This is a genomic window from Stenotrophomonas maltophilia group sp. msm4, from assembly GCF_032025605.1.
Taxonomy (GTDB): Bacteria; Pseudomonadota; Gammaproteobacteria; order Xanthomonadales; family Xanthomonadaceae; genus Stenotrophomonas; species Stenotrophomonas sepilia.
On record NZ_JAVSKK010000002.1, the window covers coordinates 445,600 to 557,436 of the forward strand.

General features: G+C 67.6%; 99 protein-coding genes, 1 other RNA gene, 2 pseudogenes and 2 riboswitches (2 of these 104 cut by a window edge). Of the genes and pseudogenes, 60 read left to right on the plus strand and 42 right to left on the minus strand.

Going from position 1 to position 111,837, the window contains the following annotated elements; translation table 11 throughout:
• The 3 genes in view from ROV93_RS11110 to ROV93_RS11120 are tightly spaced (at most 6 nt apart) and all read left to right on the plus strand, a layout consistent with a single transcriptional unit that may run on beyond the window.
• On the plus strand, window positions 1–1,014 hold the end of the coding sequence (locus ROV93_RS11110) for a hypothetical protein (RefSeq protein WP_180890812.1). Its footprint begins 1,188 nt before the window's first position; only the last 1,014 of its 2,202 coding nucleotides appear in the window; its start codon lies beyond the left edge, outside the window; it ends in the stop codon at window positions 1,012–1,014.
• Between the two features lie 6 nt (window positions 1,015–1,020).
• Window positions 1,021–3,168: a glycosyl transferase family protein gene (locus ROV93_RS11115; protein WP_072167827.1), complete on the plus strand. Its 2,148-nt coding sequence runs from the start codon at window positions 1,021–1,023 to the stop codon at window positions 3,166–3,168.
• Window positions 3,165–5,999 (plus strand): hypothetical protein, encoded by a 2,835-nt coding sequence (locus tag ROV93_RS11120; protein ID WP_072167828.1) that lies wholly within the window; start codon window positions 3,165–3,167, stop codon window positions 5,997–5,999. Before ROV93_RS11115 ends, ROV93_RS11120 begins: the two co-directional genes overlap by 4 nt.
• On the opposite strand, the gene ROV93_RS11125 is transcribed toward ROV93_RS11120, so the two are convergent.
• From ROV93_RS11125 to ettA, 3 genes are all read right to left on the minus strand, one after another.
• A complete protein-coding gene (locus ROV93_RS11125; RefSeq protein ID WP_072167829.1) occupies window positions 5,993–6,997 on the minus strand; it encodes a DUF4434 domain-containing protein in 1,005 nt (334 codons plus the stop codon). The genes ROV93_RS11120 and ROV93_RS11125 overlap by 7 nt on opposite strands.
• Window positions 6,998–7,080: 83 nt before the next feature.
• Window positions 7,081–8,397 carry an NCS2 family permease gene (locus tag ROV93_RS11130; RefSeq protein ID WP_072167830.1) on the minus strand — a complete coding sequence of 439 codons (1,317 nt, stop codon included), beginning with the start codon at window positions 8,395–8,397 and terminating at the stop codon, window positions 7,081–7,083.
• Between the two features lie 183 nt (window positions 8,398–8,580).
• Window positions 8,581–10,245 carry an energy-dependent translational throttle protein EttA gene (ettA, locus tag ROV93_RS11135; protein ID WP_005415249.1) on the minus strand — a complete coding sequence of 555 codons (1,665 nt, stop codon included), beginning with the start codon at window positions 10,243–10,245 and terminating at the stop codon, window positions 8,581–8,583.
• A 252-nt stretch (window positions 10,246–10,497) separates the two neighbouring features.
• Between ettA and ROV93_RS11140 the strand changes: the two genes are divergently transcribed.
• From ROV93_RS11140 to ribD, 6 genes are all read left to right on the plus strand, one after another.
• Window positions 10,498–10,950, plus strand: a complete 453-nt coding sequence (locus tag ROV93_RS11140; protein ID WP_111007848.1) for an RcnB family protein — start codon at window positions 10,498–10,500, stop codon at window positions 10,948–10,950.
• A gap of 185 nt (window positions 10,951–11,135) precedes the next feature.
• On the plus strand, window positions 11,136–12,389 hold the full coding sequence (glyA, locus tag ROV93_RS11145; protein ID WP_057494411.1) for a serine hydroxymethyltransferase: 1,254 nt from the start codon (window positions 11,136–11,138) through the stop codon (window positions 12,387–12,389).
• Between the two features lie 67 nt (window positions 12,390–12,456).
• A complete protein-coding gene (locus ROV93_RS11150; protein ID WP_072167831.1) occupies window positions 12,457–12,876 on the plus strand; it encodes a hypothetical protein in 420 nt (139 codons plus the stop codon).
• Window positions 12,877–12,903: 27 nt separating this feature from the next.
• Window positions 12,904–13,353: a hypothetical protein gene (locus tag ROV93_RS11155; protein WP_072167832.1), complete on the plus strand. Its 450-nt coding sequence runs from the start codon at window positions 12,904–12,906 to the stop codon at window positions 13,351–13,353.
• 144 nt (window positions 13,354–13,497) lie between these two features.
• Window positions 13,498–14,019, plus strand: a complete 522-nt coding sequence (gene nrdR, locus ROV93_RS11160; RefSeq protein ID WP_005415256.1) for a transcriptional regulator NrdR — start codon at window positions 13,498–13,500, stop codon at window positions 14,017–14,019.
• 136 nt (window positions 14,020–14,155) lie between these two features.
• Complete coding sequence (gene ribD, locus ROV93_RS11165) at window positions 14,156–15,241, plus strand: bifunctional diaminohydroxyphosphoribosylaminopyrimidine deaminase/5-amino-6-(5-phosphoribosylamino)uracil reductase RibD (protein WP_072167921.1); 1,086 nt, start codon at window positions 14,156–14,158, stop codon at window positions 15,239–15,241.
• 35 nt (window positions 15,242–15,276) lie between these two features.
• On the opposite strand, the gene ROV93_RS11170 is transcribed toward ribD, so the two are convergent.
• From ROV93_RS11170 to ROV93_RS11180, 3 genes are all read right to left on the minus strand, one after another.
• Complete coding sequence (locus ROV93_RS11170) at window positions 15,277–15,651, minus strand: hypothetical protein (protein WP_072167922.1); 375 nt, start codon at window positions 15,649–15,651, stop codon at window positions 15,277–15,279.
• A gap of 114 nt (window positions 15,652–15,765) precedes the next feature.
• On the minus strand, window positions 15,766–16,665 hold the full coding sequence (locus ROV93_RS11175; RefSeq protein WP_180890814.1) for a hypothetical protein: 900 nt from the start codon (window positions 16,663–16,665) through the stop codon (window positions 15,766–15,768).
• 150 nt (window positions 16,666–16,815) lie between these two features.
• Window positions 16,816–17,436: a hypothetical protein gene (locus ROV93_RS11180; RefSeq protein WP_072167834.1), complete on the minus strand. Its 621-nt coding sequence runs from the start codon at window positions 17,434–17,436 to the stop codon at window positions 16,816–16,818.
• A 238-nt stretch (window positions 17,437–17,674) separates the two neighbouring features.
• Window positions 17,675–17,820: riboswitch (FMN riboswitch) on the plus strand.
• Between the two features lie 74 nt (window positions 17,821–17,894).
• Here ROV93_RS11180 and ROV93_RS11185 point away from each other — a divergent pair.
• The 5 genes from ROV93_RS11185 to thiL all read left to right on the plus strand — a co-directional run bounded on the left by ROV93_RS11185 (window position 17,895) and on the right by thiL (window position 21,815).
• Window positions 17,895–18,521 (plus strand): riboflavin synthase, encoded by a 627-nt coding sequence (locus ROV93_RS11185; RefSeq protein ID WP_065178777.1) that lies wholly within the window; start codon window positions 17,895–17,897, stop codon window positions 18,519–18,521.
• Window positions 18,518–19,618, plus strand: a complete 1,101-nt coding sequence (ribB, locus tag ROV93_RS11190) for a 3,4-dihydroxy-2-butanone-4-phosphate synthase (RefSeq protein WP_072167835.1) — start codon at window positions 18,518–18,520, stop codon at window positions 19,616–19,618. The genes ROV93_RS11185 and ribB overlap by 4 nt, the downstream gene beginning before the upstream one ends.
• A 170-nt stretch (window positions 19,619–19,788) precedes the next feature.
• Window positions 19,789–20,256, plus strand: coding sequence for a 6,7-dimethyl-8-ribityllumazine synthase (gene ribH / locus ROV93_RS11195; RefSeq protein WP_005415267.1), 468 nt, complete (start codon window positions 19,789–19,791; stop codon window positions 20,254–20,256).
• Window positions 20,253–20,732: a transcription antitermination factor NusB gene (gene nusB, locus ROV93_RS11200; RefSeq protein ID WP_072167837.1), complete on the plus strand. Its 480-nt coding sequence runs from the start codon at window positions 20,253–20,255 to the stop codon at window positions 20,730–20,732. Before ribH ends, nusB begins: the two co-directional genes overlap by 4 nt.
• A gap of 120 nt (window positions 20,733–20,852) precedes the next feature.
• Window positions 20,853–21,815 carry a thiamine-phosphate kinase gene (gene thiL, locus ROV93_RS11205; RefSeq protein WP_065426826.1) on the plus strand — a complete coding sequence of 321 codons (963 nt, stop codon included), beginning with the start codon at window positions 20,853–20,855 and terminating at the stop codon, window positions 21,813–21,815.
• A 192-nt stretch (window positions 21,816–22,007) separates the two neighbouring features.
• Here the strand turns inward: thiL and ROV93_RS11210 are convergent, their stop codons facing one another.
• Entirely contained in the window at window positions 22,008–22,379 is a 372-nt protein-coding gene (locus ROV93_RS11210) for a DUF805 domain-containing protein (protein ID WP_072167838.1), read from the minus strand.
• Window positions 22,380–22,507: 128 nt separating this feature from the next.
• A complete protein-coding gene (locus ROV93_RS11215; RefSeq protein WP_072167839.1) occupies window positions 22,508–22,918 on the minus strand; it encodes a hypothetical protein in 411 nt (136 codons plus the stop codon).
• A gap of 476 nt (window positions 22,919–23,394) precedes the next feature.
• Between ROV93_RS11215 and ROV93_RS11220 the strand changes: the two genes are divergently transcribed.
• Window positions 23,395–23,748, plus strand: coding sequence for a hypothetical protein (locus ROV93_RS11220; RefSeq protein ID WP_072167840.1), 354 nt, complete (start codon window positions 23,395–23,397; stop codon window positions 23,746–23,748).
• Window positions 23,749–23,976: 228 nt separating this feature from the next.
• Here the strand turns inward: ROV93_RS11220 and ROV93_RS11225 are convergent, their stop codons facing one another.
• A complete protein-coding gene (locus ROV93_RS11225) occupies window positions 23,977–24,312 on the minus strand; it encodes an autotransporter outer membrane beta-barrel domain-containing protein (protein ID WP_255299150.1) in 336 nt (111 codons plus the stop codon).
• Between ROV93_RS11225 and ROV93_RS11230 the strand changes: the two genes are divergently transcribed.
• The gene (locus ROV93_RS11230; protein ID WP_072167841.1) at window positions 24,281–26,302 is read left to right on the plus strand and encodes an acyltransferase family protein; all 2,022 of its coding nucleotides are present in this window, start codon (window positions 24,281–24,283) and stop codon (window positions 26,300–26,302) included. The genes ROV93_RS11225 and ROV93_RS11230 overlap by 32 nt on opposite strands.
• Window positions 26,303–26,529: 227 nt before the next feature.
• On the opposite strand, the gene ROV93_RS11235 is transcribed toward ROV93_RS11230, so the two are convergent.
• From ROV93_RS11235 to ROV93_RS11250, 4 genes are all read right to left on the minus strand, one after another.
• Entirely contained in the window at window positions 26,530–27,915 is a 1,386-nt protein-coding gene (locus ROV93_RS11235; protein ID WP_072167842.1) for an FAD-linked oxidase C-terminal domain-containing protein, read from the minus strand.
• Window positions 27,912–28,493, minus strand: a complete 582-nt coding sequence (locus ROV93_RS11240) for a metal-dependent hydrolase (protein ID WP_072167843.1) — start codon at window positions 28,491–28,493, stop codon at window positions 27,912–27,914. Before ROV93_RS11240 ends, ROV93_RS11235 begins: the two co-directional genes overlap by 4 nt.
• A gap of 85 nt (window positions 28,494–28,578) precedes the next feature.
• Window positions 28,579–28,947, minus strand: coding sequence for a YraN family protein (locus ROV93_RS11245; RefSeq protein ID WP_049439300.1), 369 nt, complete (start codon window positions 28,945–28,947; stop codon window positions 28,579–28,581).
• Window positions 28,937–30,658, minus strand: a complete 1,722-nt coding sequence (locus tag ROV93_RS11250) for a penicillin-binding protein activator (RefSeq protein ID WP_180890771.1) — start codon at window positions 30,656–30,658, stop codon at window positions 28,937–28,939. The genes ROV93_RS11245 and ROV93_RS11250 overlap by 11 nt, the downstream gene beginning before the upstream one ends.
• 81 nt (window positions 30,659–30,739) lie before the next feature.
• On the opposite strand from ROV93_RS11250, the gene rsmI reads away from it, so the two are divergent.
• Together rsmI and rnpB are read left to right on the plus strand one after the other, a co-directional pair.
• Window positions 30,740–31,558: a 16S rRNA (cytidine(1402)-2'-O)-methyltransferase gene (rsmI, locus tag ROV93_RS11255; protein ID WP_312539793.1), complete on the plus strand. Its 819-nt coding sequence runs from the start codon at window positions 30,740–30,742 to the stop codon at window positions 31,556–31,558.
• A gap of 155 nt (window positions 31,559–31,713) precedes the next feature.
• Window positions 31,714–32,065: RNase P RNA component class A (gene rnpB, locus ROV93_RS11260), an RNA gene on the plus strand.
• Between the two features lie 127 nt (window positions 32,066–32,192).
• On the opposite strand, the gene ROV93_RS11265 is transcribed toward rnpB, so the two are convergent.
• Together ROV93_RS11265 and ROV93_RS11270 are read right to left on the minus strand one after the other, a co-directional pair.
• Complete coding sequence (locus tag ROV93_RS11265; protein ID WP_005415283.1) at window positions 32,193–32,672, minus strand: DM13 domain-containing protein; 480 nt, start codon at window positions 32,670–32,672, stop codon at window positions 32,193–32,195.
• Window positions 32,673–33,026: 354 nt separating this feature from the next.
• Window positions 33,027–33,815 (minus strand): NRDE family protein, encoded by a 789-nt coding sequence (locus ROV93_RS11270; protein WP_072167847.1) that lies wholly within the window; start codon window positions 33,813–33,815, stop codon window positions 33,027–33,029.
• 324 nt (window positions 33,816–34,139) lie between these two features.
• Here ROV93_RS11270 and mraZ point away from each other — a divergent pair, with 324 nt between their 5' ends.
• The 15 genes and pseudogenes from mraZ (at window position 34,140) to lpxC (ending at window position 51,016) form a co-directional block, all read left to right on the plus strand.
• Window positions 34,140–34,586, plus strand: coding sequence for a division/cell wall cluster transcriptional repressor MraZ (mraZ, locus tag ROV93_RS11275; protein ID WP_004143635.1), 447 nt, complete (start codon window positions 34,140–34,142; stop codon window positions 34,584–34,586).
• A 14-nt stretch (window positions 34,587–34,600) separates the two neighbouring features.
• Window positions 34,601–35,569, plus strand: coding sequence for a 16S rRNA (cytosine(1402)-N(4))-methyltransferase RsmH (gene rsmH / locus ROV93_RS11280; protein ID WP_049468237.1), 969 nt, complete (start codon window positions 34,601–34,603; stop codon window positions 35,567–35,569).
• A complete protein-coding gene (ftsL, locus tag ROV93_RS11285; RefSeq protein ID WP_005415286.1) occupies window positions 35,566–35,829 on the plus strand; it encodes a cell division protein FtsL in 264 nt (87 codons plus the stop codon). Before rsmH ends, ftsL begins: the two co-directional genes overlap by 4 nt.
• Window positions 35,826–37,670, plus strand: a complete 1,845-nt coding sequence (locus ROV93_RS11290) for a penicillin-binding transpeptidase domain-containing protein (RefSeq protein ID WP_069139504.1) — start codon at window positions 35,826–35,828, stop codon at window positions 37,668–37,670. Before ftsL ends, ROV93_RS11290 begins: the two co-directional genes overlap by 4 nt.
• Window positions 37,667–39,175, plus strand: coding sequence for a UDP-N-acetylmuramoyl-L-alanyl-D-glutamate--2,6-diaminopimelate ligase (locus tag ROV93_RS11295; RefSeq protein ID WP_072167848.1), 1,509 nt, complete (start codon window positions 37,667–37,669; stop codon window positions 39,173–39,175). The genes ROV93_RS11290 and ROV93_RS11295 overlap by 4 nt, the downstream gene beginning before the upstream one ends.
• Window positions 39,172–40,566 carry a UDP-N-acetylmuramoyl-tripeptide--D-alanyl-D-alanine ligase gene (murF, locus tag ROV93_RS11300; RefSeq protein ID WP_072167849.1) on the plus strand — a complete coding sequence of 465 codons (1,395 nt, stop codon included), beginning with the start codon at window positions 39,172–39,174 and terminating at the stop codon, window positions 40,564–40,566. The genes ROV93_RS11295 and murF overlap by 4 nt, the downstream gene beginning before the upstream one ends.
• Window positions 40,556–41,641 carry a phospho-N-acetylmuramoyl-pentapeptide-transferase gene (gene mraY, locus ROV93_RS11305; RefSeq protein WP_005415291.1) on the plus strand — a complete coding sequence of 362 codons (1,086 nt, stop codon included), beginning with the start codon at window positions 40,556–40,558 and terminating at the stop codon, window positions 41,639–41,641. The genes murF and mraY overlap by 11 nt, the downstream gene beginning before the upstream one ends.
• Before the next feature lies 1 nt (window position 41,642).
• Window positions 41,643–42,995: a putative lipid II flippase FtsW gene (gene ftsW, locus ROV93_RS11310; protein ID WP_312539803.1), complete on the plus strand. Its 1,353-nt coding sequence runs from the start codon at window positions 41,643–41,645 to the stop codon at window positions 42,993–42,995.
• Window positions 42,992–44,080: an undecaprenyldiphospho-muramoylpentapeptide beta-N-acetylglucosaminyltransferase gene (gene murG, locus ROV93_RS11315; RefSeq protein WP_072167851.1), complete on the plus strand. Its 1,089-nt coding sequence runs from the start codon at window positions 42,992–42,994 to the stop codon at window positions 44,078–44,080. Before ftsW ends, murG begins: the two co-directional genes overlap by 4 nt.
• A 40-nt stretch (window positions 44,081–44,120) precedes the next feature.
• Entirely contained in the window at window positions 44,121–45,557 is a 1,437-nt protein-coding gene (murC, locus tag ROV93_RS11320; RefSeq protein ID WP_061478391.1) for a UDP-N-acetylmuramate--L-alanine ligase, read from the plus strand.
• Window positions 45,554–46,516: a D-alanine--D-alanine ligase gene (locus tag ROV93_RS11325; RefSeq protein WP_312539808.1), complete on the plus strand. Its 963-nt coding sequence runs from the start codon at window positions 45,554–45,556 to the stop codon at window positions 46,514–46,516. The genes murC and ROV93_RS11325 overlap by 4 nt, the downstream gene beginning before the upstream one ends.
• Window positions 46,513–47,187: pseudogene (locus ROV93_RS11330) on the plus strand (cell division protein FtsQ/DivIB); the annotation flags it as partial. The gene ROV93_RS11325 and the pseudogene ROV93_RS11330, both read left to right, overlap by 4 nt.
• Window positions 47,188–47,258: 71 nt before the next feature.
• Complete coding sequence (ftsA, locus tag ROV93_RS11335; protein ID WP_005408083.1) at window positions 47,259–48,494, plus strand: cell division protein FtsA; 1,236 nt, start codon at window positions 47,259–47,261, stop codon at window positions 48,492–48,494.
• A 169-nt stretch (window positions 48,495–48,663) separates the two neighbouring features.
• Complete coding sequence (gene ftsZ / locus ROV93_RS11340) at window positions 48,664–49,899, plus strand: cell division protein FtsZ (RefSeq protein ID WP_088497852.1); 1,236 nt, start codon at window positions 48,664–48,666, stop codon at window positions 49,897–49,899.
• A 205-nt stretch (window positions 49,900–50,104) separates the two neighbouring features.
• Window positions 50,105–51,016, plus strand: a complete 912-nt coding sequence (gene lpxC / locus ROV93_RS11345) for a UDP-3-O-acyl-N-acetylglucosamine deacetylase (protein WP_180890772.1) — start codon at window positions 50,105–50,107, stop codon at window positions 51,014–51,016.
• 281 nt (window positions 51,017–51,297) lie between these two features.
• Here lpxC and ROV93_RS11350 read toward each other — a convergent pair whose 3' ends face one another.
• Window positions 51,298–51,747 carry a DUF721 domain-containing protein gene (locus tag ROV93_RS11350; protein WP_049413132.1) on the minus strand — a complete coding sequence of 150 codons (450 nt, stop codon included), beginning with the start codon at window positions 51,745–51,747 and terminating at the stop codon, window positions 51,298–51,300.
• A gap of 12 nt (window positions 51,748–51,759) precedes the next feature.
• Between ROV93_RS11350 and ROV93_RS11355 the strand changes: the two genes are divergently transcribed.
• The 3 genes from ROV93_RS11355 (at window position 51,760) to ROV93_RS11365 (ending at window position 56,821) form a co-directional block, all read left to right on the plus strand.
• The gene (locus ROV93_RS11355; protein ID WP_033834438.1) at window positions 51,760–52,716 is read left to right on the plus strand and encodes a M23 family metallopeptidase; all 957 of its coding nucleotides are present in this window, start codon (window positions 51,760–51,762) and stop codon (window positions 52,714–52,716) included.
• Window positions 52,717–53,033: 317 nt separating this feature from the next.
• Window positions 53,034–55,766: a preprotein translocase subunit SecA gene (gene secA, locus ROV93_RS11360; protein ID WP_312539815.1), complete on the plus strand. Its 2,733-nt coding sequence runs from the start codon at window positions 53,034–53,036 to the stop codon at window positions 55,764–55,766.
• Window positions 55,767–55,867: 101 nt separating this feature from the next.
• Window positions 55,868–56,821, plus strand: coding sequence for a Nudix family hydrolase (locus ROV93_RS11365; protein WP_072167855.1), 954 nt, complete (start codon window positions 55,868–55,870; stop codon window positions 56,819–56,821).
• A 102-nt stretch (window positions 56,822–56,923) separates the two neighbouring features.
• Here the strand turns inward: ROV93_RS11365 and ROV93_RS11370 are convergent, their stop codons facing one another.
• Window positions 56,924–57,508, minus strand: a complete 585-nt coding sequence (locus ROV93_RS11370; protein ID WP_072167856.1) for a DUF4124 domain-containing protein — start codon at window positions 57,506–57,508, stop codon at window positions 56,924–56,926.
• Between the two features lie 40 nt (window positions 57,509–57,548).
• On the minus strand, window positions 57,549–58,376 hold the full coding sequence (metF, locus tag ROV93_RS11375) for a methylenetetrahydrofolate reductase [NAD(P)H] (RefSeq protein ID WP_072167857.1): 828 nt from the start codon (window positions 58,374–58,376) through the stop codon (window positions 57,549–57,551).
• Between the two features lie 150 nt (window positions 58,377–58,526).
• Between metF and ROV93_RS11380 the strand changes: the two genes are divergently transcribed.
• On the plus strand, window positions 58,527–59,084 hold the full coding sequence (locus tag ROV93_RS11380; protein WP_072167858.1) for a DUF3228 family protein: 558 nt from the start codon (window positions 58,527–58,529) through the stop codon (window positions 59,082–59,084).
• Window positions 59,085–59,125: 41 nt separating this feature from the next.
• On the opposite strand, the gene ROV93_RS11385 is transcribed toward ROV93_RS11380, so the two are convergent.
• Window positions 59,126–59,617: a hypothetical protein gene (locus ROV93_RS11385; RefSeq protein WP_072167859.1), complete on the minus strand. Its 492-nt coding sequence runs from the start codon at window positions 59,615–59,617 to the stop codon at window positions 59,126–59,128.
• A complete protein-coding gene (ybaK, locus tag ROV93_RS11390; protein WP_072167860.1) occupies window positions 59,617–60,090 on the minus strand; it encodes a Cys-tRNA(Pro) deacylase in 474 nt (157 codons plus the stop codon). The genes ROV93_RS11385 and ybaK overlap by 1 nt, the downstream gene beginning before the upstream one ends.
• A 96-nt stretch (window positions 60,091–60,186) precedes the next feature.
• Between ybaK and ROV93_RS11395 the strand changes: the two genes are divergently transcribed.
• Entirely contained in the window at window positions 60,187–61,029 is an 843-nt protein-coding gene (locus ROV93_RS11395; RefSeq protein WP_080376934.1) for a tetratricopeptide repeat protein, read from the plus strand.
• 21 nt (window positions 61,030–61,050) lie between these two features.
• Here the strand turns inward: ROV93_RS11395 and ROV93_RS11400 are convergent, their stop codons facing one another.
• The 3 genes from ROV93_RS11400 to ahcY form a co-directional block, all read right to left on the minus strand.
• On the minus strand, window positions 61,051–62,391 hold the full coding sequence (locus tag ROV93_RS11400) for a peptidoglycan-binding domain-containing protein (RefSeq protein ID WP_227838008.1): 1,341 nt from the start codon (window positions 62,389–62,391) through the stop codon (window positions 61,051–61,053).
• Between the two features lie 49 nt (window positions 62,392–62,440).
• Window positions 62,441–63,196 (minus strand): hypothetical protein, encoded by a 756-nt coding sequence (locus tag ROV93_RS11405; RefSeq protein ID WP_229298511.1) that lies wholly within the window; start codon window positions 63,194–63,196, stop codon window positions 62,441–62,443.
• Window positions 63,197–63,488: 292 nt separating this feature from the next.
• Entirely contained in the window at window positions 63,489–64,934 is a 1,446-nt protein-coding gene (gene ahcY, locus ROV93_RS11410; protein ID WP_072167863.1) for an adenosylhomocysteinase, read from the minus strand.
• Window positions 64,935–64,970: 36 nt separating this feature from the next.
• A riboswitch (S-adenosyl-L-homocysteine riboswitch) is annotated at window positions 64,971–65,054 on the minus strand.
• Window positions 65,055–65,174: 120 nt separating this feature from the next.
• On the opposite strand from ahcY, the gene ROV93_RS11415 reads away from it, so the two are divergent.
• A complete protein-coding gene (locus ROV93_RS11415) occupies window positions 65,175–67,691 on the plus strand; it encodes a prolyl oligopeptidase family serine peptidase (protein ID WP_072167864.1) in 2,517 nt (838 codons plus the stop codon).
• A 237-nt stretch (window positions 67,692–67,928) separates the two neighbouring features.
• On the plus strand, window positions 67,929–70,640 hold the full coding sequence (gene ppc / locus ROV93_RS11420; RefSeq protein WP_072167865.1) for a phosphoenolpyruvate carboxylase: 2,712 nt from the start codon (window positions 67,929–67,931) through the stop codon (window positions 70,638–70,640).
• 88 nt (window positions 70,641–70,728) lie between these two features.
• Here the strand turns inward: ppc and ROV93_RS11425 are convergent, their stop codons facing one another.
• Complete coding sequence (locus ROV93_RS11425; protein ID WP_005415314.1) at window positions 70,729–71,235, minus strand: acyl-CoA thioesterase; 507 nt, start codon at window positions 71,233–71,235, stop codon at window positions 70,729–70,731.
• 138 nt (window positions 71,236–71,373) lie between these two features.
• Complete coding sequence (gene metK / locus ROV93_RS11430) at window positions 71,374–72,585, minus strand: methionine adenosyltransferase (RefSeq protein WP_005408103.1); 1,212 nt, start codon at window positions 72,583–72,585, stop codon at window positions 71,374–71,376.
• Between the two features lie 336 nt (window positions 72,586–72,921).
• Here metK and ROV93_RS11435 point away from each other — a divergent pair, with 336 nt between their 5' ends.
• The 3 genes from ROV93_RS11435 to ROV93_RS11445 all read left to right on the plus strand — a co-directional run bounded on the left by ROV93_RS11435 (window position 72,922) and on the right by ROV93_RS11445 (window position 76,585).
• Window positions 72,922–74,637: a lysophospholipid acyltransferase family protein gene (locus tag ROV93_RS11435; RefSeq protein ID WP_312539839.1), complete on the plus strand. Its 1,716-nt coding sequence runs from the start codon at window positions 72,922–72,924 to the stop codon at window positions 74,635–74,637.
• Entirely contained in the window at window positions 74,634–75,434 is an 801-nt protein-coding gene (locus ROV93_RS11440) for a UDP-2,3-diacylglucosamine diphosphatase (protein ID WP_072167867.1), read from the plus strand. Before ROV93_RS11435 ends, ROV93_RS11440 begins: the two co-directional genes overlap by 4 nt.
• 119 nt (window positions 75,435–75,553) lie before the next feature.
• Window positions 75,554–76,585: a metal-dependent hydrolase gene (locus ROV93_RS11445; RefSeq protein ID WP_072167868.1), complete on the plus strand. Its 1,032-nt coding sequence runs from the start codon at window positions 75,554–75,556 to the stop codon at window positions 76,583–76,585.
• Window positions 76,586–77,323: 738 nt separating this feature from the next.
• Here the strand turns inward: ROV93_RS11445 and ROV93_RS11450 are convergent.
• From ROV93_RS11450 to ROV93_RS11470, 5 genes are all read right to left on the minus strand, one after another.
• Window positions 77,324–78,151 (minus strand): class I SAM-dependent methyltransferase, encoded by an 828-nt coding sequence (locus tag ROV93_RS11450; RefSeq protein ID WP_061478371.1) that lies wholly within the window; start codon window positions 78,149–78,151, stop codon window positions 77,324–77,326.
• 63 nt (window positions 78,152–78,214) lie between these two features.
• Complete coding sequence (gene dusB, locus ROV93_RS11455; RefSeq protein WP_072167924.1) at window positions 78,215–79,210, minus strand: tRNA dihydrouridine synthase DusB; 996 nt, start codon at window positions 79,208–79,210, stop codon at window positions 78,215–78,217.
• A 147-nt stretch (window positions 79,211–79,357) separates the two neighbouring features.
• The gene (locus tag ROV93_RS11460) at window positions 79,358–79,789 is read right to left on the minus strand and encodes a hypothetical protein (protein ID WP_065178745.1); all 432 of its coding nucleotides are present in this window, start codon (window positions 79,787–79,789) and stop codon (window positions 79,358–79,360) included.
• 149 nt (window positions 79,790–79,938) lie between these two features.
• Window positions 79,939–80,904, minus strand: coding sequence for a ribokinase (locus ROV93_RS11465; protein WP_010481872.1), 966 nt, complete (start codon window positions 80,902–80,904; stop codon window positions 79,939–79,941).
• 25 nt (window positions 80,905–80,929) lie between these two features.
• On the minus strand, window positions 80,930–82,228 hold the full coding sequence (locus tag ROV93_RS11470) for a nucleoside transporter C-terminal domain-containing protein (RefSeq protein ID WP_072167869.1): 1,299 nt from the start codon (window positions 82,226–82,228) through the stop codon (window positions 80,930–80,932).
• Between the two features lie 193 nt (window positions 82,229–82,421).
• Here ROV93_RS11470 and ROV93_RS11475 point away from each other — a divergent pair, with 193 nt between their 5' ends.
• From ROV93_RS11475 to ROV93_RS11495, 5 genes are all read left to right on the plus strand, one after another.
• Window positions 82,422–83,393, plus strand: coding sequence for an aldo/keto reductase (locus tag ROV93_RS11475; protein ID WP_072167870.1), 972 nt, complete (start codon window positions 82,422–82,424; stop codon window positions 83,391–83,393).
• A gap of 198 nt (window positions 83,394–83,591) precedes the next feature.
• Complete coding sequence (locus ROV93_RS11480) at window positions 83,592–83,786, plus strand: hemin uptake protein HemP (protein WP_005412278.1); 195 nt, start codon at window positions 83,592–83,594, stop codon at window positions 83,784–83,786.
• Window positions 83,787–83,975: 189 nt separating this feature from the next.
• Window positions 83,976–86,132 (plus strand): TonB-dependent hemoglobin/transferrin/lactoferrin family receptor, encoded by a 2,157-nt coding sequence (locus tag ROV93_RS11485; protein ID WP_180890821.1) that lies wholly within the window; start codon window positions 83,976–83,978, stop codon window positions 86,130–86,132.
• Window positions 86,133–86,136: 4 nt separating this feature from the next.
• Window positions 86,137–86,736 (plus strand): Hemin transport protein, encoded by a 600-nt coding sequence (locus tag ROV93_RS11490; protein WP_072167872.1) that lies wholly within the window; start codon window positions 86,137–86,139, stop codon window positions 86,734–86,736.
• Window positions 86,737–86,808: 72 nt separating this feature from the next.
• The gene (locus tag ROV93_RS11495; RefSeq protein WP_072167873.1) at window positions 86,809–87,744 is read left to right on the plus strand and encodes a DUF6607 family protein; all 936 of its coding nucleotides are present in this window, start codon (window positions 86,809–86,811) and stop codon (window positions 87,742–87,744) included.
• A 101-nt stretch (window positions 87,745–87,845) separates the two neighbouring features.
• Here the strand turns inward: ROV93_RS11495 and ROV93_RS11500 are convergent, their stop codons facing one another.
• Together ROV93_RS11500 and ROV93_RS11505 are read right to left on the minus strand one after the other, a co-directional pair.
• Window positions 87,846–90,359 (minus strand): FtsX-like permease family protein, encoded by a 2,514-nt coding sequence (locus ROV93_RS11500; protein ID WP_072167874.1) that lies wholly within the window; start codon window positions 90,357–90,359, stop codon window positions 87,846–87,848.
• Window positions 90,356–91,003, minus strand: a complete 648-nt coding sequence (locus tag ROV93_RS11505; RefSeq protein WP_072167875.1) for an ATP-binding cassette domain-containing protein — start codon at window positions 91,001–91,003, stop codon at window positions 90,356–90,358. The genes ROV93_RS11500 and ROV93_RS11505 overlap by 4 nt, the downstream gene beginning before the upstream one ends.
• Window positions 91,004–91,078: 75 nt before the next feature.
• On the opposite strand from ROV93_RS11505, the gene ROV93_RS11510 reads away from it, so the two are divergent.
• From ROV93_RS11510 to ROV93_RS11520, 3 genes are all read left to right on the plus strand, one after another.
• On the plus strand, window positions 91,079–91,723 hold the full coding sequence (locus ROV93_RS11510) for an arylesterase (RefSeq protein ID WP_061478363.1): 645 nt from the start codon (window positions 91,079–91,081) through the stop codon (window positions 91,721–91,723).
• An 87-nt stretch (window positions 91,724–91,810) separates the two neighbouring features.
• On the plus strand, window positions 91,811–92,524 hold the full coding sequence (locus ROV93_RS11515; RefSeq protein ID WP_002811889.1) for a response regulator transcription factor: 714 nt from the start codon (window positions 91,811–91,813) through the stop codon (window positions 92,522–92,524).
• Window positions 92,525–92,677: 153 nt separating this feature from the next.
• Complete coding sequence (locus ROV93_RS11520; protein WP_005415333.1) at window positions 92,678–93,949, plus strand: HAMP domain-containing sensor histidine kinase; 1,272 nt, start codon at window positions 92,678–92,680, stop codon at window positions 93,947–93,949.
• A 231-nt stretch (window positions 93,950–94,180) separates the two neighbouring features.
• Here ROV93_RS11520 and ROV93_RS11525 read toward each other — a convergent pair whose 3' ends face one another.
• On the minus strand, window positions 94,181–94,882 hold the full coding sequence (locus tag ROV93_RS11525) for an SGNH/GDSL hydrolase family protein (RefSeq protein ID WP_072167876.1): 702 nt from the start codon (window positions 94,880–94,882) through the stop codon (window positions 94,181–94,183).
• A 212-nt stretch (window positions 94,883–95,094) separates the two neighbouring features.
• Between ROV93_RS11525 and ROV93_RS11530 the strand changes: the two genes are divergently transcribed.
• The 9 genes from ROV93_RS11530 to ROV93_RS11570 all read left to right on the plus strand — a co-directional run bounded on the left by ROV93_RS11530 (window position 95,095) and on the right by ROV93_RS11570 (window position 102,463).
• Window positions 95,095–95,490, plus strand: a complete 396-nt coding sequence (locus ROV93_RS11530) for a diacylglycerol kinase (RefSeq protein ID WP_072167877.1) — start codon at window positions 95,095–95,097, stop codon at window positions 95,488–95,490.
• 30 nt (window positions 95,491–95,520) lie between these two features.
• Window positions 95,521–96,270 (plus strand): TerC family protein, encoded by a 750-nt coding sequence (locus ROV93_RS11535; protein ID WP_072167878.1) that lies wholly within the window; start codon window positions 95,521–95,523, stop codon window positions 96,268–96,270.
• 261 nt (window positions 96,271–96,531) lie between these two features.
• A complete protein-coding gene (locus tag ROV93_RS11540; RefSeq protein ID WP_072167879.1) occupies window positions 96,532–97,692 on the plus strand; it encodes an MFS transporter in 1,161 nt (386 codons plus the stop codon).
• 538 nt (window positions 97,693–98,230) lie between these two features.
• Window positions 98,231–98,851, plus strand: coding sequence for a LemA family protein (locus tag ROV93_RS11545; RefSeq protein WP_005415338.1), 621 nt, complete (start codon window positions 98,231–98,233; stop codon window positions 98,849–98,851).
• Between the two features lie 3 nt (window positions 98,852–98,854).
• Window positions 98,855–99,742 carry a TPM domain-containing protein gene (locus tag ROV93_RS11550; protein ID WP_072167880.1) on the plus strand — a complete coding sequence of 296 codons (888 nt, stop codon included), beginning with the start codon at window positions 98,855–98,857 and terminating at the stop codon, window positions 99,740–99,742.
• Window positions 99,742–100,236, plus strand: a complete 495-nt coding sequence (locus ROV93_RS11555) for a TPM domain-containing protein (RefSeq protein ID WP_005415340.1) — start codon at window positions 99,742–99,744, stop codon at window positions 100,234–100,236. The genes ROV93_RS11550 and ROV93_RS11555 overlap by 1 nt, the downstream gene beginning before the upstream one ends.
• 51 nt (window positions 100,237–100,287) lie before the next feature.
• Complete coding sequence (gene lgt / locus ROV93_RS11560) at window positions 100,288–101,175, plus strand: prolipoprotein diacylglyceryl transferase (RefSeq protein WP_072167881.1); 888 nt, start codon at window positions 100,288–100,290, stop codon at window positions 101,173–101,175.
• Window positions 101,172–101,966 (plus strand): thymidylate synthase, encoded by a 795-nt coding sequence (locus ROV93_RS11565; RefSeq protein ID WP_072167882.1) that lies wholly within the window; start codon window positions 101,172–101,174, stop codon window positions 101,964–101,966. Before lgt ends, ROV93_RS11565 begins: the two co-directional genes overlap by 4 nt.
• A 5-nt stretch (window positions 101,967–101,971) precedes the next feature.
• Entirely contained in the window at window positions 101,972–102,463 is a 492-nt protein-coding gene (locus ROV93_RS11570) for a dihydrofolate reductase (RefSeq protein WP_072167883.1), read from the plus strand.
• Window positions 102,464–102,549: 86 nt separating this feature from the next.
• Here the strand turns inward: ROV93_RS11570 and ROV93_RS11575 are convergent, their stop codons facing one another.
• The 9 genes and pseudogenes from ROV93_RS11575 to ROV93_RS11615 all read right to left on the minus strand — a co-directional run.
• Window positions 102,550–103,197: a DUF1287 domain-containing protein gene (locus ROV93_RS11575; protein ID WP_072167884.1), complete on the minus strand. Its 648-nt coding sequence runs from the start codon at window positions 103,195–103,197 to the stop codon at window positions 102,550–102,552.
• Window positions 103,194–104,216 carry a symmetrical bis(5'-nucleosyl)-tetraphosphatase gene (locus tag ROV93_RS11580; RefSeq protein WP_072167885.1) on the minus strand — a complete coding sequence of 341 codons (1,023 nt, stop codon included), beginning with the start codon at window positions 104,214–104,216 and terminating at the stop codon, window positions 103,194–103,196. Before ROV93_RS11580 ends, ROV93_RS11575 begins: the two co-directional genes overlap by 4 nt.
• 15 nt (window positions 104,217–104,231) lie before the next feature.
• Window positions 104,232–104,615 carry a Co2+/Mg2+ efflux protein ApaG gene (apaG, locus tag ROV93_RS11585; protein ID WP_008268668.1) on the minus strand — a complete coding sequence of 128 codons (384 nt, stop codon included), beginning with the start codon at window positions 104,613–104,615 and terminating at the stop codon, window positions 104,232–104,234.
• 13 nt (window positions 104,616–104,628) lie between these two features.
• Window positions 104,629–105,432, minus strand: coding sequence for a 16S rRNA (adenine(1518)-N(6)/adenine(1519)-N(6))-dimethyltransferase RsmA (gene rsmA / locus ROV93_RS11590; RefSeq protein WP_061478350.1), 804 nt, complete (start codon window positions 105,430–105,432; stop codon window positions 104,629–104,631).
• Window positions 105,429–106,409 carry a 4-hydroxythreonine-4-phosphate dehydrogenase PdxA gene (pdxA, locus tag ROV93_RS11595; RefSeq protein WP_072167886.1) on the minus strand — a complete coding sequence of 327 codons (981 nt, stop codon included), beginning with the start codon at window positions 106,407–106,409 and terminating at the stop codon, window positions 105,429–105,431. The genes rsmA and pdxA overlap by 4 nt, the downstream gene beginning before the upstream one ends.
• 18 nt (window positions 106,410–106,427) lie before the next feature.
• A pseudogene (locus ROV93_RS11600) lies at window positions 106,428–107,756 on the minus strand (peptidylprolyl isomerase); the annotation flags it as partial.
• The gene (gene lptD, locus ROV93_RS11605) at window positions 107,753–110,254 is read right to left on the minus strand and encodes an LPS-assembly protein LptD (RefSeq protein WP_312539866.1); all 2,502 of its coding nucleotides are present in this window, start codon (window positions 110,252–110,254) and stop codon (window positions 107,753–107,755) included. The gene lptD and the pseudogene ROV93_RS11600, both read right to left, overlap by 4 nt.
• A gap of 89 nt (window positions 110,255–110,343) precedes the next feature.
• On the minus strand, window positions 110,344–111,282 hold the full coding sequence (locus tag ROV93_RS11610) for a histone deacetylase family protein (protein WP_072167888.1): 939 nt from the start codon (window positions 111,280–111,282) through the stop codon (window positions 110,344–110,346).
• Window positions 111,283–111,291: 9 nt separating this feature from the next.
• A protein-coding gene (locus ROV93_RS11615) for a cob(I)yrinic acid a,c-diamide adenosyltransferase (RefSeq protein WP_072167889.1) crosses the window boundary here: on the minus strand, window positions 111,292–111,837 show its 3' portion. 9 nt of this gene lie beyond the right edge of the window; only the last 546 of its 555 coding nucleotides appear in the window; its start codon lies beyond the right edge, outside the window; the stop codon is at window positions 111,292–111,294.

Consider the following 111,837-nt stretch of genomic DNA (forward strand, 5'->3'; position numbering starts at 1 on the left):
AGCCGGCTCGGAAACATCGCCGGAACCATGGATGTGGTGACCCGTGCCGACCGCAGCGCCAGCTTCGATCTGGGCACGCTGTCGGCCGATGGCCGCCTGCCCGAGCAAGTGGTGATCGATGTCTCGGCGGCCCCCAATGCGGCGGGTCAGGGCGCGGTGGCCACGATCTACCTCAACGACTACCTGCTGGGCGGCAAGGTGCTGTCGGCCAACGGCCAACCGCAACGGCTGGTGGCCAAGGTACCGGCCTACGCGCTGTCGGCGCGCAACGAGATCCGTGTCAGCTTCCTGCGCCAACCGGCACGCCCCTACTGCCACGATCCGGCGACCGGCTATCCAGTCTCGATCCTGCCCAGCAGCCACCTGACCCTGGCCAGGCGCTCGCTGGGCAGTGATTTCGTCGGTGCCAGCAGCCAGCTGTCACGCGGCAACCAGGTGTTCGTGCCCGGCGCCTGGCTGCAGGATGCACCGGCCTCGCTGGGCAAGGTCATCGCGGTGGCCAGTGCAGTGGGCGCTTCGCCGGAGGTGTCGGAACTGAAGGTGGTCGACGCCGGTGCCGCGGTCAGCCCGGGCGCGCCATGGCTGGCCTTCGGCGTTGCACCGGCCGGTGTCGATGTGGCCGGCCTGAAGGATGGCCGCCTGCGCGTCGGTGGCACGTCGCAACCGCTGCTGGATGTCAGCGGCCTGGATCACGCCGCGGTGGTGCAGGTGGGTTCGTCCGGCGGCCAGCTGGGCGTTCTCTACAGCGACCTCGGCGCACAGGCACCGTCGTTCAGCGCACCGTTCCGGTTGCTGCGCGGCGATCTGGCCGTGCTTGACGGCACTGATGTCGTGCGCGAATTCGACCGCCAGGATCCTTATGGCACTCGCCTCGCGCACGACGGCAATCCGCAATCGAAGTGGGAACGGCACATGGTCTGGTTGCTGCTGCTGGTTGGCGTGATCGTATTCGCGCTGCTGGCCGCCCGCGTCACCCAGGTGCGCCGCCGCAAGTCCGCCAACGCAGGACATTGATCCACCGTGGACGGTCTGTTCTGGAACATCCAGCTGGCCAACTACTACGCTGCCCTGGAAACCACGGCGGCGGCGGTGGCCGTGCTGATCCTGATCTCCAGCCTCGATGACCTGTTCATCGATGTCTGGTACTGGGTGCGCGAGAGCTGGCGCGCGCTGACCGTCAAGCGCCGCGACGCGTACCGGCCGCTGACCCAGGAAGACCTGCTGCAGCGGCCGGAACAGCCGCTGGCGATCATGGTGCCGGCGTGGATGGAGTACGACGTCATCGCGCAGATGGTCGAGAACATGATCAACGTGCTCGACTACCGCGAGTACGTCGTGTTCGTCGGCACCTATCCCAACGACCAGCAGACCATCGACGAAGTCGAGCGCATGCGCCGTCGCTACAAGCGCCTGCGCCGCGTGGAGGTGCCGCATGACGGACCGACCAGCAAGGCCGACTGCCTGAACTGGCTGATCCTGGCGATCTTCGACTACGAGAAGCGCCACGACATCGAGTTCGCCGGGGTGATCCTGCACGACAGCGAAGACGTGCTGCACCCGATGGAACTGCGCTTCTACAACTACCTGCTGCCGCGCAAGGACATGATCCAGCTGCCGGTCACCTCACTGGACCGCGAATGGTACGAACTGGTGGCCGGTGTCTACATGGACGAGTTCGCCGAATGGCACGCCAAGGACCTGGTGGTGCGCGAGAGCGTGTCCGGCATGGTGCCGTCGGCCGGCGTCGGCACCTGCTTTTCGCGGCGTGCGCTGCTGGCGCTGAGCGCGCAGACCGACAACCAGCCCTTCAACACCGACAGCCTCACCGAAGATTACGACGTCGGTGCGCGGCTGGCGGCCATGGGCATGCAGTCGATCTTCGCCCGCTTCCCGGTGCAGTTCCGCGTGCGTCGGCCGTCATGGTTCGGCTGGGGGCCGGTGCGCGAGCGCACCCAGCAGATGGCGCTGTGCGTGCGTGAGTACTTCCCCGACAACTTCCGCGCCTCGTACCGGCAGAAGGCGCGCTGGGTGCTGGGCATCGGCCTGCAGAGCTGGGAGTCGCTGGGCTGGCGCGGTTCGCTGGCTACCAAGTACCTGTTGGCGCGCGATCGCAAGGGCATCATCACCTCGTTCGTCAGCATCATCGCCTACCTCATCTTCCTGCAGTTGCTGTTGTTCTGGCTGTTGAAGGCGACAGGGGTGTGGACGATGCAGTTCCCCAGCGTGTTCCAGGCCGGTACTTGGCAGATGAATGTCGCGCTGCTGACCACGGCGGCGCTGGCGACCCGCGTCGTGCAGCGCTTCTACTTCGTCAACCGCTTGTACGGCTGGGAGCATGCGCTGATGTCGATCCCGCGCATGGTGGTCGGCAACATGATCAACTTCATGGCCACCGCCCGCGCATGGAAGGTGTTCCTGGCCTACCTGCTGTTCGGCAAGCGCATGGTCTGGGACAAGACCATGCACGACTTTCCCGATGCGGCACAGCTGGTGCAGACCCGCAAGCAACTCGGTGAGCTGTTGACCACCTGGCAGGCGGTGGAACCGGAGCGGCTGCAGCAGGCGCTGGCGCAGCAGCATGCCGGCCGGCGGCAGCCGCTGGGCCGCATCCTGCTCACCCAGGGCTGGCTGGATGATGAAACCCTGGCCGAAGCCATCGCCTTCCAGGGCGACCTGCCGCGTGCGGTCATCGACATCGATTACCTGCGCGCGGGATCATTCCCGGTCAGCGCCGATGCCTGCGTGCAGTGGCGCATGCTGCCGCTACCGCCGCAGCAGCAGCAGACACTGCGGCTGGCCGTGGCCAGCCCATTGCCCGAAGACGCGCTGGCGTTGCTGAAGCAGGAAACCCGCAGCGCACACATCGAACAGAGCATCGCCCGCGAAAGCGAAATCAACGCTGGCCTGCGCCTGATCGGCGGCGACCAGCACTGGCAGCTGGACAACGTGCCCTTGCTGGGCGACCTGCTGGTGGAGATGCGCCTGATCGACCACGCGCGCTTCGAGATTGCACTGGATGCGTACAAGCCGCAGCGCGATGGCCGCATTGGCGATTACCTGGTCAAGCAGGGCATCACCACCGAGGACGCCGTCGCCCAGGCCATGCAGGAGCAGCGCCGGCGTGCGGCCGCGCTGCAGTCGCCGCCTCCCGGAGCCTTACCGGCATGAAGACCACGCTGCTGTCCACCGTCATCGCTGTCGCCCTGGCAACGGCTACCGCGCCGGCACAGGCGCAGGCCGATGCGCCGCTGCCGTTGTCCGGTGCGGCCTACCGCGTCGCCGAGCAGGCCTTCGCCGCCTACGAGCGCGGTGATTACGCTGCGGCCTACCAGCAGTCCAGCGAAGCGATCCGGTTGCGCCCGGACGTGGTGCGGCTGCGCCTGCTGCAGATCTATGCGTTGCAGAAACTGGGCCGGCCGGCGGAGGCGCAGCAGCAGGCGCGCCGTGCACTGGATGCCGGGTTGAAGGATCCGGCCTTGCCGGCATTGGCCGCTGCCACCGCTGCGCGCAGCACGCCCCCGGATGCCCGGGGCGGGCGCGCACCCTCTCCACCGCGCGCGGCCGGCAGCGGCGCAGACCGCGCCAGGCAGCAGGCCTACACGCTGGCCACCGAGGCCTATGCTGCCTATGACGCCGGGCGCATGTGGGAAGCGGCCAGCAAGGCCGAGCAGGCCTTCCGCCAGCAGCCGAAGCAGGGTGCCTGGGCGATGCTGTGGGTGGCGGCGCTGGAAGCACAGCAACAGGCCGAACTGGCCGACGCGGCCATCGGCACGGCGCTGCAGCTGGGCGCACCGAACGTCGAGGAACTGCGCGCGCGGCGCGTGGCGCTGGCCCGCCAGCGCGCGCTGCTGCAGGCCCAGCAGGCCTACCAGTCGCTGTCCACGCAGAACGATGCGGCGGCCGTCGCGCGGGCGCGCGCCGCCGTCGAGCTTGCGCCGGATGTTGCTTCGTACCGGTTGCTGTTGATCACCGCGCAGCTGCAGCAGGGGCAGCTGGCCGACGCCGAGCGCAGCGCCGACCAGGCACTGCAGGCCGACGGCGGGGATCTCAATGCCCGGGTGATGCGCGGCTATCTGCGCCAGCGCCAGGGCAAGACCGTGCTTGCCAATGAGGACTTCGACACCGCGCTCGCCATGCCGGGGTCCACAACGCAACAGCGCAACGTGCGCCTGCTGGCCGTGGATGCGGCCCTGGCCGCTGGGGATCGCGCACGTGCGGCTGCACTGCTGGCGCCGCTGCGGCCGGTATTGCCAGCCGATGCAGGCGATGCACGCGCGCAGCAGTTGCTGCAGCAGGGCATCGAGCAGCGCGCCAGGGCGACCGGATCCAGTCGCGAGCTTCCCCGCATGAGTGCGCAGGCCTATCCAGCGCCGTTCCAGCATTGCCAATCGGATGACGCCGCCAATATCTGCGAGCTGATGCCGGCTGACCTGCAGGGCGACGGTGGCGCTGCACAGCGCGCATATGCAGCCTACGCGCGGCAGGACTTTGCCGAGGCCATCGGTGAAGCACGGCAGGCCGTGCAACTCGCACCGGACGATGCAGACCTGCAAGGCCTGCTGACCACCACGCTGGCGGCAGGCAACCGCAGCCAGCAGGACGAAGCACGGCTGCGCCTGGACGCGGCACTGGCGCAACGCCCTGATGACGCCGGGCTGCTGATGCAGCGCGGCTATCTCAACCAGAAGGCCCACGAACCGGCGCGCGCACTGGCCGACTTCCGTGCCGCCGAGGCCACCGGCAAGGCACCCAAAAGCGTGGTAATCGACCAGGCGTATGCGAGTGCGGCCAACGGCGATCATCCTCAGGCGGTGTCGCTGCTGCGTAGCGCCATTGATCGCGCCGACGCCGGTGAGCTGCCTCTGGATGCGCATCAGCGCTACAACGTGCGCAATGCCATCGCCAACTATTCGCGCGAGTGGGGCGTGATCGCCTCGGCCGGCTTCCGCGGCGCGCGCCAGGCCGCGACCAATGTCGGCGGCGCGGCGATCAGTACGCCGGGCGATTCGGTGTTCAGCACGCTGGAAGCGTTCTGGCGGCCCCCGGCGTTCAACGACCAGCATGGCACGCTGGAGCTCTACACGCGGCTGCTCAACACGCTGTACGACGAGGGCGGCACCTACGAATCGATCCGCGCAGTGGACCCGTGCACCGGCGAATCGACACCCGACGCACGTGCACGCGCCGACCGTCTCAGCCGTTCGCGTTCCACCACCGGCTGGCCGTCCACCATCGCCTCGTTCGGCATGCGCTACGCCTTCGGCCAGACCGGCCTGAGCGCCGGCATCGAGCGCCGCCAGTTCCTCGGTAGTGCCACGCGCACGGGCGATGTCTATCCCGCCTCCGCGGCCGTGCAGTGCCGCATGCAGCTGGCCCTGAACCCGCCACTGGAATCCAGCACCCTGGCCCGCTACCGCCTGGCCAGCGGTTCCGGTGGCTGGATGTCCTACCTGACCTACGGCTATTACCACGGTACCGACCTGCGCACCGACGTGAACCAGTGGTGGATGGTCAGCGGCTACGCGCAGGGCGGTTACACATGGGATGACAACAGCGCGCATTTCACCCTGGATGCACTCGATGCCAACGGCATGCCAGTGCGGCGGATCGGTGATGCCAATGGGCGCCTGCATCGCGAACAGTGGTTCGCTGCCGCTGAACTGCGCGCCGGACGCAGCTTCCGTTTCGGTGCCGGGCAGACCCACTGGGTGGTCACGCCGTATGCGGTGTTGGGGGCGGACTGGCTGGACCAGCGCTCGCGCGTGCGCGACATCCGCTACCCACTGTTTCCGGTACAGTCGTTCGCGCTCAACGATACGCAGCGCAGCTGGTCACTGGGCGCGGGGCCGGGCCTGGGCGTGCGCTACTGGTTCCGCGAGGACCACTACAACACGCCGCGTTCCTACCTCGACCTGACCGTGCAGTACCGCTTTGCGATCGGTGGCGGTGATACGCAGCGCGCCAAGGGCCTGTTCGCCACCGCCATCCTCTATTACTGAGGCAGCCCCCACCGGCGCCGCAGCGCCGCCGCCTGCGGCGTGTCCTGGGTCAGCCACGGCTCCAGCGCATAGACCAGCACGTGCTGTGCGCCGCTGTCGCGTGCCCACGCCAGCTGCCGTTGGATTCGTGCGGCATCGGCAGTCTCGCCCTTGAACCCGCTGCCATCAGCGGCGCTGCCGGGCAGTTCGCGGAACAGCTCGACGATCACATCGAAGCCGATGTCGTGCGCGTGGAAATGATCGAGCAACGGCTGAAGCTGCTGCACGTTGCCGGCGCCGGCAACGCCCACCCCGTCCTGCACCATCGGTCGCAGCGTGGCCTGGGCCAGTACCGCCTGCCATAGCGTGACCAGGTCGCCATCGGACTGCAGGCGGCTGAAGTAGCAGGAGATCGCGCAGTCACCGCCGCGCGCGCCGGTGGCGTCTGCCAGCCCGTGCAGCCATTGCGCCAGCCATTGCTGGCGGGCCGGATCGGCCCAGTGGTACTGCTCCAGTTCGTAGGGCAGGTACCAGCCCCCGAAGGCCGGCTGCTCGGCCCACGGCGCCTGTGCCAACCAGCTGCGTGCGTGCGCCAGGCTGTCGGCCAGGAACGCCTGCAGCGCGGCGTCGTCGGCGCCGATCGCCTGCCACCAGCGCTGCTGGAAGGGTAGGCCGACACGGATGCGCAGGTTGTTCTGGCTGGCGGCGGTGAACAGCTGCTGCAGGCTGCCGTCGGGCAGTGACCAGTCGCCGTCACTGCCGCCGACGATGCCGGTCCATTGCAGCACCAGCTGACGGCAGCCCAGCGTATGTGCAAGCTTCAACGAGCGCTGCCAGTCGGCCGGTCCCCACTGCAGGTGGCTGCGCCAGGGCTGCAGGAAGGTGCCGTCGACCTGCACCGGCAGCGAGCAGCCGGGCAGGGTAGCGAGCGTACCGGCCAACGGCGCCAGCACGGCCGCGCGCAGCAGGCGGCGGCGCAATGGCGAAGACGGATCTGCGGGAAGGACGGGCGCAACCATGCCCGCATCATCCCAGAGCACCGTGCGCAGCAGGTGAACCCAGCAACGGGTGGTGCCGGCCGCTGGCCGGCATCGCCCCCCGATTATTCCAACGCGTAGCGCAGCGCGAACAACACCGCCACCAGCCACACCGCCGGATGCACCTCGCGCCAGCGCCCGGTGCCTGCCTTCAGCGCCGCATACGCGATGAAGCCGAATGCCAGGCCGTTGGCGATCGAATAGGTGAACGGCATCGCCAGCGCACACAGTGCGGCCGGCACCGATTCGGTCAGGTCGCTCCAGTCCACTTCCACCAGTTCGCGCAGCATCAGGCCGGCCACGAACAGCAGCGCCGGTGCGGTGGCATAGCTGGGCACCATCGCCGCCAGCGGCGAGAACAGCAGCGCGGCCAGGAACAGCGCCGATACGACCAGCGCAGTCAGGCCGGTACGGCCACCCACCTGCACGCCCGAGGCGCTTTCAGCGAAAGCGGTGGTGCTGCTGGTGCCGAGCACCGAACCGGCCACGATGGCGGTGCTGTCGGCCAGCAACGCGCGACCGAAGCGCTTCTGTGCGCCCGGCAGCTTCAGCAGACCGGCGCGGCCGACCACGCCGTACAGGGTGCCGGTGGCATCGAACACTTCCACCAGCACGAACACCAGCACCACCTGCAGCAGCACCGCGATTGGTGCGCCGCCGTCATGGTGCAGCAGGCCCGGCAGGTCCAGCTGCAGGAAGGTGGGGGCCAGGCTCGGCGGCAGCGAGACCAGGCCCTGGTACTGCACGTCGCCCAATGCCCAGCCCGCACCGGTCACCGCCAGGATGCCGATCAGGATCGCGCCGCGGATCCGGCGTGCTTCCAGCACTGCGATCAACAGGAAACCGGCCAGCGCCAGCAGTGGCGGCGCCGTGTTCAAGGGACCCAGCGCCACCAGCGTGTCCTCGTTGCCGACGATCACGCCGGATTTCTGCAGCGCGATGATCGCCAGGAACAGGCCGATGCCGGCCACGATCGCCGAGCGCAGCGACGAAGGGATGCCCGACACCAGCCATGCCCGCACACCGGTCAGCGACAACACCAGGAACACCAGTCCGGAGATGAACACCGCCCCTAGCGCCTGCTGCCACGGCAGGCCGGCAGCGCCGACCACGGTGAACGCGAAGAACGCGTTCAGGCCCATGCCCGGTGCCATGCCGACCGGGAAGTTGGCCGCCAGCGCCATTACCGCCGAACCCAGCGCGGCGGCCAGGCAGGTGGCCACGAACACCGCACCCGCATCCATGCCGGTCGTGCCGAGGATCTCCGGGTTGACGAAGACGATGTAGGACATCGTCAGGAAGGTGGTGATGCCGGCCAGCAGCTCGGTACGCACGGTGGTGCCGTGCTGCTGCAGCTGGAACATGCGCTCGAACAGGGACATGGAGATTCTCGCGACGATAAGGTGTCACGACCAACGGTCGTGACCTACCCGAATGCAGAACGTGGGTACCGACCGTTGGTGGTGGGTACCGACCGTTGGTCGGTACGCTTCAAAGCGTCACCACCAACGGTGGTGACCTACCGAAAGGAGAAAGGCCGCGCGAGCGCGGCCTTTCCGGTTGCCTTACTTCAGCGCCTTGAAGCGCAGGCGCTTGGGCGCAGCGTCATCGCCCATCCGGCGCTTCTTGTCTTCCTCGTACTCGCGGTAGTTGCCCTGGAAGAACTCCACGTGCGAGTCGCCTTCGAAAGCGATGATGTGCGTGGCGATGCGGTCCAGGAACCAGCGGTCGTGCGAGATCACGAAGGTGTTGCCCGGGAACTCCAGCAGCGCGTCTTCCAGCGCACGCAGGGTTTCGATGTCCAGGTCGTTGGACGGTTCGTCGAGCAGCAGCACGTTGCCACCCTGCAGCAGGGTCTTGGCCATGTGCAGGCGGCCACGCTCACCACCGGACAGCGAACCGACCATCTTCTGCTGGTCCTGGCCCTTGAAGTTGAAGCGGCCGATGTAGGCGCGAGACTGGATCTCGATGCCGTTGATGTTGAGGATGTCCAGGCCGCCGGCGATTTCCTGGAAGACGTTGTGGTTGCCTTCCAGCTTGTCGCGGCTCTGGTCCACGTAGGACAGCTGCACGGTCGGGCCGATCACGATCTCGCCCGAATCCGGCTTTTCCTGGCCGGTGATCATCTTGAACAGGGTCGACTTGCCGGCGCCGTTCGGGCCGATGATGCCGACGATCGCGCCCGGCGGAATCAGCATCGACAGGTTGTCGATCAGCAGGCGGTCGCCGAACTTCTTGGAGACGTTCTTGAACTCCATCACCATGTTGCCCAGGCGCTCGCCCGGCGGGATGAAGATTTCGTTGGTCTCGTTGCGCTTCTGGTAGTCCTGCGACTGCAGCTCTTCCAGGCGGGCCAAGCGGGCCTTGCCCTTGGAACGGCCGCCCTTGGCGTTCTGGCGCGACCACTCCAGTTCCTTCTGGATCGCCTTCTGGCGGGCCTTTTCCTGGTTTTCTTCCTGCTTCAGGCGTTCATCCTTCTGCACCAGCCATTCGGTGTAGTTGCCCTTCCACGGAATGCCGCGGCCGCGGTCCAGTTCCAGGATCCACTCGGCGGCGTTGTCCAGGAAGTAGCGATCGTGGGTGACGGCCACCACGGTGCCGGTGTAACGCGCCAGGAACTGCTCCAGCCATTCAACCGACTCGGCGTCGAGGTGGTTGGTCGGTTCGTCCAGCAGCAGCATGTCCGGCTTCTGCAGCAGCAGGCGGCACAGTGCCACGCGGCGCTTTTCACCACCGGACAGGTTGGCGATCTTGGCGTCCCACGGCGGCAGGCGCAGCGCATCGGCAGCCACGTCCAGCTGGTTTTCCAGGGTGTGGGCATCACCGGCGGCCAGGATCGCCTCCAGGCGCTCCTGCTCCTTGGCCAGCGCGTCGAAGTCGGCACCTTCTTCGGCGTAGGCGGCGTACACCGCTTCCAGTGCGGCCTGGGCCTGCAGCACTTCGCCCACGCCTTCCTCGACCGACTCGCGCACGGTCTTGTTCGGGTCCAGTTCCGGTTCCTGTGCCAGGTAGCCGACCTTGATGCCCGGCTGCGGGCGGGCCTCGCCCTCGAAATCGGTGTCCACGCCGGCCATGATCTTCAGCACGGTGGACTTGCCGGCGCCGTTCAGGCCCAGCAGGCCGATCTTCGCGCCCGGGAAGAAGGACAGCGAGATGTCCTTGATGATCTGCCGCTTGGGCGGGACCACCTTGGACACGCGGTTCATGGTGTAGATGTATTGCGAGGACATGAGGTCTCCGTAGGCGCGGCCCTGCGCCCGGCCCATCACGGGAACATCCCGTTGTGGCAGCGGGCACAGACTGGAAAGGAATACCGCCAATTATAGCCGGAACCGGTTCCGGGCCGCGCCCGTGGCAGGGGCGCTGGCTGGCCGCGGCCTGAATACTTCGTCACAGTCCTGCAGCGGGAAGCGTTTCCAGCCGGAAACGGTTCAGATCGGGTGCGCAGTATGGGCTCACCACCACCCAAGCAGAGGTCTGACATGCGCATCAATCGAGTAATGGCCAGCGCCGTGGCCCCGGCCTTTGCCGACAACGACCACCGTCGCGGCCATGACCGCCGCGAGTGGCGCGAGGACCGCCGCGAATGGCGACAGGACCGCCGTGACTGGGAACGCGACCGCCGCGAGGCACGCCGCGACTGGGAGCGCGACCGCCGAGACTGGCACCGCGACCACGACCGCTACTACCGTCCGGCCCCGCCGCCGCCGCGCGTGGTCTACCGCCCGGCCTACGGCCCGGGCTACGGCTGGAAGGTCGGCCACCGCTACCGCGATTACTACCGCGGCCCGATCTATGTGGTGAACGACTACCCGCGCTACCACCTGCGCCGCCCGCCGTATGGGCACCACTGGATCCGCGACGACCGCGGCAACATGCTGCTGGTGGCGGTGGCGACCGGCATCATCGCCGACTACATCATCAACAGTCGCTGAGGATCGCGGCTGGGGTCGGATCCCTTTCCACGGAAAGGGCTGTGATCCCACAACGTCCCTCGAAACCATACGGGGCCGGATTCCTTCGGGAGTGCCGGCCCCGGCCTTTCCGGCCCCGGCAGGCCGGTGCGGGGCTACAATCAGGGGCTGAGCCGTACCCCTTTCCCTGCCTGCTGGAGTACCCGATGTTCCCGCGTGACGTCCGCATCGAAACCTACGATCCCGAACTGGCCAAGGCCATCGCCGCTGAGACCCAGCGCCAGGAAGACCACGTCGAGCTGATCGCCAGCGAGAACTACACCAGCCCGGCCGTAATGGAAGCCCAGGGCAGCCAGCTGACCAACAAGTACGCCGAAGGCTATCCGGGCAAGCGCTACTACGGTGGCTGCGAATACGTGGACATCGCCGAGCAGCTGGCGATCGACCGCCTCAAGCAGCTGTTCGGCGCCGACTACGCCAACGTGCAGCCGCACAGCGGCTCGCAGGCCAACCAGGCCGTGTACTTCGCCCTGCTGCAGCCGGGTGACACCATCCTCGGCATGAGCCTGGCCCACGGCGGCCACCTCACCCACGGTGCCAAGGTCAATGCCTCGGGCAAGCTGTTCAACGCCGTGCAGTACGGCGTCAACGACCAGGGCCTGATCGATTACGACGAGGTCGAGCGCCTGGCCCTGGAGCACAAGCCGAAGATGGTCGTGGCCGGCTTCTCCGCCTACTCGCAGGTGATCGACTGGGCGCGCTTCCGCGCCATCGCCGACAAGGTCGGTGCCTACCTGTTCGTGGACATGGCCCATGTCGCGGGCCTGGTCGCCGCCGGCGTCTACCCGAGCCCGCTGGACCACGCCCACGTCGTCACCTCGACCACCCACAAGACCCTGCGCGGCCCGCGTGGCGGCATCATCATCGCCAAGGGCGCCGACGAAGACCTGGTCAAGAAGCTGCAGTCGATCGTGTTCCCGGGCATCCAGGGCGGTCCGCTGATGCACGTCATCGCCGGCAAGGCCGTGGCCTTCAAGGAAGCGCTGGAACCGGGCTTCAAGGCGTACCAGCAGCAGGTGGTGAAGAACGCCCAGGCGATGGCCAACACGCTGATCGCGCGCGGCTACAAGATCGTTTCCGGCGGCACCCAGAACCACCTGATGCTGGTCGACATGATCGGCAAGGACGTGTCCGGCAAGGATGCGGAAGCGGCGCTGGGCAAGGCTCACATCACCGTCAACAAGAACTCGGTGCCGAACGACCCGCGTTCTCCGTTCGTGACCTCGGGCCTGCGCCTGGGCACCCCGGCCGTGACCACCCGTGGCTACGTCGAGCAGGACTGCGTGGACCTGGCCAACTGGATCGCCGACGTGCTGGACGCGCCGAACGATGATGCCGTCATCGCCCGCGTGCGCGACGCGGTCAGCGCGCAGTGCCGCAAGTACCCGGTCTACGGCTGATCGGCGCAGGGGGTCGGATCCCTTCCCGCAGGGAAGGGCTCTGACCCCGTCACCAGGAATCCCGCGCATGGATGAGCGCCGCCTCAAGTATCTGTACGCCACCCTGGCGGTGGCATTCGGCCTGCCCAGCCTGGTGGTGGGCGGTGCCGCGGCGACGATGCTGCTGCTGACGGGGCTGGGCCAGTTCGGCCATGGCACGCTGGCCGCGGTGACGGTGATGCCGCTGTGGGGCCTCGCCGGCATTGCCGGCTGCCTGGCCTGGTTGTGGCTCAGCGCCGGGTATCTGCTGCAGGGGCGTGCCGGGCTGCAGGTGCATCGCCTCTGGTGGTGGCTGCTGCTGGCCGGCGGTCTTGCCGCCGTACCCCCGCTGGGGCTGGCGCTGTGGTGGAGCATCACCGTCCACGCCGAAGGCATCGCCCTGTTGCTGTTGGGCCCATCGATGCTGGTGCCGGCGGCGATGCTGGTGTGGATCAAGCGCCGCGCATGACGTGGCCCATGGAAGGACATCGAACGCATGGATGAGCGCCTGCACAAACGCGCGATGGCGATTGCCGGCCTGCTGGTAGGCCTGCCCACCGTGGCGGCAGGCGGCACGGGTGCCATGCTGGGGCTGATGGCCGTATGGGACGGCAAGTACCTGACGGGCGACGAGTACACGCTGTTGCTGCTGTGGTCGTCGGCCGGCATCATCGGCCTGCTGTCGTGGTTGTGGCTGAGCGGGCTGTTCCTGTGGCGCGGTGTTGCCGGCCTGCGCCAATCACCGGTTGTGGCCTGGGTCGGCTTGGCGTTGGGTGGCTTGGCCGCGTCGGGCGTGGTCGTCGCCACGCTGTACTTCACGATCAGCAATGGCGAGATCTCGACATTGGGCTTTCTCGGGTTTGGCCCGCCGCTGCTGGTGATGGCCGGGCACCTGGCCTGGCTGCGCTGGGCACGCGTGGCATCGCCGCCGCCCGCACCGGGTTGAGCCGGGCTCCCCAACTCGTCGGACACGCTGGGTGGCCAGAATGCAGGCGCTTCCGCGCAGGCAGCATTTGCTGCGGCGCCCTTTCTCAGGTACCTTTGCGACGCTGCCATGATGGTGGCAATTGCTCCCTGAGCCAGGCGTTCCATGCATTGCCCCTTCTGCCAACATGCCGATACCCGGGTCATCGACTCGCGCGTCTCTGAAGACGGCGCGACGATTCGCCGTCGGCGGGAATGCGAAGCCTGCGGCGAGCGCTTCAGCACCCTGGAAACGGTCGAGCTGAAGCTGCCGGCCATCGTCAAAAGCGATGGCACCCGTGAAGCGTTCGACCAGCGCAAGGTCCGCGCGGGGTTCGACCGCGCGCTGCAGAAGCGTGCGGTTCCCGAAGACAAGATCGAAGCGGCGGTACGTGCGGTGGTGCACCAGCTGCGCATCAGCGGCGAGCGCGAAGTGCCCTCGATCAAGGTAGGCGAGTTCGTCATGAACGAACTGCGCAAGCTCGACCACGTGGGCTATGTGCGCTTCGCTTCGGTCTACCGCAGCTTCGAGGACGTGGCCGATTTCCGCGAGGAGATCGAGAAGCTCGAGCGCGACCTGCCGTCCAGCACCGAACAGCTCCAGCTGCTGGGCGATGTGATCGCCCTGACCAAGAAGAAGAAGGGCTGACCGACACCGCTGTGGTGGCACGGAGGCGCCCATGATCTGGTGGGTGCCAACCTTGGCTGGCACGGAGGTGTCCATCCACGCATGGCGTGGATCTGCCGATGGCGTGCATCCACACCGGCGGCGTTACCATGGCCGCATGACACCTTCGTTCTCCGTCCTCGACCACCTGCACATGGCCAACGCGCTGCGCCTGGCCGAACGTGCCGCTTACACCACCCGCCCCAATCCGATGGTCGGCTGCGTGATCGCCCACGGCGAACGCGTGGTAGGGCAGGGCTGGCACCAGCGCGCAGGCGGCCCGCATGCCGAGGTGTTCGCGCTGCGCGAAGCCGGCAGCGAGGCCCGCGGTGCGACCGCTTACGTCACCCTGGAGCCCTGTGCCCACTACGGGCGCACGCCGCCGTGCGCACTGGCGCTGATTGAAGCGGGCGTGACGCGCGTGGTGGCGGCGATGCGCGATCCGTTCCCGAAGGTTGATGGCGGTGGCTTCGATCTGCTGCGCAATGCGGGTATCGAGGTTGCCGAAGGACTGATGGCGGCGCCGGCGCGCGAGCTCAACAAGGGCTTCCTGTCGCGCGTGGAGCGCAACCGCCCGTGGCTGCGGGTGAAGCTGGCCGCCAGCCTCGATGGCCGCACCGCGATGGCCGACGGCAGCTCCAAGTGGATCACCGGGCCGGCCGCGCGCGAGGACGTGCAGCACTGGCGCGCTCGCGCCGGTGCGATCCTGACTGGCGCCGATACCGTGCTGGCCGACGACCCGATGTTGACCGTGCGCCTGGCCGGTACCGAAGTGATGCCACCACTGCGCGTGGTGCTCGATTCGCGCCTGCGCTCGCTCGAATGCAGCCGTGTGCGCGAGGGCGGTGCGCCGACGCTGTACCTGCACGATGCGGCGGTCAGTGCGCCGGATGCGGCCGACGCCGAATTTGCCAGCGTGCCCTGCGTTGAAGGGCGGCTGGACCTGGGCGCGGTGCTGGCGCTGCTGGCCGAGCGCGGCATCAACGAGGTGCATACCGAAGCCGGCGCGACACTGGCCGGTGCGCTGCTGCGCGCTGGCTGGGTGGACGAACTGCTGCTGTATCAGGCGCCCACGCTGCTGGGCGACAACGGTCGTCCGCTGCTGGCCGGCCTGGGCATCGATGCCATGGACCAGCAGCGTCGCCTGCACGTGGTTGACCAGCGCCAGATCGGCGAGGACATCCGGCTGCTGTTGCGCCCGTGAGGCAATGGCGGGGCACTGGCCCCGTTCCGGAGCTGTCAGGTGCCCTCGTCCTCGTGGGCGGGGCACTGCTCTTTCCATTGCTGCTTCCACAGCACATGCAGGTCACGGCAGTAGGCACCGAGTGCTTCTCCCGTCAGCTGCGTTGACTTCCACCGCAGCCTGCGCCGGCTGATGCCCTGGTCGTACTCGTCCGGCAGTACCGACGGTGCGCACTGATCGTGGTACTGCAGGAACGCGCGGCAATCGTCGTTCTCGCTCAGTTGCGCGTCGATGTCGCGGTCGCGCAGCTGGGTCGACTCGAAGGCAACCGAAGGTTGCACGTAGAAGGTCCTGGGTCTGGACGCTTCGGCCTGCCAGCACGCCATTAGCGCGACAAGCAGGACCGTGGTCGAGGTTATGCGGTGCTTCATGCTGTTGCCCTCGTGGAAGAGGGCAACAGCATTGATCACGCAGTGTGCGCAAGACCATGCAACGGTTCTGAAAGTGCCGTTGATCCTGCTGCAGGCAACGGCGCTACGTCGTGCTTATGGGCACTCGTCGGTCCACATCATCTCGGCGATCGGGCGCAGCGCCTTGCACTCCTGCGTCATCTCATCGGCTGACTTGAGCTGTGCCTTGGCCTTCAGTTCCTCGGCCATCGCATCCACGCCGCCGATCTGGTCGGGTGCGATCTTCGCCACGCAGCTGCGGTGCTGCTGCAGCAGCAGGTCGCAGCCGGGTACGCCGGTCACCTTCGGTGCGCTGGCCGCCTGCACGTCCTGCATCCATTCCTCGAACGGTGCCAGCGCCCCGGTCACGGTGCCCACCAGATCATCGAAGTTGCCGCTGTACCAGTAGCCGTTGTCCTTGGCCGGGTACAGGGTGAAGGTGCCGCTGACCGGCACGCGCGCGCCACTCTGCAGCGCCTGGCTGTAAGCGTCGGTGAACTGCTTGCGCGAAGCCGGGCTGGCGTCGGAGGCAAGGCTGGCGGCGAACAGCGGACGTACCTTGCCCAGGTCGGGCATTTGGCAGCTGAAGGTGATGCGCGCCAGCTTCTGGTCGTCCACGTACTCGTTGTCTTCAATCACGCTCTTGCTGGCGCGGCACTTCGAATCACGCAGGGCCTTGGCATACATCGCCTCGCTGGCGGCCGCGTCGGCCTTGGCGCCGGTGCTGGCAAGCACGACCTGCCACGGTTCGGCCAGCGCCTTGGCCAATGCGCCCGGGTTCGGGGTTACCGCGTCCTGGCCGTCGAAGGCGGGCTTCAGCGCATCGTTGAGGGTGCGGGTCGCGGCGGCGTCGTCTTCCAGCAGGACGCGGGCATACAGATCGAAGGCCTGTTCGGGCGTCAGCGTGGCCGGGGCGGCGCTGGCCAGCAGCGGGGCAGCCAGCAGCGGGGCAGCCAGCAGGGCGCTGGCCAGCAGGGTACGCAGGGGAGTCTTCATGACGGTGTTTCCTGTTCCAGAGGCGCGCAAGCCTAGCGCATCTTTGCGCAGGCCCGACGGTGCCCTGTGATCACGTGCCGACGCGCGGGGCAAAAAAAACGGGCCCCTTGCGGGGCCCGTTCGATCGCACGACGAGGAGCGACCGTTGGATCAGAAGCTGGCGCGGACGCCGGCCGAGTACTGGGTGACGTCGCGGTAGCCGGAGATCTCGCCCACCAGGCCCCAGGTCTTGGTGAAGTTGATCTGGCCGCCAACAGTGCCGACCCAGGTGCCCTTGTAGTTGTTGCCGCCATCCATGTAGCCGGCCTTGACCCAGGCTTCGGTCATGCGCGACGGCTTGCCGCGGATGCCCATGGTGACGCGGCCCAGATTGGTGTGGTCCTTGCCGTGGTAACGCACACCGTCATAACGCAGGGTCGATTCGGCGTTCTGGCGCACCCAGGCGGCATCGGCGGTGAAGTCCAGGCGGTCGGTCCACGGCATGTGGTAGCCGATACCCAGCTCCGGCTGGTTCAGTTCCAGCTTCAGCGAATCTTCGCCGTAGTGGCGGGTCTTGCTGGTGCGCGACCAGCCACCGAACACGTAGACCTGCTCGGCCAGCGCGACCGAACCGCGCAGGTAGCCACCGTCGACCTTCGGGTCGTCCAGCAGGTTGTCGTCAACCTGGACCTGGGTCCAGCCGCCTTCAACGTAGGTGTAGCTCAGGGCCTCGGCCGAAGCCGAGAACGGGGCGGCGGCCAGCAGGGCGGCCACGATCAGGATCTTGCGCATGGAAATTCCTGTGAGTTTCAGTCCATTGGCGGGCCTGCCCTCGCGGCTGCCCGTGGCGACCTCATGTCGTCCGCTGCGGATTTTAATGAAAGTTTTACAAAATGCGAGAGACGGCCGTCACAGGCTGGCCAGACGTGGTCGGGGTCAGAGCCCTTTCCTGCGGAAAGGGATCCGACCCCGGGAATCCCACCCGTTCAGGCCGGGCTGGTACACTGACCAGACCGGTTCGCCGGTACACAAACGTCTTCAGGGCGGGGTGCAATTCCCCACCGGCGGTAGGTGCGCAAGCACGAGCCCGCGAGCGCCCCGGCCCACGGCCGGGGGTCAGCAGATCCGGTCCAATGCCGGAGCCGACGGTCATAGTCCGGATGAAAGAAGACGGTGCCACAGGGCTCTTGCCCTGCGTGCACCTGTTTGCCTTGCGGCGTTTTTCGCTCACTTTTCGCGGAGAACGTTACTTGTTTACTGGAATCATCGAAGGCGTCGGCCGTCTGGCCGCACGTGAATCCATCGGCGGCGATGTCCGCTTCACCTTCAATGTCGGGAATCTGCCGTTCGACAACGTGCAGATGGGCGAGAGCATTGCCATCAACGGCGTCTGCCTCACTGTCATCGCATTCGACGCCCGCAGCTTCCAGGCTGATGCGTCCACCGAGACTCTGGGCCTGACCACGCTGGGCCAGCTGGGCGAGGGTGCGGTCATCAACCTGGAGCGCGCCATGCGCCCGACCGACCGCCTCGGCGGCCATCTGGTCAGCGGCCACGTCGACGGCCTCGGCCAGGTGTTGTCCATCCACGAAGATGCACGTGCCCAGCGCTGGCGCTTCGCCGCGCCGGCCTCGCTGCGCCGCTACATCGCCAGGAAGGGTTCGATCTGCGTGGACGGCGTCAGCCTCACCGTCAACGAAGTGGACGATGAAGGCTTTGAAGTCGCCCTCATTCCGCACACCGTGGCCAACACCGCCTTCTCCGCCACCGGCGTGGGCAGTGCAGTCAATCTGGAAATCGATCTGGTCGCCCGTTATGTGGAGCGCCTGATCAGTGTGCCGACCAACGGTCAGCACCCACACGGAGATGCCGCATGAATTTCGCCCCGATTCCGGAAATCCTGGAAGACATCCGCCAGGGCCGCATGGTGGTCATCGTCGATGACGAAGACCGCGAGAACGAAGGCGACCTGATCATGGCCGCCGAACTGGTCAAGCCGTCGGACATCAACTTCATGGTCACCCACGGCCGTGGCCTGGTGTGCCTGCCGCTGACCCGCACCCGCGCCGCCGACCTCGGCCTGGCGCCGATGGTGCAGGCCAATACCGCGCAGTTCCAGACCAACTTCACGGTCAGCATCGAGGCCGCCGAGGGCGTTACCACCGGCATCTCGGCCCACGACCGCGCCCACACCATCCGCACCGCGGTGAAGCCCAACGCCAAGCCGTCGGACCTGCACCAGCCGGGCCACATCTTCCCGCTGATCGCCCAGCCGGGCGGCGTGCTGACCCGCGCCGGCCACACCGAAGCCGGCGTCGACCTGGCCATGCTGGCCGGGCTGGAACCGGCCGGCGTGCTGGTGGAAATCCTGAACCCGGATGGCAGCATGGCGCGCCGCCCGGAGCTGGAAGTGTTCGCGCGCGAGCACGGCCTGAAGATGGGCTCCATCGCCGACCTGATCGCCTACCGCCTGGCCACCGAAAAGACTGTTGAACGTGTGGACGAGCGCGACATCGACACCGAATTCGGCCCGTTCAAGCTGGTGACCTACCGCGACCGCATCGCCCACGACCTGCATTTCGCGCTGGTCCGGGGTGCCCCGGATGCGGAGACCCCGACTTTGGTGCGCGTGCAGGTGGAAAACCCGCTGGCCGACCTGCTGCATTGGCGCCGTGACGACTTCGGCGTGGCCGCCACCGACGCCCTGCGGGCGATCGATGCCGAGGGCGCTGGCGTGATGGTGGTGCTGTCGGCCCCGCGCGATGGCGAAGCCCTGCTGGCCCGCCTGCGCCAGCAGCCGGCGCCGGTGGTGCCGGGTAAGGACAAGGACGTGGGCCAGTGGCGCCGCAACGGTGCCGGCGCACAGATCCTGTCCGACCTGGGCCTAAGCAAGCTGCGGGTGCTGGGTACCCCGCGCCGCCAGATCGGCCTGGCCGGTTACGGCCTGGAAGTGGTGGAGACGGTGACCCTGTAATGAGTAGTGCCGGCCGCTGGTCGGCAACCGCATCCCGGGATTGCCGGCCAGCGGCCGGCACTACCGGTGGGGGCCGACCGTTGGTCGGCACACCCTGCAGGCCCCCGCCAGTCACGGCCGGGGCCCATCCACGCTAGAATTACCCCCTTATCGAGTCCCCCAAGCCGCATATGAGCCACTACGAAGGCGATCTTCGCACTCCCGAGTCGGCGCGCTTCGCCATCCTGGCCAGCCGCTGGAACGCCCGCATCACCGACGCGCTGGTCGCAGGCGCCCGCCTGAGTCTGGCCGGCAACGGCATCACCGAAGCCAACATCGACGTGATCCGCGTGCCGGGTGCCTGGGAACTGCCGCTGGTGGCTGCACGCCTGGCCGCCGCGCATGAACACGCCGCCATCCTCACCCTGGGCTGCGTGATCCGTGGCGACACCCGCCACTACGAACACGTGGCCGACCGCTGTGCCGAAGGCCTGATGCGCGTGCAGCTGGATTTCGGCGTGCCGGTGCTGAACGGCGTGCTGGCGGTGGAACGCGTTGAAGACGCCGAGGCCCGCGCAGGCGGCAGCCACGGCAACAAGGGCGAGGAAGTCGCACTCGCCGCATTGGAAATGGTCAATCTTCTGGAGCAGCTGCCATGAACAAGAACACCCAGGGCAAGCCCTCCGGTAAACCCATCCGCCGCGATGGCGTCGATCCGGTGCTGCGCTCGCGCGCCCGTCGTCGTGCCGTGCAGGCCATCTACGCCTGGCAGATCTCCGGCGGCAACGCGCAGTCGCTGATTGCCCAGTTCGCCCACGAGCAGGCCCGCGAAATCGCCGACCTGGCGTACTTCGAAGCGCTGGTGCATGGCGTGCTCGACAACCGTCGCGACATCGACGAAGCGCTCGGCCCGTACCTGGACCGTGGCATCGAGGAAGTGGACGCGATCGAACGCGCGGTGCTGCGCTTGGCCGCCTACGAGCTTCGCTACCGCCTGGACGTGCCGTACCGCGTGGTGATCAACGAGGCCATCGAATCGGCCAAGCGCTTCGGTTCCGAACATGGCCATACCTACGTCAACGGCGTGCTGGATCGTGCCGCCGTGGAATGGCGCAAGGTCGAATCGGGTCACTGACCCACCTGTGGTAGTGCCGGCCGCTGGCCGGCAGCTGCAGGGATCCTGAGGTTGCCGGCCAGCGGCCGGCACTACCGCCCACCGCGCCCTGCGCGGCACGTACAACAGCGGGAACGCTCCATGTCCCTCGCCGAATTCGCCCTCATCGACCGCATCCGCGCCCGCACCCTCGAGCGCGACGACATCCTGCTCGGCATCGGTGACGACGCCGCGCTGCTGCAGCCGCGTGCCAACGAGCAACTGGTGGTCACCGCCGATACGCTCAACAGCGGCGTGCACTTCCCGGTGGAAACCCCGGCCTTCGACATCGGCTGGAAGACCCTGGCCGTCAACCTGTCAGACCTCGCCGCGATGGGCGCGCGCCCGGCGTGGTGCACGCTGGCGCTGTCGCTGCCGGAAGCGTCTGAAGACTGGATCGAGGCTTTTGCCGATGGCTTCTTCGCCCTGGCCGACCAGCACGACATCGCGCTGATCGGTGGTGACACCACGCGCGGCCCGCTCTCGCTGTCGGTCACCGCGATGGGCCAGGTCGGGCGTGGCCAGGCGCTGCGCCGCGACCGCGCGCGGGTGGGTGATGACATCTGGGTGAGCGGCACGCTGGGCGATGCCGCCGGTGCGCTGCGGCTGTGGCAGCAGGGTGCGCTGAGCGTAACCACCGCCACGCTGCTGGCCGACTACGAAAGCCTGCGCCTGCGACTGCTGCGGCCGACGCCGCGCGTCACCCTCGGCCTGCGCCTGCGGGCCTTCGCGCACGCGGCGGTGGATGTATCCGACGGCCTGCTGGCCGACCTCGGTCATATCGCCACACGCAGCAACGTGGCCGCGCATGTGGATGCCGATTCGCTGCCGATCTCGCACGCACTGCGTGAACTGCTCGGTCGTGAGGCCGCACGCGACTGCGCACTGCGCGGGGGCGACGACTACGAGCTGTGCTTCACCGCCGCCGCCGACCAGCGCGACGCGCTGCACTACCTGGCCGAATCGCTGGACGTGCCGCTCACCCGCATCGGCCGTATTGCCGAAGGGCAGGGCGTACACGTGGACGGCGAAGCCGCCGACGGCGGCTACCAGCACTTCGCGTAGCAGCAGCGGTACTGCCCTGCTGGGTCAACCTTCGGGGTGGGGTCAGATCCCTTTGCGCCGCAAAGGGATCTGACCCCAAGTGAAGCACATCGATGTTGCTCTGGTAGGTGCCAACCTTGGTTGGCACAGAGGTGTCAGCAGCCGGTGGCAACGCCGTGCCGACCAAGGTCGACACCTACCAACGCGGGCTGGTTACACGTGTGGAACCGGCGCACCGAAGCGGTTGCCACCCGGCGTGCCGGGCAGCAGCAGAAACACCAGCAGCACCAGGCTGACGAACGGCACGAACCCCAGCAACAACCACCAGCCCGAACGATCGGTATCGTGCAGGCGGCGGATGGTGGCCGCGATGGACGGCAACACGAATGCCAGCCACATCACTACGCCCAGGCCGGTGACGACCAGCGCCAGGCCCTGCGAACCGCTGTAGCCGGCATAGAAGCTCAGCAGATACAGCGGGATCGAAATGATCATGATGAACAACTGGAACCACCAGAATTCGCTGCGGCCTGCGCGGCCAGTGAACTGCGCATAGCGGGTGAGCGGAACCATCATCTTGTGCATCGAAACACTCCCTGAAAAGAAGTGCGCACCATTGGTGCTCCTGTGATGATGAGCCATCGGAATCGTTGCAATTGCGCGCACCGTGCAACTGAACTGAGCGCTCACCCGCACTTCTCTTCGTCGGATGCTCACGCCGCCCGCAGCTGCACATCCACGTACTCGGCCAGCCCACGGCAGGCCAGCAGCAGCCCTTCGCGCGCGCCGTCATCCATGTGCTGGTCGATATCCCCGTCCACGCGGACGCGTTCGGTGGCGTGCAGCAGTTCCAGCAGGAAACTCAGCCCCGCATTGGCGCGGTCGATGCGCGCCAGGGCCAGGCGCTGCCCGGGCGTGCGGTTGTTGCCGGGCCATGGTTGGCCATCGGCGGCGTCGCCCTGGCGGATGTGCTGCAGGCAGGCCTGCAGGGTAATGGCCCCGGCACTGTTACCGCTCTGCAGCGCGACGAAGGTGTCTTCCAGCGTGCGGGCCAGGTCATCGGGCAGGCGCGTGGCGGCCTCGCCCAGGGTGGCGAACAGGTGCGGGTAGGGGGAAGCGGTCATGGCGGCGTCCTTGTGCAAGCGGCAAGGGGCCACCCTGCTTAACAGCGGGGTGGCGGACGGTGCGTGGTTCCAATACCGGAGGTCGATGTAGAAGCGCCGGCGGGCACGAGGCCCCCACGCACCGCCCGCCATGTAAGCGCGGACAGAATGCCTGCCGACGCCACCCAACAAGGAAAGAGCGGCGCCGGCAGGCAAGCGTAACCAACACATCAACCTAACGGGATTGGAAGCCCGTGCCACCCGTTGGCGGTGGCGCTACATGATTTGCATGAAGCGCCCGTGCCGCCAATGAGAATTGTTGGAAAGTTCGAAAGCGTTGCAACTTTGTCGCTGGCAGGTAGCGGATGGCGACTCTTGCCAAATGCGACATTCTTCGCCGCTCGCACCGTAGAGTCGAGTGCGCTCAACCACTTCGTCGAAGTGGCATCGGCTTCAGTGGGGGTTGCCGGGCTCAGCGATGCCGCTACGCTGGGGAGATGAAAATTATCTTGATCGCCTTCTTGCTGGCCTCTTCGCCGGACGTCATAGAGCCCGGCTACAGAATGGGCAGCTACAAGGAAAATCCGTCGCCGATGCCGGGCACGCTGAAGGCATTGGGCGCGCGATGGGAGATGGACTACAGAACGCTACGCCCTGCCCTGTTGAAAGCGGGGTGGAGCGGAATACCACGCGAGTACTCGCATCCGACCGTGCTTGGATTTCCCGAGGTCAATTGTGGTCGCGGCTGGCAGGCGGTCTGCTGGTCCATGTTCCACAAGAATGGCCGGGATGTTTTTCTGCAACTGCATCCCACAGACGACGGCCGCCTTATCCTGATTGGCGCAGAGTGACGCCTTCGCCTTCGCCTTCGCCTTCGCCTTCGCTATCGTCGAGCCGTTTGTTGATACTCAGGCGTTCATTGGTCGGGATGCCGAGGGCACTGCCGGTTTTCGGGGTTCCCGCTGCTGACGGCGCCGAGCTTGCTTGGCTGATGCAGAACGTAGCCGAGCGTTGGCCTGGCTCTACACGAGCAAAGAAAAGCGGCGCCGGAGTCAACCGGCGCCGTGCGTGTTTCTACATCACCACTTGTACGACATGCTCAGATTGGCCGTCGCTTCGCGGTACCCATGGTCACCGCGCATCACGCCGAAGCCACCCCACGCACTCAGCCCGGAACGGAAGTCCACGCGTGCACCGGCATTGAGCTCGTAGCGGTTGCGTGGCACGCTGGCATTCAGCGCTTCATCATCGAACGCCATGCCGTTGCTGGCGCCATCGCGGTACCAGTTGGTCACCACATACGGGCTGACCGAGACACCCGCTGCTGCGTCGCGCTGTGACCGGACCTGAACGATGCCCAGCTCTGTCGCAATTGACCATTGAATGACTGCGGCGACGGTGGCGATGCTGGCCAATTGCTCGCTTCTGGTTGCCCGCGTGTCCCCTCCCGAACGTCCCCACAACGCTGCCATCGATGGCCTGCGCGCATTGGCGGTGCTGGCCGTCCTCCTCTTCCACACCAATGCGACGTGGCTGCCCGGCGGCTTCACCGGGGTGGACCTGTTCTTCGTGGTGTCCGGCTTCGTGATCAGCCAGTCGCTGGCCTCGCGCACGCCTGCGTCGCTGGGCGCGATGCTGCTCGACTTCTACCGGCGCCGCGTGCTGCGCCTGTTGCCGGCGCTGCTGGTCATGCTGGTGGCCACCTTCATACTGTCTGCGCTGTTCATTCCCCGTGCGTGGCGCAATGAACAGTTCGACCAGACCGGCTGGGCCGCGCTGGTCGGCTTCAGCAACATCGTGCTGGCTGGCCAGCAGGACGATTACTTCTCACCCGGCGCCGAACTCAACCCGTTCCTGCACACGTGGACGCTGGGCGTGGAGGAGCAGTTCTACCTGGTCTTCCCGCTGCTGTTCTTCGTCTGGCTGCGCGGGCGTGAGCGCTGGCCGTGGTCGCGTTGGCTGTTGCCGGGGCTCACCGTGCTGTCGCTGGCGTGGGCGGGCTGGCAGGCGCAGACGGCACCAGCGGCAGCGTTCTATCTGCTGCCGGCGCGGTTCTGGGAGCTGGCTGCGGGCGCGCTGCTGTACCAGTGGATGCGTACTCGTACGCCGGGCCAGAACGGTGGTGCGGTTGCAGCGGCCGGCCTGACGCTGCTGGCCGCAGGCGTGGTGATCGCCCCGCAGCTGGCGATGCCGGTGCCGGGTGTGCTGGCCACCGTGGCCGGTACCCTGCTGCTGTTGGCAAGCGTGTCGGCGCCGGGGACATCGCGCCTCGCCCGCGCGCTGGGCTGCGCACCGCTGGCCTACCTGGGCCGGTTGTCCTATTCGCTGTACCTGTGGCATTGGCCGCTGCTGGTGCTGCTGCGCTGGACCTACGGCCTGCACGGTGCCGCGCTGTGGCTGTACCCGGTGTTGCTGCTGGCGGTATCAGCTGCGTCGTATCACTTCATCGAGCGTCCGCTGCGCAGTGCGGCGCCGCTGCTGCGCCTGGCACCGGCCAAGGTGCTGGCGATGGCGTTGCCGGTGGTGGCGCTGTGTGGTGCGGGTGCCTGGGCCACCGTGGAGTACCACGAGCAGGTCTCGCTGAGCGTTACCCGTGACGACTATGCATGGCAGGCGCGTCGCTACCCCGCGTGGCGCCCATTGGAGCCGGTGAGTGCGCCGGCGCTTGAAGGACGGCGCCTGTTCGTGTCCGGCGATTCGCACGCGGCGGCGTATCGCACCATGACCAGCATGGTCGCGCGCCAGACCGGCATGGAGGTGCGCCAGCAGGATCGCGGCGGCTGCAGCTTCGTCAATCTGCTGCGGGCCAGTCCAGCCGATTGCCAGGAGTTCATTGAGCACACGCTGTCGACCATCGAGCGCGAGGCACGCCCGGGTGACATCGTGCTGCTGGCGGCCTTGCGCATGCCGGAGCTGCGCGGATTCGACTGGCGGCGGCAGGATGCACAGGAAATCTATCGTCAACTGCTGGCCGAGCGCACGCCCGCGCATGCACAAGCTGCACGCGATGAAGCCGATCGAGTGCTGGGGCGTTTGCAGAAGCTGGGTGTGCACGTGGTTGTGGATGCGCCGCTGCCGTTGTTCAAGGCCGGTGCGTACCGCTGTTCGGACTGGTTCAACCGCCGCAACCCGGCCTGTGCCGGTGGCCTGAGCATGCCGCGCGCCGACCTGGAAAGGCTGCGCGCGCCGCAGATGGCGTTGCTGTCCGAACTGGCGGTGCGCTATCCATCGCTGACGGTGTGGGATCCGCTGCCGCTGCTGTGCGGGCCAACGACCTGTTCGGCGGTGAAAGACGGGGAGCCGCTGTTCTTCGACAACGATCACCTGAGCGGGCATGGCAACCGCGTGCTGTTGCCCAGCTTCCGGCAGACCCTGATCGATATTGCAGGCGACACGCCGGTGTAGAGCCGAGCCCACGCTCGGCTTGCGCGCGGTGCGGGCTTCATCGCGATGTGGCCGAAGCGGGGCCGAGCATGGCTCGGCTCCACAGGAGTGTGAGGGTGAACGACACGTGGTTGTAGAGCCGAGCCCACGCTCGGCTCGCGCGCGCAGCGCGGGCTTCATCGCGATCTGGTCGAAGAGCCGCCGAGCATGGGCTCGGCTCTACAGGAGTGCGAAGGAATGTGCGCGGTCTATGCCGGCGGCAGCACCTTGCCCGGGTTGAGGATGCCGTCCGGGTCCAGTGCGGCCTTGATCGCGCGCATCGCCGTCAGCGTTTCCGGGGTGAAAGCCTGTGCCATGAAATCGCGCTTGGCCAGGCCAATGCCATGTTCGCCGGACAATGTGCCACCCAATGCCAGGGTCAGCTCGAAGATCTTTGGCAACGCGGCATGCGCGCGCGTGTTTTCGTCGGCATCCTCCGGGTGGTAGAGGATGTTGACGTGCAGGTTGCCGTTGCCGGCATGGCCGAAGGTGACGATGGTGAGTCTGTAGTCACGCGCCAGTGCCTGCACGCCGGCTACCAGCTCCGGAATGCGCGACACCGGGACCACAACGTCTTCATTGATCTTGCCCGGCGCAACGCTGCGCAGCGCGGGCGACAGCGCCTTGCGTGCGGCCCACAGCTGGTCGCGCGCGCGGCCCTCCATCGCCACGTCCAGCTCGATCATGCCGTCGCCTTCGGCGGCACTGGCCAGTGCCTGCAGCAGATAAGGCAGGGTGTCGTGGTCACCATCGGCCTCGACCAGCAGCATCGCGCCTGCCTCCGGCACATCGGCACCATTCAGCCGCAGCAGCTCCAGGCTGCGCGCGTCCATGAATTCCAGGCGGGTGGGTACCACCGGCTGCGACATCAACCGCGACACGCCGGCCGCAGCAGCATCGGCATCGCGGTACAGCACGCGCAGGCCGGCCTGGCTGACCGGCAGCGGGGTCAGTTTCAGCGTGGCTTCCACGATCAGTGCCAGCGTGCCTTCGCTGCCCACCAGCAGATGGGTGAGGTCGTAGCCGGTGGCGTCCTTGGTGTAGGCACCACCGCAGCGGATCACCTCACCGGTGCCGGTCACCGCCACCAGGCCCAGTACGTTGTCGCGGCTGGTGCCGTACTTTACCGCGCGCGGGCCGCCCGCATTGCAGGCCAGGTTGCCGCCGATGCTGCAGATCTCGGCGCTGGACGGGTCCGGCGCCCAGAACAGGCCGTGCGACGCCAGCGCCTGCTGCAGCGTGCCGTTCAACACGCCCGGCTGCACGACCGCGCAGCGATCACCGGCGCGGATCTCGACGATGCGGTCCATGCGGGTGAACGAGAGTACGATGCTGCCCGGCTGCGGGACCGCGGCACCGGTGGTACCGGTGCCGGCACCGCGCGCGACCAGCGCCACGCCATGCGCGCGGCATGCACGCACCAGCGCCTGCACCTGCTCGATGTCCGCCGGAAACGCCACTGCGGCCGGCCGCTGATGGCGCCATGAGTTGTCCTGCGCATTCGCCTCCAGCGCGCCGTCATCCATGCGCCAGCCCTCCGTGCCCAGCAGGGTGGACAGTTCGGCAACCAGGGCAGCAGGCAGGGCAGGACTCATGACGGATCTCGTGAGGCAGCAGGAGCGGGTTGGATCAGTTTCCAGGCGACAACGGCGCCGGCCAGTGGCAGCCACACCCAGCGCAGTTCGGAGAGCAGGGTAGCCACGCCGCGTGCGCTGAAGAACTGTGGCGCGAACGGTGACACGCGGATGGGGCGCCACGGCGCGAAGAAGCGCTGTTCGCTCCACGGCCAGGCCAGCGCGACGCCCAGACCACCGGAGGTCATCGCATCGAGCAGCGGATGGCTGGCGGCGCAGGCGAAGACGAATACAGCGGCTTGTACGGTAGATGCCAACCTTGGTTGGCACACATCCGCCGACCAAGGTCGGCGACTACCCAAGAACGCCAACGCCGCGGCCAATGCTGCCAGCACGCCGGCAAACAGCAGTGAGTGGCTGGCGCCGCGATGGCCGAAGGCATCGGCATAGGGAATGTGCAGGGCGAAGGCCAGTACATCGGCATCGGGCAGCATGGCGGCGATCACGCCGGCGGCCAGCAGGCGCGGCGGGATGCGGCCACGATCAGCGGCGCACCACAGCGCCAGCGGCACAGCGGCATGGGTGATGATCGACGGCATCAGTCACGCACCATGGTCGTACCGGCCGCGGGCCGGCTGCAGGTCCGACGGGTAGTGCCGGCCGCTGGCCGGCAAAGAGTAGCCATCAGCAGTCATCCAATCGGAACGCATCCCGCAGCCAATGCAGCTGCGGCGGTTCGCCGGTGGCTTCGACCACATCGAAACGGCAGGGCGCATTGGCCAGCGCCGGGTGGTCCTGCAGGTACAGCTGCGCGGCGTGGGCCAGGCGCCGGCATTTGCGCGCATCGACCGAAGCGGCGCCACCGCCGAAATCCGATCGCGCGCGGTAGCGCACTTCCACGAACACCACGGTGCCGGCATCGTCCATCACCAGGTCCAGTTCACCGCCGCGATAGCGCACGTTGCGCGCACGCGGCTGCAGTCCCGCCTGTTGCAGATGCTGCTCGGCGGCGGCTTCCACCGCCGAGCCACGTTGGCTGCGCTCAGCGACCACCGACGATCGGCATCGGCCGGCCGCCATTGAAGGTCGACCAGGCCGGCTGGCGCAGGATGTTGCCGTTGCTGTCCAGGAACAGGGTGCCGGTGGCACCGTCCAGGCCGCCTTCGTTGGACAGCTTGTCCAGGTAGGCGGTGATCTTCCAGGCGTCGGCACCGAAGGCGAACAGGCGGCCGGCCGCACCGCGTGCGCTCGGCAGGGTGCTGGCCACCTGGCTGGCCGACGGCAGGCCGGACACACTGCGCACGTTCCAGGCTTCGTTCGGATAGACGATGCCGTCCAGCGCCACGTCTTCTTCCACCTTGCCGCTGCCAACGGTCAGCTGCGAGGTGCCAACGCGGGTCGCGCCGCCTGCACCGGCCAGCGCCAGCTGCGGCGCCAGCAGGCGCGCCTGCGGCGCACGCACGGCGAGGAATACGGCATCGACCTGGCCGGCGTTGCGCACCTGCGCGCCGACATCGCCGACGGCATCGGTGACGCCGATCGTGGCCACCACCTGGCCACCGCGCTGCGCAAAGCGCTGGGCGAAGGCGGCGGCGGCACGGCGGCCGGTGTCATCGGCGCTGTTGATCACCAGCGCCTTGCCGCGCTCGCGGCCACGCAGGTACTCGGCGGCGACGATGCCGTCGTCTTCCGGTGCCAGCGAGAAGCCGGCACTGCCGGTCGGCGGTGCGTCCTTGCCGCGGTTCAGGGCCAGCACCGGCACCTGCAGCTGCTGCCGGCCGTACACGGCGTCCACTTCGTCGCGGCCCAGCGGACCGACCACGAAGTCGGCACCGGAGGCGACGGCCTTGTCATAGGCGGCCAGGGCACCGGCCGGGGTGCCGGCGGTGTCGAAGAAGTTGATGTCCGGGCGGCGGCGGCTTTCACCGTAATAAGCGCTCAACAGGCCATCGCGCACCGGCTGTGCGGCGGTGGCCAGGCGGCCGCTGAGCGGCAGCAGCACGGCCAGCTTGGCCGGCGGGCGGTAACCGTCGCTCATCGCCGGCGGGCGCTTGTTGGTGTCGAACTGGGCCGCGCCATCGCGGTCGAACGGGCGCGGCAGCGGCAGGCCGCGCGCGATCAGTGCACGGCCGGCGAAGTTGTAGAGCGGGTCGTTGGCCGGCAGGGCGGCGGCACGGCTGCGCAGGGTGGCGTCGTCGAGGGTGCCGAGCAGGCCGGCAATGGCGGCCTGGTTCTCGCTGCGCGCGCTGCCGGTCAGGCTGGAATGGGCGCGGGCGCGCTCGGTGGCGGCGCCGAAGGCATCGCCGGTGCCCTGCAGGGCACTGGCGCGGGCGAGGTACCAGCGCGTACGCAGCGCCGGCAGCACGTTATCGCCGTGGTCCTTCAGCAGGGCCAGTGCCTGCGCCGGCTGCTTGTCGGCCAAGGCGAGCTCGGCACCGGTCAGCTGGTAGCGCTGCAGGCTGGCGCCGGACAGCTGGCGTGCGGTGAGCTGGCCGAGCAGGCTGCGCGCGCGGGCACTGTCGCCGGCCAGGTGCCAGGCCCAAGCCGCATCGGCCAGGGCGTTGCTGCGGGCGCCGCCGCGCAGCGTGGCGGCCAGGCCTTCCAGCTGCAGTGCGGCGTCGCGCGGCTTGCCCTGTTCGATCAGCGCCAGCGCCTGGCTCTGGGCCGGCGAATCGGGGGTGCTGGTCAGGCTGGTGGTGGCACAACCGGCCAGCAGCATCAGCGACAACGACAGGGCGGAGATCCGTGCGGCGGGCTTGTTCATGATCGGGTCCATGCGATGAGGGCAGCGGCCTTGGCCGGGTACACGCTACGATTCTACCCTTGCCCCGTGAGTACCGCTGAAATGAGTGTGCCAACCCTGTACGTCGTCGCCACCCCGATCGGCAACCTGGCCGATCTGAGCCCGCGCGCACAGGAGGTGCTGCGTTCGGTGGCGGCCATCTGTGCCGAGGACACCCGCCGCAGCGGCCAGCTGCTGTCCCATTTCGGCATCCAGCAACCGCTGGTGGCCCTGCACGAACACAATGAAGAGGCCTTGGCGCAACGCCTGGTTTCGCGATTGCAGGCCGGCGAGTCGCTGGCGCTGGTCAGCGATGCCGGTACCCCGTTGGTCAGTGACCCCGGTTTCCGCCTGGTGCGTGCCGCGCGCGCGGCGGGCATCAAGGTCAGCCCGGTGCCCGGCGCCTGCGCCGCCATTGCCGCGCTGAGCGTGGCCGGCCTGCCCAGCGACCGTTTCAGCTTCGAGGGTTTCCTGCCGGCCAAGGCCAGCGGTCGCCGCGACCGCCTGCAGGCGCTGGCCGGCGAAGTGCGCACGATGGTGTTCTACGAATCCTCGCACCGCATCGCCGAGTCGCTGGCCGACATGGCGGCGATCTTCGGCGGCGAGCGCCCGGCGGTGCTGGCCCGCGAGCTGACCAAGCTGTTCGAGACCGTGCTTGATGGCGACCTGGCGGGGCTGCCGGCCCAAGTCGAGGCCGACGACAACCAGCTCAAGGGCGAGTTCGTGGTGATGGTGCAGGGTGCCGGTGACGACGAGGAAGCGCAGCTGGCGCATGGTCGCCGCGTCTACGCGAAGCTGAGCGAGCACCTGCCGCCGTCGACCGCCGCCAAGCTGGCTGCGGAACTGACCGGTGCGCCGCGCAAGGCGCTGTACGGTAGTTGATGGATCGTGCGGACCAAGGTCCGCACCCACCAGATCGGAATCCGCACCCACCAAGGCAGCGGCATCGGTAGATCCACGCCACGCGTGGATGGATGAACCGGACGCCGCGATCGGCACGGCAGGAAAGGCGTGCGTACGCTAGAATGCGCGCTGGCGGAGTCGGCCAGACAGTCGCGTCATCCCTTCGGGGGTGCCGAGGAAAGTCCGGGCTCCATAGGGCAAGGTGCCAGGTAACGCCTGGGCGGCGCAAGCCGACGGAAAGTGCAACAGAAAGATACCGCCTACGTCTTCTTCGGAAGGCCGGTAAGGGTGAAATGGTGCGGTAAGAGCGCACCGCGAGTCTGGTAACAGACCGGCACGGCAAACCCCACCTGGAGCAAGACCAAATAGGGATCCTTTGGCGCGGCCCGCGTTGGATCCGGGTAGGTTGCTTGAGCGTTGCGGTGACGTAACGCCTAGAGGAATGACTGTCCACGACAGAACCCGGCTTATCGGCCGGCTCCGCCTCTTTCTTCGATATGCATGAACCGCGCATCTGTAGTGCCGGCCGCTGGCCGGCAGCTTCACGATGCCAGCAGTGGCGGACAGAGTGCTGCCGGCCAGCGGCCGGCACTACCTCGACGTCGCGCGGTCCTCAGCCCGGCGTGCGGTACTGCCCGGCGGAAATGAACTGCGAGAAGCGCTCGCACCACACCACCACCGTGGTGTAGTCGTCCACGTCCACGTTCGCGGGCACCTCGACCAGGAAGCGGTTGAAGGTCTTTACCTCGCCGATGCGCTGGGCCTGCGCCTTGATCTTCAGGAAGTCGGCCTTGTTGTCGACGAAATCGCGAACCAGATAGACCTTGTAATCCGGGCCCGGTCCCATCTTCCCGTCGAAGGCGACCTGGGTGGCGCTGACGCTGACCTTGCCTTCGGCCCAGTGCACCGCATCGCTGCCTTTGAGGTCGCGGCGGAAGGTGGTGCGGTAGGTGGCGTCTTTCATTGCGGCCTGTACCTGGGCGACCGGCGGGTCATCGGGGGCGATCAGGATCGGCAGCAGATAGACGCCCAGGCCGAAGCCCAGGCCGAGGGTGAGCAGATGGGTGGCGAGCAGGATGAGGATGCGGCGCATGGGGCCTCCTTGTGGTTGCGGTCGATCGCGCGGCGTGATGCCGGGCGCGACCACCCTGGGAGGTCAGGGCCGACATTTATAGACACAGTGCCAAATGCGAAAAGGACACAGTGGGCGGGCTGGAATGCCGGAACCCCTGTGGCACAGGCACATTGCGGTCGCGGCTGGAAGCTGAATGACGTTTCAAGCCCGCTGCGATGGCGACCGCCGTCACGTGGATCGCGACAGCAAGCTGCGGGTAGGGCCGGCCGCTGGCCGGCAGCGTCATGGCGAATCCGAGCATCCAAAGGCTGCCGGCCAGCGGCCGGCACTACCCCCGCCAAGAGCATCCGGCCAGGGGCCGTCACGACCGGGTCAGAAAATGACGTGGCTTTGTCCGCTCGGTGCACCCTGCGGGCCGAAGCGGCGTTCGTGGATCTCGCCGTGGCCGTCGGCGTCGATCAGCAGCACGGTGCTGGCGCGGGTGCCGTAGTCGTCGCCGCGGATGAAGGCCGGGCTCAACCAGCGCTCGCGTTCCAGGCCGATGCCGGTGTCGGGCAGGTCGCTGTCGGCGGGGCGGTGTTCATCGGCCAAGGCATTCCAGAGCGGGGTCAGGTCCGGGGTCAGATCCCTTTCGCGTTGCGAAAGGGATCTGACCCCGTCTTCCTGCAGCCAGGCTTCAAGGGCCGCCATCAGCCTGCGGGTCTTCGGCCAGGGCGCGTCCAGCGCGCCGTTGGACATGCCGTGTACGCCCGGGCCAAGCGTCTGCCGTTCGGCGGGATGGTTGCCCAGGTACTCCAGGCTGTCGCTATCGGCCAGCAGGAGATTGAACGGGGCGTAGGCGCCAGCCACGGTCGCCAAGCGGTCGATATGCACGGCGGCCGGGTCGCGGCCGCGCAGGAAGTCGGCCACCAGCGCGCCTCGCGACGGTCCGGTCTGGGCCACCAGCGGGTCGCGGACGTTGGTGACCACCGCCATCCGGCCCGAGGCGCCGACTCCGGCCCAGCCACCGCCGGAGCGCAGGTCGCGTCCTCCGATGACGGAGGTCTCATCCTGCCAGGTGGCCAGCGCCGCGGTGGGGCGGGCGTGGAACTCATCACGGTTGCCGGTCATCACCAGCCGCCAGCGCGGGTGGTGCATCCAGCCAAGAGCAAGCAGGCACATGGCCTCATTGTGCACCGTTTGCGCAGTCCGGCGCCGTTTCCGGCACGGCTCGGATGACTGCGCGGCCGATGTTTCACACCCCGTCCACGCCCCTGAACTTCCGTTCAATCTCAAAAATTGAGACGGATCAGCAACTTGTGGATAAGCCTTGAACAAGTCTCTAAAGGTTGTTGCAAGCCATTGATGCGGCTGGCGATTTCCCTGCTGAAAAGTTGTTGACAACCCTCGGCCCGCTGCTAAGGTGGGCATCAGAGGGAAATCCGGGTGTTTTGTGGGTTTTCGTGGTTCAATGTTTCACCGGGCGAAGGACAAGGTGCAGGCGTCGTGTTCCAGGGCGAGACGGCCATCACAGTTGACGACAAGGGGCGCATGGCGGTTCCCACCGCTTACCGCGACCTCGTCGCGCGCGCCAGCAACAACCGTCTCGTGCTGACCTACAACCCGTTCGAAGCCGGCTGCCTGTGGCTGTACGCAGAGTCGGAATGGGAACGGGTCCGCGACGATGTGATGTCCAAGCCCAACACCCAGCGCGTCGTGCGCCTGTTGCAGCAGAAGCTGGTCGGCTCGGCCGCCCATCTGGAGCTGGACGGCAACGGTCGCATCAGCATCCCCGCCAGCCACCGCGGTGCGGTGGGCATTGAGAAGAAGGCGGTATTGCTCGGTATGGGCGACAAGTTCGAATTGTGGAGCGAGCAGGCGCATCGGGCCCTGATCCAGCAGACATTGTCTGACGAGGATCTGGGTGATGGGTTGCTCGACCTGAAGTTGTGAGCCGGGGTGCCCGGATGCGCCCAGAAGCGCAGGCCGGTCACCTTCCGGTGTCGCAGTCGCCGGCGGTGCACCTGCCGGTCCTGTACACCCAGGTCCTTGAAGGCCTGAGGGTGATCGAAAACGGACGTTATCTGGATGGCACGTTCGGTCGTGGCGGTCATGCACGTGGCGTGCTCACCCAGCTCGGTCCCGAGGGGCGCCTGCTGGTCATGGACAAGGATCCGGAAGCCATCGCCGTTGCCGAGCGCGATTTCGCGCCGGATCCGCGCGTGTCCATCTTCCGTGGCAGCTTCGCCCAGCTGCTGCAGTGGGATGCGACGGCCGAAGGCCTGGACGGCGTGCTGTTCGACCTGGGCGTGTCGTCGCCGCAGCTGGATGTGGCCGAACGAGGCTTCAGCTTCGGCAAGGACGGCCCGCTGGACATGCGCATGGACCCGGACAGCGGTGAAAGCGCCGCGCAGTGGATCAACCGCGTGGAAGAGCGCGAGATCGCCGATGTGCTGTGGACCTACGGCGAAGAGCGCCAGAGCCGGCGCATCGCCCGCGCCATCGTGGCCCGCCGCGAGAAGCAGCCGTTCTCCCGCACCGCCGAACTGGCCGAGCTGATCGCCTCGGTGATGCCGCGTGGAAAGGACAAGATCCATCCCGCCACGCGCAGCTTCCAGGCCATCCGCATCCACATCAACCGCGAGCTGGCCGATCTGGAAGCAGGGCTCGATGCGGCGGTGGAACGGCTCAAGCCCGGTGGCCGTCTGGCGGTGATCAGCTTCCACTCGCTGGAAGACCGCATCGTCAAGCAGTACATGAACCGCCTGGCCAAGGCGCCGCCGGCCAACCGCCGCCTGCCCGAGGCCGTTGCGTTCGTGCCGACGCTGGACCTGATCGGTGGGGCCATCAAGGCCACCGACGAAGAGCTGGCCGCCAACCCGCGCGCCCGCAGCGCCGTGCTGCGCGTGGCCCAGAAGCGGGAGGCCGACGCATGAGCCGGCTGCTGCTGATCATCCTGTTGGCCTGCACCGTGGCCTCGGCGATCGGCGTCGTGTTCGTGCGTCACCGTCATCGGCAGACGTTCATCGAGCTGTCGCGCGCCGAGCGCAAGCGCGATGACATCAACCTGGAATTCGGCCGCCTGCAGCTGGAGCAGGCCACGCTGGCCGAAGCCAACCGTGTCGATCGCATCGCCCGCGAAAAGCTCGGCATGAAGTTCCCCGAGGCCGCCGACATCGTGGTGGTGCGCCCATGAGCAAGGCCGGTCGCAACCGTCCACGCAATGCCTTCAACCTGCGCCAGCGCCTGCGCTGGGTGGCGTTGGCGCTTGGCCTGTGCTCGGTGTCGCTGGTCGGTCGCGCGGCCTACGTGCAGATCATCAACAGCGACTTCTACCAGCGCCAGGGTGAGGCCCGCTACCTGCGCGAGCTGCCGATCAAGACCTCGCGCGGCATGATCACCGACCGCAACGGCGAGCCGCTGGCGGTGTCCACGCCGGTTGCCTCGATCTGGGTCAACCCGCAGGACCTGCTGCGTTCGCCCGAACGCATCCCCGAGCTGGCCCAGGCGGTCGGCATGTCGGTGGATGAGCTGAGCAGCCGCCTGTCGCAGAAGTCGGACAAGGAATTCATGTACCTGCGTCGCCGGATCAATCCGGACGAGGCGGAGAAGGTGGTCGCGCTGAAGATTCCGGGCGTGGCCGCGCAGCGCGAGTTCCGCCGCTTCTACCCGCAGGGTGAGGCGATGGCGCACGTGCTGGGCTTCACCAACATCGATGATCGCGGCCAGGAAGGCCTGGAACTGGCCTTCGACGAATGGCTGCGCGGCAAGCCCGGTGCGAAGCGGGTGATCCGCAACCGCAAGGGCGAGACCGTCGAAAGCGATCTGCTGCGTGCCGCTGAGCCGGGCAAGGACCTGACCCTCAGCATCGACCGCCGCATCCAGTACCTGGCCTTCAAGGAACTGCGCAACGCGCTGGTGGCCAACAAGGCGGCCGGCGGTTCAATGGTGATCATGGACGTGACCACCGGCGAGATCCTGGCCATGGTCAACCTGCCGACCTACAACCCGAATTCGTTGACCGGCGCGATCCCTGATACGCGCCGCAACCGCGCGGTGACCGACCTGGTCGAGCCGGGTTCGACGATGAAGCCGCTGACCATCGCCACCGCGCTGCAGGCCGGTGTGGTGACCAAGGACACCATCATCGACACCAACCCGGGCTACATGACGCTGGGTCGCTTCACCATCCGCGACGTGCCACGCAACAACGGCGTGCTGAACGTGACCGGCGTGATCACCCGCAGTTCGAACGTGGGTGCAGCCAAGGTTGCGGCGAAGATGCCGGACCAGACCTTCTACGACGGCGTGCGCCGCTTCGGCTATGGCTCGGCGCCGCACAGCGGGTTCCCGGGTGAATCGGCCGGTGTGGTGATGCGTCCGGCGCGCTGGTCGGGGACCACCAAGACCACCATGTCCTACGGCTATGGCCTGTCGGTCACGCCGCTGCAGATTGCCACCGCGTACTCGGCGCTGGCCAACGGCGGGCGCCTTATCGCGCCGACTTTCGTCAAGGGCCAGCGCAACGAAGGCCAGCAGATCATCGATGAAAACGTCGCCAGGCAGGTGGTGGCGATGATGGAGACGGTGGTCACCCAGGGCGGCGCCAAGCAGGCGGCGGTGCTGGGCTACCGCGTGGCCGGCAAGACCGGCACCGCGCGCAAGGCCGGTCCGGGTGGTTACGAGCGCGGGCATTACAACGCGCTGTTTGCCGGCGTGGTGCCGGCCACCAACCCGCGCTTCGCCACCGTCATCGTCATCAACGATCCGCAGGCCGGCAAGTTCTACGGCGGCCTGGTGTCGGCGCCGGTCTATCACAACGTGATGGAAGGCACCCTGCGCCTGATGGACGTGCCGCTGGACGACCTGCAGTCGTGGCTGGCCGCACAGCAGTCGGGCAAGGTCGGCCATTCGGCCTCGATCCTGCCCGCACCGCCGGCCGAGACCGCGCTGCCGGTCGATGCCGCCGCTGAATTCGATGCTGCGCTGCCGAGCGCGCAAGCCCAGACGCCGCCCGCTACGGGAGGCACGCAATGAGTCCTTCGATGTTGCTTTCGCAGTTGCTTCCGGACGTGGCCCTGGCGGGCCATGATCCCGTTCTGACCGGCCTGGTGCTGGACAGCCGCGCCGTGCGCCCCGGCAATGCCTTCGTCGCCATCGCCGGTTTCGGCGCGCATGGCCTGGGCTTTGTCGAGCAGGCCCGTGCGGCCGGTGCCAGCGCCATCCTGTTCGAGCCACCGGCACCGACCGAGCTGCCGGCGCCGGCCGATGCGATCGCCGTGCCGGGCCTGCGGGCGCGCATGGGGGCGATGGCCGACCAGTTCCACGGCGCGCCGTCACGGGCGATGGCGATGGTCGGCGTGACCGGTACCAACGGCAAGACCTCCACCGTGCAACTGCTGGCCCAGGCCTGGCACCTGCTCGGAACGCCCAGTGGCAGTATCGGTACGTTGGGCGCCGGACTTTATGGTGCGGTCGAGCCGACCGGATTCACCACGCCGCTGGTACTGCAGATGCATGCGCTGCTGGCACAGCTGCGCGACGCCGGTGCGCGTGCGGTGGCGATGGAAGTCAGCTCGCACGCCCTGGACCAGGGCCGCGTGGATGCCGTGCACTACGACGTGGCGGTGTTCACCAACCTCACCCGCGACCATCTGGACTACCACGGTGACATGGCCAGCTACGGCGCGGCCAAGGCGCGGCTGTTCCATCGCCCGGGCCTGAAGGCGGCGGTGGTCAACCTGGACGACGCCTTTGGTCGCCAGCTGTTCGCTGGCCTGCCTGCCGGCGTGCAACCGATCGGCCTGAGCTCGCGCGGTGCCGCTGACGCCAGCGTGCGCGCTGAAGCGCTGCAGCTGGATGGGCGCGGTATTGCCTTCGAGCTGGTCATCGACAGCCAGCGCGCCGCGGTGCAGTCGCCGCTGCTGGGCCGCTTCAACGTGGACAACCTGCTGGCCGTGGCCGGCACCCTGCACGCGCAGGGCCAGCCGCTGCCGCGCATCGCCGAAGTGCTGTCGGCGCTGCAGCCGATCCGTGGCCGCATGAACCGCCTCGGCGGCGAAGACGGCCTGCCGACCGTGGTGGTCGACTACGCACATACCCCGGACGCGCTGGAGCAGGCGCTGGACAGCCTGCACGGCCATCTGCAGGGCACGCTGTTCTGCGTGTTCGGCTGCGGTGGCGAGCGCGATTCAGGCAAGCGTCCGCAGATGGCGGCGATTGCCGAGCGCCTGGCCAACCAGGTCATCGTCACCGACGACAACCCGCGTGGCGAGAATGGCGACGTGATCGTGGCCGACATCCTGGCCGGCTTCCAGCACGCCGATGCCGTGACCGTGCAGCGCAACCGCGCGCGTGCGATCGGCCTGGCGGTGAAGCGTGCCGGTGCCGGCGACATCATCCTGATTGCCGGCAAGGGCCATGAGCCGTACCAGGAAGTGAATGGCGTGCGTCATGACTTCGACGACACCGAAGTGGCTGCGGCTGCACTGGCGGCCAAGGCCGGTGTTCTGCAGGCACAGGCCGGGGAGGGCGCCGCATGAAGCGCACCCTGCTTTCGCTGATCGCACACTGGGCCGGTGGCGAGATCCACGGCGACGACGTGGCCATCGATGCAGTCAGCAATGACACCCGCAACCTGGGCCCGGGCAGCCTGTATGTGGCGCTGCGCGGCGAGCGTTTCGACGGGCATGACTTCGCTGCCGACGCGCAGGCGCGCGGTGCCAGTGCGCTGCTGGTCGAGCGGCTGCTGCCGATCGAGCTGCCGCAGGTACTGGTGGCCGACAGCGAGCTGGCACTGGCGAAGATCGCTACCGGCATGCAGCGTGACCGTGGCACCGAGGTGTTCGCGATCACCGGCAGCAATGGCAAGACCAGCGTGAAGAGCCTGCTGCTGTCGATCCTGCAGCAGGTGGCCCAGCACGCGCACAAGGTGGTCTACGCCAACCCGGGTAACCGCAACAACGAGATCGGCCTGCCGCTGGCGGTGATCGATGCGCCGGAAGATGCCGACTACGCCGTCTACGAGATGGGCGCTGGCAAGCCTGGCGATATCGCCTACCTGACCGACATCGCCCGCCCGCGCTATGCGCTGGTCAACAACATTGCCCCGGCACACCTGGAACGCATGGGCAGCCTGCTCGGCGTGGCGGTGACCAAGGGCGCGATCTATGCCGCGCTGCCGGCCGATGGCGTGGCAGTGATCAACGCCGACGATGCCTATGGCCGCTGGTTCGAGCAGCACTTCATCAGCACCCCGGCGCGTTGCCGCGTGCTGCGCTACGGCCTCGAACACTCGGCGGACGTGACCGCGCGCGACATCCGCGCCGGTGCACAGGGCAGCCAGTTCACCCTGGTCGCACCGACCGGCGAAGCCCGCGTGGTGCTGGGCCTGCCGGGTCGCCACAACGTCAGCAATGCGCTGGCCGCCGCCAGCCTGGCGCTGGCCGCCGGTGTCGATCTGGCGCTGATTGCCGCCGGCCTGGCCGAAGCGCAGCCGGTGCCGGGCCGCCAGATTGCCCATCAGCTGCGCAACGGCGCGGTGCTGGTGGATGACAGCTACAACGCCAATCCCGGCTCGCTGGCTGCGGCCATCGATGCCCTGGCCGCCGCCCCGGAAGAGGGCTGGCTGGTGCTGGGTGACATGCGCGAACTGGGCCCGGACGCCGAGGCGCTGCATGCGCAGGCCGGCATCCGCGCACGCGCTGCCGGCCTGAAGCGGCTGTATGCGCTGGGTCCGCTCAGTGCCGCCGCTGCGGCCGCCTTCGGTGAAGGCGGTCGCCATTTCGCTACCCATGGTGCGCTGTCACAGGCGCTGCAGGATGAGTTGCACGCTGGTGTGCGCTGCCTGGTCAAGGGTTCCCGTGGCAGTGCCATGGACCTGATCGTCAAAGCGCTGCTGGCGCAAGGAGAGGAATCCCCGCATGTTGTATGAACTGGCTCGATGGTTGCAGCAGTTGGAGAGCCTGTTCGGGCTGTTCAACTACCAGACGTTCCGCGCCATCCTTGCCGCGCTGACGGCCCTGTTCCTGTCGCTGTGGCTTGGACCGGCGATGATCCGCAAGCTCGCCCAGTTCAAGGGCGGCCAGCCGATCCGCCAGGACGGTCCGCAGACCCATTTCTCCAAGGCCGGCACGCCGACCATGGGCGGTTCGCTGATCCTGCTCACCATCACCCTGTCGGTGCTGATGTGGGCCGACCTGCGCAACCGCTACGTGTGGCTGGTGCTGGCGGTGATGCTGTGCTTCGGCGCCATCGGCTGGTATGACGACTGGATCAAGATCGTCCGCCGTGACCCGAACGGCCTGAAGTCGCGCTGGAAGTACCTGCTGCAGTCAATCTTCGGCCTGGCCGCGGGCCTGTTCCTGTTCTACACGGCTGACGTGCCGGCAGCGCTGACCTTCTACATCCCGATGTTCAAGTCGGTCGCGCTGCCGCTGGCCGGCATCGGCTTCGTGGCCATCGCCTACTTCTGGATCGTCGGCTTCTCCAACGCGGTGAACCTGACCGACGGCCTGGACGGCCTGGCAATCATGCCGACCGTGCTGGTGGCCTGCGCGCTGGGCGTGTTCGCCTATGCCTCGGGCAACGTGGTGTTCGCCAACTACCTGCAGATCCCGCAGATCCCGGGCGCCGGCGAACTGGTCATCATCTGTGCGGCCATCGCCGGAGCCGGCCTGGGCTTCCTGTGGTTCAACACCTATCCGGCCATGGTGTTCATGGGCGACATCGGCGCGCTGGCGCTGGGTGCGGTGCTGGGCACCATCGCGGTGATCACCCGCCAGGAACTGGTGCTGGTGATCATGGGTGGCGTGTTCGTCATCGAAACCCTGTCGGTGATGATCCAGGTCGCCTCGTTCAAGCTGACCGGCAAGCGCGTGTTCCGCATGGCGCCGATCCACCACCATTTCGAACTGAAGGGCTGGCCGGAGCCGCGCGTGATCGTGCGCTTCTGGATCATCTCCGTCGTGCTCGTGCTGATCGGCCTGGCCACGTTGAAGGTGCGCTGAGATGAACGACCTGTCCCGCCAGGCAACACGCCTTGAAGCCATCGAAGGCAGCTACGACAAGTGGCTGCTGGGCGCGATCATCGCGCTCACCGGCGTGGGCGTGGTGATGGTGGCGTCCAGCTCGATCGCCTTGATGAGCAGCCCGTTCTACTACCTCAACCGCCACCTGATCTTCCTGGCGGTGGGTATCGTGCTGGCGGTCATCGCCGCCCGCACCGAGCTGAAATCCATCGAGCAGTACAACCAGATGCTGCTGCTGGGCTGCTTCGTGCTGCTGCTGGCGGTGTTCGCGCCGGGCCTGGGCAGCACGGTCAACGGCGCACGCCGCTGGATCAACCTGGGCATCTCCAAGTTCCAGACGGTCGAGGCGGTGAAGGTGCTGTACATCGTCTGGCTGTCCAGCTACCTGGTGCGCTTCCGCGACGAGGTCAATGCGACCTGGCCGGCGATGCTCAAGCCGCTGGGCGTGGCCGGTGCGCTGGTGGTGCTGCTGCTGCTGCAGCCGGACTTTGGTTCTTCGACCCTGCTGCTGGCGATCACCGCCGGCATGCTGGTGCTGGGCGGGGTGAACATGCCGCGCATGTCGATGCCGGTGGTCATCGGCCTGGTCGGCATGAGCGCACTGGCGATCATCGAGCCGTACCGCATGCGCCGCATCACATCGTTCCTGGACCCGTGGGCCGACCAGCAGGGCGACGGCTACCAGCTGTCCAACGCGCTGATGGCAGTGGGCCGTGGCGAGTGGACCGGCGTCGGCCTGGGCAATTCGGTGCAGAAGCTGTACTACCTGCCGGAAGCGCACACTGACTTCATCTTCTCGGTCACCGCCGAGGAATTCGGTTTCCTGGGTACCTGCGTGATCGTGGCGCTGTACGCGCTGCTGGTCGGCCGTACCTTCTGGCTGGGCATGCGCTGCGTGGAAATGAAGCGCCACTTCTCCGGCTACATCGCCTTCGGCATCGGCCTGTGGATCAGCATGCAGACCTTCGTTTCGATCGGCGTGAACCTGGGCATCCTGCCGACCAAGGGCCTGACCCTGCCGCTGATCTCCTCCGGCGGCTCGTCGGTGCTGATGACCTGCGTGGCGATGGGCCTGCTGCTGCGCGTGTCCTACGAGCTCAAGCGCGCCGAGCGTCGCCAGGCCGTGCGCATCGGTGGCGCCGAAGAAACCGCTGCCGAGCCGATGGAACCCGCCGCCCCCCCCCCCGCCCCCCCCCGGGGGGGGGGGGGCCCCCCCCCCCCCGCCAGCGTGCCGGTGAGCGCCGAGCCGACGGCTGCCGCTGCGGCGAACGCCGCGCGCGGCACCAGCCGCCTGCAGTCGCGCATCGAACCGACCTTCGGGAGGCTGTCATGAGTGCAGCCAACGAGAAGGTGCGCCCGGTGATGATTCTGGCCGGTGGTACCGGCGGTCACATCTTCCCCGGCCTGGCCGTGGCCCGCGTGCTGCGCGAGCGTGGCGTGCCGGTCACCTGGATGGGCGCCGAAGGCGCGATGGAAACCCGCCTGGTGCCGCAGCACGACATTGCCATCGACACGCTGGCGATCACCGGCCTGCGCGGCAAGGGCAAGCTGGCGCTGCTGGCGGCTCCATGGCGGCTGATGCGCGCGCTGCGCGCGGCCGGCATGATCATCCGCAAACGCCAGCCGCGTGCGGTGGTGGCCTTCGGTGGCTTCGCCTCCGGCCCGGGTGGCATGGCCACGCGCCTGCATGGCCTGCCGCTGATCGTGCATGAGCAGAACCGTGCGCCCGGCCTGACCAACCGCATCCTGTCGCGTTATGCGCGCCGGCTGCTGACCGGTTTCCCGGGCACCTTCGCCCAGCGCGAGGAATTCGTCGGCAACCCGGTGCGTGCGGAGATCGCCGCCATCGCTCCGCCGGAACTGCGCTTCGCCGACCGCAACGGCCCGCTGCGCGTGCTGGTGGTGGGCGGCAGCCAGGGTGCGCGCGCACTCAATGCCGGCGTGCCGCAAGCGATCGCCGCGCTGGGTGCCGGCGTGCCGGTGCAGGTGCGCCACCAGAGTGGCGAGAAGATGCATGCCGAGGCGGTCGAGGCGTATGTCAAGGCCGGCGTGCAGGCGGAAATCACCCCGTTCATCGCCGACATGGCCGAGGCCTTCGCCTGGGCCGATCTGGTCGTGTGCCGCTCCGGTGCGTCGACCCTGGCCGAGCTGTGCGCGGCCGGCGTCGGCAGCGTGCTGGTGCCATTCCCCGCTGCCGTCGACGATCACCAGACCCGCAATGCGGAGTACCTGGTCGAGCGCGGCGCGGCGGTGTTGCTGAAGCAGGACGGAACGCTGGCCGACGGCATTGCCGCACTGCTGCGCGATCTGTCCGAAAATCCCGCCCGCCGCATGCAGATGGCGCAAGCCGCGCGTGCCCTGGCCAAGGTCGATGCCGCCGAGCGCATCGCCGATATCATTCTCGAGGAAGCTGTATGAAGAAGGCATGCCACCGCGCCTGCCCTGCGCGAGGCCGCGCATGATCCGTCGCCTGCACGACACCAACGACCTGGTGCGCGCGTTCCCGCGCGTGCATTTCGTCGGCATCGGCGGCACCGGCATGAGCGGTATCGCCGAAGTGATGCTGACGCTGGGCTACGAAGTGTCCGGCTCGGACAACGCCGACAACGTGGCAACCCGCCGCCTGGCCAGCCTGGGAGCGCGCATCATGCGCGGCCACTCGGCAGCCAACGTGCTGGGCACCGACTGCGTGGTGGTCTCCAGTGCCATCCGCGAAGACAACCCGGAACTGATGGAAGCGCGCAGCCAGCGCATTCCGATCATGCCGCGCGCGGCGATGCTGGCCGAGCTGATGCGCTTCCGCCGCGGCATCGCCGTGGCCGGTACCCATGGCAAGACCACCACCACCAGCCTGACTGCGGCGGTGCTGAGCGAAGGTGGCCTGGACCCGACGTTCGTGATCGGTGGCCAGCTACTGGCTGCCGGTGCCAACGCCAAGCTGGGCGGTGGGCAGTGGCTGGTGGCCGAGGCCGACGAAAGCGATGGCAGCTTCCTGCGCCTGAACCCGCTGATGTCGATCATCACGAACATTGACGCCGACCACCTGGAAAACTACGGCAACGACTTTGCCCGCGTGCAGGCGGCGTTCGCCGAATTCCTGCAGCGCCTGCCGTTCTACGGCCTGGCGGTGCTGTGCATCGACGATCCGGAAGTGGCCGCGCTGGCCGCCAGGACCCCGCGCCACGTGATGAGCTACGGCATGAGCCCGCAGGCCGACGTGCGCGCCGAGAACGTGGTGCAGGAAGGATCGCGCATGCGCTTCACCCTGCGCCTGCCGCAGGGCACCAGCCAGGAAGTGGTGCTGGCGCTGCCGGGCAGGCACAACGTACTCAACGCGCTGGCCGCCGCCGCGGTGGGCTGGCAGCTGGGCGTAGCACCGGACGCCATCGCGCGCGCGCTGGAAGGCTTCGCCGGTGTCGGTCGCCGCTTCAATGATCTGGGCGAAGTGACCACCGCCAGCGGTGCCAAGGTGCGCATCATCGACGACTACGGCCATCACCCGAGCGAGCTGGAGGCGGTATTCGCCGCCGCCCGCGGCGGCTGGGCTGACAAGCGCCTGGTGGTGGCCTTCCAGCCGCACCGCTACAGCCGCACCCGTGACCAGTTCGACAAGTTCGCCGCGGTGCTGTCCAGCGTCGACGCGCTGGTGCTGAGCGAGGTCTATCCGGCCGGTGAGGAACCCATTGCCGGTGCCGACTCGCATGCGCTGGCCCGCGCCATCCGCGCGCGCGGCCGCAGCGAGCCGGTGGTGGTGGGCAAGGCCGCCGAGCTGGCCAGCGTGCTGCCGGACGTGCTGCAGGACGGTGACCTGCTGCTGATGATGGGTGCCGGCGACATCGGTGCCGTGGCCACCCATATCGCGGTGGAAGGCTTCCAGGCGGAGGGCCAGGCGTGAGCGCGCTGACTTTCCCGCCGCTGCGCGTGACCGACCCGGCCGTGTTCGGCCGCGTCGCCGTGCTGCTCGGCGGCAGTTCCAGCGAACGCGAGGTGTCGCTGGATTCAGGCCGCAACGTGCTCGAAGCCCTGCAGTCGCGCGGCGTCGATGCGTTCGCCGTCGATGGCATTCCGGCGCTGGCCAGCGCGCTCGCCGCCGGTGGCATCGACCGCGTGTTCAACATCCTGCATGGCCACAACGGTGGCGGTGAGGACGGCATCGTGCAGGGCCTGATGGACGCCTTCGGTGTGCCGTACACCGGCTCGGACGTGCTGGGTTCGGCGCTGAGCATGGACAAGATCCGCACCAAGCAGGTGTGGCTGTCGCTGGACCTGCCGACCCCGCAGTACCGCAAGGTCGACGCGTCGAACGTGCATGCGCTGGCCGCCGAGCTGGGCCTGCCGGTGGTGGTGAAGCCGGCCAACGAAGGCTCCAGCGTGGGCATCAGCCGGGTCACCGACGAGACCGGCCTGGACGAGGCCGTGGCCCTGGCCGCGCGCTACGACGGCCAGTTGCTGATGGAGCAGATGGTGGTGGGCGATGAGCTGACCGTGGCCATCCTTGGCGACGTTGCCCTGCCGTCGATCCGCATCGTGCCCAAGGGCCAGTGGTACGACTACAACGCCAAGTACATCGCCGAGGACACCCAGTACCTGTGCCCGGGCCTGGACGGTGGCGACGAAGACGAGATCCGCCGCATCGCGCTGGCCGCATTCCGCGCCGCTGGCTGCCGTGGCTGGGGCCGCGTGGACGTGATGCGTGACCGGGCCAGCGGCCATTTCTTCCTGCTGGAAGTGAACACCGCGCCCGGCATGACCAGCCATTCGCTGGTGCCCAAGGCGGCCCGCCAGGCCGGCATCGGTTTCGAGGAACTGGTGTGGCGCGTGCTGGAACAGACCCTGGAGGCCGCGCACGCATGAACGCGCTGCTGCGCATCTTCGTCTGGCTGTTGGCGCTGTCGGTGGTTGCACTGCCGGTGGTGGCCGTGGTCAATGGCTGGGTCGGCGCCGAGCGCTGGCCGCTGGCGAAGCTGCGCGTGCATGGCGAGTTCAAGCGGGTGCCTGCCGAACAGCTGCAGCAGGTGTTGCTGCCATACGCGCGCGCCGGCTTCTTTGCGGTCAAGCTGCAGGATGCGCAGGACGCGCTGGAAAAGCTGCCGTGGGTGGAAAGCGCGCAGGTACGCAAGCAGTGGCCGGACGTGTTGGAAGTGACCCTGGTCGAGCACAAGCCGTTCGCACGCTGGGGCAACGACCGCCTGGTCTCCGAGCAGGGCAAGCTGTTCCCCACGCCGAAGAAACTGTCAGACCTGGAACTGCCGGAGCTGGATGGCCCGGACAGCCAGACCCAGGAAGTGATGAAGCTGTACAGCGACTCGCGTGCCTTGTTCGCACCGGCCGGCGTCGACGTGCGCCGGGTGACGATGGATGCGCGCGGCAGCTGGTCGCTGGTGCTGAGCAACGGCACCGAAGTGGTGGTCGGCCGTGACGACGCGCGCTCGCGCATGCAGCGCTTCGTCAAGGTGCTGCCGCAGCTCAACCGCCAGGACGCGCCGATCGAGCGCGCCGACCTCCGTTACACCAATGGTTTCACGCTGAGCTGGGGTACCCCGGCCACGCCGGCGAAAACGCCGGCGACCCCGGCCAGAAGCACGCAGGAAAGGACATGAATCGCAAGGGTGACAAATCGCTGATCGTTGGCCTGGACATCGGCACCTCCAAGGTGGTGGCGCTGGTGGGCGAGTATTCGCCGGGCAACCCGATCGAGGTGATCGGCATCGGCTCGCACGAATCGCGCGGGTTGAAGCGTGGCGTGGTGGTGGACATCGAATCGACCGTGCAGTCGATCCAGCGTGCGGTGGAAGAAGCCGAGCTGATGGCCGGCTGCGAGATCCGTTCGGTGTACGCCTCGATCTCCGGCAACCACGTGCAGTGCAAGAACTCGCCGGGCATCGTGCCGATCCGCGACGGTGAAGTGACCTGGGGCGACCTGGATCGCGTGCTCGACGCGGCCAAGGCGGTGGCGATCCCGGCCGACCAGAAGATCCTGCACGCGATTCCGCGCGAGTACGTGCTGGACGATTCGCAGGAAGGCATCCGCAACCCGGTCGGCATGACCGGCGTGCGCCTGGAAGTGCATGCGCACTTGGTGGTGTGCGCGCAGTCGGCGGCGGCCAACATCAGCAAGTGCGTGCAGCGCTGCGGCCTGCAGGTGGACGACCTGGTGCTGTCCTCGCTGGCCTCCAGCGTGGCGGTGCTGACCGCCGACGAGCGCGAGCTGGGCGTGGTGCTGGTCGACATGGGCGCCGGTACTACCGACATCGCGGTGTTCGTGCAGGGCGCGATCTGCCACACCGCCTCGCTGCCGATCGCCGGCGACCACGTGACCAACGATATCGCGCACATGCTGCGCACGCCGACCCCGGAAGCCGAGCAGATCAAGGTGCGCTATGCCTGCGCCCTGGCCCAGCTGGCCACGGCCGAGGAGAGCATCCAGGTGCCGTCGGTCGGCGACCGCCCGCCGCGCCGCATGCCGCGCCATTCGCTGGCGCAGGCCGTGCAGGGTCGCTACGAGGAGATCTTCGAGATGGTGCAGGCCGAACTGCGCCGCTCCGGCTTCGAGGAACTGGTGCGCGCCGGCATGGTGCTGACCGGGGGCGCATCGAAGATGGAAGGCGTGGTCGAACTGGCCGAGGAAATGCTGCAGATGCCGGTGCGCGTGGGCATCCCGCAGCACGTCACCGGCCTGGGCGAAGTGGTCGGCAACCCGGTGCACGCCACCGGCGTGGGCCTGCTGCTGATGGGCAGCCAGATCGAGCACCCGCGGCGGCCGTCGCTGCCGACCGGGCGCGCTGGAAGCATGTTCAAGAAGCTCAAGACCTGGTTCCGCGGCGAGTTCTGACGCGGAACCCGTAACTCCGGGCCCGGCCCGGCGCAACACCCGCAGTACCCGCATCACAACGCAACAACGCACTACACAACCCACACAGCCGCAACGGCAACATGACACGCGAAGGCAGGAGGCCCGACCGTCCATGCCACCGACAAGCGGATACAACGAGGACACGGACATGGCGCATTTTGAACTGATCGAAAAGATGGCACCCAATGCGGTGATCAAGGTGGTTGGCGTGGGCGGCGGCGGCGGCAATGCCGTGGCGCACATGGTCAACTCGGCGGTGGACGGCGTGGAGTTCATCACCGCCAACACCGACTCGCAGGCCATCAAGAATTGTGGTGCCAAGCTGCAGCTGCAGCTGGGTACCAACGTGACCAAGGGCCTGGGCGCAGGCGCGAACCCGGAGGTCGGCCGCCAGGCCGCGCTGGAAGACCGTGAGCGCATCATGGACGCGCTGCAGGGCGCGGACATGGTGTTCATCACCGCCGGCATGGGCGGCGGCACCGGCACCGGCGCTGCGCCGGTGGTGGCGCAGCTGGCCAAGGAAATGGGCATCCTGACCGTGGCCGTGGTCACCAAGCCGTTCCCGTTCGAAGGCCGTCGCCGCATGCAGGTGGCGCTGAAGGGCATCGAGGAACTGAGCCAGCACTGCGACTCGCTGATCACGATCCCGAACGAGAAGCTGATCACCGTGCTGGGTCGCAACGCGACCATGATCCAGGCCTTCCGCGCCGCCAATGACGTGCTGCAGGGCGCCGTGCAGGGCATCGCCGACCTCATCGTGCGTCCGGGCCTGATCAACGTCGACTTCGCCGACGTGCGCACCGTCATGTCCGAAATGGGCCTGGCGATGATGGGTACCGGCACTGCACGGGGCGATGACCGCGCCCAGGCCGCTGCCGAATCGGCGATCCAGAACCCGCTGCTGGACGATGTGAACCTGGCCGGTGCCAACGGCATCCTGGTCAACATCACCGCCGGCGCGGACTTCACCATGGCCGAGTTCGACGAGATCGGCCGCACCATCGACGGCTTCGCTTCGGAAGACGCCACCGTCGTGGTCGGCACCGTGCTGGACCCGGACATGCAGGACGAAGTGCGCGTGACCGTGGTGGCCACTGGCCTGAACCGCGTCTCGGCCAGCAAGACCCAGCGTCCGGGCGAGCGTGCACCGATCAAGCTGGTCCGCAACGCCACCACCGGCCAGCCGGAGTTCGGCGAGTTCGACAACGGCGGCGACGCCGTGTCCAAGGCCGTCGGCGGCATGGGCCTGGGCCTGCGTCGCGCCAGCAGCGATACCGCAGCGGCTTCGGCCCCGTCGGCGCCGTCCTCTTCGGCCCCGGCCGCGGCAGAACTGCCGAACGATTACCTGGACATCCCGGCGTTCCTGCGCCGCCAGGCGGACTAAGCGGGCCGGCCCGGGGTTGTCCTCCCCGGGTTGCGCCACCATGTCCTGAAAACGCGGGCGCCGGGCCAGGATGGGCCCGGCCGCCCTGCTTCACGCGCTTTCCCAGCGGCGTGCCGGTGTGTCCTGCCGGTGGCTGTCACTGGCGTTTCAGCCAGGGTAGGGGAGTGCGCGTGTTAATCTAATGTGTCACTTCCGGTCCATCCCCATGATCCAGCAACGCACCCTCAAGAACACGATCCGCGCCACCGGCGTTGGCCTGCATAGTGGTGACAAGGTCTACATGACCCTGCGCCCGGCACCGGTCAACCATGGCATCGTGTTCCGCCGCGTGGACCTGGACCCGGTGGTGGAAGTGCCGGCCAAGGCCGAACTGGTCACCGAAGTGACCCTGTGCACCGGCCTGACCTGCAACGACGCCAAGATCCAGACCGTCGAACACCTGATGTCGGCGCTGGCCGGCCTGGGTGTGGACAACATCATCGTCGAACTGTCCTCGGCCGAGCTGCCGATCATGGACGGTTCGGCCGGCCCGTTCGTGTTCCTGCTGCAGTCGGCAGGCATCGTGGAACAGGATGCGCCCAAGCGCTTCATCCGCGTGCTGAAGACCGTGGAAGTGACCGAGGGCGACAAGGTGGCCCGCTTCACCCCGTACGAGGGTTACAAGCTGGGCTTCACCATCCAGTTCGACCACCCGATGATTCCGGCCAAGCAGTCGCGCCAGGAAATCGAGTTCTCGACGCTGGCCTACACCAAGGAAATCTCCCGCGCGCGCACCTTTGGTTTCATGCGCGACCTGGAGTACATGCGCGAGCGCAACCTGGGCCTGGGCGGTTCGATGGACAACGCCATCGTGCTGGACGAGTTCCGCGTGCTCAACGAAGACGGCTTGCGCTACGCCGACGAATTCGTGCGCCACAAGATCCTGGACGCCATCGGCGACCTCTATCTGGCCGGTGGCCAGGTGCTGGGTGCGTACGAAGGCTTCAAGTCCGGCCACGCGCTCAACAACAAGCTGGTGCGGGCCCTGATGGCCGACGCCAGCGCCCGGGAATGGGTCAGCTTCGACTCGCCGGCCACCCCGGATCCGGTGGAATACGCCACCCCGGCGTACGCCTGATTCCATAGGTTGTTGAATTTAAAGATAAAAACGCCGCCTTCCTGGGCGGCGTTCTTGTTTCCGGCGTCGGCGACGCATTCAGCGTGCTTGAAAGACGTCAAGGCTGGTTCAAGGTCACGGTTTTGTGAACCTGTTGAATCAGAAGCCTGAATTTAACGCAGTTTTAACAACAATCTAACGACAGGCCCCCGGATGGCCGCTAGGATGCGACCCGGCCCCCGAAATGCTTCACGCCGTGGTGACACGCGCGACGGGGAGCGGAGCCGGATGCTCCGTTGCCATCAGGACCGTTTCTTCGGCTTCGAGGGAACGTCCTGCAGGCAAGCCAAGGCGTCGCGTAGCCCTTTGTGCGTGGCGGCTGAAACTGCGTGGGGTCCATTCCGGTTGTCGAGCGCTGGGGAGCGCGTGGGAGTGGGAGACGCAGTCTTGATGGTCACCCTGGTGGCCTTCAGCCCGATGGAACGGGCCGCGTCGAGCAGCTGGGCTTCGGCAAGCCGCAACTTGGCATGCCAGACCGGGGACTCGACGAGAAAAACGAGGTGTTCCCCGTCCACATTGGCCAGCCGGCAACGGCTGCGCAGAGGTGGCGGCAACTGGGGGCGCAACTGACGGTCCAGCGCGTCGAGCCACAAGGCACGCCGCAGCGGGTTCCCGCTTTTGTCCGCCATTACCGCATCCAGCGCCGGTTTCGGTGCCGACGCGGGGCGAACGCTGGATTTCGGCTCAGACATGAAAACTCACTGATGGCATTCAAGAAGATCGTAATCAAAACGCGTGAAGGACAGGCCAAGTCGTCGCCGATCGCGCGTTTGCGGTTCTATTTCGAGGACCGCCCCCGTGCCCTGCTGGGCAGCGTGCTCGGGGTAGGCTGCATTATCGGCCTTGCTGGCGGCATTGGCGCCAGCGCGCTGAATGATTCCCGGCTGCAGGCCAAGGTCGAGCGCCAGGATGCGGAACTGGCCAAGGTCAAGCGCGATGCGCAGACCCAGGTCAATGCGCTGGCGGCCCGCCTCGGCGAGCTGCAGGCCCAGGCGACCCGCCTCAACGCCCTCGGCGAACGGCTGACCCAGATGGGCAAGCTGGAGGACGGCGAGTTCGACTTCAACGAGACCCCCGGCCTCGGTGACGGTGACGCAGGCGGCCCGACCAGCGACATCCCGGTCAAGGACGTCAACGCCGACTTACAGGTGCTGGAGCAGCGCTTCGCTGCTTCAGGCCGCCAGTTGTCGGTGATGGAATCGCTGATGTTCGACCACCAGCTGCAGCAGAACGCGGTGCCGTCGCGCATGCCGATCCGCAACAGCTATGTGACGTCCGGCTTCGGCACCCGTGCCGACCCGTTCGGCCGCGGCGCCGCCACCCACAAGGGCATGGACTTCCACGCAAAGGTCGGTGACCCGGTGATGGCCGTGGCCGAGGGCGTGGTCAGCTTCGCCGGCGTGAAGGGCGGCTACGGCAATGTCGTCGATGTCGACCATGGCAATGGCTATGTCACCCGCTACGCGCACAATTCGCGCCTGGTGGTGAAGGCCGGCGACCTGGTCCGTGCCGGCCAGGAAGTGGCCAAGGCCGGTTCCACCGGCCGTTCGACCGGTGCCCACGTGCACTTCGAGGTGTGGGAGAACGGCAACGTGGTCAACCCGCGCAAGTTCCTCGGCGACGGCGGCAACACGCCGGTCGGCCGCGTCAGCCGCGGCTGACGCCACATTGGGGTGCCGGCTGCCGTCGGCACTACCGCCCCCGGAGTACGGGGGCAGCGCCGTAGGCGCGGGGGTGTGGAGGCGAGGTGAGCGGGGCCCGCGGTTCGCGCAGCGAAGCGTGGGAGCGCCAGCGCGTATGCGCTGACGCGTACCCGGCCAGCGGCCGGCACTACCCCTCGGGGTTGAAACCCCTCGCGCCCGTCCCAAGCTACAATGGGTGTTGCCATCGACAGGGCGCCAGGCGCCCTGTTTCGTTTGCGGCGGACGGATCCCCAGGGGGAGGCCGGGCGTCGTGTCCATCCAACCCGGTTCCTTCAATGATCAACAGCCTGCTTACCCGCGTATTTGGCAGTCGTAACGAACGACAGCTGCGCCAGCTCAACCGCATCGTCGCCAAGATCAATGCGCTGGAGCCGGAGATCGAGAAGCTGTCCGACGAGCAGCTTCAGGCCAAGACGCCGGAGTTCAAGCAGCGCATCGCTGGCGGTGAAGCCCTGGACAAGGTGCTGCCGGAAGCGTTCGCGGTCTGCCGCGAAGCCGGTCGCCGCGTGCTGGGCATGCGCCACCACGACGTGCAGCTGATCGGCGGCATGGTGCTTCACCTGGGCAAGATCGCAGAAATGCGCACCGGTGAAGGCAAGACCCTGGTGGCGACCCTGCCGGTGTACCTCAACGCGCTGGAAGGCAAGGGCGTGCACGTGGTCACCGTGAACGACTACCTGGCCCGCCGCGACGCCGCGCAGATGGGCAAGCTGTACAACTGGCTGGGCCTGAGCGTGGGCGTGGTGTACCCGGGCATGCCGCACAGCGACAAGCGCGAAGCCTACGCCGCGGACATCACCTACGGCACCAACAACGAATTCGGCTTCGACTACCTGCGCGACAACATGGCGCTGTCCAAGGCCGACCGCTACCAGCGCGGCCTGCACTACGCCATCGTCGACGAAGTCGACTCCATCCTGATCGACGAAGCGCGCACCCCGCTGATCATCTCCGGTCCGGCCGATGATTCCCCGGAGCTGTACATCCGCGTCAACCGTGTCGTGCCGCACCTGGTCAAGCAGGAAGCGGAAGACGGCGAAGGCGATTTCTGGGTCGACGAGAAGGGCAAGCAGGTGCACCTGTCCGAAGCGGGCATGGAGCACGCCGAGCAGCTGCTGGTCGAGGCCGGCATCCTCGATGGCGAAACCGAAGGCCTGTACGCGGCGCAGAACCTGACCGTGGTGCACCACCTCAACGCCGCCCTGCGCGCGCACGCGATCTACCAGCGCGACGTGGACTACATCGTGCGCGATGGCGAAGTGGTCATCGTCGACGAGTTCACCGGCCGTACCCTGGCCGGCCGCCGCTGGTCCGATGGCCTGCACCAGGCGGTGGAAGCGAAGGAAGGCGTGCCGGTGCAGCGCGAGAACCAGACGCTGGCGAGCATCACCTTCCAGAACCTGTTCCGCATGTACAAGAAGCTGTCCGGCATGACCGGTACGGCCGATACCGAAGCGTTCGAGTTCCAGAGCATCTATGGCCTGGAAGTGGTGGTGATCCCGACCAACCGCCCGACCATCCGCAAGGACAGCCCGGACCAGGTGTTCCTCAACCGCAAGGGCAAGTTCAATGCGGTGCTGGCCGACATCGAAGAGTGCGCCAAGCGCGGCCAGCCGGTGCTGGTGGGTACCACCTCGATCGAAACCTCGGAAATGCTGTCCGAGCACCTGAGCAAGGCCGGCGTGAAGCACGAAGTGCTCAACGCCAAGCAGCATGACCGCGAAGCCACCATCGTCGCCAACGCCGGCCGTCCGGGCGCGGTGACCATCGCCACCAACATGGCCGGCCGTGGTACCGACATCGTGCTGGGCGGTTCGCTGGAAGCCGAGATCCACGCCCTGGGCGAGGACGCGACCGACGAGCAGAAGGCGGCGGTCAAGGCCGAATGGCAGAAGCGCCACGAGGCAGTAAAGGCGGCCGGCGGCCTGCACATCGTCGGCACCGAGCGCCACGAATCGCGTCGTATCGACAACCAGCTGCGTGGCCGTTCGGGCCGCCAGGGTGACCCGGGTTCGTCCCGCTTCTACCTGTCGCTGGAAGACAACCTGATGCGCATCTTCGCCTCCGACTGGGTGCAGAAGGCCATGCGCATGATGGGCATGAAGGAAGACGACGTCATCGAGGACCGCCTGGTCAGCCGCCAGATCGAAAAGGCGCAGCGCAAGGTCGAAGCCCACAATTTCGACATCCGCAAGAACCTGCTGGACTTCGACGACGTCAACAATGATCAGCGCAAGGTGATCTACGCCCAGCGCGATGAGCTGCTGGACGCCGAATCGGTGAAGGACAACGTCGACGGCATCCGTGACGACGTGATCTTCGACATCGTTGCGCGCTTCGTGCCGCCGAACTCGATCGACGAGCAGTGGGACCTGCGTGGCCTGGAAGCGACCCTGGAGTCGGACTTCGGCCTGCAGATGTCGCTGACCGACCTGGTCAAGCAGCATGAGGAACTGGATGCCGAGGCCATCGCCAGCAAGGTCCAGGAGCGCGTCAACCAGCACTTCGCCGAGAAGGAAGCCAGCCTGGGCGAAGAGACCATGCGCGCGCTGGAGAAGCACGTGATGCTGACCGTGCTGGACCAGAGCTGGAAGGAGCACCTGGCGCGCATGGATTACCTGCGCCAGGGCATCTACCTGCGTGGTTACGCGCAGAAGCAGCCCAAGCAGGAATACAAGAAGGAAGCCTTCGAGCTGTTCTCGGACATGCTGGAGAACGTCAAGCGCGAGGTGGTGACCCTGCTGGCCCGCGTGCGTATCCGCAGCGACGAGGAAGTGCAGGCCCTGGAGGCCGCCGAGCGCCAGCAGGCGCAGGCTCGCCTGAGCCAGTCGCAGTTCCAGCACCAGGATGCGGGCGGCTACAGTGCCGATGAGGAAGCCGCGCAGGTGCAGGCCGCCCAGCAGGGTGTGGCCACGCTGCAGCGCGACGAGCCGAAGATCGGCCGCAATGATCCGTGCCCGTGCGGCAGTGGCAAGAAGTACAAGCACTGCCACGGCCAGCTGAGCTGATCCCGAAGAGCCCCGCGAAAGCGGGGCTTTTCGTTTGTTGCGGGGGAGCTGCACCGGATCCGTGATTGCGCCGGCCGCCCTGTTCTGGGCATGCTTCCTCCATGCCTTCCCCCACCCGATCGATCCACGTCGTGGCCGCCGTCATCACCGACGCCCGTGGCCGCGTGCTGCTCAACCGCCGTACCGAGAACCGCGACATGGCCGGCCTGTGGGAGTTCCCCGGCGGCAAGCGCGAATCCGGCGAGACCTCTGAACAGGCGCTGGTGCGCGAGCTGCGCGAGGAACTGGGCATCGAGGCCGATGTCGGCGAGTGGCTGATGGACGTGCCGCAGCGCTATCCGGACAAGTATCTGACCCTGGAGGTGCGCCACGTGCGCAGCTGGAAGGGGACACCGCGTGGGCGGGAGGGCCAGGCCATAACCTGGGTGGCGCAGGACAAGCTGGGACGCTATTCGATGCCGCCGGCCGACCTGCCGGTGGTGGCCGCACTGCGCCAACCGGACCGCTACCTGATCACGCCGGCGCCGGCTGACGATGCCAGCGGCGTACAGCACTGGCATGACTGCCTGCAGCGCGCGGTCGCGGCGGGCCAGCAGCGCATCCAGCTGCGCCTGCCACCGGAACACCCGCAACGGCAGGCGATGATCGAACAGGCCGTGCGCGCGCATCGTCGCGGCGTGCAGTGGCTGCTCAATCGCGATGTGGCGCTGGCACGTGCACTGGGCGTGGGGGTGCACCTGGGCAGCGAGCAGCTGCAGGACCTGCAGGAACGGCCCTTGCCGGAAGGGCAGCTTGTCGCCGCGTCCTGCCACGACCTGGAGCAGCTGCAGGCGGCGCAGCGGCTGGGCTGCGACTTCGCGGTGCTCGGCCCGGTGCAGGCCACGGCCAGCCATCCCGATGCGGTGCCGCTGGGCTGGGAAGCCTTCGCCGCGCTGCGCGCGCAGGTGTCACTGCCGATCTACGCGTTGGGTGGGATGGCCGCCGGCCATATCGCCGAAGCCCGTCGCCATGGTGGGCAGGGTATCGCTGCGATTGGTGGGCTGTGGCCGGCGTGAGCCGGCATGCGCGGTTCGATCCCTGCGCAGCGGGGCTCTGACCCCATCGCGGCAATCCGGGGTCGGAGCCCTTTCCGCTGGAAAGGGATCCGACCCGTCCGGTCACAACGTGATCCAGAAACACCCGTATTGCCGCCGCAACCCCAGCACCGTCGAAGCGCGCGACACGCTGCCGGGCAGCGTCTGTTCCAGGCGCAGGCCGACCGGATGCCGCACGGTCGGCGGCTCCGGGTCGGATCCCTGCGCCGCAGGGGCCTGATCCTCATCCTGCGATTGCGGCAGCGCCTGCGAGGGATACACCGGTACCACGTCTACCAGGGGCCGCCGCGCCAGCGATTCCAGTTGACCGAGGATGCGCTGCGCACCGGCATCGGAGACTGCGCCCCACAGGTACAGCGACGACAACCGGTTCACATCGTTGCTGAGGATGCCGACGCGCAGTGCGTCCACCAGCTCGCTCAGGCGACGTGGGCAGCGCGCCCCCAGGGTGTCGCGCGACAGGGTGCTGCCGGTGGGCGCGGGCGGTGGCAATCGCGATCGGGCGCCGACACTGTCGCAGGGGCGGTCGGTGTACACGCTCTGCCCCCGTGCATCAGTGCAGCGGTTCAAGCGTGGGGACTGCGCATGGACCACGCTCGACGCCGAGCACAATGACAGCAGCAACAGCAGGAAGGAAAGCCGGTTCATCGACGCAGGGTAGCGCCGATCGTGGTGGCATGGCGTGCTTTCAGCCCTGCAGCAGCTTCAGCACCGACGTGGTCGGCCTGGCCAGGTTCAGGGTGTAGAAGTGCAGGCCCGGCGCGCCGCCCTCGACCAGGCGCTGGCACAGCCTGGCCACCACTTCGGTACCGAACGCCCGCACCGATTCGGCGTCATCGCCATAGGCCTGCATCTTGCGGCTGATCCAGCGCGGGATTTCCGCACCGCACTGCTCGGAGAAACGGCGCAGCTGGCTGAAGTTGGCGATCGGCATGATGCCTGGCGTGATGGGTACCTGCACGCCGAGCCGGCGCACGGCATCGACGAAGTGGAAGTACGCATCCGGGTTGTAGAAATACTGGGTGATCGCCGCGTCCGCGCCGGCATCGATCTTGGCCTTGAAGTGCTTGAGGTCGGCCAGTGCATCGGAGGCCTGTGGATGGGTCTCAGGGTAGGCGCCCACTTCGATGCGGAACGCATCGCCATGTTCGGCGCGGATGAACTCGATCAGCTCGGCGGCGTAGCGCATGTCGCCGGGAAACCCCATGCCGGAGGGCAGGTCGCCGCGCAGCGCCACCAGGCGATGGCAGCCGATGGCGCGGTACAGCTTGAGCAGTTCGCGGATTTCCTGGCGGGTGCCGCCGACACAGGACAGGTGCGGTGCGGCCTCGAAGCCATGGTGCTGGTTGAGGTGGCGCACGGTCTCGGAGGTATAGCTCAGGGTCGAGCCACCAGCGCCGAAGGTACAGGACACGTACTCGGGACCGTAGTCCTTCAGCTTGGCTGCGGCACGATCCAGCTGGCTGCGCTGTTCGTCGGTCTTGGGCGGATAGAACTCGAAGCTGATGGCAGTCATGGCACGGGCGGCGGCGGCGGGTGGGGATCAGTATATCGCTTCATCAAGATGGATGTTCAGTGATTCTGTGTACAGGCGCCGCGAGCGTAAGGCCGTGCAGGTGCTGCCAGCGGTTACCCTGTGCGGCGGATTCCTAGATCGCGCCACACCATGTCCATCGTTCTTACCGATTTCGCCCGTCCCCGCCTGTTCCCGCGCATGCCGCGCGGCAACACCATCCAGGACTGCACTGCCGAACAGTTCGAGGCGTACCTCAATGCCCATGAACCGATGAAGGTCCTGCAAGGTTATGCCCCCTTCTGCAAACTGTTCGTCTATGAGAACTGGACCAGCACCCGGTGCCTGACGGTGCCGATCACCGAGGCCAACCGCCATCTGCTGCGCAGTGGTTACGAGGCGCGCAACCGGGAGGAACTGCCGGTACTGGTGCGCTGGTTCGAAGGCGTGGAATCGCCGCGCGCCAACTATCTGGTCGTCATCCTGTACAGCGCGGAGCAGCTTGCGAAGGAAGGCTCGCCGATCGAGGCTGATTGGGGCATCGTCGGCTGCATCTACACCGCTGAGCCGGACGAGGTGCCGATGGCCCCGATCACGATGATGCGCAATGCGCTGGGCGTGGAAGAGGGCGGCTCCGGCGTGCCGCTGGACCGCGAGGCGTACCGGCGTGCGGTGGAATTCTGGGAGAACAACGCCAATTGGCGGCCGTAGGGGAAGGACAGGCCAGTAGAGCCACGCCATGCGTGGCTGCTTCATCGTTCGACGGTTTTCCACTCCCACCAGGGGTAGTGATACTCGCGGTCGATCGCCTGCCAGTGTTGGCCGCAGCGGGTGCAGGCGACGCTATGGCAGTTGCCCCAGCCATCCTCCGCTGCGTCGAGCGACAGCAGCTGCATCTGCCCGTGTTCGATCAGCCGACGGGGGTCGAAGAACGGGTAGCCGGGGTTGAGCGCACACAGGCAGCCGGTGCCCGCGCGCCAGAAACGCAGCCGCTGCAGCGCCGCCTTCAGGTGCGCCTGGTTGCTGACCAGCATGCCGCCCAGCGCTATGCCTGCGCTGCGCTGCTCGATCAACGTCACGTGCGGTGCCAGCGCGTCCAGCGGCGCCGCATCGAACAGCCGGGCGAGCGTACGCGCGGCGTCGGTGATGCGCCCTCCGTCGCCTGACAGCAGGTCCTGCAGCAGCGCCTGGGCGTGGGCATTGTTGAGCATGGGGGCTGGCGCCGCAGACCAGGGCCAGCGCATCAGCGCGCCTTGCCGATGGCGGCGAAGTGTCCGCCGGTGAGCTGCAGCAGATCGCCCGGTGCCAGTTCCACTTCCAGGCCACGACGGCCGGCGCTGACATGCAGCGTGTGCAGGGATTCCGCACTGGAATCAAGAAAGGTGCGAAGGCGCTTTTTCTGGCCCAGCGGGCTGATGCCACCGACCAGATAGCCGGTCGCACGCTGTGCGGCGTCAGCGGCGGCCATCTCGCATTTCCTGCAGCGGGCAGCTTCGGCCAGCGCCTTCAGGTCCAGCTGGCCGGCGACCGGCACGATGGCCACCAGCAGTTCGTGGGTGTCGGTACTGGCCAGCAGGGTCTTGAACACCTGTGCCGGGTCCAGGCCGAGCTTTTCCACGGCTTCGCCACCATAGGAGGCGGCATGGGCATCGTGCACGTAGCTGCGCACGCTGTGGGCGATGTTCTCGCGCTTGAGCAGATTGATGGCGGGGGTCATGCGCGCATCGTAGCGCGCAGGGAATAACCTGCCTTGACCGAGGCTACTGGTGGGCCCCTGCGATAATGCGCGCTGTACACCGTCTGGACTCTCATCATGCGCGCACCGCCCCTGCTTCATGGCCTGACTCTGGATAGCGAACCGTGCGCGGGCCCGTACCCACCGCAGGGCTTCTGGCCGATCGCCGAAGGTGCACTGGGCAACGGTGATCAGTTCGGTCTGTACTGGCCGCTGGGTCGGGAGGCTGAGCCGCCCGTGGTCTGCGAAATGTTCCATGACGAGGGGCGGATGGTCTTCCGCCATTCCTCGCTGGATGTCTTCGCGCAATGGCTGGATGCCGGTGGCGCGGAACAGGACGACGATGACGGCTGCGAGCCGCGTGAGCACGCGGTACCGGATGCGGGATCGCCGTTGCCCTTGATCGAGCGTGCGCAGCGGCATGTACAGGCTGCCGAACCGGCCCAGGCAATCGCGTTGCTGGAGGATGCCTGCAGGCGCTTTCCGGAACTGCCGCGCGCGTGGGCCATGCTGGCAGGGCAGCAGATGCGCCGGGGCCAGCACGCGGTGGCCGTGGCGGCGGCACGTGCGGCGATCCTGGCCAACTGGGCTTTCGGCATTCCCGAGCCTGGCGTGCTGCGCATGCTGCGGGCCACCGATGCCGCCGGCGATCCTGTGCTGGCAATGGCGCAGCAGATGGGGTTCGCCTTCGGCGGCGCCAAGACCAACGCGGACTATGCGCGGATGCAGGCGTGCATCGATCAGTGCTGGGATGCGGGAGATACGCTGGCGGCACTGCGCATGAGCCAGAACCGCTGCTACGTGTTGAGCAGCGAGACGGTTTCCTTCCAGCAGCGCGAAGGCTTCGATCTGGAGGCCTGGCGGCGCGACTTCGCCGCACGGTGCCAGCGTGCGCTGCACGACGACCGGCAGCGCATGTAGATCCAGCCCGGCGACGCGGGATCAGCGCGACATCGATTGCTGCGTCTGTATCTGTTCCTGGGTCTGCCGCTGTGACAGCTCGTTGTCCAGCGCCTGGCTCTGCCGCGTGCTGTCCTGCAGGTTCTGGTTCACCGCCCGCGACAGGTCGACGTAGGTGCGGTGCATGGCGGGATCGCCGAGCTGGCCCTGCACCGCGAACACGCCCTGGTTGTCCGGCCGCGCCAGCACGGTATCGACCTGGCTCATGCCGGCCAACTTTGACTCGTAAGCCACCTGGCCTGCGGCGTTCTCGAGCTGGCTGCGGTCATTGAACAGCGGCGACAGGCCGCCCTGGCGCCGCTGTTCTTCCAGTGCTTCCAGCTTTTCCACGACCTGCTGGTAACGCGGGTTGTCGGCGTGGCCCGGGGTGGCCATGGTCGGCTCGGCCGCCTGTGCACGCTGCTGCGTGGCCACCTCCAGCGCCCCCAGGGTCGCGCCGCCAGCCTTGCCGTCTACGGTGAGGTGGTGATCCCGCTGGAACTGCTTGACCGCTTCCACGGTGCCGGGGCCGAAATCGCCATCGGCCACCAGCGGCTTGCCGTCCTTGCCCAGGTAGCCCAGGTCGGACAGCTTCTGCTGCATGGCCTGCACCTCATCGCCCTTGCTGCCGTTGACCAGCACGCCGTTGCCCGCAGGCGTGCCCGGTGACCCGTGCGAGGGAGCATGGGTGGGGGTGATGCCGATCTGGACCATGGCCCGGTCGAAGCGCTCATCGCGGCTGGCTACGGCGGCCTGCGACTGGATGCCGTACTTGGTGGCATCGACGAAGTTCTGCACGTCGCCGCGCGTCGGCGGATTGCCAGCCTGGACGGTGCCGCCCTGCAGCGTTTCCGCATTGCCGGCCAGATAGCTGATGAACTGCGGGCCCATGCTGCCGAACTGGTTGTCATAGTCCGCCATGGCCAGCTGCAACTCCGGGTTGGCGGCGATGGCATCGGCCGCGGCCGGATTGGTTGCACGTACCTTGGCGATGGCCTGATCGACACGCTCGATGGCGCTGTCCAGCTTGGCGTTGGTGAGCTCGTCCATCCTGGCCTGCGGAATGGCCTGCAACTTGGCGTCGAGCGCCGCCAGCTGCTGGGTGCTCAATCCGCCCTGCTGGGACAACAGTGCGATGTCACCATCGGTGAAGCCGTTGTCGCGCAGGAAGCGCCTGGCCTGCGGATTGCCGCCGACATCGAACTGCACCAGCCCGAACGAATAGGTGCTTGCGCCTTTCTGTGCGTATGAGAAGTGGTCCAGGTGGCGGGTGTTGCCGCCCAGCTCGGTGTTGAGGAACAGCGTGGACAGCTGTTCGCGCGTAAGGGTGGAATCCGTTGCCATGGTCATCGTCCTTCAATGAGGGTAAAGCGCCGGGCGTGCCCGGCGATTGTCAGCCGGCGCAGTGCTGCTGGGTGAAGCCGAGCAGCTGGCGGATGGCCTGGGTGCCGTAAGCAGCCGGCGCCGGTTCGAGGGCGAACTGGCCAACCATCTGGTTGCTGCACAGCTGCACGTTGCGCCTGCCGGCGGAGGTTTCCTGGGTGCAGTTGGCTGCGAGCAGGGCGTTGGGGCCGCCGCCCATGTTCGTGGCGGCCGTGCAGCCCAGCAGGCGGCCTTCCTGGCCGTTCTCACCCAGCAGCGTGTTGAAGTTCGCCAGCTGGCTGTTGGGATCGCGCAGCACCAGCAGGTCCACGCATTGCTGCTGGCCGTCAGGGGCTTCGCATGCATCCTGGTCGACCAGGCCGTCACGCGTGGCGGACAGCACCTTGAGGCGATCGGCGTACACCTGCTGCAGGCACTGTGCATCGGTGCACAGGTCGCGGGTGTGCTCCTGCCAGCGCTGCTGTTCGGCGTGCAGCTTGCTCTGCCCTGCTGCATCGAGCGTGGCCTGTGCGGCAGTGACCGCCTTGCCCACGTCCGCATCCAGGCCGGTCAGGGTCGGGTCCTTGCAGACCAGGGTCTGTGCCGGCGACGCTGCATCGGCGCAGCCAGCGCTCGTGTCGGCGACCGTGGCGGGCGCGTCGGCGGCCTTGCCTGCGGGGCTGGCCTGTCCGCTGGCCGCAGCCGGAGCCGTAGCGCCGGCTTCGCCGGCAGGTGGGGTGCAGGCGGCCAGCAGGGCCACCCAGCACAGGGGCATCAGGGGCTTCATGGCCCGGTTCAGTCGTTCACGGTTGCGCGGCATGTCCTGTCCTTTGGTGTCTGCGTCCCGGCGCATGGCCTGCCGTTGGCAGCCCACGCGGGCGTAAAGCCTAGCAAGCGGCTTCTTAGTGCTCCGTGACAGGGTGCGCGGATCGGTTGCCGGGTGCCGCAACGCAGAACGGGCGCCCGAAGGCGCCCGTCCTGTCTGCATCCGTTGCCGGGGTCAGAGCCCTTTCATGCGGAAAGGGATCCGACCCCGCGTACGCCGGTAGTGCCGGCCGCTGGCCGGTACCCCGCAGGCATCAGTAGCGGTAGTGGTCCGGCTTGAACGGGCCTTCCACCGGCACGCCGATGTAGTCGGCCTGTTCCTGGCTCAGGGTGGTCAGCTTCACGCCGATCTTTTCCAGGTGCAGGCGGGCCACTTCTTCGTCCAGCTTCTTCGGCAGCAGGTAGACCTTCTTCTCGTAGCTGTCCTTGTTCGCCCACAGGTCGATCTGTGCCAGGGTCTGGTTGGCGAAGCTGTTGGACATCACGAAGCTCGGGTGGCCGGTGGCGCAGCCCAGGTTCACCAGGCGGCCTTCGGCCAGCAGGAAGATCGCGTTGCCGTTCGGGAAGATGTACTTGTCCACCTGCGGCTTGATGTTGACATGCTTGATGCCCGGGTAGGACACCAGTGCATCGACCTGGATCTCGTTGTCGAAGTGGCCGATGTTGCAGACGATGGCCTGGTCCTTCATCGCGCTCAGGTGCTCGATGCGGATGATGTCGCGGTTGCCGGTGGTGGTGACATACAGGTCGGCACGGCCCAGCGTCGACTCGATGGTGTTGACTTCATAGCCTTCCATCGCCGCCTGCAGCGCGCAGATCGGGTCGATCTCGGTGACGATCACGCGCGCGCCGTAGGCACGCAGCGAGGCCGCGCAGCCCTTGCCGACGTCGCCGTAGCCGCAGACCACGGCCACCTTGCCGGCCAGCATCACGTCCATCGCGCGCTTCAGGCCGTCGGCCAGCGACTCGCGGCAGCCGTACAGGTTGTCGAACTTGCTCTTGGTGACCGAGTCGTTGACGTTGATCGCCGGGATCAGCAGGGTGCCGGCCTGCGCCAGCTGGTACAGGCGGTGCACACCGGTGGTGGTCTCTTCGGAGACGCCCTTCCAGTCCTTCACCACGCGGCCCCAGTAACCCGGGCGCTCCTTGGCCACGCGCTTGAGCAGGTTCTTGATGACCTGTTCTTCGTGCGAGGCAGAGGGGGTGTTGACCCAGTCGCTGCCGTTTTCCAGTTCGTAGCCCTTGTGGATCAGCAGGGTCACGTCACCGCCGTCGTCGACCACCAGTTCCGGGCCGGTCAGGGTGCCGTCGGCCAGGGTGAAGGTCAGCGCGTCCAGGGTGCAGTCCCAGTACTCTTCCAGGGTCTCGCCCTTCCAGGCGAACACCGGGGTGCCGGTGGCGGCGATGGCGGCAGCCGCGTGGTCCTGGGTCGAGAAGATGTTGCACGAGGCCCAGCGCACATCGGCGCCGATGTCCTTCAGGGTCTCGATCAGCACCGCGGTCTGGATGGTCATGTGCAGCGAGCCGGTCACGCGCACGCCCTTCAGCGGCAGTTCGGCCTGGTACTTGCGGCGGATCGACATCAGGCCCGGCATTTCGTGCTCGGCGATGTCCAGTTCCTTGCGGCCCCAGTCGGCCAGCGTGATATCGCGGATCTTGTAATCACCTTCGGTGGAGAAGGTCTTGGCAACAGCGTTCATTCGTGTGCTCCGGTTGTGGGCGAGCGGATGCTCGCATCTAGCCGGGCGCCGTTGTTACAAAGCCACCTTACCGAGCCTGGCCGGGCCTCGTGGGATCCGGTCGCAGCGCCCCTCGGCAGGGGAGAACCCCAATTATATCGCGGCCCCAGCGTGACATCGGCATGACCCAACCATCGGCAGATGGGGCCACGTGCACGGCCTGTTAAGGTCGGTGTTTTCACGCATCACACAGGTGGAACGATGAGCATGCACGCGCGCCGCACACGGCGCTGGACCGGCCTGGTCCTGTCGATGGGGCTGCTGGCGGTGGCCCCGCTGGCCTGGGCGGCCGCTTCGCAGCCCGTTGCCGCGCAGGCGCAGGGTGTCAACGGCTACGAACTGCCATCGGCCGCACTGCAGGCAGTGGTCGATGCCCCGCGCGCGCCGTCGCTGTTCCTGTCGCCGCGCCGCGACGTGGCCGCGATGATGCAGATGCCGTCGCTGCCGTCGATCCAGGTGGTGGCGCAGCCGGAACTGAAGCTGGCCGGCCTGCGCATCAACCCGCGCACGTTCTCCGACAGCCGCTTCAGCTTCGGCGAGAAGCTGTGGCTGATGAACGTGGCCGATGGCAAGGAGCGGCAGATCAGTGGCCTGCCGGCCACGCTGTCGATCGCCAGTGTGATGTGGTCGCCGGACCAGAAGTGGCTGGCGTTCAACCAGGTCGATGCCGCCAGTGGCGCCAATGAACTGTGGCTGGTGGATGTGGCCGGTGGCAGTGCCCGTCGCCTGGTTGCCGGCCTGAACACGGTGATCGGTAGCGGCTACCAGTGGCTGCCGGACAGCCGCGGGCTGGTGGTGTTCGCCCGCCCGGCCAACCTGGGGCCAGCCCCGGCCGCCGACGGCGTCCCGACCGGCCCTGCCGTGCAGCAGACCAGCCAGGGCGGCGGCGTGGTGTCGATCCGTACCTATCAGGACCTGCTGAAGAACGAAGCCGACGCTCGCCAGTTCGATTACTACGCTACTACCCAGCCGATGGAAGTCGGCCTGGATGGCAGTACCCGCGCGATCGGTGCGGCCGGCATCTTCATGGGCTTCTCGGTGTCGCCTGACGGCCGCTTCGTGCTGCGCCAGCCGGTGCAGCGTCCGTACTCCTACGTGGTGCCGGTAAGCAGTTTTCCGCGCCGCATTGAAGTAATCGACCGGGCCACCGGCAAGCTGGTGCATACCGTGGCGGTGCGCCCGCTGGTGGAAGGCCTGCCGACCGGCAACGATGCCGAAGTGACCGGCGTGCGCGACATCAGCTGGCGCGGTGATGCCGATGCCACCCTGGTCTGGGCCGAAGCGCAGGACGGTGGTGATCCGAACCAGGAGGCCAAGGTGCGCGATGCGGTGCTGATGCAGGCCGCGCCGTTCGACAAGCCGCCGGTCACCCTGGCCCAGCTTGGCAGCCGCCTGAGCGGCATCAACTGGGGCCGTGGCGACCTGGCCCTGCTGACCGAGTCGTGGTGGAAGACCCGCAGGACCAAGACTTGGCTGATCGCCCCGGACAACGCCGGTGTCGAGCCGCGCCTGCTGTGGGATCGTGACGCGCAGGACCGTTACGCCGATCCGGGGCGGCCGCTGCTGGCCAGCGATGAACGTGGTCGCTCGCTGCTGCAGACCAGCCCGGATGGCAGCAGCCTGTACCTGGCCGGCGCCGGTGCTTCGCCGGAGGGCGACCGCCCGTTCGTGGACCGCTTCGACATCGCCACGGGCAAGGCGACGCGCCTGTTCCATTCGCAGGCGCCGAGCTATTCGCTGCCGGTGGCATTGCTGGACAACCAGGGCAATTCGCTGCTGCTGAGCCGCGAGAGCCCGGACGAACCGGCCAACTACTACGTGCAGTCGCTGGCCGATGCCCGTGCCGCACCGCGCGCGCTGACCCGTTTCGCCCATCCGCTGCCGCAGCTGAAGGGCGTGCAGAAGGAGCAGATCCGCTACAAGCGCAAGGATGGGGTCGACCTGACCGCGACACTGCTGCTGCCGCCGGGCTACGACCCCAAGCGCGACGGCCCGCGCCCGCTGCTGATGTGGGCCTACCCGGGCGAGTTCAAGAGCGCGGCCGCGGCCAGCCAGGTGACCGATTCGCCGTATCGCTTCAATGCGGTCAGCTACTGGGGCCCGCAGGCGTTCCTGGCCAAGGGCTATGTGGTGCTGGCCAGCCCGTCGATGCCGATCATTGGCGAGGGCGACAAGGAACCCAACGACACCTACATCGAACAGCTGGTGGCCAATGCGCAGGCGGCGGTGGATGAAGTGGTGCGGCGTGGTGTGACCGATCGCGAGCGCATCGCCATCGGCGGCCATTCCTACGGTGCGTTCATGACCGCCAACCTGCTGGCGCACACCCGCCTGTTCAAGGCCGGCATCGCGCGCAGCGGTGCCTACAACCGCACGCTTACTCCGTTCGGTTTCCAGGCCGAGGAGCGCAACTACTGGCAGGCGCAGGACGTCTACCAGAAGATGGCGCCGTTCAATTACGCCGACAGGATCAAGGATCCGATCCTGTTCATCCACGGCGTGGACGACAACAACTCCGGCACCTTCCCGATCCAGAGCGAGCGCATGTTCGCCGCGGTGAAGGGCCTGGGTGGTACCGCGCGGCTGGTGATGCTGCCCAACGAATCGCATGCCTACCGGGCACGCGAATCGATCATGACCATGCTGGCCGAGAGCGAGCGCTGGCTGGAGCAGACCATCGGCCCGGCCGAGCAGGGCAAGGCGAAGAAGAAGCGCTGATACCTGCATGAGGGCGGCCCCTGTAACAGGGGCCGCCTGTGCGGCTGCGGCGCCGCCCGAGCATGGGCTCGGGCGCTACACGGTGTCACGCGCCACGACGCTTGTAGAGCCGAGCCCATGCTCGGCTGCGTCCGCCAGGGATGCGTGCAGATGAAACCATTTTTGCATCGCAGCACGCTGCCCGTTCTGGTTTAGGCTTGGGATCTGGATCCGTTGACCGAGGCCTGTGCGTCGCCGATGAACGAGTACCGCAGCAGCATCGAGTTTGCTTCCCCCGATCTTCCGCTTCGCGATGACGTGCGCCGGCTCGGCGCACTGGTCGGTGACCTGCTGGTCGAGCAGGTATCGGCGGCCTTCCTCGACGAGGTCGAGGACGTGCGCACCCGCGCCATCGCCCGTCGCGAGAACCAGGCGCCGCTGTCGGAGCTGGCCGAAGGGCTGGCCGGGCGCACGCCGCAGCAGGCCGAGACCATGGTGCGGGCCTTCAGCACCTACTTCCAAGTTGTCAACATTGCCGAGCGCGTGCATCGCATCCGCCGCCGCCGTGACTACCAGCGTGCCGGTACCGCAGGGGCGCAGCCTGACGGCCTGCAGGATGCGCTGCAGCACCTGAAGGCGCGGGGCGTGGGCCTGGACGAGCTGGCGCAGTGGCTGCCGCGCATCGACATCGAACCGGTGTTTACCGCGCACCCGACCGAAGCGGTGCGCCGTGCGCTGCTGGAGAAAGAGCAGCTGATGGTGGCCAGCCTGGTCGACAACCTCGACGGCCAGCGCACGCCGGGGGAAGCGGCCGCCGATGCTGCGCGCTTCCGCATGGCGCTGACCGCGTCGTGGCAGACCACTGACTCTTCGCCGGTGCGGCCCACTGTCGATGACGAGCGCGAGCACGTCGGCTTCTATCTGGTGCAGGTGCTGTACCGCGTGATTCCGGTGCTGTACGAATCGCTGCAGCAGGCGCTGCGCGATACCTATGGTGAAGAGCTGCCACTGCCGCGCCTGCTGCGCTTCGGTACGTGGGTGGGCGGGGACATGGACGGCAACCCGAACGTGGATGCCCACACCATCTGCAGTACGCTGGATGCGCAGCGGCAGGCGGTACTGGCGCGCTACCAGAAGGAACTGCTGCAGCTGGCCAGCCTGCTCAGCCAGTCCACCGAGCGGGTGGGCGTGAGCGATGCGCTGCAGGCGCGCGTGGCGCACTACCAGCAGCTGCTGCCGCAGGTACAGTCGCGCCCGCGCCATGCCGACATGCCCTACCGCCTGCTCAACGATCGCATGCGCGCGCGCCTGCAGGCCACGCTGGAAGAGGGCGAGGGCGCTTACGCCGGCCCGGATGAACTGATCGACGACCTGCAGCTGATCCTCGACAGCCTGCGCGCGAACCGCGGCGAGCATGCCGGTGGCTTCGCCGTGCAGCGGCTGTTGTGGCGGGTGAAGACGTTCGGCTTCCATCTGGCGCGGTTGGACGTGCGCCAGGAATCGAGCGTGCATGCGCGCGCGCTGGCGGCGGTGCTGGGCGGCGACGCAGCGTGGGACGGCCTGGATGCATTGGGCCGCGCGCGCCTGCTGGCACCGCATGCCAGCGGTGAGGTGCCGTTGCCGGAAGGCGACGACGACGGCAACCGGCGGCTCGACGCCGTGTTCGCTGCATTGGCCGATGCCCGTGCGCGGCATGGCGGCGATGCACTGGGCAGTTACATCATCTCGATGGCGCACGACCGCAGCGACGTGCTGGCGGTGCTGGCGCTGGCGCGGCGTGGTGGCCTGGTCGATGCCGATGGCGGCGTGCCGCTCGATATCGCGCCGCTGTTTGAAACTGTGGACGACCTCAAGCGCGGTACCGCCACGCTGCGCGACCTGCTGGAGGATCCGGTGTACCGCGCGCACCTGCAGGCACGCGACGACGTGCAGATGGTGATGCTGGGCTATTCGGACAGCAGCAAGGACGGCGGCATCGCCGCCTCGCGCTGGGGCCTGCAGCGCGCGCAGGTGGAACTGCTGGAGGTGGCGGCCGAGGCCGGCATCCGATTGACCTTCTTCCATGGCCGGGGCGGCTCGATCAGCCGTGGCGGTGGCAAGACCACGCATGCGGTCGATGCGTCGCCGCGCGGCAGCATCGATGGCCGCCTGCGGGTGACCGAGCAGGGCGAGGTGATCCATCGCAAGTACGGCATCCGCGCGCTGGCCCTGCGCTCGCTGGAACAGGCCACCGGTGCAGTGCTGCGCGCCAGCCTGCGCCCGCGCGCCGCCGAGCCGCGCGAGGATGACTGGCGGCCGGTGATGGATGCGGTGGCTGCGGCCAGCAGCGAGGTGTATCGCGCGTTCGTCGGCCAGCCCGGTTTCATGGATTACTTCCGTACCGCCACGCCGATCGACGTGATCGAGCGGATGACGCTGGGTTCGCGGCCGTCGCGCCGGCTCGGCCAGGACGCAGCGCTGGGCAACCTGCGTGCGATTCCCTGGGTGTTCGCCTGGAGCCAGGCGCGTGCGGTGATTCCCGGCTGGTACGGCGTGGGCAGTGGCCTGCAGGCCGCGGTCGATGCCGGCCACGAACAGACCCTGCGCGATATGGCGCGGGACTGGCCGTTCTTCCGTACCTTCCTGGACGACATCGCGATGGTGCTGTCCAAGGGCGATATCACCATCGCCCAGCAGTTCTCGCTGTTGTCGGGTGAACTGCACGGGCGCTTCTTCCCGCAGGTGCAGCGCGAACTGGAGCTCACCCGGCGCTGGCTGCTGGCGTTGATGGACCAGAAGACGCTCCTGGACCACGACGCGCGGCTGGCGCTGTCGATCCGCCTGCGCAATCCCTACGTCGATCCGATCAGCGTGCTGCAGGTGGATCTGCTGCAGCGCTGGCGGGCCAGCGGGCGCGAGGATGACGATCTGCTGCGCGCGCTGGTGGCGTGCGTGAACGGCGTTTCGCAGGGCGTGCAGAACACAGGGTGACCTGGCGTTGGTAGTGCCGGCCGCTGGCCGGCAACCTCATGATGTTTGGCAGCACGCGCGAGGTTGCCGGCCAGCGGCCGGCACTACCTCATTCCTCCGGCGACGGCGGGTTCGACGCCAGCAGTTCCAGGTGGCGCTGTTCCATTTCCTGGCGCAGCTGGCGGCGGATCTGTGCTGCGGCCTGGCGGCGCTTTTCGTCGGACGTTGCCGGCTGCAAGGGCGGGACAGGCGTCGGCCGGCCTTCTTCATCCACTGCGACCATCGTGAAGAAGCAGCTGTTGGCGTGGCGCACGCTGCGCTTGAGGATGTCCTCGGCCACCACCTTGATGCCGATCTCCATCGATGAGGTGCCGGTGTAGTTCACCGAGGCCAGGAAGGTGACCAGCTCGCCGACCGCGATGGGCTGGCGGAACATCACCTGGTCCACCGACAGGGTGACCACGTAGCTGCCGGCATAGCGGCTGGCGCAGGCGTAGGCCACCTGGTCAAGCAGGCGCAGGATGGCGCCACCATGGACCTTGCCGGAGAAATTGGCCATCTCCGGCGACATCAGCACCGTCATGGACAGCTGGTGGGTTTTCAGTTCGGTCGACATGCGGCGATTGTATCGGCAACCGGTCGTGCCGGCCGCTGGCCGGCAACCACGCGGTTGTTTCCGGAGGCCATGAAAAAGCCGGCCAGCGGCCGGCTCTACCAGAAGCAGAAGGGCCGCGTGAGCGGCCCTTCGTGTTGCTTACTTCAGCTTCGCATCGGCGCGCAGGGCGGCGGCGCGGTCGGTCTTCTCCCAGGAGAAGGCCGTGGCGTTGACGGTCTCGCCTTCGCCGTTGAGGTAGCTGAACTCCTTCGGCTTGCGGCCGAAGTGGCCATAGGCCGCGGTCTGCTGGTACATCGGGTGGATCAGGTCCAGCATCTTGATGATGCCGTACGGGCGCAGGTCGAAGTGCTTGCGGATCAGCTTCTCGATCTTGTCGTCGCTGATCTTGCCGGTGCCGAAGGTGGTGACCGAGATCGAGGTCGGCTCAGCCACGCCGATGGCGTAGGAGACCTGCACTTCGCAACGGTCGGCCAGGCCGGCAGCAACCACGTTCTTGGCGACGTAGCGGGCCGCGTAGGCGGCCGAACGGTCGACCTTGGACGGGTCCTTGCCGGAGAACGCGCCACCACCGTGACGGGCCCAGCCGCCGTAGGTGTCGACGATGATCTTGCGGCCGGTCAGGCCGCAGTCGCCCACCGGGCCGCCGATCTCGAACTTGCCGGTCGGGTTGATGTGGAACTTGGTGCCCTTGTGCAGCCACTTGGCCGGCAGCACCGGCTTGATGATCTCTTCGCGGACGGCCTCGATGAGGTCCTTCTGCTTGATGCCCGGGGCGTGCTGGGTCGACAGGACCACGGCGTCGATGGCCGAGACCACGCCGTTTTCATAGCGCAGGGTGACCTGGCTCTTGGCGTCCGGGCGCAGCCACGACAGCGGCGAGTTCTTCTTCTTGCGGATCTTGGCCTGCTGCTCGACCAGGCGGTGCGACAGGTGGATCGCGGCCGGCATGTAGCTGTCGGTCTCGTTGGTGGCATAGCCGAACATCAGGCCCTGGTCGCCAGCGCCCATTTCTTCCGGCTTCTTGCGGTCCACGCCCTGGGCGATGTGCGGCGACTGCTTGCCGATCAGGTTCAGCACGCCGCAGGTGGCGCCGTCGAAGCCGACGTCGGAGCTGTCGTAACCGATGTCCGTGATGACCTTGCGGGTCAGCGCTTCCAGGTCGATCCAGGCGCTGGTGGTGATTTCACCGGCCACGATGGCAACGCCGGTCTTGACCATGGTCTCGCAGGCCACGCGGGCGCGCTGGTCCTGGGTCAGGATCGCGTCCAGCACCGCATCGGAGATCTGGTCGGCAACCTTGTCCGGATGGCCTTCGGAGACCGACTCGGAGGTGAAGAGATAGCTGGACATCAGGCGTAATATCCCTTGATTCGGATGGAAAGATGGGCGCGCATGATACACGGGGTGCGCCGCCTGTGCATTGTGAACCGGTACCGGTTGCCGGTGGTTAAGCCCGCGTAGGCCCGGCAGGGGCCGTCATGACGGGATTGGGGGCCAGCCTCGAGGCCCAGTGTTCCACCCGCGCGACAACAACAGACGGGGCTGCCCAACCCCCGACCGCGCAGGCCGCGACTCGGCCGTCAAGGGGCCGGCCGTCATCGTTCTGCCCCGAAACCGCCATCTGGCTGCCGCCTGCCGGGCGCAGGCTGTCGGCCAATCTGGCCGCCGGGCATCAGTGGATCCGCCATGCAGGAACTCGAACAGCGTCTCCAGCAACGTTTCCCCGATTGGTTCCATGGCCGCCGTGGCCAGCTGGCACGGCCGCTGCTGCGCAGCGTCGGCCGCTGGTCGCGCCTGGACCAGATCGAAGCCTTCCTGCAGCGCAGCTCAGGCCTGCGCGGCTTCGGTTTCGTCGCCGCCGGCCTGGAGTTCATCGGCGGCCAGTACCAGGTGGATCCGGCCGCGCTGGCGAAGATTCCGGCCACCGGCCGCCTGCTGATTGTCGCCAACCACCCTTCCGGGGCGCTGGACGCATTGGCCTTGCTGGACGCAGTCGGCCGTATCCGCCGCGATGTGCGGATCGTGGCCAACGACCTGCTGGGGGCGATCGCGCCGCTGCAGGATCTGCTGTTGCCGGTGCGCATCCTGGGCGGCAAGGCGCAGCGCGGCAGCCTGCATGCGGTGGAGCAGGCGCTGGCCGCCGAGCAGTGCGTGATCGTGTTCCCGGCCGGCGAGGTATCGCGCCTCTCGCTGCGCGGCATCCGCGATGGCCGCTGGCAGCGGGGATTTGTCCGTTTTGCCCGCGCGGCCGGTGCACCGGTGCTGCCAGTGCGGGTGGAAGCGCGCAACTCGGCGCTGTTCTATGGCGCCTCGACCCTGTTCAAGCCGGCCGGTACCGCGTTGCTGGCACGCGAGATGTTCACCCGTCGTGGCCGCCCGCTGCGGCTGAGCATCGGCGAGCCGATGCGGCTGGGCGACGGCGGCGACCCGGGTGCCCAACTGCTGGCGGTCCGCCGCGCACTCTATGCGCTGGGCCGCAATGGCGCGGCCGGCAATGCCGCTGCCTGCGCGGGCCCTGAGCCGCTGGCCGCCCCGGTGCCACCTTCGCAGGTCGCCGCTGGCATCGCTGCTGCCACCCAGCTGGGCCAGACCGCCGACGGCAAGCAGATCCTGCTGGCCACCTGCACTGCCGATTCGCCACTGCTGCTGGAACTGGGCCGCCTGCGGGAACTGACCTTCCGCCAGGTGGGTGAGGACACCGGCCGCAGCCGTGACCTCGACAACTACGATCCGCAGTACGAGCACATCGTGATCTGGGACGCCGCCGCGCAGCGCATCGCTGGCGCGTACCGGATCATGCGTGGTGCCCACGCGTTGGCCCGGCACGGCCTGTCCGGGCTCTACAGTGCGTCGTTGTTCCGCTATTCCGACGATGCCATCACCCACATCGCCGAGGGCCTGGAACTGGGCCGCAGCTTCGTGATGCCCGACTACTGGGGCAGCCGCAGCCTGGACTACCTGTGGCAGGGCATCGGTGCCTACCTGCAGTGCCGGCCGGGGATCCGCTACCTGTTCGGCGCGGTGTCGATCAGTGCGGCCTTGCCGCGCGATGCGCGCGAGCAGCTGGTGGCGTACTACCAGCGTTATTACAGCGGCACCGCCGGCATGGCCGAATCGAACCGGCCGTTCCAGTACTTCGCCGCACCGCCCAGTTTCGGTGAGCTGGATGCAGGCGCCGCGTTCGACGTGCTGAAGGCCAACCTGGCTGCACTCGGTACCGGCGTACCCACGCTGTATCGCCAGTACACCGATCTGTGCGAACCGGGCGGCGCGCGCTTCCTCGCCTTCGGGGTGGACCCGGACTTCAGCGATTCGATCGACGGCTTGATCGAGGTGGACCTGTGCGCGGTCCGGCCGAACAAGCGCAAACGTTACCTGCGCGACGCGGGGACGCCGGCATGAGCACGCTGGCGAACCTGTCGCCGAACCGGCGCGCGGTGTTCGTTTCCGATGTGCACCTGGGCTCGCGCCATTGCCATGCCACCGAGCTGGCGCGATTCCTCTCGCAGCTGCGCTGCGAACGGCTGTACCTGGTGGGCGACATCATCGACCTGTGGTGGATGGCGCACCGCCGTGCCACCTGGCGGCAGTCGCACAGCGAGGTCATCCAGGCGCTGCACGCGCTGCGCCGTGCCGGCACCGAGATCATCTACATTCCGGGCAACCACGACGCTTCGCTGCGCCAGGTCTGCGGTCTGATGCTGCCGGCGATGCAGGTGCGCCGCCGCGCCATCCACGTGACCGCCGATGGCCGCCGGCTGCTGGTCGCGCACGGCGACGAGTATGACGGCGTGACCCACTTCGGCGGCCTGCAGGAAAAATTCGGCGACTGGCTGTATTACCGCATCCTCACCGGCAACCAGGCCTTGAATGCAGTGCGGCGGCGGCTGGGCATGCGCTACTGGTCGCTGTCGGAGTTCCTGAAGAAGCGCAGTGGCGCCGCTGAACGCTACATCGAGCGTTTCGTGCAGGCCGGGCTGGAAGACGTGCGCCGACGCGGCCTGGACGGCATCGTCTGCGGGCATATCCACCGCGCCGCGCTGATTGAACGCGATGGCCTGGTCTATGCCAATGACGGCGACTGGGTGGAGAGCCTGACCGCACTGGCCGAAGACCACGACGGCGCGCTGCGCCTGCTCGACCATAGCGGCCAGACTCTGCTGGAACTGCCCGGCGCGCGGTTGTCGCAGGCGGCATAGCCCGCGTCTGTCCCGCTGTAGAGCCGAGTCCATGCTCTGCTGCCGTTACGCGCAACGAAGAGCAGCCGAGCATGGGCTCGGCTCTACATACACCGCGCGCAAGCCGCTAGCATCGGCCCATGGATTCATTGACCCAGATCGTACTCGGCGGCGCCGTCGCTGCTGCCATCGCTCCGCCTGGCCATCGCCGCGCGGCCCTGCTGGCCGGTGCCGCGCTCGGCACCTTGCCGGACCTCGACGCCCTGTGGCTTGGCTTCACTGCGGCCGACCCGGTGGCGAACATGACCGAACACCGCAGCTTCAGCCATTCGCTGCTGGTGCTGCCCTGGGTGGCCGCACTGATCTGGTGGTTGTTCAAGCGCTTCGGCAACGGCCGCGTCGCGCAGTCACCGCTGCGCTGGTTCTGGGCGATCCAGCTGGCGCTGGTTACCCATCCCGTGCTGGATGCGTTCACCGTCTACGGCACCCAGTTGTGGTGGCCGCTGCGGCCACACCCAACCATGGGCTCCAGCGTCTTCATCATCGACCCCGGCTACACGGTGTGGCTGCTGCTGGGCTGCGTGCTGGCCTGGTTCGGTCGTGCGCGGCCCTGGGCGGGCAAGGTGCTGGGCGCGGCGTTGCTGCTCAGCAGTGGCTACCTGGGCTGGGGGCTGATCGCCAAGGCGCAGGTCGATCGGGCCGCGCAGCAGAGCCTGGCCGCGATGGGCCTGGGCGATGCGCCGCGCTTCTCGGTGCCGATGCCGTTCAACACCCTGCTGTGGCGGGTGGTGGCGATGACACCCAGCGGCTACGCGGTGGCTGACCGCTCGCTGCTGGCCGACCATGGGCCGATGCAGTTCGAGGGCCGTCCGTCCAACGTGCAGGCACTGCGCGAAGCGTCTGCAATTCCCGCCGTGCAGCGGCTGCAGTGGTTCAACCGAGGTTTCATGCGGGCGCAGGTGGTGGACGGCCGGCTGGTGCTGAGTGACCTGCGCATGGGGCTGGAGCCGGACTACACCTTCAACTTCGTGGTGGCCGAGCAGGCCGACGGGCAGTGGCGGCCGATAACGCCCGAGCAGGTGCGAGTGGATTACAGCAGCCCAGCCGCGCGCGCCGACGCAGGTCGCCGGCTGGCCGCGATGTGGCAGCGGATCTGGCATGCGCCCGAGTAGATCCACGCCATGCGCGGATGAAGGGACATCGGCGGTGGCAGCCACGCATGGCGTGGCTCTACTGCGTCGATCAGCGCCCGCAGCCGGTGCCGTTGAGTAGATCCACGCCATGCGTGGATGAAGGGACATCGGCGTTGGCAGCCACGCATGGCGTGGCTCGTCGATCAGCGCCCGCAGCCGGTGCCGTTGAGTAGATCCACGCCATGCGTGGATGAAGGGACATCGGCGGTGGCAGCCACGCATGGCGTGGCTCTACTGCGTCGATCAGCACCCGCAGCCGGCGCCGTTGAGTAGATCCACGCCATGCGTGGATGAAGGGACATCGGCGTTGGCAGCCACGCATGGCGTGGCTCTACTGCGTCGATCAGCGCCCGCAGCCGGTGCCGTTGAGTAGATCCACGCCATGCGTGGATGAAGGGACATCGGCGTTGGCAGCCACGCATGGCGTGGCTCTACTGCGTCGATCAGCGCCCGCAGCCGGTGCCGTTGAGTAGATCCACGCCATGCGTGGATGAAGGGACATCGGCGGTGGCAGCCACGCATGGCGTGGCTCTACTGCGTCGATCAGCACCCGCAGCCGGCGCCGTTGAGTAGATCCACGCCATGCGTGGATGAAGGGACATCGGCGTTGGCAGCCACGCATGGCGTGGCTCTACTGCGTCGATCAGCGCCCGCAGCCGGTGCCGTTGAGTAGATCCACGCCATGCGTGGATGCGGGAGCATTGGTGCCGCGTCGGCTCAATACACCGTCGCGCGGCCCTGCACGAACGAATAGAAGAACACCGCATTCGGGTCGTTCTGCACCAGGCGGAACTCGCGGCGCATGCCTTCCACGGTGTCCTCGTCCACCGAGCCGGCCTGCAGCAGCTGGTCGGCCGCCGACAGCAGCAGCTGCTCCCAGAACGCGATCATGGTCTTGCGACGCGCCGGTTCGCGGTTGTCCAGGTGGATGGTCTTGATCTCGGTATGCACGTCGCGGAAGCCGCCGGCCAGCAGCAGGTTGCCCAGCTTGGCGCCGACGAACGGGTCGCCGCCGTGGTCGTACTGGAAGTCGTTGAAGGCCATCCAGTAGCGCCAGATGTGCGGCGAGTACGGGTCGAGCAGGAACGAGGCATTCATCACTTCGGTGATGTAGACCGGCGAACCCGGTGCCAGCACGCGGCGCACTTCGCTCAGCACGCGGGCAGGGGAGGGGACGTGTTCCAGCACCCAGCACAGGAACGCCGCATCGAAGCTGCGGGCCTCGAACGGCAGTTCGCCGGCATCGGCCTGCTGCAGGGTGTAGCGGTCGCTGCACCACGGCGTGCGCGCCAGGTTCTCGCGCGCCGTGGCCAGCTGCGTTTCGCTCAGGTCCACGCCGGTCACGTGCAGCTCGGGGAAGCGGCGCAGCAGGATCTCGGTCTGCGCACCGACGCCGCTGCCGACTTCCAGCAGGCGCCGTGCACCGCTGTAGTCGATCTGGCCGAAGATGCTCGATTCCAGCAGGCGCGCCTGGGTCATCAGGCGCTGCTGTTCGGTGCCGGAAAACCCGTGCAGGTAGGTCGGAGAGGAGATCGGCGGGGTCATGGAGGCGGGCTCTGGGAGTTCAATTCGGTCGAGCAGGCTCGACGTTGTGACGCGGCAGTGCGGTCAGGCCGCTGAAGGCAGCGCCGGTTCCCCGGCAATCAGGCGGTCGAAGTACTCGGTGGTCAGCGCGATCTGGCTCTGCGGGTCTTCGGCACGGTTGACCACCGCACGGAAGGCGGCGTTCTCCGGCCGGTCCCTGGCATACCAGCCCAGGTGCTTGCGCGCGATGCGCACGCCCTGCGGTTCACCGTAGAACGCGTGCAGCGCATGCAGGTGGCCGAGCAGGATGTCGCGCACTTCGGCCAGCGATGGCGGCGGCAGTTCCTGCCCGGTGGCCAGGTAATGCGCCACTTCGCGGAAGATCCACGGCCGGCCCTGCGCCGAGCGGCCGATCATCACCGCATCCACGCCGGTCTGCTGCAGCACGTAGGCGGCCTTCTGCGGCGAATCGATATCGCCATTGGCGATCACCGGAATGCGCAGCGCGGCCTTGATCTCGCCGATGGTGGCGTACTCGGCCTGGCCGGTGTAATGCTGGTCGCGGGTGCGGCCGTGCACGGCCAGCGCGGCGATGCCGCTGTTTTCGGCAATCCGGGCAATGACGGGCCCATTGCGGTGGTCACAGTCCCAACCGGTGCGGATCTTCAGGGTGACCGGCACGTCCACCGCGTTGACCACGGCTTCGAGGATGCGCGCCACCAGCTGCTCGTCGCGCATCAGCGCCGAGCCGGCCCAGGCGTTGCACACCTTCTTGGCCGGGCAGCCCATGTTGATGTCGATGATCTGCGCGCCGTGGTCGACGTTGTAGCGCGCGGCTTCGGCCAGCTGCTGCGGCTCGGTGCCGGCGATCTGTACGCTGATCGGTGCCGGTTCGCCGTCATGGTCCATGCGGTGGATCGACTTGCGCGTGTTCCAGAAGCGCGGGTCGCTGATGGTCATTTCCGAGGCGGCCAGTCCCGCGCCCAGCCGTTTGCACAGCAGGCGGAAGGGCTTGTCGGTGACGCCGGCCATGGGCGCCAGCACGACGTTGGGGGCAATGGTGTACGGGCCGATCTGCATGCGCCCATTGTAGAGCGCGGGCGCGGCCTGGGCGGTGTCGGCGGGCCCCGAGTTCAGGCCGATCGGCACCGACCTCATGCCGTACCGGCATCAGCAGATGCTTGACGGTTGCTTCCGCCGCCCCCAAGGGCGGGCGATGGTAGGTGGCTAACCCAGGCTCTGCCAGGCCTGGCGGGTACCCAGGGCGAAGGCCAGCCCCAGGCCCAGGCAGGCCAGCGAACTGACCACCCAGAAGCGCCGGCCGTTGTACCCCGGCCGGAACAACGCCAGGCCGAAGCCCATCGCGGCGCGCAGCAGCAGCAAGGCAGCGATGGCGGGCAGGACCAGGCGACTGGCCGGCAGTGGCGAATGCCAGCCCGCGGCGGCCAGTGCGTACAGGGTCCAGGCCACCAGCAAGGCAGTGATGCCGGCGGTCATCAGCGGTGGCCACCAGTGCCCCGCATGCGCGAGCCGGACCACGCGCTGGCCGGCACCGAAGTATCTGTACCACGCGGCGCCGAAGGCGATGCAGCCGATATGCAGCAGCGCCGCAGCGGCACTGCCTGCGGCCGCGACCAGCAACCAGGGGAATCCGTCCATGTCCTGCCCGTGCAAGGAAGCTGCGCGGATCGTGAGCGAGGGGCAGGATGTGGGCAATGCGACAGGCGGTCGCAGGGGCTGGGCAATGGGCAAAAGAAAGGCCCAGGTGCCTGTACACCCGGGCCTTGTCATCCACGCGTGGCGTGGAATTACTTGGCTTCGGCGTCGGCCGGGGTGAAGCGCGGCATTGCCGCTGCAGCGCCTTCCTTCTCGGTCGAGCGACCGGCGAACTGGTTGGCAAAGCGCACGTGGCGGGCGAACGGGGCGTCGGCCACCTGCGCCAGCGACGCGGCCAGCGCACCGTTAAAGGCATCACCGGCACCGGTGGTGTCGATGGCCTGCACCTGCTCGGCGCCGACGCGGTAGTACGGCTGGGTATCGCCGCGCAGGTTCTCGTCGGCGTGAGAGACGAACACGCCCACCGAACCCAGGGTCACCACCACGGTACCGTTGCCGACCAGCTTGCGGCACAGCGCATGCAGGCTGGCGCCATCCAGTGCGGCGACATCGTTGGCATCCACGCGCTCACCGACATGGCGGCCGAGCAGTGCGGCGAACTCGGTCTCGTTCGGGGTGATCACATCGGCCAGCTTGAGCAGGCCGATGGTCGAGGGCGCGTCGGCCGGTGCGGTGTTGAGCACGGTGGTGACACCGGCCTCGCGGGCCGTGGCCAGCGCCGCTTCGATGGTCTGCACCGGCGATTCCAGCTGTACCAGCACCACCTTGGCGCCGGTCAGCAATGCCTGCTGCTGTTGCAGGAAGTCGGTGCTGAGCGCGGCGTTGGCGCCCGGGCCGATCACGATGGTGTTACGGCCGCGCGCGTCCACGTAGATGCCCGCAGTGCCGGTCGGCTCGCTGCTGGCTTCGGCAATCAGGCCGAAGCCATCCTGCGCGGCCAGTTCGCGCGCGGTGGCGCCACCGGCGTCATCGCCCAGCGCGCACACGAAGTGCGTGTCGGCGCCGGCGCGGCAGGCCGCGACCGCCTGGTTGAAGCCCTTGCCACCGGGGCCGGTGCTGTAGCGGCCGGCAATGGTCGCACCCGGTGCCGGCAGCGACTCGCACCGCCACACGTGATCGACATTGAAGGAACCGACGACAACGACACTGCTGCTCATAGGAAATCTTTTCTCAACCAGGGGTTCAACTGAAGTGCGTCAGCACGCCGGCGATGGTCGCCGTCATGAAGGTGGCAATGGTACCGCCCAACACCGCGCGCAGGCCGAACTTGGCCAGATCGTGGCGACGTTCCGGCGCCAGGCCGCCAATGCCGCCGATCTGGATCGCGATCGAGCTGAAGTTGGCAAAGCCGCACAGCGCGTAGGTGGCGATCAGGCGACCTTCGTCGGACAGGCTCACGCCCGCCACCTGGCCGTTCACGATCTGCGACAGCTCGGTGTAGGCCACGAACTCGTTGATCACGACCTTCTGGCCGATCAGCGAACCGACGGTGGTGGCATCAGCCCACGGGGTACCGATCACCCAGGCAATCGGGGCCAGCACGTAACCGAAGATGGTCGACAGGTTGGTCGGCTTGCCGATGGCAGCGGCCAGGCCCGTCACATCGCCGATCCAGGTCAGCGGGGCGTTCAGCAGCGCGATCAGGGCGATGAAGGCCAGCAGCATCGCGCCGATGTTCAGCGCCAGCTTCAGGCCGTCACCGGCACCGGCAGCGGCCGCGTCGATGATGTTGCTGGAGGTCTTCTCGACTTCCATCTTCACCGTGCCGCGGGTCAGCGGGGTGCCCGTTTCCGGAATCAGCAGCTTGGCCACGACCAGGGTGGCCGGTGCGGCCATGATGCTCGCCGCCAGCAGGTGCTTGGCGTAGAAGGCCTGCTGCACCGGGTCGCCGCCGCCGAGCATGCCCACGTAGGCCGCCAGCACGCCGCCGGCGATGTGGGCCATGCCGCCGATCATCATGGTCAGCAGCTCGGACTGGGTCATCCTGGCGATGTACGGGCGCACGGTCAGCGGCGCCTCGGTCTGGCCGATGAAGACGCTGGCGCAGACGCTGGTGGTTTCCGCGCCGGACACGCGCATCACCTTGGTGATCGACCAGGCCATCACGCGCACGATCGCCTGCATGACGTTGAGGTGGTACATGACCCCCATCAGCGCCGAGAAGAAGATGATGGTCGGCAGCACCTGGAAGGCGAAGATGAAGCCGTAGTTCTTGGTGTCCATCAACGAGCCGAAGATGAAGCCCGAACCCTCGTTGACGAAGCTCAGGACCTTGACGAAGCCCTTGCCCAGCGCATCGAACACGTCGCGCCCGCCCGGCACCAGGATCACCAGCGCCGCGAAGGCGATCTGCAGGGTGATACCGGTGGCAACCAGCTTCCAGTCAACCGCACGCTTGTTGTTGGAAAACAACCAAGTGATGCCGATCAGCACCGCCAACCCGAACAGGCCGAAGCCGATCCTGCCCAAACCTTCGACCATGTGAGTGACTCCCCTGGGGCGTCGCGAAAAACGGGAAGCCTAGTGCAGGGCAGGGGCCGGGGCAAGAAAAAGCAGCGTGCGCGCGCCCATCGGTACCGATCAGGCCAGCAACGGCAAGGGCTTGCGGCCGGCGGCGGCAGGTAGAATGGGGCTCGATCCCGGCCCGGATGCGGGCCCGCAGCAGGAGATTTGCATGCAATACCGCCGCCTGGGCTCCACCGGCCTGCCGATTTCCGCCCTGTCCTTCGGCGCCTGGGTGACCTTCGGTGACCAGATCCCACGCGACGAGGCCCGCAACCTGGTGGCTGCCGCCTGGGACCACGGCGTCAACTTCTTCGACAACGCCGAGGGCTATGCCAACGGCCGCGCCGAACAGGTGATGGGCGATGTGATCGCCGACCTGCGCCTGCCGCGCGACGGCATCTGTGTCTCCAGCAAGGTGTTCTTCGGCAGCGCCAGGGACCCACGGCCAACCCAGCGCGGCCTGTCGCGCAAGCATGTGACCGACGCCTGCCATGCCGCGCTCAAGCGCCTGCGGGTGGACTACCTGGACCTTTATTACTGCCATCGCCCGGATCCGGACGCGCCGATCGCCGAGACCGTGCATGCCATGGATACGCTGGTGCGGCAGGGCAAGATCCTCTACTGGGGGACCTCGGAGTGGTCGGCGATGCAGATCCAGCAGGCGCTGGACATCGCCGAAGCACGCAACCTGCAGGGCCCGTCGATGGAGCAGCCGCAGTACAACCTGCTGCACCGCGAACGCGTCGAGGTCGAGTATGCGCCGCTGTATGCCAGTGCCGGCCTGGGCACCACCATCTTCTCGCCGCTGGCCTCGGGCCTGCTGACCGGCAAGTACGACCAGGGCATTCCGGCCGATGCGCGGCTGGGCCGCGAGGGCATGGAATGGCTGCAGGCGCTGGTGCTGGGTGACGACTCCGAGGCCCGCCTGGCCCAGGTGCGCCGCTTCAGCGAAGCAGCGCGTGAGCTGGGCCACGCCCCGGCCACGCTGGCGATTGCCTGGTGCCTGCGCAATCCGAACGTCTCCAGCGTGATCCTCGGCGCCAGCCGGGTCAGCCAGCTGCTGCAGAACCTGCAGGCGCTGGAGGTGCTGGAGCAGGTCGATGCGGCTGGCTGGGCGCAGGTCGAAGCCGCCTTCGCCTGAACCCCGGGGCCGACCGGGCCTGGGCCTCGGTCGGGCCGGCTCGGGCTCGTGCCTCGGTAGAGTCGCGATTTGATTGACATGATCTATCGAATCCCAGAATTCGATCATTAATCCCATCAATCAAATTGAGAATGGTTGTTGATTGTCAACTGAGAATCATTATCATTTGACTCGTCCCTCGCACGAGTCCAGATGCTCATGAATGCTCAACCTGTACTGCTGCGCCCCGAAACGCTGACCCTCCGCGATCGCCCGGTCCGTGTCGTTCCGCCGGAAGAGGTGATCGACAGCGAAGCCCTGCTCAAGGGCCGTCGTGAAATCCTGATCCAGCACGGCGACCGCTTCTACCGCCTGCGGCACACCAGCAACGACAAGCTGATCCTGACCAAGTAACCGCGGCCTGGTCGCCCGCCTCCCTCCCTCCTACCGGCAGCGCCGGCAGGGTGGGCGACCCGTCCGCGCCCGCTCTCTCCCCCTCGGTCTACCGCGTGCACCTCCCGGGTGTGCCGGTAACCGGGGGTTCCCCTGCCTGACCGAACGAACCCGATGACCCGCCCTACCGCCCTTTGCCTCGCCGTCTGGATGGCCCTCCCGCTGTCCGCCCATGCTGCCGCCGCGGCCACCGCCGCGCCCGATGCGCGCGACTTCGACCGCGTGCAGGTCACCGCCACCCGCACCGAGCGGGCAGTGAGTGACGTGGCGGCCACCGTCGATGTCATCGACCGCGAGCAGATGGACCGGCACCTGGTGCAGGACATCAAGGATCTGCTGCGCTACGAGCCGGGCCTGTCGGTCAGCCGCAGCGCCGCGCGCTTCGGCCTTGGCAGCATCCGCATCCGTGGCCTGGACGGCAACCGCGTGCGCGTGCAGACCGATGGCATCGCCATGCCCACCAGCTTCAACATCGGCTCGTTCTCCAACGCCAACCGCAACTTCACCGATCTGGACACGCTCAAGCGCGTGGAGATCGTGCGTGGCCCGGCCAGTTCGCTGTACGGTTCCGACGCGCTCGGGGGTGTAGTGGCCTTCGTCACCAAGGATCCGGCCGACTACCTGAAGGATGGCAAGGACAGCTACGTCGGCCTGAAGTTCGGCTATGACGGTGAGTGGAAGGGCCTGCTCGGCGGCGTGACCAGCGCGTTCGGCGGCGAACACTGGAGCGGCATGGTCAACATCAACCATCGCCAGGGCCAGGAAACCGGCAACAAGGGCGATGTGCGCAGCCTCGACAACACCCGGACCGCGCCCAACCCGCAGGACCGCGACGGTCGCAGTGGCCTGGCCAAGCTGGTCTATGCACCGAGCGAGGACCAGCGCTTCCGCCTGACCGTGGAAGGCAACGAAGACACCACCGATACCAACGTGCTGTCCTCGATCGACCGTACCACCACCACCGGCATGAAAGCGCGCGACACGCAGAACCGCACCCGCGTGTCGTTCGCCCATGAAATGGATGCGCTGGACAAGGGCTTCGCCGACAGCCTGCATTGGCAGCTGTATACCCAGCACAGCGAGACCAACCAGGTCACCGACGAAGACCGCGCCAACCGCAGCCGCCGCCACCGCGAGTTCAATTTCGACCAGCGCGTTTACGGCTTGCAGGCGCAGTTCAACAAGGCGTTCAGCACCGGCAGTGTCGAACATGCGCTCACCTACGGCTTCGAAGGCGCGCGTACCGAGATCCGCCAGAAGCGCGATGGCTATCAGGTTCTGGCCAATGGCCAGACCAGCACTACCATCCTGCCTGACGCCTTCCCGGTACGCGATTTCCCGATCAGCAAGACCACCGAGCTGGGCCTGTATGCGCAGGATGAAATGCGCATGGCGGGCGGCAAGCTGTCGCTGGTGCCGGGCGTGCGCGTGGATCGCTACGAGCTGAAGCCGGAAGTGGACAGCATCTTCGCCGACGACAATCCCGGCGTTGCGGTGGCCAGGCTGACCAAGACCAGCGTCTCGCCGAAGCTGGGCATGGTCTATCGCTTCACCGACGAATGGTCGCTGTTCGCCGGCTACTCGCATGGTTTCCGTTCGCCGCCGTACAACGACGTCAACCTGGGCTTCACCAACTTCGCCTTCGGTTACACCGCCATCCCCAATCCGGACCTGAAGCCGGAAACCAGCGACGGCCTGGAGCTGGGCCTGCGCTTCCTGTCACCGGCCGCCTACGTCAGTGTCAGCGGCTACTACAACGAGTACAAGGACTTCATCGAGTCGCAGTCGCTGGTCGGCACCAACGCCCAGGGCCTGATGGTGTTCCAGTCGCGCAACATCGCCGATGCGCGCATCTACGGTGCCGAACTGAAGGCTGGCGTTGACTTCGGCCAGATCAACCCGGCGCTGCAGGGCTGGGCGCTGCGCAGCTCGGTGGCCTGGTCGCGCGGCGACAACAAGACCGAGGACACGCCGCTGGATTCGGTCGACCCGCTGCGCAGCACCGTCGGCCTGATGTACGACACCGACGCCTGGGGCGTCGAACTGGCCGGTACCTTCGTCAAGCGCAAGGACCGCGTCACTGCAGCGACGGTGTATCGCCCGGCCGGCTACGGCGTGGCCGACCTGATGGCGCACTGGAACTTCGCCCCGGGCGCGACCTTCAACGTCGGCGTGTTCAACCTGGGCGACAAGCGCTACATCGATTGGTCCAATGTGGGTTCGACGCTGTCGCCGACCAGCCGCGTGCTGGATCGCTACACCAGCCCGGGCCGCACTCTTTCCGCCAGCCTTGCCGTTTCCTGGTGACCCCATGAGCCGAGCCTTGTCCGCACGCAGGAATGACGCCATCGCCGTGCAGGGCAGCGCGGCCTGGCCGACCCCGGCACAGCTGGCCACGCTCGGCACTGTGTTGTGCCTGTACCACGCCGACGGCAACGAGCTGGGGGGCTGGCGCCAGGCGGTGCGCGTGCACGCCTGCCAGGGCGTGGACAGCGAGGGCATACGCGAAAGCCTGTGTTTCCTTGATGCCCGCGGCCGCTGCGTGTGGCGCCTGTACCTGCTGCCCGACAGCGATTTCCTGGCCTGGGACCGGTTGGTCGCGGCGTTGCCGCCGGGCCCGCAGCACGACCGCGATGGCAGTGTGAGCGAACGCCTGTGGCGTCGCCTGGCCGGGCACCTCGGTGGCCAGCGCTGGCGCCTGTGCACGCTGCGCCTGCATGCCGCGGACGAGGGCCGCACCCTGGCGGCCAGCCTGTCGACCCTGTCCTCGCTGGGCGCGGCCACCGCGCGTCGCATCGCGCGATTGGAAGGAGCCGAAGGCGAGCTGGCGATCGACGATTGCTGCTGCGCCGACGCCGCGCGCCGGCCGGCACCGCGTATCCCCGGCGACCTGCCGCTGATCCGCCTGTGATCCTTTCCTGATGGAACGCCCGACGGCCCTGGACGGCCTCTCAACGAACCTGCAACCCCGAAGGAAGACCCGATGAAGTTCCAGACAGCCAGCGTCATGCTGCTGCTCGCTGCCAGCGGCGTGGCCAGCGCGCAGCCCTCCGACATCGCCCGCGACCACGACAGCATCCTGGCCATGCAGGGCGAGTACACCGTCGACTTCGCGTTCGACGAGACCGTGCTGCTCAAGCCCGGCTACGAGCGTGCGCCGGCGATGCGCAGCGGCGGCAGCGAAGTGGTCATCGTGGTCGAGGACACCCCGCAGCGCATCGTGCTGCAGCACCTGTTGCTCGATGAGAAGAGCGGCCACATCACCAAGCACTGGCGCCAGGACTGGGTCTACGAAGCGCCCAGCCGTTTCGAGTTCAGCGCCGATCAGACCTGGCAGGTACGCCGCATTCCCGCAGCGGTGAACCAGGGCGCCTGGACCCAGTGCGTGTATGAAGTGAGCGATGCACCGCGCTACTGTGGCACCGGCAAATGGACGTACACCAACAACGTGCCGAGCTGGACCAGCGACCTGAGCTGGCGCCCGTTGCCGCGTCGTGAGTACACCAAGCGCAGCGACTACAACGCGCTGGCCGTGGTCAACCGCCACACGCTCACGCCCAATGGCTGGACCCACGAGCAGTTCAACACCAAGGTGCAGCGCAACGCCGACGGCAGCCAGGTGGAGATCGCCCGCGAGTTCGGCTTCAACGACTACGTCAAGACAACCGAGGTCGACTTCACCCCTGCCCGCGCCTATTGGAAAGCCACTGCAGGCTACTGGGCCAAGGTGCGCCAGCGCTGGGACGGCTTCCTCGGTCAGGCCCCGGGCGTGCACCTGAAGACCAAGCTCGATGGCATGGCGATGATCATTCCGCTGTTCACCCAAGCCGAAGCGATCCAGTCCGGCAAGCAGGTGAAGGACACGCAGATCGACGAGGTCTTCGCCAAGTACGTGGAAAAGGCGCCCAAGGAAGGCTGATCGCCGCGATGGAGATGGGTGCCGGGCGTACCCGGCACCGCATCCACCGGCTGCCGGTGGGGCCGGGCTTGCTCGGCACGCCATCCGGAGGCGCAACCGCCTCAGGCCTCACGCAACGCCAGTGCCGGCGGCGTATGCAGGATCGCCCGCGTACCCCACCAACCCGCCAACAGGCTCAAGCCGATGCCGACTACGCCGCCGATCAGCAGCCCCGGCCACGGCGGCAGCAATGGAAGCTCGAACACCTTCTGCGAGACCGCCACGCCGATCGCAGCGGCCGCGCCCACTGCCAGCATCGCCGCCAGCGTGCCCAGCGCGCCGAACTCCACCAGTACCGCGCCGCGCAGCTGGCGCCGGGTCGCGCCCAGCGTGCGCAGCACCGCGCTGTCGTAGCGACGCTCGCCGGCGGTGGCCTGCAGCGCGGCCAGCAGCACCAGCACACCAGCCAGCAGGCTGAACACCATCACCAGCTGCACCGCCTGCGCCACCCGCTCCATCACATCGCGCACCTGCGAGATCACCGCATCCACGTCCAGTAGCGACAGGTTCGGCTGCGCGCGTACCAGTTCGCCCAGGCCCGCCGCCTTGCCGGCCGGCAGATGGAAGGCCGACAGCAGGTTGTGCGGGGTGTCGCCCACCGCATTCGGGTTCAGCAACACGAAGAAGTTCGGCCGGAAGGTGTTCCAGTCCGCCTTGCGCACGCTGGTGACGGCGAACTCGCGTTCCTGCTCGCCCACTGCAATGGTGATGCGATCGCCCGGGTACACGCCGTAACGCTTGGCCCAGCCGATTTCCACCGAAGCTTCCGGCGCGGTGCTGTCGGCTTTCCAGAACGTGCCATTGACCAGCGTATTGGCCGGCGGGAAGGTGCTGCGCCAGCTGAAATTCAGTGGCCGGTTCTCGTCATCGTCATCGCGCTGGCCGCCTTGGGCCGGTTGCCCGTCCTGTCCTGGCTCGCGGTCTACGCGCAGCGGCGGCTTGCCGTTGATCGCGATCAGGCGGCCGGTCGCCATCGGTTCGATGCTGGCGTCGCCGGCGCCCAGTCCACGCAATGCGGCCAGCACACTGTCGCGCTGCTCGGGCTGGATGTTGATCAGGAAGTAATTCGGCGTATCCGCAGGCAGTCGCTCGCGCCATTGCTGCAGCAGGCCGGGGCCGGTCACTGCCAGCAGCAGCAACGCGCACAGCGACAGCGACAGCCCGACCAGCTGCATCACCGCGAGCAGGCGGCGCCGGGTCAGCGCGGCCAGGCCCAGCCGCCAGTTGCCATGCAGGCGGTGCTGCAGGCCGCGCAGCAGCTGCAGCAGCACGAAGCCGACCGCACCGGCCGCCAGCGCCAGCGCGGCCAGGCCGCCCAGCACCCACAGCGCCAGCTTCAGGTCGCCGGTGACTTGTACCGCCAGCAGCAGGCTGGCCGCCAGCGCTGCCACATAGGCCAGCAGTGACGCCGGCGGCAGGGCGGCGAAGGAACGGTTGAGCACGCGCATCGGCGGCACCCCACGCAGGCGCAGCAGCGGCGGCAGGCCGAAGCCGAACAGCAGCAGCAGGCCGATGCCGGCGCCGGTCAGCGCAGGCATCGCCTCGGGCAACGGCAGGCGCTGCGGCACCAGGCTGCCCAGTACCTGCACCAGGCCTTCCTGCGCGGCCATGCCCAGGCCGATGCCGAGCGCACAGGCCGGCACCGCCAGCATCAGCAGCTGCAGCGCCAGGCCCAGCAGGATGTCGCGCTGGCGCGCACCCAGGCAGCGCAGGATCGCCACCTGGTCGATGCGGCGCAGCGCGAAGCGGTTGGCCGCCAATGCGGTGGCCACGCCCGCCAGCAGTACCGCCAGCAGCGCGCTCAGGCCGAGGAAGCGCCCGGCCAGATCGAAGGCCTGGCGCACGCCGCGCTGGGTGTCATCCACGCTCAGCAGGCGCAGGCCCTTCACCTGTGGCAGCAGCCACTCACGCAGGGACGCGACCTGCCCGGGCGGTCCTGCAAACATCAGCCGGTAGTTGATGCGGCTGCCGGGGCCAAGCAGTCCCGTGCCTTCCACATCGGCGCGGTTGACCAGCAGGGTGGGGGACAGCGTCAGCAGGTCGCCACCGGTGTCCGGCTCGGCCTCGATGATGCCGGCGATGCGTAGCGTGCCGGCGCCGAACTCGAGATCATCGCCGGCCTTCAGCCCGAGCCCCTGCAGCAGGCGTGGGTCGGCATAGGCCTGGCCCTTGGGCGGCATGCCGGCGTCTGCGATCAGCGCCCCGCCGGGCGTGGCCCGTACCCGCAGCGTGCCGCGCAGTGGATAGCCCGCCTGAACCGCCTTGATGCTCGCCATCTGGCTGGCCTCGCCATGGAACAGCACGCTGCCGAAGCTGGCGATGCGGGTGTAGGCCAGTCCACGCCGTTGTGCCTCGTCGGCGAATGCCTGCGGCGGGTCATCACGCCCGGCGATGCCGAGATCGCCACCGAGCATTTCCGCCGCGCTGCCGGTCAGCGCCAGGTTGACCCGGTTCACCAGCGTGCCCACCGCGGTCATCACCGCCACGCCCAGCACCAGTGCGGCGAACACCGTCAGCAGGTCGCCGGCCAGCGCCTCGCGGCGCAATGCGCGCCACGCGTGGCGCAGCACGTTCATGCCTGTGCCCCACGCTCGACCGGCAGCAGGCGGCCGTCATCGATGCGGTGGATGTACTGGCAACGCTGCGCCAGGCGCAGGTCGTGGGTGACCAGTACCAGGGTGGTGCCGCTGCCGGCGTTGAGTTCGAACAGCAGGTCGCTGACGTGCTGGCCGGTGGCGTGGTCCAGCGAGCCGGTCGGTTCATCGGCGAACAGGATGCGCGGGCGGGTGACGAAGGCACGCGCCAGTGCCACGCGCTGCTGCTCGCCACCGGACAGCTGGCGCGGGTAGTGGCGGGCACGATGGGAGAGGCCGACCTGGGCCAACACTTCATCGACCCGCGCGCGATCCTCGCGCCCAGCCAGCTCCAGTGGCAACGCGACGTTCTCGGCGGCGGTCAGCGCCGGCAGCAGATGGAAGCTCTGGAACACGAAGCCGACCGCGCGCGCGCGCAGCTGGGCCCGCGCCTCTTCATCGAGGTCGCCCAGGTCCTGGCCCGACAGCGCAATACGGCCGCGGCTGGGCAGGTCCAGCCCGGCCAGCAGGCCGAGCAGGGTGGTCTTGCCCGAACCGGAAGCGCCGACGATGGCCGCGCTGGTGCCTTCATGGACGGTCAGGGTGATGTTGTCCAGTATGTGGACTTCACCCTCCGGGCCCTGCACGGATTTGCCGACCTGGTCGACGGCGATGGCGACGGGCGCGCTGCGGGGGGACAGGCTGTCGATGAGGAGACTCCAATGCGCAAGACGGGATGGAGCCGGCGAGCCGGCGCGATGATGGTGCTGCTGCTAGGGTTCCTGCTGTTGCCGGGGCTGGCCTGTGCCAAAGGTCCGGCCGGCACCGTGCTGGTGCTCGGCGACAGCCTCAGTGCAGCCCACAATATCCCTGCCGACGCCGGCTGGGTCAGCTTGCTGCAACAGCGGGTCAGGCAGCAGTCGAAAACCCCGGCGCGCATCGTCAACGCCAGCATGAGCGGGGAAACCACCGCCGGCGCGCTGACCCGCCTGCCGGGCCTGCTGGCCAGGGAGAAGCCGACCGTGGTGGTGATCGCGCTGGGCGGCAATGACGCGCTGCGTGGGCTGACCCCGGCGCAGGTGCAGGGCAACCTGGGAAAAATGGTGCAGGCCAGCCAGAAGGCCGGCGCCAAGGTGCTGCTGCTGGGCATCGACGTGCCCCCCAACTACGGACCGGCCTACCGCCAGCGCCTGGCCGCGGCCTACAAGGCGCTGGCCACGCAGTACAAGGTGCCGCTGCTGCCGTTCCTGCTGGAGGGCGTCGCCCTGCAGCCGGGCATGATGCAGGCCGACGGCCTGCACCCCACGGCGCAGGCGCAGCCGAAGGTGCTGGACAACGTCTGGCCGCTGCTCCGGCCACTGCTCTGAACCGTTTGTGTACCTCTTGACGGAACTTCACATCGCGTCCACCGTCGATCCGGCATGTTTCACAAAGCTGAAGTTAGAGGGAATCACATGCGTCAGACGAAGGAGACCTCCGGCTTGGTGCTGGTGGTCGAAGACAACCGCAACATCTCCGAGATGATCGGGGAATACCTGGAAGGTCGCGGCTTCGAAGTCGACTATGCACAGGACGGCCTGGATGGCTACCGTCTCGCGGCGGAGAACAGCTATGACGTCGTGGTGCTCGATCTCATGTTGCCGCGCCTGGATGGCATCGAAGTGTGCCGTCGCTTGCGCAACGATGCGCGCAAGTCCACGCCGGTGCTGATGCTCACGGCACGCGACACGCTGGACGACAAGCTCACCGGCCTCGGCTTCGGCGCCGATGACTACCTGACCAAGCCGTTCGCGATCCAGGAGCTGGAAGCCCGCCTGCGCGCGCTGATCCGTCGCGAACGCCGCCAGGTCGGTTCGGAGGTGCTGAAGGTCGCCGACCTGGTCCTCGATCCGGTCAGCATGCGGGCTACCCGTGCCGGCACCGAGCTGCAGCTGTCGCCGATCGGCCTGCGCCTGCTGACCATCCTGATGCGCGAATCGCCGCGCGTGGTCACCCGCCAGGAGATCGAACGCGAGATCTGGGGCAATGGCCTGCCGGATTCGGACACCCTGCGTAGCCATCTGTACAACCTGCGCAAGATCATCGACAAGCCGTTCGACCGTCCGCTGCTGCATACCGTGCAGAGCGCCGGCTATCGCATTGCCGATATTGCCCAGCCGATGGCCTGATCGGGGCCCGGCCTGTGCAGCATCAGGCCCGGCCGGGCAACGACCCCGCACCGGGCACGGATGACCGGCCGGCGTTGCCGCCGGTCAGCGTCCGTGCACGACTACGGCGCAGCGCGCTGCCTATAATCGCAGCGCTCTGACCGGGACCCCGCAATGCCGCACGGCCTGCCGCGCAAGATCCGTATCGCCTTCATCCTGCAGGCAGTCCTGGCCAGCCTGGGCATCCTGCTCGGTGCCTGGCTGGTCTCGCTGGTGATCAAGCACAGCCTGGTCGGCGCCGCCCTGCGCGAGGAAGCGGCCTATTACTGGACGCTGCACGAGGCGTCGCCGGTGCAGCCGCCGCCCAACACCCACAACATCCGCGGCTACCTGCTGGAAAGCGGGCAGTCGGCACTGTCATTGCCGGCCAACCTGCGCACCCTGGAGCCTGGCTTCCACGAGCTGCCCCAGGACGACCAGCTGGTGCTGGTCGACGTGCGGCCTGCCGGTCGCCTGTACCTGGTGTTCCTGCGCTCGCGCGCGGAGATGCTGGCGTTCTGGTTCGGCATCGTGCCGGTGCTGCTGACCCTGTTGGCGGTGTATGGCGCCAGCTGGGTCACCTACCGTGCCTCCAAACGACTGGTGTCGCCGGTGAACTGGCTGGCGCGGCGCGTCTCGCGCTGGGACCCGGGCCACCCCGAAGCGGCCGATCTGGAGCCGAACAAGCTGCCGGCGGACATGCAGGGCGAGACCCGCCAGCTGGCGGCCGCACTGCATTCGCTGGCCAACCGGGTCAGCGCGCACGTGGCGCGCGAGCGCAACTTCACCCGTGATGCCAGCCATGAGCTGCGCACGCCGTTGACCGTCATCCGCGTGGCCAGCGACATGGCCCTGGGCGATGAAACCCTGCAGCCGCGCCTGCGCCGCAGCCTGCAGCGCATCCAGCGTGCAGGCCGCGACATGGAAGCGGTGATCGACGCGTTCCTGATCCTGGCCCGCGAGGCCGATGTCGAACCGCAGATCGAGCTGTTCGACGTCAACGACATCGTCCGCTACGAGGTGGACAACGCCAACGAGCTGCTGGGCAACCGGCCCGTATCGGTGCACCTGCACGGCGAAGGCCCGGTACAGCTGCACGCACCGCCGCGGGTGCTGCAGGTGGTGGTCAGCAACCTGGTGCGCAATGCCTGCAGCTACACCGACGAAGGGCGTATCGACGTGCACGTGCTCAATGACCGGGTGGTGGTGCGCGATACCGGCATCGGCATGTCCGCCGAGGCGCTGTCGCGCGCGTTTGAACCGTTCTACCGCGCCGAGCCGAGCCGCCCGCAGGGCACCGGCCTGGGCCTGTCGATCGTGCGCCGGCTGTGCGACCGCTTCGGCTGGAAGGTCAGCCTGGCCAGCGAGCCGGGCAAGGGCACCGAGGCCACGGTGATCTTCCGGTAGAGGGATTTTGCCGGGCTGCGCCCGGCACCCGCCGAGGCAACATCAACATCAAAAGCGGGCATTCCGTGGAATGGCGGGGCGGTGTGGGTTTGCAGGACACGCCGTAAACCCGTCCATGGGGGCTCGATGGCGCCATCCATGGCGCCAACGGTCCTGCAAACCCACACCGCCCCGCCTTCGACAGTTTCCCGCGATCCGCGGTAGATCCACGCCATGCGTGGATGGGGTTGCTCAGTTGCAGTTGACCTTCGGCGCCAGCGCCCTGGTCCAGATGTCATAGCCGGCCGGGGTCATGTGCAGCATGTCCTCGCGGAACAGCGTCGCATCCGGCTGGCCGTCGGCGCCGAGCATCGGCGTGTAGATGTCGGTGAAGCCGGTATTGGGCAGCTTGGCCAGCGCGGCCTTGATCAGCGTGTTGGCCTCGTTGATCGCCGGCAGCAGGTGCGCGCGCGACGGGCTCGGCTTGATCGACAGGTACTCCACCCTGGTCTTCGGCAGGTCGCGATGCACGCGCTGCACGAAGGCAACCACGTCGTCGCGCACCTGCACGGGGCTGCGGCCACTGTTGAGGTCGTTGTCGCCCGCATAGAAGAACACCTTGCAGGGCGCGTAGGGCACCACGATGCGGTCGGCGTACCAGGTGCTGTCGCGCACTTCAGAGCCGCCGAAGCCGCGGTTGAACACTGGCTGGCCAGGGAAGTCGGTGGCCAGGCTCTCCCAGAAGCGGATCGAGGAGCTGCCGATGAACTCGATGCCACCGCGCGGCGGCGGGTTGGACTGGTCGGCGCCGGCGAAGCGGGCCATGTCGCCGGCCCAGGCCACGTTGGAGACCTGTTCGGGCACCCGGGGCGACTCGGCCGGGCTCAGCGCCTGGGCCAGCGGTGCGGCAGTCAGCAGGCCCAGCATCAGCAGGCAGGTACGGCGACGGGACATCAGGCGCTCCAGCAGGCAAGGGGGCATCCATCATAGGAGCATGCCCGGGCCGTTGCTTGCCCCTGGCAGGCCGTTCAGCGGGCCGGCGCGGGCTGCGGTTGGCGGCCTTGTGGCAAAATGGCCGCCATCTGCCTATTCCTGTGCACCCATGATTCCCTGCCGTGCGTCTGAGCGGTCGCTGCGCCGCGTCCCCGTTGCTGGATATTCCACCCGTGGCTGATCAGTTCGGCCACCTGCCGCGCGGCCCGCGCCGCATCTTCCAGGCCGCCCGCTGGTCCTGGCAGGGCCTGCGCGCTGCCTGGCTGTACGAGTCCTCGTTCCGGCTTGAGGTCTACCTGCTGATCCTGCTGACGCCGATCGCGATCTGGCTGGGCCAGACGCCGGTCGAACGCGCGCTGCTGATCGGCTCGATGCTGCTGGTGCTGGCGATGGAGCTGGCCAACTCGGCCATCGAAGCGGTGATCGAACGTTACGGCAGCGAGATCCATGAGCTGGCCGGCCGCGCCAAGGACATGGGCTCGGCGGCGGTGTTCGTGCTGATGATGAACGTGCTTCTGTGCTGGGCGCTGGTCGTGGTCCCGCATGCAATGGCCGGCAAATACGGCTGATCCCTCATTCCCCCTTGTTGAAGACTTCCCATGTCCCTTGAGTTTCTTGCCGATCCGAATGTCTGGTTGACCCTGTTCACGCTGAGCGCGCTGGAAATCGTGCTCGGCATCGACAACCTGGTGTTCATCTCCATCGCCGTCAGCAAGCTGCCAGAGCACCGCCGCCCGTTCGCGCGTCGGCTCGGCATCGCGGTGGCCTGTATCACCCGTATCGGCCTGCTGGTATCGCTGGCGTACCTGGCGCACATGCAGGCGAACCTGTTCACCGTGGCCGGCATGGGCATTTCCATCCGCGATCTGGTGCTGATCGTTGGTGGCCTGTTCCTGATCATCAAGGGTTGGATGGAGATCAAGGAAATGATCACCGGTGGCGAGGATGAAGATCCGAGCACGACCAAGACCTCGGCCGTGTTCGGCTACGTGATCGCGCAGATCGCGGTCATCGACATCGTGTTCTCGCTGGACTCGGTGATCACCGCGGTCGGCATCGCTGACCACGTGCCGGTGATGGTCGCCGCGATCCTGCTGTCGGTGGCGGTGATGCTGCTGGCCGCCAACCCGCTGGGCCGCTTCATCGACGCCAACCCGACCGTGAAGATGCTGGCGCTGGCCTTCATCCTGCTGATCGGTGCGGTGCTGATCCTGGATGGCCTGGACGTGCACATTCCCAAGCCCTACATCTACGCCGCGATGGGCTTCTCGGTGCTGGTGGAGTGGCTGAACCTGCTGATGCGCCGCCGCGCCCGCGAGCACCACGTGCCGGGTGCCGGCGACTGGTAAGCGCATGACCCCGAACCCCCGGCCAACGCCGGGGGTTCTTCGTTCTGCCTTGTAGAGCCGAGCCCGTGCTCGGCTGACCGGCAGGAAGCAGCCGAGCATGGGCTCGGCTCAACACCGGAACCGCGGTTTTTGCACTTGTGGCTGCGTTCCGGCCTCCACTTGTGAACGAGGATCAACAGTGTTTTCCCGGGGCGAGGCTTAATCCGGCGCAGCAAAGCGCGCAGGCTACGCACTCCCGATTCCCGCCCCCAGGACCCCCCCATGAATTCCAGAGCCGCCTTGCTGGCGCTTGCCGTTGGCGCCTTCGCCATCGGAACCACCGAGTTTGCCCCGATGGGCCTGTTGCCGGTCATCGCCGACGGCGTCGGCGTTGGCATCCCCACTGCGGGCATGCTGATCACCGCCTATGCCGTGGGCGTGATGCTGGGCGCGCCGGTGATGACCCTGCTGATGGGGCGTTTCGGCAAGCGCACCGCGCTGATGCTGCTGATGTCGATCTTCGTGGTCGGCAACCTGCTGTCCGCGCTGGCGCCGAACTACGGGCTGCTGCTGCTGTCGCGCCTGGTCACCAGCCTTAACCACGGTGCCTTCTTCGGCATCGGTGCGGTGGTCGCCGCCAGCCTGGTGCCAAAGGAAAAGCAGGCTGCTGCCGTGGCCACCATGTTCATGGGCCTGACCATTGCCAACATCGGTGGCGTGCCGCTGGCGACCTGGGTCGGCCAGCAGCTGGGCTGGCGCCTGTCCTTCGCCGGTACTGCGGCGTTGGGCCTGATCGCGATCACTGCGTTGGGCTTCGCGCTGCCGGCGTCCGCGCCGGGACCGCGCCCGGACGTGCGCCGCGAACTGAAGGCGATCCTGCAGCCGCAGGTGCTGCTGGCCATGGCCACCACCGTGCTTGGTGCGGGTGCGATGTTCACGCTGTACACCTACGTCGCACCGGTGCTGACCGAGTTGACCGGCGCTTCCAATGCCTTCATCGCGGTGTCGCTGGCCCTGATCGGCATCGGTTTCACCCTCGGCAACGGCATCGGTGGGCGCATGGCTGACTGGTCGCTCGATGGCGCCACCCGTATCCTGCTGGCTGCCCTGGCGGTGCTGATGTTCGTGCTGCCGCTGGCCTTCATGAGCCACGCCACCGCGGCGCTGGGTGTACTGCTGTTCGGTGCGGCGACCTTCGCCCTCGTGCCGCCGCTGCAGATCCGGGTGATGCAGGTGGCCAGCGAGGCGCCGGGCCTGGCGTCGTCGATCAACGTGGGTGCATTCAACCTGGGCAATGCGGTAGGTGCCGCGCTGGGTGGTGCGGTGATCAGCTTGGGCCTGGGCTACGCCGCCATTCCGGTGGCCGGTGGCCTGCTGGCCGCGTCGGGCCTGCTGCTGGCATGGCTGGGGCGTAGCCGCACTGCGGTGGCTGAGGCCTGCTGAGGGCGGAGGGTTTCCGGCAGGGCTTGCAGCTCTGCACCCGCCGAATCAACGTCAACGTCAACGGCAAAAGCCTGCATTCCGTGGGTTGGCGGGGTGGGTCCGGTTGAGGGGGACGCTGCAAGTACGTCCATGTAAGCTCGGTCGCCGCATCCATGCGGCTCACGCCCCCTCAACCGGACCCACCCCGCCTTCGACAGATTCCCGCGATCTGTCGTAACGGCGTTCCGCTCTGGTAGGTGTCGACCTTGGTCGACCCGAATGCCTGAAGAACCGGCTTTTGCTTTTGATTTTTTCTTTTGATCTTCCCGCGGTGCGCAGGAAATTGTCCGTGGCCGGGAGGGTGGGTCGGCTGGGGGCGTGAGCCGCATGGATGCGGCGACAGCTTACATGGACGTACTTGCAGCGGCCCCCAGCCGATCCACCCACCCGGCCCACCCCGAGCTGGCTGGATCACACCGCGGAGGGGGCGGCGCCCGATGGCCGGTCTTTCACCCGAACCATGGCATGCTCGGCGCCAAGCCCACCCGGAACCTCCGCCATGCGCCTGTTCACCCGTGTCCTGCCCCTGATGCTGCTGGCCTCCCTGTTGTCCGGCTGCGGCTACAACGCCATCCAGCAGAAGGACGAGGCGGTCAAGGCCAGCTGGTCCGAAGTGCTCAACCAGTACAAGCGCCGCGCCGACCTGGTGCCCAACCTGGTGCAGACCGTCAAAGGTTTCGCCAGCCAGGAAGAGCGCGTGCTGACCGAAGTCACCAACGCCCGCTCGCGTGTCGGCCAGATCAACGTCAACGCCGATGACGAAGCCTCGCTCAAGCAGTTCCAGCAGGCCCAGGGTGAACTCGGCAGCGCGCTGTCGCGGCTGCTGGTGGTGACCGAGAACTATCCGGTGCTGAAGTCCGACCAGAACTTCCGCGACCTGCAGGCCCAGCTGGAAGGCACCGAGAACCGCATCACCGTTGCCCGCGGCCGCTACATCCAGCAGGTGCAGGACTACAACACCTACATCCGCTCGTTCCCGCAGGTGATCACCGCCAAGATCTTCGGCTACAAGACCAAGCCGAACTTCACCGTGGACAACGAAGCGCAGATCTCCAACGCGCCGGCGGTCGATTTCGGCAACGCGCCGCAGCAGCAGCCGGCACCGCAGCCGGGCCACTGACCCATGCGCCTGGCCACTGCGCTGCTGGCCCTGCTGCTGTGGCTGCCGCTGGCGGCACAGGCTCAGCAGCTGGCGCCGATTCCGGCGCTGGATTCGCCGGTGGTCGACACCACCGGCACGCTGGAGGCTGCGCAGAAGCAGGCACTGGTGCAGCAGGCGCTGGACCTGCAACAGCGCAAGGGCAGCCAGCTGCAGGTGCTGGTGGTACCCACCACCCAGCCGGAGGACATCGCGCAGTACACCACGCGGGTCTTCGACCAGTGGCAGATCGGCCGCAAGGGCGTGGATGACGGCGTGCTGCTGGTGGTGGCCAAGGACGACCGGCGCGTGCGGATCGAGCCGGGTTACGGTCTTGAAGGCGCGATTCCCGATGCCATCGCCAACCGGGTCATCCAGGAATACCTGGTGCCGCGTTTCCGCGCCGGCGACTACGCCGGGGGCATCACCGATGCCACCGCCGTGCTGGTCAAGCTGATCGATGGCGAAACGCTGCCGGCACCGGTCAGTGGTCATCGTGGGCGCGAGCCGGGTGGCGGCGGCGATACCTGGTTCCTGGCGCTGTTCATCGGTGTGTTCGCCGGCAGCATCCTGCGCGGCGTGTTCGCGCGCGTGCCGCGACCGCTGCGCGGCCTGCTCGGCGGTGCCGGTGCGGCGCTGGCGGCGTTCCTGTTCACCTCCACCCTGCTGGCCAGTGGCCTGGCCGGCGTGGTTGGCCTGATCGTGGCGATGCTGTCCGGCCACCCGGGGCGCTTTGCCGGCGGTGGTGGCTGGGGCGGCGGCAGCTGGGGCGGGGGAGGCGGCTTCGGCGGTGCTGGTGGATTCGGCGGTGGTGGCGGCTGGGGCGGCGGCGGTGGCCGTTCCGGTGGCGGTGGCGCTTCGGGAGGCTGGTGATGATCCAACGTCTGTTCCGTCATGTATGTTCGCCGTCGGTACGTCGCGCGTTCCCGCCAGCCACGCTGCAGGCGATCACCGAGGCCATCGCGGCCGGTGAGCAGCGCCACGGCGGTCAGGTGATGTTTGCGGTGGAGGCTGATCTGCCGCTGGCCGCGTTGTGGCACAAGGTCACCCCGAGGCAGGCCGCCGAGCATGCCTTCGCACGCCTGCGCACCTGGGACACCGCCCACAACAACGGCGTGCTGATCTACCTGCTGCTGGCCGACCATGCCATCGAGATCGTCGCCGACCGCGGCCTGCATGGCCGGGTCAGCCCGGCGCAGTGGCAGCGGGTCTGCACCCATCTGCGCGAGGGCCTGCGTGGTTCCAATCCGGTGGAAGCGCTGCAGGATGCCATCGACGAGGTCTCCAGCCTGATCGAAGGGCACTTTCCGGCCTCGACCCGGTCGAACGATGACGCGTTGCCGAACTCGCCCCAGCTCCTTGGTTGAGCCGGGGCGGCACTGGCCCGAGAATAGGCGTTCAACCGCAAGGCACCTTCCATGATCTATTTCCACGACATCGACCCCATCGCCCTCTCGCTGGGGCCGATCAAGGTGCACTGGTACGGCATCATGTACCTGCTCGGCTTCACTGCGGCCTGGCTGCTGGGCCGCACGCGCATCGCCGCCGGGCGCCTGCCGGGCGTCGATGCCAACGGCTTCTCCGACCTGTTGTTCTACGCCATGCTCGGCGTGGTGCTGGGCGGCCGCATCGGCTACATGCTGTTCTACGCGCTCGGGGATTTCCTGCACAACCCGCTGCTGCTGTTCAAGGTGTGGGACGGCGGCATGAGCTTCCATGGCGGTCTGCTGGGCGTGCTGGGTGCCTGCTGGTGGTGGTCGCGCAAGCACGCGCTGCACTTCTTCGACACCATGGATTTCATGGCGCCGCTGGTACCGCTGGGCCTGGGTTTTGGTCGCATCGGCAACTTCATCGGCGCCGAGCTGTGGGGCAAGTACACCGACGGCACGTGGGGCGTGGTGTTCCCGTCGGGCCTGCCGGCGCCGCTGAACCAGTTGGACCACGCGACCCTGCAGGCGCAGTTCGCCACCGGCGCGCTGAACCAGTTCGCCCGCCATCCCTCGCAGCTGTATGAAGCGTTCCTGGAAGGCCTGGTGATGTTCGTGGTGCTGTGGACGGTGTCGGCCAAGCCGCGCCACCGTTACCTGGTCGGCGGCCTGTTCGCGCTGATGTACGGCCTGTTCCGCTTCGCCGTCGAATTCGTACGCATGCCCGACAACGGCGTCTATGTGGCCTTCGACTGGCTGACCCGTGGCCAGATCCTCAGCCTACCGCTGATCGCTTTCGGCCTGGTGCTACTGGTAATGTCGCGCCGCGCGCCGGTACTGCAGCCGCAGCTGCCGGTGGTTGCCGAGGGCAAGGCATGAAGGCTTACCTGGACCTGCTCTCGCACGTGCTCGAGCACGGTGCCGAGAAGAGCGACCGTACCGGCACCGGTACCCGCAGCGTGTTCGGCTGGCAGATGCGTTTCAATCTGGCCGACGGCTTCCCACTGGTCACCACCAAGAAACTGCACCTGCGCTCGATCATCCACGAGCTGCTGTGGTTCCTGAAGGGCGATACCAACATCGGCTACCTGAAAGACAACCAGGTACGCATCTGGGACGAGTGGGCCGACGAGAACGGCGACCTCGGCCCGGTCTACGGCAGGCAGTGGCGCAGCTGGGTCACCGCCGATGGCCGCGAGATCGACCAGATGCAGTGGCTGGTGGACGAGATCAAGCGCAACCCCGATTCGCGCCGGCTGGTGGTCAGCGCCTGGAACGTGGGCGAGCTTTCGCAGATGGCGCTGATGCCGTGCCACAACCTGTTCCAGTTCTACGTGGTGGACGGCAAGCTCAGCTGCCAGCTGTACCAGCGCAGCGGCGACATCTTCCTCGGCGTGCCGTTCAACATCGCCAGCTATGCGCTGCTGACCCACATGGTGGCGCAGGCCACCGGCCTGGGGGTGGGCGACTTCGTGCATACGCTGGGCGACGCGCACCTGTATTCGAACCACTTCGAGCAGGCGCGCGAGCAGCTTTCGCGTGAACCGCGCGCGCTGCCGAAGCTGTGGTTGAACCCGGAGGTGACCGACCTGTTCGGCTTCCGGTTCGACGACATCCGCATCGATGGCTATGACCCGCACCCGGCGATCAAGGCGCCGGTGGCGGTGTGAGTGCCATGAAGCTCTCGATGATCGTGGCGCTGGACCGCAACCGTGGCATCGGCCAGGGCAATGCGATGCCCTGGCATCTGCCGGATGATTTCAAGCACTTCAAGGCGCTCACCCTGGGCAAGCCGATCCTGATGGGGCGCAAGACGGCCGAGTCGATCGGCCGCGTACTGCCGGGGCGGACCAACCTGGTGCTGACCCGCAGCGGCCAGGTGCCGTTCGCGGGCATGCGCGCGGTGGCGTCGCTGGACGAGGCGAAGGCGATTGCCGAAGGCGAGGGCGCCAGCGAGCTGTGCATCATCGGCGGCGGCGAGATCTTCCGTCAGCTGCTTGACCAGGCCAGCGACCTGTACCTGACCTGGGTGGATGCCGAAGTCCCCGCGGATACCCATTTCCCCGAGGTGGACGTGCAGGACTGGCGGGAAGTGAGCAGCGAGCCGCACCCGGCCGATGACCGCCACGCCTATGCGTTCCGCTTCGTGCATTACGTGCGCCGCTGAGGATGGTTTCCTGTAGAGCCGAGCCATGCTCGGCTGCTGTTGCCTGACCCCTCCCGTAGCCGAGCATGGCCCAGCACTACAGGGGCCTACGGCATCCGGTAGTGCCCGATGATCGCGTGCTGGAACAGCAGGTTCTCTTCACGCGTGCCGCGTGCGATGTTGTGCAGCACCAGCGGTGTGCCATTGGCCAGCCTCCGGTCGGAGACGATGCCGACATGCAGCAGACCGTTGCCGTTGAGCTTCCAGGCCACGATGTCACCGGCCGCATAGTCGGTGGCGAGGGCGGTGACCGGTTGCTGCCAGCCCTGCCGTTCGAACCAGCGCATCAGGTTCGGCACACGTCGATGATCAATGTTGCGGTCCGGCCGTGACAGGCCCCAGATCGCGGGATACGCGCTGAAGTTGCCGCGCATATCTTCATGCACGCGCGCCTGCAGGTCCAGGCCCTGGCTGCGCAGGGCGCGCACCACCACGTCGGTGCACACGCCGCGATCAAGCGGGACGTCGCCGCCGGGATAGGACAGGACCTGGTAGGCGGGATCGTAACGGGTGGTGACGCCGATCTGCGCGCGCGCGGCAGCCACCAGTGGCGGCGAAGGCACCTGTGGCTGCGACGGCGTGGGGGCGGCGTTTCCGCCGCCGGTGGGAGCCGGGGCCGAAGCAGGCTGGCAGCCGCTGGCCAGGGCCAGCGTCAGCAGCAGCACCCTCCATGGTGCCCAGCCGCGTCGCGTCATGCCTGCGGCGCGGCGCCGTTGTTGTGAGGTCCACCGGAGCCCCCACCGCCACCACCTCGACGGCGACGACGGCGCGGACCACGGTTGCCCGGGTTGGCAGCAGCGGCGTTGCCGCCGCCCTGTTCCTTGCCCTGCACCGCAGTGGAGGGGCGCTCGTGCGCCGGTCGCGCCGGTGGGCGGGCGTGGGGTACGGGTGCCGGTACATCGCGGCCCGGCACCTGCACCACGCGCAGCTCGTCAGTATCGAGCTGGATCGCGGTCAGCTTGCCGCCCCAGACTGCGCCGGTGTCGATGGCGTGCACGCCCTGGGTGATGGTCAGGCCCAGCGCCGACCAGTGGCCGCAGACGATCTTGAGGTCGCGCTCGACCCGGCCCGGTACTTCGAACCAGGGGTAGAGTCCCTGTTCCTGCGTGCCGGGGGTGCCCTTGTCCTCGATGCCGATGCGCCCGCGCGGGGTGCAGTAGCGCATGCGGGTGAGCACGTTGATGATCGCGCGCGAACGGTCGTAGCCGGACAGGTTCGGCGCCCAGCTTGGCTTGTCGCCGTACATGTTGCGGAACAGCTTGCGGTAGCCGGCGCCGTGCAGCTGCACCTCGACTTCGGCAGCGTGCTTCTCTGCCATCTGCGTGGTCCACTTCGGTGCCAGGCCGGCGTGCACCATCATCCAGCCCAGCTCGCGATCCACATGCACCAGCTTCTGCAGGCGCAGCCAGTCCAGCAGTTCGTCGCGGTCCTCGGCCTGCACGATGCGCAGCAGGTCCGGGTTGACCTTGCGCTGCTCCTCTTCGGTGCGTGCACCGACGGCCAGCAGCGAAAGATCATGGTTGCCCAGCACCACCACGCTGTGATAGCGCAGCGAATGCACCAGCCGCAGCGTCTCCAGCGACTGGCCACCACGGTTGACCAGGTCGCCGCAGAACCACAGGGTGTCCTGCGCCGGGTCGAAGCGGATCTTCTCCAGCAACCGCTGGGTAACGTCGTAGCAGCCCTGCAGGTCGCCGATCGCCCACACACTCATCGTTCGGCCTCCGTGTCAGTGCAGGGTACGCGGCACGGCCAGCACGAACGGTGCGACCGGCGCGGCAAATTCGGTGCCATCGTCGGCGACCATGTCGTAGTGCCCCTGCATGGTCCCGTGATCGGTTCCCAGCATGACACCGGACGTGTAACGGAAGTCTTCACCGGGGCGCAGCCGCGGCTGCTCGCCGATCACCCCGTCGCCATCGACATGCTCGACACGGCCATTGGCATCGGTGATGCGCCAGTGGCGTGCGACCAGGCGTGCGGCGACCCGCCCCTGGTTGTGGATGCGGATCGTGTAGGCGAACGCAAAGCGACCGTCTTCCGGCGCGGATTGATCGTCGAGGAAGCGCGGCGCGACTTCGACGGAGATGGCATATACGTCAGCGTCTTCCATACCGGCAGTGTAATCAGGAGGCATTGGCCAAAGCGATGAATTCGGCCACGTCCAGCTGTTCGGCGCGGGCATCGGGACGCACGCCGGCAGCGATGAACTGCTCGGCGGACACTACATTGTTCAGGGCATTGCGCAGCGTCTTGCGGCGCTGCCCGAAGGCGGCCTTCACCACCTCGGCGAAGCGCGTGTGGTCGTTGATGCTGATCGAGGCCGGGTCACGCGGCACCAGCCGCACCACGGCGGAATCGACCTTCGGCGGCGGCCGGAACGCGCCCGGCGGCACCACGAACAGGGAGGTCACCTGGCAGTAGGCCTGCAGCATCACGCTGAGGCGGCCATACACCTTGCTCCCGGGGCCAGCCGCCATGCGGTCGACCACTTCCTTCTGCAGCATGAAGTGCATATCGCGGATCACCGCGGCATGCTCCAGCGCATGGAACAGGATCGGTGAGGAGATGTTGTAGGGCAGGTTGCCGACCAGGCGGATCGGCTGGCCGTCGGCCAGTTCGGTGAAGTCCACGCGCAGCACGTCGCGGTGGACGATGGTCAGCTCGCCCAGCGGCTCGGCGGCGGCGGTCAGCGGCGCGATCAGGTCGCGGTCGAACTCGATCACCGTCAGCTTCGGGTGCACGCGCAGCAGCGGCAGGGTGATGGCGCCCTGGCCTGGACCAATTTCAACCAGGCGGTCACCATCTTTCGGATTGACCGCCATCACGATCTTGTCGATGTAGTGGCGATCGGCCAGGAAATGCTGGCCAAGCTGCTTCTTGGCCGGTGCGGTGAACACCGGGCCGGAGGGGGAATGCGGGGAATTCATGCGCTCAGTGTACGTTGCCGCGCCAGCTGCGCACACAGCGTCGTTGCCGCCTGCAGGCTGGAAGGATCGGCGATGCCGCGGCCGGCCAGGTCCAGCGCGGTGCCATGGTCGACCGCCACGCGCGGGTAGGGCAGGCCCAGGGTCAGGTTCACCGCCTGCTCGAAGCCGGAATACTTCAGCACCGGCAGGCCCTGGTCGTGGTACATCGCCAGCACGGTGTCGAAGCCGGCCAGCTTGGCCGGCAGGAAGGCGGTGTCGGCCGGCAGCGGGCCGACGAGGTCCATGCCCTCCGCGCGCAGGCGCTGCAGCAGGGGGATGACCAGGTCCAGTTCCTCGCGTCCCAGATGGCCGTCTTCGCCGGCATGCGGGTTCAGCCCGAGCACCGCGATGCGCGGCGCAGGCAGGCCGAACTCGCGGCGCAGCGCGGCATGCACCGTACGCAGGGTATGTTCCAGGCTGGGCGCGGTGATCGCATCGGCCACCTCGCGCAGCGGCAGGTGGGTGGTGGCCAGGGCCACGCGGACAATGTGATTGGCCAGCATCATCACCACCTTCACTCCGGCCTGGTCGGCCAGCAGTTCAGTGGTACCACTGTAGGCAATGCCGCCTTCGTTGATGACCGCCTTGTGTACCGGGCCGGTCACCACACCGTGCAGCTCACCGGACAGGCAGGCCTGGCCGGCGCCGAGCAGGGCACCGATGACCGCGCTGGCATTGGCCGGATCGGCCTGGCCGAAGTGGCTGGGCGCCGCGTTGCGGACGGCGCGCAGGCGCAGATCGCCCGGGACGCGTGCTTCGGCGTCCTCGGGCAGCAGTTGCAGGGGCAGGTTCAGCGCGGCCGCGGCCACGCGCAGGGTGTCCGGGTCGGCGAAGGCCAGCAGCCGGCAATCTTCACGCGGCTGCTGGACGAGGCGGACACACAGCTCCGGGCCGATCCCGGCGGGCTCGCCCGGTACCAGAGCGAGCTCGGGGCGCATCGGTCAGGACTGCGGCGGAGTGGCGGTGTTTTCCGCGCGGTCGCCGCTGCGGAAACTGACGTAGGCTTCGCCACGCAGTTCCTGCAGGAAGCGGTTGTACTCGTCTTCCAGCTTGCGACGGCCGATGGTCTCGCGGACCTGGGCACGCTGGTTGTCGGTGGTCACGTCGGTCTGGCGGGTCGCCACGCGCTGCACGATGTGCCAACCGGCGTCGGTGCGGAACGGCTGGCTGACGCCACCATCCTGCAGGCCACTCACCTGCTGGCCGAAGGCCGGACCGAACGCGTCAGCCGGGAACCAGCCGAGATCACCGCCCTGGCCCTTGCTGTTGTTGTCCTCGGAGGACTCCCTGGCAACGGTCTGGAAGTCGGCGCCGCCAGCAATGCGGGCGCGCAGGGTATCGATCTTGGCCTTGGCAGCGGCATCGGTCTGGTTGTCGTCCACGCGGACCAGGATGTGGCGGCCGTGGTACTCGGTGACCGTCTGCTCACCGGCGGCGGAACTGCTGTCACGCACTTCCACCAGCTTCAGCAGCTGGAAGCCGCTCGGGCCGCGGATCGGGCCGACCACCTCGCCCGGCTTCATCTTTTCCATCAACTGGGCAAAGGCCTGCGGGATTTCATCCAGGCTGCGCCAGCCCAGATCGCCGCCTTCCAGTGCGTTCGGGCTGTCCGAATAGCGCACGGCCGCCGCGTTGAAGTCCAGCTCGCCCTTGTCCAGCAGGGCCTTCACGCCATCGGCCTTCTTCTGGCCGGTGGCGATCTGGTCGGCGTTGGCACCGTCGGGCAGGGCGATCAGGATGTGCGCCAGGTGGTACTGGTTGCCTACCGTGGCCTGCTGCTTCAGCGCGGCGTCGACTTCACCCTCGCTGACGCTGATGCGGCTCTGCGCGAAGCTCTGGCGCAGGCGCTGCACGGTGATCTCGTCACGCACCGACGCACGGAAATCGTTGAAATCGATACCGTCATGGGCCAGGCGCTGGCGCAGCGCGTCCAGGTTCGAACCGTTCTGCTGGGCAATGGCGTTCATCGCCTGGTTCAGCTCCTGGTCGCTGACACGGATGCCGCTGCCCTGGGCGCGGGCCACCTGCAGCTTGACCAGCACCAGGCGTTCGAGCACCTGGCGGCTGAGCACGTCTTCCGGCGGCAGCTGGTTTTCGCGGCCAGCGTACTGCGCCTTGATGTTGGCGATCGCACGCTGGAGCTCGCTCTGCAGGATCACGTCCTCATCGACGACGGCAGCGATGCGGTCAAGCGGCTGCGCCTCCTGGGCAAGCACCTGCAGGGGGGCGGACACGCTGGACACCGCCAGCAGCGAGGCGAGAAGAACGGGGAAGCGCTTGGTCATGGGATCAGGTTCGGATCGTAGTCATCCCGGGTCGCCCCGGTGTTGCTCGGCGGCACGAGATAGAGGTCGTCGCGGTTGTAGCCGAGGATAGCACGGCGCAGGGTACGGTCCGTGTCCTGCCCCAGGGAGCTCAGGCCCTTGAGCACGAACTCCAGCTGGATGGCGTTGTTCATCTCGCCTTCGCGGTTGCGGACGTAACGGCGGGCGACCGCACGCACGGCCAGGCAGCAGCTGTCCCACTGGACGCCGGCGATGATTTCCAGCGGTTCCTTGTCCTGCAGCGAGTAGTAGTAGCGACCGACCAGGCTCCAGCGCGCATTCAGCGGGTACAGGAACGACAGGTCGGCCTGTTCCAGCGGGGTACGGTCGTGCTTGTTGGCGGTGGCCGGGGCGCCCGAGTTGATGCGGTAGCGGTAGCTCAGGTTGATCACGCCATCGTTGGGCATCAGGTAGCGGGCACGGACGCTGGCCAGATCCTCGCGCTTGTACTTCGGGTCCCACTGGTAGGTGGCACCCAGGGTCCAGCGGTCGTTGATCATGTAGTTGCCGTCGGCGATCCACGCCGACTTGCCCTTTTCCACCGGCGCGCCGCCCGGAGTGACGGTCACCCGCGACTCGTCGAAATACTGGATCTGGCCGATCGAAGCCGAGAACCGTTCCTTGCCGGTGGTCTGGTCGATGAACCGGGTACTCAGTGCCAGGGTCAGCTGGTTGGCATCGTTCTGGCGGTCGGCGCCGGTATAGCGCGAGTCGCGGAACAGCTGGCCCCAGCTGAAGGTGAAGTCACGCGTATCGAAGATCGGCAGCTCGTCCTGGTTGCGGTACGGCGTGCGCAGGTAGAACAGGCGCGGTTCCAGGGTCTGCAGGAAGGACTTGCCGCCGATACGGGTCTCGCGGTCGAAGAACAGGCCGGCGTCGATGCTGCCGATCGGCAGGCTGCGGCTGGGCGAGGTGTTGCCGCGCAGCTGTTCCGGTGTGGCGGTGTTCGGGTCGATGCCCTGCGAACGCAGGATCTGGCCACGGATACCGTCCACGCCGTCGGCCAGGCCGCGATCCAGCTGGTAGGCGGTATAGCGGTAGGCCAGGGTCGGCGTGATGTACCAGGCCGCGCCGCTGATCGGGAACGACACGTACGGCTTCACGTCCAGACGCGAGCCGCCGCTCACATTCAAGCCCTCGGTCTTCCGGCGACCGTTGCGCGTGTACTGCAGGTCGGGCCCCGCATCGGCGCCGTACTTGAAGTTGATGTCGTCGTGGGTGAAGCGCACGGCTTCGGCGTAGATGCCGGTTTCCAGCCACGGCAGGACCGGCTTGTCCCAGTTGAGGTACAGGCGCGGCTGGCGGTTGTACGGCAGCGCGCCTTCATCGAGCGTGTAGTCGGTCAGCTGCCAGCGGTCGGCCATGATGCCGGCCGTCCAGTTCCGGCCGGTGCCGTACAGGCCCACGGTGCTCTGCAGGTTCGAGGCAGTCACCCCGACCAGGCGGTTGGCGAAGTCCTCGACATAGCGCTCGTCGCTGACCCAGGCCAGGTTGGCGCGGGCCTGCCAGTGGCTGTCCACGTTGTGGTAACCGCTGAACATCACCCGGCCGCGGTCGCGGTCGCGCAGCTTGTCGTTGGGCATGAACGCGGTCAGCAGTTCACCGCGGCCGCCGTTGTAGAGATAGCGGAACTCGTTGTCGAGCATCAGGCCGCGCCGGCTCATGTAGCGCGGGGTCAACGTGTCGTCGTAGTTCGGCGCCAGGTTGAAGTAGATCGGCTGTGCGTAGTCGAATCCGTTGCGCCCGGACATGCCCAGCTGCGGGAACAGCAGGCCGGTCTTGCGGCGGTCGTCGATCGGGAACTTGAAGTACGGCGCCCACAGCACCGGTACCTTGCCGATCCGCAGCACGGCGTTGCGGGCGGTGCCGAAGCCCTCGTCGTTGTCCACTTCGATCTGCGGCGCCGACAGTTTCCACACCGGCTGTGACGGGTCGCAGGTGGTGTAGGTGGAGCGGTGCATCTGGCCGACCGCGCCCTGCAGGTCGACCGACTCGGCATCGCCGTTGCCGCGGCGCGACACCAGCTGGTACTTGATGTCGGTGATCTTGTGGGTGTCGCTTTCCTGGTTGCCCTCGGCGCGCTTGGCGACCATGCGGATCGAGGAGTCCTGGTAGCGGACATTGCCGTCGGCGATGTAGTTGCCGCTCTCGGTATCGAAGCTGAGCTTGTCGGTGCCGACGAACTGGTCGCCGCGGCGCAGGGCCACGTTGCCTTCGTACTGCGGCACGGTGGTCGTGCCCAGCAGCTGGTCACCCTCGATGTCGGTCGGCTGCTGCTCGCGCGCAGCGCTGGCGGCGGCCTTGTCCTGCCCCGGGACCGGGGTGGGGGCATCGGTGAACGCGGGAATCACGTCGGTAGCCGGGCACAGGCCCCAGTTGAGCGGCTTTTCATCGGCCATTGCCGGCAGGCAGATGGCGATGCTCAGAGGCAGGGGAAGCAGGCGGAGGGCTCGGCGCACGCGGTTCGGATTCGGGCGAAAACGGACGGTAGCTTGCCCCATCCCTTGCATAGGGGCAATGAAGGACGCCGGAGCCTGCCGGCTCGGGTTCATCCGGAGATGCTGCCGGGAGGGGGCAGCAGCAGGGCCCGGACATGGGCCACGCTGCACTCGGCAAGGGCCTGCAGGTCATAGCCGCCTTCCAGCATCGAGACCACCCGGCCGGCCGCATGGCGGCGCGCCAGCGCATGCAGTTCCCGGGTGATCCAGGCGAAATCGTCGGTTTCAAGCATCAGGTCGGCCTGCGGGTCGCGCAGGTGGGCATCGAAGCCGGCCGAGATCAGCAGCAGCTGCGGGCGGAAGTCGTCGATGGCCGGCAGCATCTCGTCGGCCCACACGTTGCGGAAGCGGAAACCGCCACTGCCGGGGGGCAGCAGGATGTTCATCAGGTTGCCGGCACCGCGGTCGCGGCGCAGGCCCGAATTGGGGAACAGCCCGGCCTGGTGGGTGCTGTAGTAGGAGACCCGGGCGTCGTGCTGGAAGATGTCCTGGGTGCCGTTGCCATGGTGGACATCGAAATCGACCACCGCGATCCGCTCCAGCCCATGGCGGTCACGGGCATAGGCGGCGGCGATGGCGATGTTGTTGAGCAGGCAGAAGCCCATCGCCGTGCTGCTGGTAGCGTGGTGGCCCGGGGGCCGCACCGCGCAGAACGCCAGCGGGTCCTCGCCCAGCATCACTGCATCGACCGCCGCCACCCCGGCGCCGGCGGCGTGCACGGCGGCACTGGCCGAGCCCGGCGAGGTCCAGGTGTCCATGTCCAGCTGGCGCAGCGGCGCGGTCTGCGGCTGCAGCACGAAGTCGAGCAGGACGCTGTCGTGGACCCGGGTCAGTTCGCCGAACTTGGCCGGCGGCGCCTCGCGCCAGTCCAGCTGGCCGGGGAACGCGGTGTGCAGGGCATCGAGCACATGCTGCAGGCGTTGCGGGCACTCCGGATGGCCAGGGCCGGGGTCATGCAGCAGGCAGGACGGATGGGTGAAGACCAGCATCGTGCCGGCTCAGCGCTGGCGCTGCTGTGGCTGCCACAGCGCTTCGCCATGGCCGTCGGCGCGGGCCAGTACGCGGGCCAGCACGAACAACAGGTCCGACAGCCGGTTGAGGTACTGCAACGCCTCGCTGCGCACGGCTTCGTGGCGGGCCAGGGTGACCGTCTCGCGCTCGGCGCGGCGGACGATGGTGCGGGCCAGGTGGCAGCGTGCGGCGGCCTCGCCACCGGCCGGCAGGATGAACTCCTTCAACATCGGCAGGTTGGCGTTGTAGTGGTCCAGCTGCTGTTCCAGTGCCGAGACATCGGCGGCGTGGATGGCGGCGTGGCCGGGGATGCACAGCTCGGCACCCAGGTCGAACAGTTGGTGCTGCAGATGCACCACCAGCGCGCGGACATCCTCGGGCAGCGCGGTGGCAAGCAGCAGGCCAAGCGCAGCGTTGGCTTCATCGACGGTGCCGTAGGACGCCACCCGGGCGTCGTCCTTGCCGACGCGCTGGCCGTCGCCGAGGCCGGTACTGCCGTCGTCGCCGGTGCGGGTATAGATGCGCGAGAGGCG

What these genes read in the sequence shown, in the direction of transcription:
- ROV93_RS11120 (WP_072167828.1), top strand. Translation starts at nt 3,165, where the DNA reads ATGAAGACCACGCTGCTGTCCACCGTCATCGCTGTCGCCCTGGCAACG.
- ROV93_RS11125 (WP_072167829.1), bottom strand. Translation starts at nt 6,997, where the DNA reads ATGGTTGCGCCCGTCCTTCCCGCAGATCCGTCTTCGCCATTGCGCCGC.
- ROV93_RS11130 (WP_072167830.1), bottom strand. Translation starts at nt 8,397, where the DNA reads ATGTCCCTGTTCGAGCGCATGTTCCAGCTGCAGCAGCACGGCACCACC.
- ettA (WP_005415249.1), bottom strand. Translation starts at nt 10,245, where the DNA reads ATGTCCTCGCAATACATCTACACCATGAACCGCGTGTCCAAGGTGGTC.
- ROV93_RS11140 (WP_111007848.1), top strand. Translation starts at nt 10,498, where the DNA reads ATGCGCATCAATCGAGTAATGGCCAGCGCCGTGGCCCCGGCCTTTGCC.
- glyA (WP_057494411.1), top strand. Translation starts at nt 11,136, where the DNA reads ATGTTCCCGCGTGACGTCCGCATCGAAACCTACGATCCCGAACTGGCC.
- ROV93_RS11150 (WP_072167831.1), top strand. Translation starts at nt 12,457, where the DNA reads ATGGATGAGCGCCGCCTCAAGTATCTGTACGCCACCCTGGCGGTGGCA.
- ROV93_RS11155 (WP_072167832.1), top strand. Translation starts at nt 12,904, where the DNA reads ATGGATGAGCGCCTGCACAAACGCGCGATGGCGATTGCCGGCCTGCTG.
- nrdR (WP_005415256.1), top strand. Translation starts at nt 13,498, where the DNA reads ATGCATTGCCCCTTCTGCCAACATGCCGATACCCGGGTCATCGACTCG.
- ribD (WP_072167921.1), top strand. Translation starts at nt 14,156, where the DNA reads ATGACACCTTCGTTCTCCGTCCTCGACCACCTGCACATGGCCAACGCG.
- ROV93_RS11170 (WP_072167922.1), bottom strand. Translation starts at nt 15,651, where the DNA reads ATGAAGCACCGCATAACCTCGACCACGGTCCTGCTTGTCGCGCTAATG.
- ROV93_RS11175 (WP_180890814.1), bottom strand. Translation starts at nt 16,665, where the DNA reads ATGAAGACTCCCCTGCGTACCCTGCTGGCCAGCGCCCTGCTGGCTGCC.
- ROV93_RS11180 (WP_072167834.1), bottom strand. Translation starts at nt 17,436, where the DNA reads ATGCGCAAGATCCTGATCGTGGCCGCCCTGCTGGCCGCCGCCCCGTTC.
- ribB (WP_072167835.1), top strand. Translation starts at nt 18,518, where the DNA reads ATGAATTTCGCCCCGATTCCGGAAATCCTGGAAGACATCCGCCAGGGC.
- ribH (WP_005415267.1), top strand. Translation starts at nt 19,789, where the DNA reads ATGAGCCACTACGAAGGCGATCTTCGCACTCCCGAGTCGGCGCGCTTC.
- nusB (WP_072167837.1), top strand. Translation starts at nt 20,253, where the DNA reads ATGAACAAGAACACCCAGGGCAAGCCCTCCGGTAAACCCATCCGCCGC.
- thiL (WP_065426826.1), top strand. Translation starts at nt 20,853, where the DNA reads ATGTCCCTCGCCGAATTCGCCCTCATCGACCGCATCCGCGCCCGCACC.
- ROV93_RS11210 (WP_072167838.1), bottom strand. Translation starts at nt 22,379, where the DNA reads ATGCACAAGATGATGGTTCCGCTCACCCGCTATGCGCAGTTCACTGGC.
- ROV93_RS11215 (WP_072167839.1), bottom strand. Translation starts at nt 22,918, where the DNA reads ATGACCGCTTCCCCCTACCCGCACCTGTTCGCCACCCTGGGCGAGGCC.
- ROV93_RS11220 (WP_072167840.1), top strand. Translation starts at nt 23,395, where the DNA reads ATGAAAATTATCTTGATCGCCTTCTTGCTGGCCTCTTCGCCGGACGTC.
- ROV93_RS11230 (WP_072167841.1), top strand. Translation starts at nt 24,281, where the DNA reads ATGACTGCGGCGACGGTGGCGATGCTGGCCAATTGCTCGCTTCTGGTT.
- ROV93_RS11235 (WP_072167842.1), bottom strand. Translation starts at nt 27,915, where the DNA reads ATGAGTCCTGCCCTGCCTGCTGCCCTGGTTGCCGAACTGTCCACCCTG.
- ROV93_RS11240 (WP_072167843.1), bottom strand. Translation starts at nt 28,493, where the DNA reads ATGCCGTCGATCATCACCCATGCCGCTGTGCCGCTGGCGCTGTGGTGC.
- ROV93_RS11250 (WP_180890771.1), bottom strand. Translation starts at nt 30,658, where the DNA reads ATGAACAAGCCCGCCGCACGGATCTCCGCCCTGTCGTTGTCGCTGATG.
- rsmI (WP_312539793.1), top strand. Translation starts at nt 30,740, where the DNA reads ATGAGTGTGCCAACCCTGTACGTCGTCGCCACCCCGATCGGCAACCTG.
- ROV93_RS11265 (WP_005415283.1), bottom strand. Translation starts at nt 32,672, where the DNA reads ATGCGCCGCATCCTCATCCTGCTCGCCACCCATCTGCTCACCCTCGGC.
- ROV93_RS11270 (WP_072167847.1), bottom strand. Translation starts at nt 33,815, where the DNA reads ATGTGCCTGCTTGCTCTTGGCTGGATGCACCACCCGCGCTGGCGGCTG.
- rsmH (WP_049468237.1), top strand. Translation starts at nt 34,601, where the DNA reads ATGCGCCCAGAAGCGCAGGCCGGTCACCTTCCGGTGTCGCAGTCGCCG.
- ftsL (WP_005415286.1), top strand. Translation starts at nt 35,566, where the DNA reads ATGAGCCGGCTGCTGCTGATCATCCTGTTGGCCTGCACCGTGGCCTCG.
- ROV93_RS11290 (WP_069139504.1), top strand. Translation starts at nt 35,826, where the DNA reads ATGAGCAAGGCCGGTCGCAACCGTCCACGCAATGCCTTCAACCTGCGC.
- ROV93_RS11295 (WP_072167848.1), top strand. Translation starts at nt 37,667, where the DNA reads ATGAGTCCTTCGATGTTGCTTTCGCAGTTGCTTCCGGACGTGGCCCTG.
- murF (WP_072167849.1), top strand. Translation starts at nt 39,172, where the DNA reads ATGAAGCGCACCCTGCTTTCGCTGATCGCACACTGGGCCGGTGGCGAG.
- mraY (WP_005415291.1), top strand. Translation starts at nt 40,556, where the DNA reads ATGTTGTATGAACTGGCTCGATGGTTGCAGCAGTTGGAGAGCCTGTTC.
- ftsW (WP_312539803.1), top strand. Translation starts at nt 41,643, where the DNA reads ATGAACGACCTGTCCCGCCAGGCAACACGCCTTGAAGCCATCGAAGGC.
- murG (WP_072167851.1), top strand. Translation starts at nt 42,992, where the DNA reads ATGAGTGCAGCCAACGAGAAGGTGCGCCCGGTGATGATTCTGGCCGGT.
- murC (WP_061478391.1), top strand. Translation starts at nt 44,121, where the DNA reads ATGATCCGTCGCCTGCACGACACCAACGACCTGGTGCGCGCGTTCCCG.
- ftsA (WP_005408083.1), top strand. Translation starts at nt 47,259, where the DNA reads ATGAATCGCAAGGGTGACAAATCGCTGATCGTTGGCCTGGACATCGGC.
- ftsZ (WP_088497852.1), top strand. Translation starts at nt 48,664, where the DNA reads ATGGCGCATTTTGAACTGATCGAAAAGATGGCACCCAATGCGGTGATC.
- lpxC (WP_180890772.1), top strand. Translation starts at nt 50,105, where the DNA reads ATGATCCAGCAACGCACCCTCAAGAACACGATCCGCGCCACCGGCGTT.
- ROV93_RS11350 (WP_049413132.1), bottom strand. Translation starts at nt 51,747, where the DNA reads ATGTCTGAGCCGAAATCCAGCGTTCGCCCCGCGTCGGCACCGAAACCG.
- ROV93_RS11355 (WP_033834438.1), top strand. Translation starts at nt 51,760, where the DNA reads ATGGCATTCAAGAAGATCGTAATCAAAACGCGTGAAGGACAGGCCAAG.
- secA (WP_312539815.1), top strand. Translation starts at nt 53,034, where the DNA reads ATGATCAACAGCCTGCTTACCCGCGTATTTGGCAGTCGTAACGAACGA.
- ROV93_RS11365 (WP_072167855.1), top strand. Translation starts at nt 55,868, where the DNA reads ATGCCTTCCCCCACCCGATCGATCCACGTCGTGGCCGCCGTCATCACC.
- ROV93_RS11370 (WP_072167856.1), bottom strand. Translation starts at nt 57,508, where the DNA reads ATGAACCGGCTTTCCTTCCTGCTGTTGCTGCTGTCATTGTGCTCGGCG.
- metF (WP_072167857.1), bottom strand. Translation starts at nt 58,376, where the DNA reads ATGACTGCCATCAGCTTCGAGTTCTATCCGCCCAAGACCGACGAACAG.
- ROV93_RS11380 (WP_072167858.1), top strand. Translation starts at nt 58,527, where the DNA reads ATGTCCATCGTTCTTACCGATTTCGCCCGTCCCCGCCTGTTCCCGCGC.
- ROV93_RS11385 (WP_072167859.1), bottom strand. Translation starts at nt 59,617, where the DNA reads ATGCGCTGGCCCTGGTCTGCGGCGCCAGCCCCCATGCTCAACAATGCC.
- ybaK (WP_072167860.1), bottom strand. Translation starts at nt 60,090, where the DNA reads ATGACCCCCGCCATCAATCTGCTCAAGCGCGAGAACATCGCCCACAGC.
- ROV93_RS11395 (WP_080376934.1), top strand. Translation starts at nt 60,187, where the DNA reads ATGCGCGCACCGCCCCTGCTTCATGGCCTGACTCTGGATAGCGAACCG.
- ROV93_RS11400 (WP_227838008.1), bottom strand. Translation starts at nt 62,391, where the DNA reads ATGGCAACGGATTCCACCCTTACGCGCGAACAGCTGTCCACGCTGTTC.
- ROV93_RS11405 (WP_229298511.1), bottom strand. Translation starts at nt 63,196, where the DNA reads ATGAAGCCCCTGATGCCCCTGTGCTGGGTGGCCCTGCTGGCCGCCTGC.
- ahcY (WP_072167863.1), bottom strand. Translation starts at nt 64,934, where the DNA reads ATGAACGCTGTTGCCAAGACCTTCTCCACCGAAGGTGATTACAAGATC.
- ROV93_RS11415 (WP_072167864.1), top strand. Translation starts at nt 65,175, where the DNA reads ATGAGCATGCACGCGCGCCGCACACGGCGCTGGACCGGCCTGGTCCTG.
- ppc (WP_072167865.1), top strand. Translation starts at nt 67,929, where the DNA reads ATGAACGAGTACCGCAGCAGCATCGAGTTTGCTTCCCCCGATCTTCCG.
- ROV93_RS11425 (WP_005415314.1), bottom strand. Translation starts at nt 71,235, where the DNA reads ATGTCGACCGAACTGAAAACCCACCAGCTGTCCATGACGGTGCTGATG.
- metK (WP_005408103.1), bottom strand. Translation starts at nt 72,585, where the DNA reads ATGTCCAGCTATCTCTTCACCTCCGAGTCGGTCTCCGAAGGCCATCCG.
- ROV93_RS11435 (WP_312539839.1), top strand. Translation starts at nt 72,922, where the DNA reads ATGCAGGAACTCGAACAGCGTCTCCAGCAACGTTTCCCCGATTGGTTC.
- ROV93_RS11440 (WP_072167867.1), top strand. Translation starts at nt 74,634, where the DNA reads ATGAGCACGCTGGCGAACCTGTCGCCGAACCGGCGCGCGGTGTTCGTT.
- ROV93_RS11445 (WP_072167868.1), top strand. Translation starts at nt 75,554, where the DNA reads ATGGATTCATTGACCCAGATCGTACTCGGCGGCGCCGTCGCTGCTGCC.
- ROV93_RS11450 (WP_061478371.1), bottom strand. Translation starts at nt 78,151, where the DNA reads ATGACCCCGCCGATCTCCTCTCCGACCTACCTGCACGGGTTTTCCGGC.
- dusB (WP_072167924.1), bottom strand. Translation starts at nt 79,210, where the DNA reads ATGCAGATCGGCCCGTACACCATTGCCCCCAACGTCGTGCTGGCGCCC.
- ROV93_RS11460 (WP_065178745.1), bottom strand. Translation starts at nt 79,789, where the DNA reads ATGGACGGATTCCCCTGGTTGCTGGTCGCGGCCGCAGGCAGTGCCGCT.
- ROV93_RS11465 (WP_010481872.1), bottom strand. Translation starts at nt 80,904, where the DNA reads ATGAGCAGCAGTGTCGTTGTCGTCGGTTCCTTCAATGTCGATCACGTG.
- ROV93_RS11470 (WP_072167869.1), bottom strand. Translation starts at nt 82,228, where the DNA reads ATGGTCGAAGGTTTGGGCAGGATCGGCTTCGGCCTGTTCGGGTTGGCG.
- ROV93_RS11475 (WP_072167870.1), top strand. Translation starts at nt 82,422, where the DNA reads ATGCAATACCGCCGCCTGGGCTCCACCGGCCTGCCGATTTCCGCCCTG.
- ROV93_RS11480 (WP_005412278.1), top strand. Translation starts at nt 83,592, where the DNA reads ATGAATGCTCAACCTGTACTGCTGCGCCCCGAAACGCTGACCCTCCGC.
- ROV93_RS11485 (WP_180890821.1), top strand. Translation starts at nt 83,976, where the DNA reads ATGGCCCTCCCGCTGTCCGCCCATGCTGCCGCCGCGGCCACCGCCGCG.
- ROV93_RS11490 (WP_072167872.1), top strand. Translation starts at nt 86,137, where the DNA reads ATGAGCCGAGCCTTGTCCGCACGCAGGAATGACGCCATCGCCGTGCAG.
- ROV93_RS11495 (WP_072167873.1), top strand. Translation starts at nt 86,809, where the DNA reads ATGAAGTTCCAGACAGCCAGCGTCATGCTGCTGCTCGCTGCCAGCGGC.
- ROV93_RS11500 (WP_072167874.1), bottom strand. Translation starts at nt 90,359, where the DNA reads ATGAACGTGCTGCGCCACGCGTGGCGCGCATTGCGCCGCGAGGCGCTG.
- ROV93_RS11510 (WP_061478363.1), top strand. Translation starts at nt 91,079, where the DNA reads ATGCGCAAGACGGGATGGAGCCGGCGAGCCGGCGCGATGATGGTGCTG.
- ROV93_RS11515 (WP_002811889.1), top strand. Translation starts at nt 91,811, where the DNA reads ATGCGTCAGACGAAGGAGACCTCCGGCTTGGTGCTGGTGGTCGAAGAC.
- ROV93_RS11520 (WP_005415333.1), top strand. Translation starts at nt 92,678, where the DNA reads ATGCCGCACGGCCTGCCGCGCAAGATCCGTATCGCCTTCATCCTGCAG.
- ROV93_RS11525 (WP_072167876.1), bottom strand. Translation starts at nt 94,882, where the DNA reads ATGTCCCGTCGCCGTACCTGCCTGCTGATGCTGGGCCTGCTGACTGCC.
- ROV93_RS11535 (WP_072167878.1), top strand. Translation starts at nt 95,521, where the DNA reads ATGTCCCTTGAGTTTCTTGCCGATCCGAATGTCTGGTTGACCCTGTTC.
- ROV93_RS11540 (WP_072167879.1), top strand. Translation starts at nt 96,532, where the DNA reads ATGAATTCCAGAGCCGCCTTGCTGGCGCTTGCCGTTGGCGCCTTCGCC.
- ROV93_RS11545 (WP_005415338.1), top strand. Translation starts at nt 98,231, where the DNA reads ATGCGCCTGTTCACCCGTGTCCTGCCCCTGATGCTGCTGGCCTCCCTG.
- ROV93_RS11550 (WP_072167880.1), top strand. Translation starts at nt 98,855, where the DNA reads ATGCGCCTGGCCACTGCGCTGCTGGCCCTGCTGCTGTGGCTGCCGCTG.
- ROV93_RS11555 (WP_005415340.1), top strand. Translation starts at nt 99,742, where the DNA reads ATGATCCAACGTCTGTTCCGTCATGTATGTTCGCCGTCGGTACGTCGC.
- lgt (WP_072167881.1), top strand. Translation starts at nt 100,288, where the DNA reads ATGATCTATTTCCACGACATCGACCCCATCGCCCTCTCGCTGGGGCCG.
- ROV93_RS11565 (WP_072167882.1), top strand. Translation starts at nt 101,172, where the DNA reads ATGAAGGCTTACCTGGACCTGCTCTCGCACGTGCTCGAGCACGGTGCC.
- ROV93_RS11570 (WP_072167883.1), top strand. Translation starts at nt 101,972, where the DNA reads ATGAAGCTCTCGATGATCGTGGCGCTGGACCGCAACCGTGGCATCGGC.
- ROV93_RS11575 (WP_072167884.1), bottom strand. Translation starts at nt 103,197, where the DNA reads ATGACGCGACGCGGCTGGGCACCATGGAGGGTGCTGCTGCTGACGCTG.
- ROV93_RS11580 (WP_072167885.1), bottom strand. Translation starts at nt 104,216, where the DNA reads ATGAGTGTGTGGGCGATCGGCGACCTGCAGGGCTGCTACGACGTTACC.
- apaG (WP_008268668.1), bottom strand. Translation starts at nt 104,615, where the DNA reads ATGGAAGACGCTGACGTATATGCCATCTCCGTCGAAGTCGCGCCGCGC.
- rsmA (WP_061478350.1), bottom strand. Translation starts at nt 105,432, where the DNA reads ATGAATTCCCCGCATTCCCCCTCCGGCCCGGTGTTCACCGCACCGGCC.
- pdxA (WP_072167886.1), bottom strand. Translation starts at nt 106,409, where the DNA reads ATGCGCCCCGAGCTCGCTCTGGTACCGGGCGAGCCCGCCGGGATCGGC.
- ROV93_RS11610 (WP_072167888.1), bottom strand. Translation starts at nt 111,282, where the DNA reads ATGCTGGTCTTCACCCATCCGTCCTGCCTGCTGCATGACCCCGGCCCT.